Origin of the sequence: Kitasatospora sp. NPDC048715, from assembly GCF_043198905.1 — a bacterium.
Lineage (GTDB): Bacteria > Actinomycetota > Actinomycetes > Streptomycetales > Streptomycetaceae > Kitasatospora > Kitasatospora lactacystinica.
The window spans coordinates 1-115343 of the sequence record NZ_JBICVH010000026.1 but is presented as its reverse complement, the minus strand read 5'-3'; the positions used below and the strand labels follow the sequence as shown (position 1 = coordinate 115343).

The window sequence follows — 115343 nt, the reverse complement described above, 5'->3', positions numbered from 1 at the left end:
GGACGGACCAGCCGGGCAGCTGGTCCGGGGTCTCGTCCAGGTCGGTGACGGGCTGGAAGCCGGCGTCGTGGAGCAGGTCGAGGAACTCGTCCTCGCCCGAGGTGCTGCCGGGGCGGCCGACCGGCCCGGTCGGCTCGACCACCAGCGAGGCGTGCCCGACCTTGCCGTGCAGCACCAGCCCGCAGGTGATGCCGAGGATGGCGGCCTGGCCGGCCGCGGCCGGCGGGGTCGGGGTGGGTCCGCCGGGCGCGGCCGGGGCCGGTGCCGGGGCGGGGACTGGTGCGGGGGCGCCCGGCGCGGCGGCGGGGACGGCCAGGTCCGGGCCGCCGGGCTGGGACTGGCTGATGCTGCGGACGGCGCCGGCCAGCTGCTCCTCGGAGACCGGGACCACCTGGGAGGGGATGCAGCGGGCGTGCGCGAAGGCGAGGACGGCGGTCTCCTCGCCGACGAACAGCACGGTGCTGGTGGGCTCCACGTGCGTGTCGCCGGGAGTCCGGCAGGAGGTGCACTCGTAGCTGTCGGGGGCGCGGTCACCGCCTAGCAGCCGGTCGGCCTCGTCGTCGCCGATCTCGGACCGGACCTCGTCGCTGACGTCGAGCATGCGCGGCACAGGGTCTCCTCGGATGGGTGCGGATGGGGGTTCGGTGCGGACACAGGGAGGTCGCCATGCCCAACGGGCCCTTGTGTCAGGCGTCACGGGTGCCCGTCGAGGCTGACGGGAATTGCGTCTGATCCGACCGCGTGGCGTGTTCCCGTGGTCGCAATCTGTCGATGTCGGTGCCGGGACTGCCGGAATCAAACAGTGAGGTGGGTCACGCCGCACTGATGTTTGATCTAGGAATCAACGGCCAAAGCGGACATTTCGGTCATGATTGCATGGTCATTACCAGCGGTAACCCCCGGCTGAGCTGGGCAAATCGTTGAAGTTTTGGCTTCCTCGTCGACCGGCTCGTAGCTTCTTGGTCGGCGCAACGAGCGCCACCCGGGTTCACCCCCGACGCACAGCCCCCCGGTCCGCCGGGTGCGGCAGGTGCCCGCCGACGCGATCGCTCGAACAGGTCGTCGGCGAGCGGCTGGGTGGCCGGGGCGGCAGCGGCACGTCCGACACGTGCACGGCCGTCCGACGGACGCGGCAAGCGAACGAGGCCCCTTCCAGGGCCTGGTTCCGCATGTCCGCCCGGGGCTGTCGAGAGGAACCCCATGACCTTCCGTAACGAGACCGCCGCTGCCACCACCTCCACCGTCACCAAGCGCAACCGCGTTCGGATGGCGGTCGTGGCGGGCGCCGCTGTCGCGGCCCTGCCGGTGGCCGGCCTCGTCACGGCCACCTCGGCCTCCGCCGCCTCCGTCTCCACCTGGGACGCCGTCGCCCAGTGCGAGAGCGGCGGCAACTGGGCCATCAACACCGGCAACGGTTTCTACGGCGGTCTGCAGTTCACCTCCAGCACCTGGGCCGCCTTCGGTGGCACCGCCTACGCCCCGCAGGCCAACCAGGCCACCAAGGCGCAGCAGATCGCCGTCGCCGAGAAGGTCCTCGCCTCGCAGGGCCCGGGCGCCTGGCCCGTCTGCTCCGTCAAGGCCGGTCTGACCAAGGGCGGCGCCCCGGCCGCCGTCGACACCTCGGCGGGCTCCACCTCCGGCTCGACCGCCGCCAAGCCGGCGCAGACCCCGAAGGCCGCCGCCAAGCCGGCCGAGGCCCCGAAGGCCGCCCCCAAGGCCCAGGCCGCGCCGAAGACCGACGCCGTCGCGCCGAAGGCTGCCGCCCCGAAGGCCGATGCGTCGAAGGCCGACGCCCAGAAGTCCGCGCCGAAGGCCGACCAGGGCGCCAAGTCCTGGAACCGTTCGAACGACGCCAAGCCGGCCGCCAAGGGCGACTACACCGTCAAGGCCGGTGACACCCTGAGCTCCATCGCCGCCGCGCAGGGCCTGGACTGGCACGACCTGTACCAGAACAACGCCAAGGTCATCGGTGGCAACCCGAACCTGATCTTCCCGGGCCAGACCCTCAGCATCTGAGGTCTCACCGAGCGCTGAGGTCCCGTGCGCAGCCGGCATCGGCTGCCGGGTTCACGGCGCCGGTGCCCGACCGGGTGGCGATGCGCCGACCTGTCGAGGTGCTGACGAACCGATGTGCCGACGTGCGGACGTGCCCACGTGCCGACGTACGGACATCAGGACGTAGGGACGTGCTGACGTACCGATGTACGGATGTACCGACGTTCCGATGTGTTCATGTGCACGGCTTCCACGGCCGCTTCTCCGTCGCGCGGGTTCTTCCCGCCGACCGGGGGAGCGGCCGTCGGCGTTCGTGGGCCGGTGCGGTGCGGGAGGATGGTGGGGTGATCCAGGGTGAGCTGTTCGGCGACCCGGGTGGGTGCCCGGGCGGGCGCGAGCGCTCCGAACCGGCCCCCGGCGCCGTCCTGCTGCCCGGCTGGCTGGACCCCGGCGCTCAGCAACGCCTGGTCGCCGCCTGCCGGGAGTGGGCCCGCCCGCCGGCCGGCCTGCACGCCGTGCGGATGCCCACCGGCGGGATGATGTCCGTCCGGATGGTGAGCCTCGGCCTGCACTGGTACCCGTACGGGTACCGGCGGGTCGCCGAGGACGGTGCGCCCGTCAAGCCGTTCCCGCCGCTGCTCGGGGAGTTGGCCCGCAGGGCCGTCGCCGAGGCGTACGGGGCCGCACTGGGGGAGATCGCGGGCGCGGCGTCGTACGAGCCGGACATCGCGATCGTCAACCACTACGCGCAGGGCGCGAAGATGGGGCTCCACCAGGACCGCGACGAGCGGGCGGACGCGCCGGTGGTCTCGTTCTCGCTGGGCGACGGCTGCGTCTTCCGGCTCGGGAACGCCGAGACCAGGACCCGTCCGTGGACCGACCTGGAACTGCGCAGCGGGGACCTGCTGGTGTTCGGCGGTCCGGCCCGGTTCGCGTACCACGGGGTGGTGCGGACGCTGCCGGGGACGGCCGATCCGGCGCTGGGGCTGGTCGGGCGGCTCAACATCACGGTCCGGGAGTCGGGCCTGGGGGAGTAGCCCCGGGAGACGGGGCCGTCGCTCGTCTACTCGTTCGAGTGAACCGGGGGTTCCGGACTGCTGCGCGGGAATGACCCGGGTCGCCGGAGAATTCGAGTGAGCTGGAGAATGCATTCGGAGTCCGGAGAGGAAGCGTGCGCATGGGTACCCCCGTCGACGACCTGGTCGATCTGCTCGACCTTGAGCAGATCGAACTCAACATCTTTCGTGGCCGCAGTCCCGAGGAGGCGCTGCAACGGACGTTCGGCGGCCAGGTCGCCGGGCAGGCACTGGTCGCGGCAGGGCGCACGGTGGACGACGCGCGCCCGGTCCACTCGCTGCACGCCTACTTCCTGCGCCCCGGGGTCCCCGGCGTGCCGATCGTCTACCAGGTCGACCGGATCCGCGACGGCCGCTCCTTCACCACCCGCCGGGTGCTCGGCATCCAGGGCGGCCGGTCGATCTTCGCGCTCACCGCCGACTTCCACAGACCCGAGGAGGGCGGCATCGAGCACCAGTACCCGATGCCGGCCGTCGCCGCCCCCGAGGACCTGCCCAGCGCCCTGGACGAGGTCGGCTCCCGGCTCGGCGAGCTGCCCCCGTTCATCAGCCGCCGCCAGCCCTTCGACATCCGCTACGTCGACCGGCTGCGCTGGACCGAGGAGGAACTGGAGGGCGTCGAGGCGCGCAGCGGCGTCTGGCTGCGCACCAACGGCCGACTGCCGGACGACCCGCTGATCCACGTCTGCGCCCTCACCTACGCCAGCGACATGACGCTGCTGGACGCCGTCCGCGCCCCGGTCGAGCCGCTGTGGGGCGAGCGGAACTTCGACATGGCCTCGCTCGACCACGCGATGTGGTTCCACCAGCCGTTCCGGACGGACGACTGGCTGCTGTACCAGCAGGAGTCCCCGATCGCGCACGGCGCGCGCGGCCTCGCACGCGGACAGATCTTCGACCGGCACGGCCGGCTGGTGGTGTCCGTGATGCAGGAGGGACTGTTCCGTCCGCTGAAGCGCCGCGACGGGTAGGTGACCGGTAGGCGATGCGTGCGGCCGGTTCCGTGCCCCGTGTTGTGCCGCGTGTCGGCGCGTTGCCGCCGTGTTGCGGTTCCGGCGGTTCCGGGCCGACGGGAATGATCCGTCCGAGCGGACGGTGTTGTGGATGACCGAGAGGGGCGGCCCGAACGGCGGGCCGTCCGCGAACCGACCGGGAGGGTGGACCGATGACGGCGACAGCCGCGGAGGACTGGAAGCACTGGAGCGACGGCCGGGCGGCGTCGGTGAGCGCGGAGCACGGCCAGCTCGCGCTCACCGGCACGCACTGGCTGGAGCCCGAGCCGGCCGAGGTCCCCGGCCTGCCCGGGCACTGGTGGGCCGACGCCGAGGGCGTGCGGGTCCGGGCCGCGGCCTCCGACGGCATCACGGTCGACGGCGCCGGCGCACCCGTGGACGGCGAGGTGCTGCTCCGCCCGGACAGCGACCCGGCCGCCGACACCGCCACCCTGGGCACCCTGCTGCTCGTCCCGATCGAGCGCGAGGGCGAGCTGGCCCTGCGGGTCTTCGACCCGGCCGCACCCCGCCGGGTCGCGTTCGCCGGCATCTCCGCCTACCCGTACGCGCCCGAGTGGGCCGTGCCCGCCGTCTTCACCCCGTTCGAGGACGACGACGCGCGGTCGGTCGTCGTCCCGAACGCCGACGGCCGGGAACGCCCGCTGGCCGTCTCCGGGCAGATCGCCTTCACCGTGGCGGGCGAGCACCGCACCCTGACCGTCAGCGGGTCGGGCGGGTGGCTCAGCGGCGTGATCGCCGACGCGACCAGCGGCATCGACACCTACCGCTTCCGCTTCATCACCCTGCCGGCGCCCGACGCCGAGGGCCGCACCGTCCTCGACCTCAACCGGGCCTACCTGCCGCCGTGCGCCTTCTCGGACCACTTCATCTGCCCCTTCCCGCCGCCGGGCAACCGGCTGGACTTCGCGGTGGAGGCGGGGGAGAGGCAGGTGCTGAGCCGGTAGCGGCCCGGACGGGGCGAGGCCGGGCTGCGGTTCGGCTCGGGCGGGTCCGGGCCGCGGCTCGGCCCGGGCGTCTTCCGGCTCGGGCGGGCCCTGGCTCGGGCGGGCCCTGGCACGGGCCCCGGTGGGAGACCGTCCGGGGGCGGAGCGGAGCATGGGGGACTATGTCGAACAATCAACATTCCACGTCGTCCCCGTCGTCGTCGCGGTCCTCGTCGCCCGCCCCGTCCACCTCGCACGGCTCGGCCCCCTCGGCGTCCACGCCCTCCCCGGCCCCCTCCACCTCCTCGCACTCCGCCGCCGAGTCAGAACCCGATCCCGGGCCGGGAGGCGGACCCGGGCCGGGACCGGCGGCCGGCTCACCCTGGTACCGGCGGGCGTTCGCCGACCTCAGCCCGCTGCGCGACCACCCCGACTACCGCCGGGTCTGGGCCGGGCAGGCCATCTCCTCCATAGGCCAGCAGATGACGGCCGTCGCCGTCTCCGTCCAGGTCTACGAACTGACCGGCTCCGCCTTCGCGACCGGCCTGGTCGGCATCTTCTCCCTCGTCCCGCTGGTCGCCTTCGGCCTCTACGGCGGCGCGATCGCCGACACCGTCGACCGGCGCAGGCTGGGCCTGATCGGCTCGGCCGGTCTGGCCGTCGTCTCCGCCGCCCTGGCCGCGCAGGCACTGGCCGGCCTCGGGCTGGTCGCCGTCCTGTACGCCGCCGTCGCCGCCCAGGCCGGGTTCTTCGCGATCAGCTCGCCCGCCCGGTCCGCGATGATCCCCCGCCTGGTGCCCAGCCACCAACTCCCGGCGGCGAACGCCCTGAACACCGTCAGCATGAACCTCGGCCTCACCGTCGGCCCGATGCTCGGCGGCGTCCTCATCGGCACCTACGGCGCCCAGGCCGCCTACCTGATCGACACCGTCGCCTTCACCGGCACCCTCTACGCGATGTGGCGCCTGCCCGCCATGCGGCCGCTCGGCGAACGCAAGGGCCGCGCCTCCGTCCTCGACGGCCTCCGCTTCCTGCGCGACCAGCCCAACCTGCGAACCAGCTTCCTCGCCGACCTGGCCGCCATGGTCTTCGGCATGCCGCGCGCCCTCTTCCCGGCCATCGCGGTCACCTTCTACGGCGGCGACGCCGGCACCGTCGGCCTGCTGGTCTCCGCCCCGGCCGTCGGCGCCCTGATCGGCGCGCTCTTCTCCGGCTGGGTCGGCCGCGTGCACCGCCAGGGCGCCGCCATCCTCGCCGCCGTCGTCGCCTGGGGCCTGGCCATCGCGGCCTTCGGCGCCCTCCACAACCTCTGGCTCGGCCTCCTGCTGCTCGCGGTCGCCGGCTGCGCCGACACCGTCAGCATGATCTTCCGCAACACGATGATGCAGGTCGCGGCCCCGGACGAGATGCGCGGCCGCCTCCAGGGCATCTTCATCGTGGTCGTGGCCGGCGGCCCCCGCCTCGGCGACTTCGAGTCCGGCACCGTCGCCGCCCTCACCAACCCCGCCACCTCCGTGATCACCGGTGGCCTCGCCTGCGTCGCCGCCGTCCTCCTCCTCGCCGCCCGCCGCCCCGCCTTCCTCACCTACGACGCCCGCCACCCCACCCCCTGACCCACCCACCCAAACCTGGCAGCGAGCACCCCCCGACGTGCTGTATTGTTTTCCACGTCGCCGGGACAACCGGAGGCAAGGTCGAGAAGCCCACAGCAGAGCCCCCCAGGCCCCGCTGCAGGCGCCGAGACCACGGGACGTGGCGCAGCTTGGTAGCGCACTTGACTGGGGGTCAAGGGGTCGCAGGTTCAAATCCTGTCGTCCCGACTTGCATAACCGCAGGTCGTAGGCCGTTTCCGCTTCTGGCGGGAGCGGCCTTTCTGGCGTTTGGTCAGCTGGTGGTCGCATGGTGGTCGCCGGGCCACTTCGGCCACGGGGTGGATGTGGTGCTCGCGGCTGGGGCCTGATGGGGAGCCAGTCTGCGGTGCGGGCGCGGACTCTGGTGCACGGGTCGGCGGGCGCGGCAGGCCGGGCGGCCGAGGACGGCCCGGTCGGCTCCGTCGAGCGTCCAGGCGATGGCGTCGACGGCCGCACGGACGGCGGCGCGGGGCAGTTGGGCGTAAATGTTCGCGGTGGTCGACAGCGTGCGGTGACGCATCGTCTTCGAGACGACCGGCAGCGGGGTGCCGGCGGCCATCGCGAAGCTCGCGGCGAGGTGGCGCAGGTCGTGAACGGCGATGCGCGGGACGCCGGACCAGTCGCAGAGCAGGTGGAAGCGGTCGAGGACGTGCTTGGGGTGCAGGGGGCGTCCGTGGCGGTGGAAGACGTACCCGCCGGCGGACGCGCCCTGGCCGAACGCGCGTGAGCCCGCCCGCTCGTCGAGGGCGTCGACGACGCGGTCGGACAGGGCAACCCAGGTGCGGCTGCCCTTGGTCTTGGGGGTGGTCAGCAGGAGCCGGGTGTTGTTGATCACGGAGAGGGTGGCCCGGACGAACAGGGTGCGCTCGGGTAGGTGGACGTCGTCCCAGCGCAGGGCGAGCGCTTCGCCCTTGCGCATGCCGGTCCCGATCATCAGCTCGGCGAGGTCGGCGAACAGCGGGTCGGTGGCGTGGGTGAAGCGCAGGAAGCGGGCGGCTTCCTCCTCGGTCCACAGGTGGCGCTCTTTTGCGGCGGGCCTGGCAATGAGGGTGGGCTTGGCCGGGTTGCGATGCAGGCGTTCGCCGCTGACCGCGTCGCTGAGGGCGCTGGAGAGGGTGGACATGATCCGGTGGACGGTGACCTTGCCCCGGCCGCGGCTGAGCTGGGTGGTGACGAAGGCGCGAAGATGCTGGCGTTCGAGGTCGTCCAGGGGGATGTCGCCGATCGCGGGGATGAGGTCCTTGTCGACGTAGGCGCTGTAGCCAGCCATCGTGGTGGGCTTGAGGACCTGCTCCTTCTGCGCGAGCCACTCGGTCAGGTACTGGCCACAGGTCTGCCGGGGATCGGCAACGACGCCGGTGTCGAGGCCCAGGTTGAAGCGGTGCAGTGCGATGCGGGCCTCGACCTCGTCCGGGAAACCCGCGCGGCGGACGGTATGGCGACGGCCGTCGATGGACGGCACGTCGACCGCGAAGGCCCAGGTCCCATGGTGCTGGTCTGCCACAAGCGCGGGGCACCTGGTGCCGAGCTGTCGGCGCTGCACGTCACGGCAGCCACAGCGACGGTAGACGCGACCGCGGTCGGTTGGAGAGTGCATGCTGATCGCCTCCGGAAACGGAGCTTGCCCGATATCCAGTCTCCCGGCGGCAACCCGCGACCACCACGCGACCACCGGGCCGCCCCCAGCGCTCTGATCAGGGGCTTTCCCTTGGCTTCCGCAAGGGGCGAGGAGAAGTGCGGTTCGGCAACTTCCTCTCGGGATGATTCACCTCAGAATGTGCCATATAGTGCAAACCTGAACTATTGGTGCCGCCACCTCGGGCTCTGGCGCGGAACCGCGGAAGAGGGATGTGCCGTGTCGGACCGTGCCGAACCCATCCATGCGCGCATTGTGGAACTGGCGCGCCCGCAGCCCGGCGACCAGGTTGTCGACCTCGGGTGCGGCGCGGGACCGACTCTGTGCGCGGTCAGCCGAATAGCACCGGAAGCTGCTCTCATTGGACTCGACCGGTCCCCAGAGTTCCTGCGCCAGGCGGACGCTGTCCTGAAGGACCACGCCGGGGCGACGGCGACGATCGTTGCCGATCTCCGCGACCCCCTGCCATGCGCAGACGGCAGTGTGGACGTCGTCCTGTCGTACAACACCATCGAGTGCTTGCCGGACCCGCAGGGGATGCTCGCGGAGGTCGCACGAGTCCTGCGGCCAGGCGGTCGGGCGGTCATCGCGCACGTCGACTTCGACTCCATGGTCATTGCTGGCGCGGACGCCGATCTCGACCGGCGGGTCTGCCACGCGTTCGCGGACGACGCGCAGAGCTGGATGGACCACGCGGACGGCCGGATTGGCCGCAAGCTCGGCCTGCTTGTGGCCGGCAGTCCGCTAAGCCTTCTCCATGTAGAGCCGCTGCTGGTGTGGTCGACCGCGTTCACAGGGCACGCGAAGGACCGGCTCGGCCAGATTCGGAAGGCACTGTTGTCCGCGGCCAGGCACGGCCGCGGTTCCGTCAGCCCCGAGGAGATTGAAGAGTGGTACGCCGCAGTGGGAGAGGCGGATCGCTTGGGCGCTTTCTTCTTCTCCGAGCTGGCGTTCATCGCTCTTGCGGAGCGCCCCAGGGCGCGCCATGGCGACAGTGCTGGTCGGCACCGGGCTGGGACGGGTATGTCGCCGGAGCGCGGGAGCTGGGTACCCGACGGCTCGGCCGCGGCATGAAGCTACTGTGCCGGGCGCCCCGCAGTGATGGTGGGGCGCGTGGGCGGGGTGAGATCTCTCATCGCCCCGCGACAGGGCGGCAGTGGAGCAGGGGCGTGATCGATCGTCGCCGTACGTCCGAATTAAATCCTTCCCGAATTTCCGGCGAGGAAAGAACCGCCCCTCCAATTGTGGAAACGTATTGCAATCTTCGTCGCTGAAGTTAAATCGGGCATTGGTCTGCCAGTGGGGAAGGCTCCCACCTGCTCGAATGCGGTCTGGCTCGCGCTTTGCATCGAGTCGGTTGACGGGCTTGCAGGCTGTGTCGTGTAATTGCGGCACAGTGCAGAGGAAATTCTTCATGTGGAGAGCCATGTCTGTCGACGCCCGGGTTGATCACGTGGTGGAGGTGCTCCGTGGGCGCCTCGCCGAGAACGATTCCGTACTCATGACCCGCCGACATTTGACGAATACCTGGCGGGCGGCGGGCTTCACGAGACTGGCGGAAGACTGGACTGCTTCCAGCTCCGTCGAGAGAAGCATGCCCGAAGCCGGTGCCGATCCCTGGGCTGAGCTGATGACGGTGGCCCGGACTCGCCTGAGCAAGGGACACGCCATGGAGCTTCAGCTCGCACTCGAAGAGAGCGCCATTCACTGCGAGCCGGCTCTCGGTCGTCTGGGCGCGGGCACCGACACCGTCCGCATCTACCGGAAGTGGCGCGTGCAGAAGTAGAAGGTGAGCTCCGGCACGACTCGAGCCGGGACAGCCTACGGCCCGGCGTCGTTGCTGAGGGCGGTGGCGGCGAAGGCGCACAGGGCGTTCACGGTGGTGCTGAGCGGGGCCGTGGTGTCCAGCGCCAGCGACGGCTGTTCGGGATCGGACCAGGACAGCTCCGGCGCGTCCGGTGCCGGGTTGGTCCGGTAGGCGCGGACGGTGCGGACAACGTCCCGGGCGTGGCGCACTGGTTCGGGTGCGTGGACGTGGATGAGGTGGAGATGTTCTCCGAGGAGGTCTGCGGCGAGCTGCCGCTCCGCCTCGGTGGAGGTCACCAGGGTGACGATGCCGACCTGTTGCTGGCTGGCAGCGTGTGCGAGGGCACGGATCGTGGCAATGCGGTCGGAGGGTGACCAGCCGAGATCTCGCAGGACACCGGCGGCACGTTCGATGTCCGCGTCGTAGAGCCTGCAGTCGGCGCCGTGCTCTGTGCGGAGGTAGTCGAGGAGGTGCCGGGCGAGAGTGGTCTTGCCGGAGGCCGGCAGCCCGAGGAGCCAGAAGACGGTTGACGATCGCGGCTGGTTCACGGGGCGTAGCCCCACTTCTGGCACCAGGAGTTGAGCAGCGGCGGGATGTCGTCCCTCGGCGGCGGTGGGGTAGCGGCTTGGATGCGGCCGGAGGCGATCTGGGGTGACCAGTCACCGATGCCGTAGATGAACGGGCCGTGGTCGTGGCGGCCGTAGTCGAGCATGCTCGGATCCCAGGGGATGCCGATGCGCTCGCACAGGGCCTTGCAGGTGGTTTCCGGGTCGGCGGTGAGCTGCTCGTAGGTGACGTGGACGGCGCCCGGAAGGTTGGCTGCGGCTTCGTCGAGGGCGGTGGCGAACTTATCGACGGTGACGGCCGCTTCCGCGAGGTCGTTGGCGTCGCCGGCGCGGCGGATGGAGTCGGCGATGGCGACCGGGTGCCGGCGCAGGACGATGTAGCGGGCCTGGGGCCAGCAGGCGGCGAGGCGTTGCCAGATGAACACGTTGCCCGGGGACTTCTCGACGAGCACGCTCTTGTCGGCCTCGGTGAGCTGGCGGTGCAGCAGGCGGTCCCAGAGCAGGTGCTCGAGGTCGGTGCGGGCGAGTCCGAGGGTGCGCATGGACAGGTCGGTGAATTCGTCGTCGACGGCCACGGTGTAGCCGGCGAGGTGGAGTTCGTGCGGGGCGTGGACGTCCGGGTGGGAGCCGAGCAGGCAGCGCAGCAGGGTCGATCCGGAGCGGATTGGGGAGAGGAGGAACACGGGCGAGGGGATAAGACGGTGGTCAGGCACCGAGTTCCTCCTTCACGGCGTGCTCGCGTTCTGCGAAGACACGCAGGCGGGTGGCGATGTTACGGCGGTAGTGGGCGGAACCGGGGGCGGTCTTCTCGTCGCAGTGGAAGACCCGGAGCGGGAGGCGGTGCAGGTAGCCGATGCCGGGTCCGGAGGGCTGGGCGAAGGTGCGGGAGAGCCAGTCCTCGTAGTTCATCCAGCGCTGGCCGTCGTCGTGGAACCGATCGCCGGGGATGCCGCCGGCTGCGGTCATGACGGGGCGGGCCCGGTGGGTGTCGTAGATCAGGAAGTGAGAGGAGACGCGGTTGACTGAGCGGGCTCGGTTGCTCAGCGGCGGGCCGACCTCTTCGAGCTTCCATTGCCAGCAGTCGTGGTCGTCGATGCGCTGGGCGAGTGCGAGCTGCGGGCACTGGTCGAACGTTTCGGCGATCTCGGCGAGGACATCGGTGGTGCTCGGGTCGCGGAAGGCGACGACGTCTCCTTCGATGGTGATCAGGAAGCGGCTCTTGTCGCTGACGAAGTGGGTGTGGATGTTGTTCGCCTGGTCGCCGGAGGCCCGGTGGCGGGTGCGCCAGCGTAGCCGTACCTCGTCGAACCCCCAGGTGCTGTGGGCGAGTTCGGCGATCTCCGCAGTTGGTGCGCTCTCGGCACCGTCCACGACGAGCACCAGGTCGTACGGGTGGCGGGTGCCGCGGGTCAGGGCGTCCAGGGTGGTGGGGATGGTGCGGCGCAGGAGTTCGACGTCGCTGTGGACGAGGTAGGCGATCGTGAACGCGGGTGGATAGGTCACGGTGGTCACCATCCCGCCGGTCCGGTCACGTCCGGCCCCGGGGCGCTGCTTGCCGGGTGCGCGGACGTGAGCAAGGCGCGGAGGTCTTCCAGCATGCGGTCCGTGAGCTCATGGGCAGCTTTGGTGATGTCCCGCTCGATTCCGCGCTCGACCTGGTCAGGGATGTGTGGGTGGCCCACGCACATCCCCATGACCTGGTACTTGGCTCTCGTGCCGAGGCCGACACGGTTGGCGAGGTCCTGCAGTGCGAACAGGTCGAAGACGACCGTGCCGGCGCGGTACAGGCGGTCAGCGAAGGCGGCGGTGTAGCGGGAGATGAGGTCGCGCACCGCGGCGTGGTGCGCGGCCGGCAGGGCGCTCTGGTCGAGGGCTTCGGCGGCCGGGGTGGGGAGGAAGACGAAGGCGCATCGGTAGAAGTCGGAGGTGCCGAGCATCCGGAAGCAGCCGGTGCGATCGAGCAGGTCGACCATCTTCTGGAAGGTGGCCTGACGGTCTTCGACGAGTCGGCCGATGCCGTCGACACCTTGGTGCTTCATCAGCGCCCAGAGCTTGAGTGATTCGAAGCCGCGGGAGCCGTAGAACGGGGTGATCAGTCCGAGGTCGAGACAGCCGGGGTCGTCTGCGCGGTCCGGGTAGCGGGCGAAGCGGCCGAGCGCGGCGGGGTCTCGGAAGAGAACGTAGCTGGAGGGGTAGCTGACGAACAGTCCCTTGTGCGGGTCGAGGGCGATGGAGTCGGCGTTCTCGATGCCGGCGAGCTGGACCTTGAGCTTCTCGGAGAACAGCAGGCTGCCTCCGTGGCAGGCGTCCACGTGGAACCAGGTGTTGTGCTGATCGCTGAGCTCGGCGAGGGCCTGCAGGTCGTCGATGCCGGTGGTGCGGCAGTTGCCCGCGACGCCGACGACCATGAAGATCCGTTTCCCGGGAGGCGGCGAGGCCAGCAGGCGGGCGACGGAGGCGGGGTCGCTGGTGAAGTCCGGGGTGGCGTCCGCCCACAGGAGTCCGTCGGTGCCGAGGCCGAGGGCCTGGGCGGCGGCGAGGTAGGAGAAGTGCTCGACTCCGCCGGCCAGCAGGATCACCGGCTGCTCGGGGAGTGCGCGCAGGCCGGTGGTGCGGATCTTGGGGTAGGTGTGGGCGAGGGCCGCGGCGATGGCGATGTGGTTGCTCATGTTGCCGCCGGAGGTCCACATTCCGCCGAGCGACCCGAGTCCCTGGTAGTCGGCCAGAGGCGTGACCGGGTAGCCGACGAGTTCCCGGAGCCAGGTGATCAGCTGGGCCTCGATCACGCTGGCGGCGGGAGCGCTGCGGTCGTAGGCGATCAGGTTCTGGTTGAGGAAGGAAGCGACGATGTCGGCCGCGAGGGCGGCGATGCTGTCGCCGGTGTCGGGGAACGCGAGATAGCGCGGGTCTGCCTGGGAGATCGACCACCTGGCGATCTGGGTCAGGGCCTCAAGGAACTGCTCGTCGTTCTCGCCGCCCTGGGGCAGCGGGCTGGCGAAGCGGTCGATGAGCTCGCTGACCGTCGCGTGCTGCAGGACCAGGCCGTCGCGCAAGGCTCCGGAGGCGAAGTCGAGGCCGAGGTCGACCGCCCGGTGCAGCAGTCGCTGGCTGTCCTTGGCCGGGCGGTTGCCCAGGAGGGCGGGCGGATGGGTGTCAGACACGTCCGAACTCCATTCGGTACACGCAGTCTTCGCACGAGGACCAGGTAGGGCTCCGGAAGAGGAAGGAGTCCCGCAGAGCCCCGTACGGCTTCGAGGTCCAGATCTCGGCCATCGGCGCGTGGTGGATGTTGCCGAGCACGTTTCCGGGAGAGGACTCCATGTGGATGCAGCACGGCGTGACGTCGCCGTCCTTGGTGATGTAGCTGGCGTCCCAGGGCCACGGGCACACGGCCTTCGCGGCAGACGGGGAGGCCAGCCGGGAGTAGTCGAAGATCGACAGTTGCAGGCCCAGTTCGTCGGCGCGGGCGAGGCCGGCTTCCAGGTGCGGCACGACCTGCGAGAGAGCTGCGGCGAACAGGGACTCGGCGTTGAGGGTCTTGTCCTCGCCCCAGTGGTGCAGGCTCTCCACACTGATCCGCGTGACGCCGTGGTCCGCGACGAAGTCGACGATCGCCGGGAACTGGTAGATGTTGGCGGTGGAGAGCGTCACCGCGGCCGACAGCGCGGTGTCGCGGTGTCGCGTCATCTCCGCAGCCTCGCGCAGCGCGGTGGACAGCTGGGATCGGCGAAGGCCGGAGCGCATCCGCCCGAGCGTGGCATCGTCTGCGCCGTCGACGCTGATGGCGAGCAGGCCCAGTCCGGCGTCGAGGACCGGCTGGAGACGACGGCGCACGAGCAGGCCGTTGGTGTTCGTCGAGGTGAATACGGACCGGTCAGTGCACGCCTGGACGAAGGAGGCGAAGTCGCGGACGATCAGCGCCTCACCGGCGCCGACGAAGGAGACGTGCCCGAGACCCGGAAGCTGCTCGAGCAGGGTGAGGAAGGCGTCCAGCGGCAGGTGCCCGCCGCTGCTGTCGTGCACCGCCCGCACACATCCGGCGCAGGAGAGGTTGCACAGGTCGGTGAGTTCCACCTGCAGGTACTGGGGAGTTGGCGTCGGCCGGCCCGGTTCGAGCCCGTAGCGGTCGAAGTCGTCGGTGACGAGGAACTTCCGAAAGCGCTCCGGCACCACGATCGGAGGCATCTGCTCGGGCATCACCTGGTCGCCTCCTTCCGGTAGACGGAGACCATCTCCTCGACGAATTCCTCGAACGCCGACGTCCGGCGGCCGAACGACGGCACCCGCGGCTCCTGGTGTCCGGCCGCGGCATCGATCGCCTGCCTCCACGAAGCCGGGTCGGCGTACTGCTCGACGAGGTGGACGCCTTCGTTGTCCGCGAGGTGGCGCATGGACGGCACCGCCGAGGACCACACCGGCACGCCCAGGGCCCGGGCCTCGTGCGCCACGATCGGATGGTTCTCCCACCACTGCGAGGGCACCAGCAACGCCCGGGCACCGGCCAGCACCGGTCCTACGTCGGAGCGGGAGAGCGGAGGAAGCCAGCGCACCCGCCGATCGGCTGCGGCGACCAGGCGCATCCGCTCCTCGTACGCGGCGTCGTCCGGCACCGTTGCGACCAGCACAGGAAGCGTGGTCGGGCTGTGCGCGAGGGCGTCGAGCAGGACGTGGAGGCCCTTCTCGGGTGAGCACCGGCCCAGGAACAGCAGGTACTCGCCGCCGCCACTGCTCTCGGCCGGCGACTGCCAGCTGCCGGGCAGCCCGTAGCAAGCTTGGTCCCGGACCATCTTGTCCACCGCGAAGCCGGCCTTCGCGAGCTCCACAGCCTGGTGCGGGGTCTGCGTCCACAGCGCCCGCACCCGCCCGTTCAGCCACGCGACATTGCGGGCCCGCCACAGCTGCACCTCGTCAGCCGCCTTCATCGGTACGTCGAGGCAGCTCGTGCAGGCGCTGGACGGGGCAGTGCTGGTGCACTGCGCACCGGTGGAGCGCACGAGAAGCTGGTGGTCGGGACAGACGGCGGTGTAGTCCGTGAGCGTCGCGACGACCGGTACGTTCCGCAGCGGAGCGGTGTCGAGGAACGCCAGGCCGATGCGGCTGAAGTGTAGGACGTGGACGAGGTCGACGGCAGGTCGCGAGGCGAGCAACTGCTCGATGAGTGCTGCCTGCTGGGCCTCTTGGGCGCGCCAACCGACCGGGTAGTCGTGTGCGAAGACCGCGGGCACGCTGATGTACTCGGCCGCGGTGCGTCGCTGCGGCGACGGCGGGTCGCCGGCTGCCAGCCACGCGACGTCCAAGCCTCGCGCCATCAAGGCCTGGGCGAGGTCGTCGGCCAGGATCTCCGTCCCGCCAGCCTTCTCGCCAGCGAACCGGTGGGTGACCAGAAGAATGCGCATCTCGCCTCCCGTCAGCAGGTGTTGCCCTGGAGCCCGACCCAGCGACCAAGCGGGGTCAGCTCAACGGGCATGCGGCCGTTGACTCCCGCCGAGGTCGGCCGCCCGGGTGCTTCCGGGCCGGACAGACGAAGCGAACCCACCGCGCCGGCATCCAGGACCGCGAACGGCTCGTGCAGCGTCAAAGCGGTCCAGCCGCCGTCCGTGACGTCCGCGAACACGTTCACACCAAGCCCCTCGCCGGAACCGACCGGTTCGGGAAGCGGCACCACCAGCTCCAGGTGATCGGCCTCCCAAGAGAGGCGGACATCGCGGGCGTTCTCCCAGACGGGATCGGGATGCGGAACACGGCGGAACCGGGCGGAGGGCGCCGCGAGCCACCAGGCGCCGTCGCGGGTGCACCGCAGGTACCGCTCATCGGGCCACTGCCCGGCAGCGAGATCATGCAAGGTGAACACGCCCTCGCCCAACGGCTGCAGGCGGACGCGGACAACTTGTACGGCGTCGGGCGAATCGCCCAACTCCAGCCGCACCGTGATCCCTTCAGCACCTCGGGCGAGCGTGACGGCGAGTCCCGCAGGGTTGACCAGTCCGCCTCGCACCCGGCCCGGACCGGCGAGCGGGACGGATGCCTGCCGGCCGTCGGCAGCGGCATCGAGGCGGGCCGCCGGCCAGTAGGCGGCTTCAGGGGAGGACGCGAGCGCCTCGGCGGTGAGACCGTACGGGGAGGGCAGGGCGTCCAGCACCCCCGGGTGCCGCTCGCGCAGGGCGACGACGAGGCTGATCGACAGGTCAGTCAGGAACCGGATCAGATCGCACTTCACGCCGTCAGGCTTGGTGATGTCACCGTTCGCGAGGACCGCCTGGTAGTAGCAGCCGCCGCCGCACACGTACCGCGATGGGCAGGAGGAGCACTCGTCCCGCTGGTCGACGACCAGGTCGAGGTACTTGCGGCGCTCGGCGTCCTCGACACCGGTGGAGGCATGGCCGATGTGCCAGCCGGACTTGCCGATGAAGTGCGCGCACGGGTAGAGGTTGCCGTTGGTGTCCAGGTAGGTCCCGCTCTTGCCAGCCCCGCACCGGTAGACCTGCGCCGCGCGGTCCTTCACCCGATAGAAGAACCGCATGAAGAAGTCCTCGGAGTTCAGGGCGAGAAGCCGGGCGAGGATGCCCTCCGGGGGCTGGGCGAGGATGTGCTCGACGAGGTCGGCGTAGCCCTGGCGGAAGGCCGGCAGGGTCTCGGTGTTGAGCGCGTAGTCCTTGTCGTGGGTGGCGTTGACCGGCTTCATGTAGATGTTGCGGGCGCCGACGTCCTCGAAGAGGTGGCGGAAGATTGCCACGAAGTCGGTGCAGTACGCGGTGAGGACGGCCGAGACCCCCATGTCGGGGTGGCGGGCCAGCACCTGGTCGAGCACGGAGCGTACGTGGTCGTACGTGCCGCCGCGACCGCTGGTGTAGAAGCGCACCCGGTCGTGGACGTCCCTGGGCCCGTCCAGGCTGATGTCCTGGGGCGGGCCGAGCTGCTCGGCGAGCTCGGCCGTCATCGACAGCGTCGCGTTGGTGACCATGGGCCCGGCCCACACCACCGCGACGGAGGAGTCGGCGAGGTTCTCGGCGACCAGTTCCTGGACTGTGTCGTGCATGTGGCGCACGAGCATGGTCTCGCCGGCGAGGCCGAAGTCGATCCGGCTGTACCGGGCGTTCTCCTCGAAAAGCCGTTCGCGGTGGGTGCGAAGGCCCTGCACCACGGTCTCCAGCGGGATGGTGACGGGCTTGCCGTCGGCGTGCACCCGGTCCCGGAACGAGCAGTACGTGCAGCCCATGTTGCAGACGTCGGTCAGCGACAGCTGGGCCTGCGGGTACGCCTCACGGTACGAGGTGATCTGGTGGACGGGCTCCAGGCCGCCGCACGGACACGGCTGACCCGGGGCGGTGATTTGCCCGCCGCGGACATGGAAGGTGTAGCCGTCCGCGAAGGAGACGTGCGAAGCATCGCTGGTGGACAGTGGAATCGCGTCGCTGATCACGGTTGACCTCTCGGGTTGAGATGGCGCGGATCGGGGCGGAACGGGATTACAGGTTTCGCGGGCCAGGAAGACCGAGGCGGCGACGCAGCACGTCCAGCTGGCCGGCCAGCTGCTCCACCTCCGCGTCCAGGTCGGTGACCAGCGGAGCGGGATCGGCCGCCTCCCGCAGAGCGAAGGTTCGGCGCACCAGGGCTTTCACCTCGGCGGCCTCGTCACCCGGAACGAGCTCGTGCAGGAGCGACAGCTGGTCTACCAGCTTCACCGGAGGCGGCGCAGCTGCGGCACGCGTGAACACGAGCCGGGCCAGCATCGCCCGGGACTCGAACCACAGGTACTTGGCGGTGAGTTCGCGGCCCCGCTGCTCGTACTCGCTTGGTCGGCTGATGGCGGCGGTGGACGGGGCGGCGATGGCGGTGGCGACCCAGCCGGGGGAGTGATGGTCCATGCCAGGCCGGCGCAGCTCGAACCACTCGTGGAGATCGCGGCTCAACATCCCGTCCGCGCTGACGACATCCCGCTCGGTCGGCCGGGCGGCGGAGCCCTCGGCGGCGAGACCGAGACAGGCGAGCGCCTCGATCACGAGATCCTCAAGCGCCCGGTGCCCGTTCGGGTGGTCGGGTGAGCTCAGCTCGAAGTCGACGTCGCTGCCGCGTCCGAGGACTCCCTGCGCGCACGAGCCGCGCAAGATGAGCTCCAACCCCTCCAGCCCCAGGGAGGTTTGAGCAGTTCGGGCAATGCGGGCGGTGACTTCCTCGGCGACCTCGGCGCGCTCACGCGCCGCGTCCCACCCGTTGACGCCCCGCAGGTCCTCCAGGCGAAAGGCCAGCTGCTCGATTGATCGGAGGCCGGCGACCCACCGGTGCTCGGCCGTGGAGAATAGGGCGAGAACCCATGGTCGGCGTAACCGTTCCGGGCGACGGCCGCCGGCGGTACGGGTGCTTTCGGTGAGGGCATCCAGCTGGTGAAGGAGGTCCGCGTAGGCGTCCTCGCCCTGGTCTGCTCGCAGCCGTGAGGTCAGCACGGTGTGGAAGACACCGAGACCGGGTGGCAGGACGTCCTCGGCAAGATGCCCCAGGCGGGCTGCACTCGCGGACTTCGGCCCTGCGGCGGGCAGTTCGCTCGAGAGCGTCAACTCGATGCCGCGGCGACGCACCTCCCGCGCAGCCAATCCGGCTGGCAGCCAGGCGGCGAGTATGGACTCGAAACCGTCCAGCGTCGGCTCTTCGCTGCTCCCCGTTGTGATACGCCTTCTGAGACCGAGATCACGGCTGGCCAGGTCGGACCACGCGATGTCCCATTTCATCACGGTCAGCGCGCCGGGGGCGGCGGTGCCCGCCGGGACGAGCAGCGCGTCCTCCCAGTCGATCAGGACCGTCCGGCCGCTCTGCCGGAACATGTTCCGCGGAATGCACCCGGACGCCTCCATGCCCCGCCCCAGCACCGTCAGGAGGAGATCCTCGATCTCCTCCTCCGACAAGCCGGCCAGGCCGTCCGTTGAGGCGGAGAGCGGGATCCCGAGGTAGGGCGACACCAGCGCCGCCGTACGGTCGTCCAGTGGAACCAGGTCGGGAACGCACACCTCGATTCGCCCGAACCCGTCCACCGTGAGGGCACCCAGACGACGCGCCGCCTCCGCAGCGAGGGCGCGCTCCGCGTGCGCCGCCGCCCGTGACCGGAGCTTGGCCACAAGGTCCCGCCCTTCGTGGCGCAGCCGCCGCACCGCACCAGTGACGTCAACGAGCCCCGGATCGTCGAGGGCATGCCCCTCGCCGTCACCGGCGAACACTGCTCGGATCGACGCAGCGACGCCCGGCGAACCACCTGCACCCCCAGACAGCCTGCTCACCTCACTCCCCTCCCGAGTGCCGCACAGCAGGCTTGCCACCGTAGCCGCTCCGTCACGTTGTGTTCGATCGAATTTACGGATTCGACTGAAGGGGATGCGGAACGCGCGCCTCCCCGGAGGTCGAGGGCCCCATCGTGGGTTCTGATGATCACTCAGGATGATCTACCGTCAAGGGCATTGAGCGTGCAGGCTTCGCTCCGCAGCGACCATAATCGGGCCGTTGGCTGTGCGGGGCATGGGATACTCGGCAGACGGCGCCGACCGCTCGACGGAGCGGCGCTGTGCGACTCCCGCGGCCCGTCCGCGGATCTGCCCTCTCACAGAAGTGGTCCTTCGATCTATGCCTACGGTCCTCTCCATCGCCGACGCGCTGCGCGAGCGCTTCGCACAGGCGATCTCCACTGCGTTCCCCGACGCCGCGGACAGCGACCCCCAGCTGCGACGAAGTGACCGCGCCGACTTCCAGGCCAACGGCATCATGAGCCTGGCCAAGCCGCTGCGGATCAACCCTCGCGAGGTGGCCGCGCGCGTGCTCGAGAACCTCGGCTCTGACCGGGTGATCGCGAGCCTGGAGGTCTCCGGGCCCGGCTTCATCAACGTCACCGTCACCGACGCCGCCATCCTCGAGCGCCTGGCCGCCCGCGCAGCCGATGCCCGACTCGGTGTCGGCAGCAACGCCGAGGCCGGCGTCACGGTGATCGACTACAGCCAGCCGAACATCGCCAAGGAGATGCACGTCGGCCACCTGCGCTCCACGATCATCGGGGACGCGCTCGTGCGCGCCCTCGAGTTCAGCGGAGAGAAGGTCATCCGGCGCAACCACCTCGGGGACTGGGGTACCCAGTTCGGCATGCTCATCCAGTACCTCATCGAGCACCCGACCGAGCTCGAAGAAGGCACCGAGCCGGACGACTCCGGTCCGTCGATGTCCCGGCTCAACCGCCTGTACAAGGCATCGCGCGCCAAGTTCGACAGCGACGCCGACTTCGCTGACCGGGCCCGCCGGCGCGTCGTCGAGCTGCAGGCCGGCCACGCCGAGACCGTTGCGTCCTGGCAGGGCATGGTCGATGAGTCGAAGGTCTACTTCGAAGCCGTCTACGCCCGCCTCGGCGTTCTCCTCGAAGACGCCGACGCAGTCGGCGAGAGCTACTACAACCCGATGCTCGCCGACGTGTGTGCCGACCTTGAAGCCTCCGGCGTCGCCGTCCGCTCAGACGGAGCCCTGTGCGTCTTCTTCGACGACATCAAGGGCCCCAACGGCGAACCGACCCCGCTCATCGTTCAGAAGAGCGACGGCGGCTACGGCTACGCCACCACCGACCTCGCCGCCATTCGCGACCGCGTCGGCATGCTCGGCGCCAACCAGCTCCTCTACGTCGTCGACAGCCGCCAGGCCCTGCACTTCCAGATGGTCTTCGAGACCGCCCGCCGGGCCGGCTGGCTCCCTGACGACGTCCGCGCCCTGCACCTCGGCTTCGGCACCGTCCTCGGCAAGGACGGCAAGCCCTTCAAGACCCGCTCCGGCGAGACCGTCCGCCTCATGGACCTCCTCGACGAAGCCGTCGACCGGGCCCGCACCGTCGTCGCCGAGAAGAGCCCCCAGCTCGCCACGGAGGAACTCGAAGACCGGGCCAAGCAGGTCGGCATCGGCGCGGTGAAGTACGCCGACCTTTCGACCTCCCGCACCCGCGACTACATCTTCGACGCCGACCGCATGGTCTCCCTCAACGGCGACACTGGCACCTACCTCCAGTACGCCTACGCCCGCATCCAGTCCATCCTGCGCAAGGCTCCCGACGGCGTCACCACGGTCGCACACCAGGACCTCGCCTTGGAGCCGGCCGAACGCGCTCTCGGACTCCTCCTCGACGAGTTCGGCGCCACCATCGACCTCGTCGCCGAAACCTTCGAGCCCCACCGCCTCTGCGCCTACCTGCACAGCCTCGCGGCGGCGTACACCACGTTCTACGAGCACTGCCCGGTCCTGAAGGCCCCGAGCCGTGAGGTCATGGAGACCCGGTTGCTGCTGTGCCAGCTCACCGGCCAGACCCTCCGCCAGGGCATGGACCTCCTCGGTATCGGAACGCCCGAACGCCTTTAGCTCTGGACGAGCCTTGGGGAGGGCAGGTATCAGCTGCCCATCCCGAAGGTGCGCTCGCGCCTGCGGTCCGGCTACCCCGCAGCCCTTGGGATTCGGGAAGTCCCGGAATCCCAAGGGCAGGTGACTGCGGTGCCCATCGGCCCCGGGTGAGGGCTATCGGCAGCCCACAGCAGTGTCCCCGGCTCAGAGCCCGATCCACGGGGCGAGCGAGTCCCAAGCCATGCCGCACAGCCGCTGGGAGCGCTCGCGCACGAACTCCACGGTCCAGTCCTCCTCGCGCTCCGCAAGGGCTGCGACCAGAGGAAGATAGCGCGCTCGGCGGATGATGGCCTCCGCCCCTTCGCCGATTTTGATGCCTTCGTGGGCTGCCTGGGCGAGCGTCTTCTCGGCCTCCTCGACGGTCGTTGCGGAGAGGGCCCGGAACATCAGCCGCTTGATCGGCCACGAGCGCTGATGGGCGGAGGAGTTCTCGACCCTGGGAAGCAGCGTCAGGTTTCCGAGCACGTGGACGGTGCTCGACTCGTCATAGAGCCTTCCCTCCCACCCGCTCGCACCGGGCCCCTTCGGGGCCACATGCTCGATCGTGGAGAACGCCTCGTCATGCCAGCGCTCCAGATTGAGGGTGCTCAGGACTCCTTGCCTGCCGATCGTGACCAGGCCGGGCCGCTCCCTGTCGGGAGTCGAGTCGTTGGAGGCTGCGAGAAGCAGGAGCTTGGTGAGCTGCCGCGAGCTCGAGTAGACAGGGGTCTCGGCCGCGCGTGCCATCCATCGGTCCTTCTCGCCGAGCCCCTCCTCCTGGAGCTGTTGGCGGAAGTAGGCCAACATCTCCTCGATAGGGGGAACCTCGGTGAGCTGCCGGCCGAACCGCATGAATCGCGGCGCACCTTCGTTGGATGCCGGGAGGCCCATGAGCTTGCGGTACTTGTTGTCGATTCCGTTGGTGCTGCCGAAAGCACCTCGCCAGAGACCGTAGAAGGCACCGCAAGCTCGGACGGCGGTCAGGAACTGACGGGCGCGCTCGTCGATGTTGTCCTGCGCCAGCCGGTGCGAAGAGTAGTACCGGGTGAGAGGCGCGATCACGATCTCGTGCTTGGCCTCGCTAAGCACCTGGGCACACAATGCAGCCTGCTTTCGCAGCGCGGCATCCGTGCATTCCGGCAACTTGTCCGGCTGAGCCCACGGGCCGGAGACGAACTTGGTGACCTGGGCCAGAGCCTGCAGGAAGACCCGCCGCTCGGACTGTCCGGCCTCCTTGTCGAACGCGGTGCGCAGGTAGTGACGCTGCTCGCTGAGGCGCTTGCTGAGTCGGGTTCCGTCGTTGAGCAGCGCGAACGGGATGAGGATGTTGTCCGTTGCGGTCTGCCGCTTGTCAGCGGATGACGCACCCTGTGCATCGAGATACTTCTCGATGGTGTCGAAGTGGTTGTACGACTCCGAGTCGTGCCACTCCTTGAGCGGCTCGTTCTTGATGGCCTTGGGCTTGAAGGTTTCGATCGCGGTGAGCGGCTGCCCAGTGGTGTTCAGCGCTTCGAACATGTCGAAGCCGTAGTCCTCGTGCTTGGACGTCACGACCGCCACGGTCACGCGGTTGAGCAGGTAGTTGGCGAAGACGATCAGCCGGAGAAGAGCCCCCAGGCGGTCGTCTTCCCGTGCCGCGTCGATCACGTAGTCGGGGAAGGGGCTGTTGAACAGGGCCTCCTGAAGGACGTTAGAGTCCACCATGGCCTGAGCGGAGGGGAGCTCGGCCTCGTCCTCCCGAGCCTGCCGCGACAGCGAGACGGCCTGGCGCAGCGTGCGGCGGATGAAGGCGCGCGTGATCTCGAGGTGCTTGTGAGCCTGGGCGTTGGCGTCCTCGGCCTCGCCCTCGACGAAGGGGACGTGCTTGTAGTCCTGGGAGATCGGCTCGTCGCGGCGGAACTTCCCGTACTGGTGCAGGTAGTACCCGATCGGGGATTCGTACTGCGCTTCGCCCTTATTGCGGGACCACACGTCGTGGAACGAGCGGATCATGCGGGGGTAGAAACGGAAGCTGCCCTCGCCGTAGCGCATATCCTCCTCGAAGGTGTCGGTGAGACGGACTGTCACATCGACTGCCTGGTTGAAACACCAGTCCCGGGCCTCGCCTCCGTTCTTGGGGAGCCGATTCGCGCGAAGGCTGATTTCTTCGTGCAGGACAGTGGTCAGCAGGAGAAGAGTGGTCATTCGCTGCTGGCCGTCGATGATGCTCATGACCTTCGCGGGCACCATCGGCCGGTGGATCGGGTCCACCGTGCTGTACTGGAGGTCGCGCAGCGCGATTACAGAGCCGATGAAGCAGATCGACTCCGGAAACTTGGTGATCTGCTCGACGCCGTGGGCGACATCAGCGATGAGACGCTTGACCTTGTTGGACTCCCAGCTGTACGCGCGCTGGTACGGCGGAATATAGAGCCCCTGTCCGGTTTCGCTGAGGTACTGTGCCACTGTATAGGGCGCGGCGTCAAAGATTTCTCGGGTTTCCAAAATGAAGCTCCCGTGCATTTCGCGGGTCCGTTTGCCAATTCAGGCTCTCTTCGCGCGGTGATCGCGGCCTTTTTGGGTTCCTCGGCAGACGCGGGCAGCCTGCAGCCTGGCGTCGCTGGAACTTCACAGCTGCTGCGGTCCCTGCCAGCCCCCTCGCCACGTGCCCCCGGATAGCGGCACTTCTGCTCCCAACCGTCCCCCTCGGCGTACCCAACCCTGACCGTCGTGACCCATCGCTGGTGGGTAGTCCACGACCAGCGATCACCCTAGACCGAGCGACTGACAAGATTGAGTTTCTCTCGGAAATTCATATACGAAAAATCGGGCATACCCGGCATATATCCCGAAAGTTCGAGGTTGGATGCGTAGCATGGCGCGTCGGCGGCCGACAGGCAGGTGACGCGACCTTTCCGGTCGGGCGGTTTGAGAGTGCGCAGGTGCCGACAAGTCCGTCCGTGCAGGCCAGACTGCATCTTGGTACTGGTGGAAGGTGCGACCGGTCGAGTCTGCAGATGTCAAAAGTCCGGGATTGGCGGACCGCGAGACCGCAGCTCCGTGCGGCGGCGCCTCCATCCGGGCATCTGCCCGGATGGACTTTCGGGCACCCATAGCCTGGGAGTGCGAGCTGCCGGTCGCAGCCCCGACCAGGTCTGGCTGGCCAGCGCGATGCAGCTCGGTCAGCAGCGCCTGGTGCCGCCGGCCCTACGCCCCAGGCCTCGTGCCCGCAGCCGCGCCAGCAGGTCATGCCCGAGCTGAGGCCGACCTCCCGCGGTAGTCGCTCCCACTGGATCCCGGTATGCCGTGCGAACAGGATCCTGAAGACAGCCACGGTCGTATATCGGCGGGCGGCCGAGCTTTCGAAGCCGCTGCTTCGCACCGGCAGCAGCGGCTCGATCCGACCCCACATGTCGTCCGACATCAACCATGGCGGTCTTTCCCATGGTCCACTCAACGAGCTGCCAAGGGGGCGGCCCTACACGCGACGCAACTCTGTTAGGTGCTCCCAGAGCTCAGTGCTCTACGAATGCGACGTGTTCAGATCGAGTCGGTTGAGCAGAGACAGAGTCGGTTCGACTTTAAGGAGGCATTCGTCGCGCAGCCACTCCAGGCCAAAATTCGCATACTCCATGGCGATCTGTAGGACTCGCCTCGGCTGGGAAAGAATGTCGTCGCCCTCCGTTGAAAGAGCAAGGAGCTCCAAATGGGTAATTCTCCAGGGATCGCTATTGAGGATGCCTCCGTCGATGAACTTGACACGTTTCCCTTCGGGATAGAGGGGCGTCTTCTCGCCTAGCCTGACGCCGATACACAGGCCAAGCCACCATGCATCGATTTGGCGGGGGAAGACCTTTCCGGATCCGGTGCGATCACGTACGATTCGGTGAACATCATCGTTCATGAATAGGTCGAGATTCGCGTATCTGTTGACAGTCGCTAGCGTCACAACTCCTCCATCTCGCGGTACTGGAGGAGGTCACTATCACGGCGGCGAGCGCACACGTCGCACATCTGGCGATGTGTGCAAGCGCACGTCCGTGAAAGTGGGTACTCACTCTTCCAGTCGCTTTCAAGGTCGCCCGGATAGTGATGGCTGCAGGACAGGGTGACGAAGGCCCCACTGCGCTCATCAAGGATATCTTCTACGCCGGCAATCTCGGAGCGGGTCAACAATAGGACGACCTGGAAGGGAGTTCCTGCCGAGTCGGGCGGCCGTGTGATTGCCTCTACCATGCGGCGCTTCGTATCACCCGACACCATTCCAAGTGGAGTGTCGATAAAGCGCGGAGCAATGATCCCTGCGACCTCCATGAGAGACCACACGAATGAAAGCGTCAAGGCGCGCTGGGCGGCGCCGTTGATCTCGAAATCTGGGTCGAGACTGGTGCCATGCTGACTCATCACGTTGATATCAAAGGCACTGGTAATCGTGACGCCCGTGTAGACTCCGCGCGTCTCAGAGTTATCTGCGCCGATGATGTCGTGAAACATTGTCTGAAGCCGAGTGGAGACTCGTTGGACGTATTCCCCCTCTAGGCGGTTGCGGACCGCCGACGCAAGCGTCAGCAAGTCATGTGCAACATCGCGCTTCGTGGCAATGTCACCACTGATCTTGGCATTGCGCTGTGCCTTTTCAAGCGCAATTTGTTTCTCCGCGAGGTCGTGCTTGGCTGTCTCAAGCCTATGGCCGAGCATGCCTAGCTCATAGGTGGTATCCTTCATTTTCAGATTGAGATCATCTAGATCAGCTTGAAGCCTGCGGACCTTCTCGTCATCGATGCGGCCACGTCGCTCTGTCGCGCTCTTAAGGGTCGTTCCTTTGCGCTCCAGCGCATCAGCAAGTTTTGCGTAGCTAGACAAGAGGGACAGCCTGTCATTTGCGAAGCTATCAGGCTGGGTGCTCATCTGTCGCAGTGCCCGAGCGCGATACCGCGTGTCGGACAGGTACTCGCTCAGTTCCGTCTTTTCACGCTGTTCGTCAAGGAGAGCCAGAACGTGATCACGGCGCGAGGATTCCGGCGTCAGTTGTTCACCGCAGATGCATTCGCCGGCCTCGAGGCAGTCATCAAGGACCTGCACCGAGTGGCTCGGGATAATGCGCTTGTCTGCAAGCTCGTCTAGGCGGTCCAGTCCGGTAGCGAGAGTGTCGCCCATCAGCGACCAAGACGTTGCCTCATGGCTCAGCAAATTCGTCATCTGGCGAAGACAGAGCGCTTTGTCCTTTTCGAGAGCTTCGACATCGCGCTCAAGCTCGGCAATTTGAGCATTCAGAAGGTCGAGGTCGCCGATTCCTTTGATCGACTCAAGTTCCCGACGCTTGTCTACCTCTGCATCTTCCATATTCTGGCGGCGATCGGTGATCTTTTCAATCTCGACCTGGAGAGCATGGACCTTCTTCGTTAGCTCGTCCTTTTGATCGGATAGCGATTCGACCTTAGATCCGGCGTCCTTTGCGGCGCGCTTTTCATATACCTGATGTACAGCGGTGGCGTCCTCGACGGCTCTGCGAAGCTTTCCGATGCCCAGCAGGTTCTCAATCGCAAGATGCACCTTCGCTTGGCGTTGGTGAGCGTGCTGCCGGCCTGTGATGAATTTCTGGACATCGTCACCGTTCGTGAAAAACACATCAGCGAGACGTCCGGGAAGTCGTTGTTCGATCCAGTCCTCTGGAGAGGGCACCTCCTCGCCGCCAGCGTTCGTGAGTCGGATAACGCGGAGATCCTCCTTGCCGCGTTCGACACTGTCGCCTTCGCTCGGCGTCTCATTTACGGTGCGTTGAAGTCGAAAACGCGCGGGGCCGCTATCATCGTCTTGGATATCGAACTCGAGCATCACCTCAACGGTGACAGGAATCCGAGCTGGGCTAGCCGTGGAAGTCAGTCGGATTTTGTCAGCTCGCGTCACCTCTCGTAGGCCGTTGACGCCATACAAGCCCCACAGAATTGCATAGTGAAGCGAGGTCTTGCCCGAGCCATTTTCCGCTCGAATCACCGTCAGGGGACGCGAGGGGTCGGTGGAGAGGTCAATCTTGATGTCGTGCAGCAACTTGAAATTGAGCACATGAATCCGGTGAAGCTTCATGAATCCCCCCTGTCCCCAAGCGTGATCGCGCGGCCCCCTATGAATTCGACGATCTTTTGTAGGTGATCCTGACGTTGCCGGTCACTCTTGTGGCCCTGTTGCCGCACAAGCTCACTGAGAGCCATTACTAGATCTTCGTCGTAGCCGGGGTATCTGTCGTCGAGGGCCTGCACCTCCTTGCGGGCAACCTCGGCGATCCGCGGAGTTGTGGTCATTCTCGTCCTCGCTGTCAGAGCATCCGCTCATAGTTGTCGATAGCTACTCGCGGCCCGTCCGAGTCGTACTCATTGTCGGCAGCACTCGCGAACTCTCGGGCCCGCGTCAGTTCACCAGTCATAAGCGCACGCCCTTCCTTGGAGCCTGCCCGCGGGGGAACGACGAAGAAGTCATGGAGATTGGCGATCTCCTTGCCCTCCGAGCGCCGAAGGATTCGGCCTCGCCTTTGTACCCATTCGCGGCGTACAGTACTAGATGCTAGAAGATAGGCCGTGTCTGTCTGAGGGATGTCAATTCCTTCGTCCAGGACTTGCATCGCCGTGAGAACCTGATAGTCCCCTCGCCCGAATGCTTCCAGGTATCTTCCTGATCCACGGCGCGACGTCTCGGCGTGGGTGAATTGATGGAAACTAATCCCAAGCTCATTGAGCATGTGGTTCGCCATGTCAATCTGACGCTCACTGGTTAGCACTGGCGGCTTCGCGGAAGCGTAGATCAGAGTTCTACTGATTTGGCGAGGGTTATCATGGATCAACAACTTTGCGAGAGCTGGGATCTTGGCCTCGGCATGTTCTAGAAGCGCCCGGCGGCGACGTAGAAGATGCTCGATCTGCGCTTGAAGATCGGAGTCCTGGCCATTGTCTGCCTTTTGAAAACCCTTGCGCTGTAGTTGCCTCGTCAGGTTCTCGTATTCCTCCATCTCGGCGTCCGAGAGGGAAATCTCATGCAGATGATAGTTGTATGGTGTAAGGCATCCAGCTCGGATCGCGTCCTTGAGGGTGAACTCGAAGACTTCCGGCCCGAAATACTCGGTGAGCTGTTCGGTTCCGTCAGGGTCGTATTGCCGACTTGGTGTGGCAGACAGGCCCAGACGGACATCAAAACGTGTCGGCCTGTTGGCAAGGAAGCTCTTTGATCCAAGATTGTGGACCTCGTCGCCGATGATCATGGCGAGAGTTGACTTCGGTAGTCCTTCAATGAAAGTCCGAAAGGACTCGTCTGTGGAGAAAAGCTTCTGCGTGCAGACGATTACTGAGGTGTAGGACCCTTGCGTAGCAAGGCCAGCCTTAATCTCCTCAAGCCGCACCTGTCGCTTCGACCCTGAGGCATCGCTCGGCACGAACGGCTCCGCACCGAAGCCTCGAACCGCTTCCGCCCACTGCCGAACCAGTGGGGCGCTCGGGACTATGACGAGTACAACCATGGGGCCTTTGTGGCGGTCTTGTTCTTGTGTGGCGGCGATAAGCGCTGTCTGTGTTTTCCCACCCCCGGTCGCGATGGCTACGATTCCACGTGACCCGTTGATGGTGAACGCATTCACTGCTGACGCCTGATGTCCGTAGCGACCGTCGCGCCATTCCACGTTATCCGGGATTGTCAGCAGTCTTGGCTGAGCAATCGTTACGCTGGGGGGAAGAGGCGGCTCCAATCCGCGTGCGTGATCGGTATGCCATGCGCGCCAAAAATCATCGATCGTAGGTGCTTCAGCACCTGAGCTTCGTCCACCTGCGAGACCTAGGCCATCTTTAAGTTCAACGCTGAGAACGTGTGGGCTTTCGTTGTTCCACTGTCGCTCCCAGCCGGCGAGCAGTTTGGCAACCCGGTCAGCCGCGGTCTGCCCATCCCGCCAAGGCCGGTCGACCGTCATCTGCTCGCCGTTGACCAGCAATCCCCTTGCCGTGGCATTGCCTGAACCGTGCACCGCAACCCAATCGGGTCCAGACCTCATCAGCCACTGCTTCTTGTGATACATGCCGCGCCGCATAAGGGCGAATCGCACGGTGAGGCGTCCACTAGCGACGAGATAGGCCAGGCAGTCCACTGTGTGGTGCACGAGTGCATGTTCAGAGAGGCTGGCCTCGTCGAACAGTCGTTCAATTGCGGCTTTGACAACCTGCTCAGGGCTCGTGGTTCCCCGCTCCATCGCGGCCAGATCGGCGGCCTCCACAGCAGGGCTGATCAAGAGCTGGAGTTGGCCGCTGTCTCGGCGGAGGTAGTCCGCTAGCCCTGGTGCGATTTGGGCAAGGCACTGCGAGCTAAAGAAGCCAGCCGCGACTCGAACGTCGTCCGACACCTTCATGGCCGGCACCAGGACTTCGCCGATCAGGTCATCGTCTGGGATTTCGTATACCGGGAGAACTCGCTCAAGGGCGGCGGGCAGCCGTCCAGTCATCGCGCTGCGTGCCGGGTTGCGGTCACCTTGGACTCCTGTCTGGGCTGCCCTGGGATTGAGGCTATCGTCACCACCAGGTCGCCACGGCGCCAAGAAGGCACCGTCTGGCCCGCCTGGAACCTGTGAGTCGTCAGCATCGTTCTGTCCCAGCATAGTTCAGGCCTGCCGAACTGCGTCAGAGGAGGGTCATCGTGCGACCTTGGCACGTGATCACCCTAGACCTGCTCACTGGTGTTTGGGCCCTGTATCCCGAATCTCAGCAGGTCCGGGATGTTGGCTCGACCCGCCCAGGGCAGGCTGACTGTGGGTGCTGCCCTTGGGAGACAGGGTTCCGCTGGCCGGGGTCTACTATCGGATGAACCTGGCGATACGCCAGTTGACGTCATCGTTCTGAGTCTCGTCGGGAGCTGCCCGCCGGATCACCGACCGGCACATCCGGCTCCCGGCCCTGCATGGATCCGAGACGATCCCATGGCCGATGAGGTCGTCGCCGGCGGCGCCCTGGTTCCCATCCACGACCGGAGCGTGACCGTCCCGTCGAAGAACTACCAGCGCTCGGCGAACCTGCATAGCCATATCGGCCCGCACGCCTGCGTTCTCCTTGAGATTGGCCCGCACCCTCGCATAACCGGACGGCGCCCGATCTCGCCAGTCCGTAGCAGGTCGCGCGCCCGGGGGCAGCCTGGCCCTGGAGGGAAGGCCCTTGTGGGTAGGGATGGCAGCAATCTGGCGGACTGGCAGTGGATGTGAGGTATCGTCAATATTCAATCTCCAGGAGTCGGGAAGGGATCGCCGTTGATCGGCCTTCCAGTTGATCGCTGGCAGGAACCTTCCGGCTGCTCCCGCGCGGTCCCGTCCGAGTCCTTCGGGAAGCTCATCTCGCCTTCGCATCTTCATCAGCGGACCCGTGATTGAGGACGTCGAGGAGTACGCGCTCGGCAACGCCCACGACTGCGGGCATAGTCGCGCGGCGCGCTGTCGAAGACGTCGCGAAAGGGGGCGGCGGTACCACGCCGCTAGCCCTGGAGTTCTGTTCTTTGCCAAGGGGCGATAGATCGTTGCGAGCAGCCGGCGCTCCCATGCCCGTGCGCGATCTTGCGGCGCGACGCGGGGATGCGGGGAGTACGGAATGCGGCCACCTTGGCGCCAAGCGGTGCCATTTGGGCTGGCGTGACGAAAATCGATCTTGAGCCCAGGCGGCGTCCTGTCAGTTAGTAGCACAAGCCATCGACGCTAGCCGAGCGTGCGGGTGTGGGCACGCTTCGCAGTTGAACGGGCCCGATGGCGGTGAGGCTGCCGTAGGTGTCCTCCGCGCGAGATAGGATCTCGATGCACTCCTGGTGGAATCGATCAGACCCCCGGGAGAAGCCGCCAGGAGTGGAAACGAGACGCAGTGCACCAAGAGGGGGCAAAGCACATGGTAGAGGATCGCCCGGCAACGCCGGATGTGGTCTATCTCGACTACAACGCCACTGCACCCCTGCGCCCGGAAGCTCTAGAGGCAACTCTCCGTGCACTCAACTCCGTTGGCAACGCCTCGAGCATGCACCACATGGGGCGGGATGCCGCCGCGCGGGTCGACGCCGCCCGTCAGCAGCTCGCTCGCCTGATCAACTGCTCGCCCAAAGAGATCATCTTCACGTCCGGAGCGACCGAGGCGAACAACCTGGCAATTCGCGCCGCCTACGCGCGCGGGGGTGCGCTGGTGACCACGGCCGTGGAGCACCCCGCTGTCCTTGAGACCGCCCGGATCGTCACGGCCGGAGCCGAGGACTCGCTGATCGTGCTGCCGGTTGATGGGGACGGCGACCTGGACCTGGAGCGGCTGCGGGACTCGCTGAAGGGGCCTGTCGCTTTGGTCACAACCATGCTCGCCAATAACGAGACCGGAGTGCTGACCGATCTCGAATTCATCATCGAGGCGGCGCACGAGGCGGGCGCCCTGGTCCACACCGACGCGACACAGTACGTCGGGCGGCTCCCCCTGGACCTTGCAGAGCTGGACGTTGATCTTCTGTCCCTGTCAGCCCACAAGTTCGGTGGCCCGCAGGGCGTGGGGGCGCTCTTCGTGCGTCGCGGTACGCCCTTGCCTCACCAGCCGCTATTGCTCGGTGGCGGGCATGAGCGCGGCTGGAGGGCTGGCACCCTTAACGTTGCCGGCATCGTTGGACTCGGTGCTGCCGCCGCAGCCGCGCGCTTGAAGTTGCAGGAGGAGGCCGTGCGGATCGCCAAGCTCAGGGACGAGCTGGAGGCTGGCCTGGCCGCGCGCGTGCCGGATTGCCGGATCAACGGAGCTGCCTCGCATCGCCTCCCGGGGGTGACAAGCGTCACCTTCCCCGGTGTTCCGGCGGACGCGTTGCTGGCCGCGATGCCGATGGTGGCAGCCTCGGATGGCAGCGCGTGCTCATCAGGCGCGCCGACTCCGAGCCACGTCCTCCTTGCCATGGGCCTCACCCGCGACGAGGCGGACTCCACCCTGCGATTCTCGTTGGGCTATGCCACCTCCGGGCGCGACATCGAGCGGGCCATTGATGCGGCCACGTACGCGGTCGCACAGGTCCGTGCTGCGATGGCCGCCACCGCAGGGCCCTGACCAGCGTTCCACAGACGACCGCTCACCCACTGCATCACTTGACCTATGAAAGGCGCCCCCGCATGTCAGACAGCCGGCTCGCTGAAGCCGTCGAGCTCTCCTTCAACCGCCACGAGACGTTTGCCCCGCGGTTCGGCTGGATGCACAAGGCATACATGCAGGTTAAGGACGCCAGCGACGTCTTCCTCCGCGAAGACGCGCCAGTGCAGCTCGGTGTAGGCAAGAACATGGTCAACGCCATGCGCTACTGGTCGAAGGCCTTCAAGCTCACCAAGGAGCATGCTCACGAAATCCCGCAGCAGCGAGCAATGGTCGCCGCGCCGACCTGGCGGGCCCGATGGCTTCTCGACGAGCACGGAGCCGACCCCTACCTTGAGGACACCGGCAGCCTCTGGCTGCTCCACTGGTGGCTTCTCTCGTCCGAGCCGGAGACCAAGTGCTCGGCCCCCAGCTGGTACGTGATCTTCAACCTGGCCCCGCGATCCCGCGTCACCACCGCCGAGATGATCAACGTCATCACCCGGTACATCCACGAGAACTTCGAAGAGAAGGACTGGCCTGCGGCGGAGTCGGTCAGCCGCGACGTCGACTGCCTGATCAAGATGTACGCGCTCGACCAGGAATTTAACCCGCTCTCCCCGGGCAGCTTCGAAGATCTGCTCATGTCGCCGTTCCGCGAGCTTGGCCTGCTCGAAGGCCAGGGCAAGGGCAAGGAACGGACCTGGCGCTTCACCAGCGGCGCACGCTCGAACCTGCCGGCAGCGGTCCTCGCATACGCCTGCCTCGACTACGCTTCGCGACTTAGCTCGAACGCCGGCTCTATCTCCCTGGCCCGGCTCGCTGGCGAGGCAGGAGCCCCCGGCCGTGCCTTCCGGATGCGGGAACCCGAGCTGACCAAGGCCATCGAGTCTCTCGTCAGCAGCCACCCCGATCTGCAGATCGTCGAAGCACTTGGCCAGCGCAGCCTCGCCTTCGCGAAGCCGCCGCAGGAGCTCGGCTGGGACGTACTCGACGAGTACTACGGGCGGGTACGTGAGCGTGAGAACTTCCCCACGCCACAAGAGTGGATCGAGAAGTACCCAGGGCTTGCTGCTACCCCAGCGAAGGGCGTGCGCAGGAAGGCCCCGCGGCAGGTTGAGGAGCTGGAACTGAGCGAGGAGAACGTCTGATCATGACGACCAAGACCAAGCAGCACCCCCGCCAGACCGGCAGCACCCAGCTCCCCGCCGGCATCGCCCTGGTCGGCTCAGAACTTCGCTCCACCAATCTTGAGCGAGATGTACGCGAGCGCCACCTCAACTCGCCCTACGTAGGAGCCCGCGCTCTCGACGTCCTCGAACGAGTCACCCACGCAGTGGAGGACCTCGGTCGCACACGCGCCTGGTCGTTCACCGGCCCCTACGGCTCCGGCAAATCCACCCTCTCGAACCTCTTCGACGCCTTCCTCGGACACGACAAGCCCCGCCGGGCAGAGGCCGAGAAGGCGGTCGCTGTGACCAGCCCCAGCTACGCCGCCCGCCTGAGCCGTGTACGGGACCAGCTCACCGAAACGGGCTTCCTCGGGGCGGTCGCCACCGCGCGCCGCGAGCCTCTCGCAGCAACGATTCACCGAGCCCTGCAGACCGCCGTCGAGCGGAAATGGAAGACACGCCCGCCGAAGACCGTCGCTCAGGCTCTCGCCGCATGCGCCGAACGCGAGGTACCGACCGCACAAAGCCTGATGGACGCGGTCACGGTCCTGTGTGACACAGCCCCCGTCCTGCTGATCCTCGACGAGTTCGGCAAGACCCTCGAGTACCTCGGCGCGGCCGGCGACACCGGTGACGCCGACAGCGATGTCTTCCTGCTCCAGATGCTGGCCGAGAAGGGCGCCAGCCGCTCGGGTCTGCCACTTTTCATCTTCACTTTGCAGCACCTCGCCTTCACCGACTACGCGGCGCGCTCCAGCACCGTGCAGACCCAGGAGTGGGCCAAGATCCAGGGCCGCTTTGAAGACATCACCTTCGCGCCCAACCTCGGTGACGCAGTCCACCTCATGCGACGCCGCCTCGACCTGTCCGGCGTGGCAGAGCCGGGCCGCACTCTCATCCAGACGCAAGCGCAGGCCGCAGCAGACGCCTGGACCGGCCATGCCCTGAACTCGGTTGTCGACATCTCCACCGAGATGTTCGCCGACCTGTACCCCCTCCACCCGCTCACCGCGGTCGCAGCACCGCTCCTCGCGTCCCAGATCGGCCAGCACGACCGCAGCCTCACCGGCTTCCTCGCCAGCGACGAGCCCAACACGGTGCGGCGCTCCCTCGAGTCGTTCGCGTCCGACAACCCGGAGCACGCCTCGACCGTGCGGCTGCCGCAGCTGTACGACTACTTCTTCGCCTCCGGCCGCACCACCATCCTGGCCTCCTCGAACGCCAGCCGCTGGCTCGAAGTTGACATGCGACTCAACGAGGCACACGGACTGCCCACCGAGGACCAGGAGGTTCTCAAGGTGATCGGCATCCTCAACCTCATCGACGCGGACGGACTACTGCGGGCCACCCCGTCCATGATCCAGTTCGCCCTGAACGACCCGGCCGAAGCCGCAGACACTGAGCGCTTCACCGCCCTCCAGACGCGTTTGGGCAAGCTTGTCGAGGACGGCTTCGTCGTCCACCGTGCCTACAGCAACGAGTACCGCGTCTGGCAAGGCACCGATGTCGACATCGACGCACGGGTCCGCGAAGTCGCCACCCGAATCCGCCCGGCGGACGTTGTCGAGTACTTCAGTAAGCACCTCGGCACCGTCCTTCCCGCCGCGGTAGTAGCCGGCAAGCACAGCCAGCAGACCGGCATGCTGCGCTACTTCGTAACCGCAGTCAGCCACGAAGGCGAGAAGATCGATGGCCCCGAGGTCGTCAAGGACGCAGCCGACGGCCTCATCGTCTTCCACCTCGGCGCCCTTGACACCCGACCGGCAGTCAACTCCCCCCTTCCCGTGCTGATCGGAACCACCGAAAGGCCCGACACGGTTCTCCAAGCGGGCATCGACCTCGTGGCACTCGAGGAACTCCTCGACGACGACACCATTGACCACGTTGCTGCCCGCGAGATCACCGAACGGGCAGCTGAGATCTCCCAGAACATCGGCACGCTGCTGGACGAAGCCTTCAACCCCCGAAGCCCACAGTCCAGCTGGCAGCTTTGGGATAAGGGAAGCGACACTGGCGACGACGCCAGCGCCGTCATCGAAGCCCGCAGCTACGCCAGCCTCGCCTCCCAGGCTTGTGAGCGTGTCTACCCCCACACACCGTACGTGCGCAACGAAATGGCCGGCCGCCACCAGCTCACCAGCAACGCGACCCGCGCCCGGCGCGAACTGCTCACCGCGATGCTCCAGAAGTCCGGCATCCACCTCCTCGGCTTCGACGAGAAGCTGTACTCGGCGCCCAGGGCGATGTACCACGGCGTCGTGGAGTACCTCGGCCTCCACCGCGTCGCAGGGGAGAACAGCAGCGCCATCGAGGCCGACAGCATCCTCACCCACGGCATCTCGCGACCCAGCGCCGAAACCAACAAGAGCGTCATGGCCGTCTGGGAGGCTCTCGAGGAAGCGCTGACCAACGCCAAGCAGCCCACTCCAATCGTCGACATCTACCAGCAGCTGATGGCACCCCCGTACGGTGTCAAGGCAGGTGTAGTCCCGATCCTGGTGGTCACTGCGCTCATCCTGCGGAGCGAGGACATCGCTCTCTTCGAGGACGGCAACTACTGCCAGCGGCTGACCCCGGAAATCATCGAGCGACTCAACGTCCCCTTCCCAGACCGCTTCGTGATCAAGGCTGCCCCGGTCGGCCGCGGCCAGCGCCGTCTCGTCGTCGACGGCCTCGCGAAGGCACTAGGCGTGGTCGCTCCGCGGTCGCGCATGGCCCGCAATCCCGTGCTCCTCGCTGTCACCCGCACCATCCTGGGCCGCGTGATGGAGCTCGAGAACTACGCCGAAAGCACCAAGCGCCTGAGCGAGCAGGCACTGAAGATCCGCGATGTCCTGGGTGAGGCGACCGACCCTGACGAGTTGATCTTTACCTCACTGCCTGCTGCGCTGGCACTGGCACCAATCCCAGCCGACGCAGGCAAGGACGACCAGGCAGCCAAGGCGTACGTCGAGGCCCTGACCAGTGCCCTCGACGAGCTGTCCAACGCCAGCGTCGTCCTGCGTCAGCAGGTCGTGGCGGCGATCGCCAAGGAGTTCCGCCTTCCCACGGAGATCGGCGAGCTACGCACCGGTCTGGCAGAGCGCCTGCACGGGTTCGCCAACGCCCCGCTCGAACTCAACCTGAAGGGCTTTGTCTCTCGCGTGCTTAACGAGAGCCTTCCCGACGAGGACTGGCTCGACCCGATCATCATCCGCCTCGCGAACAAGGCCCTGTCCGACTGGACGGACAAGGACGTCGAGAGCTTCCCGGCCAAGGTCAAGGAGATCGCGCGCGCACTCGAGCGCGTCAGCCACCTCTACGAGGCGCACGATGCACCAGGCGCAGAGCAGGAGACAGGCGCACCGCGCCAGATCGAAACCCACCTGCTGACGCTCACGACCCCTCAGGGCACCGAGGAAAGAACCCTCATTCATGTGCCCAAGCAATCCCGCAAGGCCACCGACGACCTCGTTGTCAGTGTGATCAGGCAGGCTGAGAAGGCCCTCGGCCCCGACGGAGCCCGCATCCTGCTCGCCGCTCTTGCTGAGCGCCTGGCGGCGGCCGACGCCGACACGGCCCCCGAGACGAAGGAGAAGCTGTGAGCGACACCGACAGCTCCAGCAACAAGAAGCGCCATGTCCTCGGCCTGTCCGGCGGAAAGGACTCCTCCGCGCTCGCCATCCACATGCGGGACCGCGTACCGGAGATGGAGTACTTCTTCTGCGACACCGGTGCCGAGCTGCCGGAAACGTACGAGTACCTCAACCGCCTCGAGGCCGCTGTCGGCAAGCCGATCGTGCGACTGAATGCTAGCCGCGACTTCGATCACTGGCTCGAGGTCTACCAGGGCACTCTTCCCAGTCCTCAGATGCGCTGGTGCACTAAGAACCTGAAGATCAAGCCCCTTGAGGAGTGGGTCGGCGACGACGAGGTGATCTCCTACGTCGCCATCCGAGCGGACGAGAACCGCCTCGGCTACGTCAGTACCAAGCCCAACATCACGGCGGTGTTCCCCTTCCGCGAGGACGGTATCGATCGCGCCGGCGTCGACCGCATCCTCGATGAGGCCGGCATCGGCCTCCCGGCGTACTACGAGTGGCGCACGCGCTCCGGCTGCTACTTCTGCTTCTTCCAGCGCAAGCACGAGTGGGTCGGGCTCAAGGACCGCCACCCGGACCTCTTCGAGAAGGCCATAGCCTATGAGGAGAAGGTCAACTACCGGCACACCGCGATGCAGGAGCGCCAGTACACCTGGTCCCAGGGTGAGTCCCTGCACGAACTGATCGAGCGGCGGGACGAAATCGAAGCCAAGCACCAGGCAGCTCTCGAGCGGGTCGCCAAGCGCATAAGGCCGAACCGGCCGCTGCTCGAGATCCTCGCTGATGCCCATGACGAGGACGACGACGAGGCAGGCTGCTCCGTCTGCCACCTGTGAGAGAAAGCCTGAGCCCCGCTGCGCCCGGCGGCAGCCGCCGGGCGCAACGGGGCTCAGGTGTACGCGGCGGCACTCGGAGCGGTTCGGCCTCGTCGTCAAGATCCAGTACGGCAGGCCGATGAACGCTATCGTTTAGGGGCCCGCGCGCGAGCGGGTCTGAGTAGACGATGCTCCCCGGAGAAACACTGGTCATGGCCGCACAGTTGCCGTACCTGGTCGGCCACACCGAGATCGCCGCCCTGTTTGGCATCGAGCGTCAGACGTCTCAAAAGTGGCGGACCGACGGCATCCTCGGCGAGCCCGACCTCATCGCGTCCGGGAACCCCTACTGGCTACTCGCCACGGTACTTCAGCTCGACGGGCACAGCGGTCGGGAGATCACCGAAGAGCGGCTGGCGCAGTACAAGGCGACGATCCCGAGTGGATACAGTCTCGCGGACCCGAAGGATCTTCCGGCGCTCGTAGGGATCAAGGAGGCGGCTCTCGTCCTGGGGGTCGACGAACGAGCCATCGCTCGATGGCGGAACCGGCGGACGATTGCGGACGAGGATCTCAAGCTGTCGGGGTCACCGCTCTGGCTTCTCGACACGCTCATCGCTGATGCCCAAGCCCGCGGCCGAGCGGTTGATCCAGAAGCACATACAAGGCTGCTCGCCGGTGAGCGGCTGAGTCAGAAGCCGCGAGGCCGTAAGGCGGCCTCGGGAAGGTAGTCAGGCTGGAGGCCGCAGCCCAGGGACGTCGATGACGTTACGTCATGCACCAGCCAGAGTCGCACAACCCGTCGTCGTCGACGACGACGGGAGGCTCCACCGCTATCGCCTCGGCCAGCGGACGGCCGTAGCGGGTCAGGTACACCGGATCCCGGCCGAGAGCCTTCCGTCGGCGGTTGACCAGTTCCTCGATGTGCACTGACTGGGCGAAGAGCTCAGGCTCCAGCGACCGTTGGCGGCGCCAATCCCCAACCGTGCGAAAGGGGCAGAAGAAGCACGAACTCTTCGGAGGCACGGGAAGCCCCGCTTGCTCAATGAGGCGCACACAGTCCGTCCTCCGAAGCCCGAGGTCCAGGAGCGGATACTCGATCAGCTCATACGGTTCGCTATGCCTGCGATTCGCACGATGGACCTCGTCGACGGAAATTCCGATGCCCACGTGCGCCGGCGCACCGGTCGTGGCTCCGTGTTCGCGAAGCCATCGTCCGATCACCTTGATCTTGAAATCGGCCGTGCAGGACCTTCTCCCTGGCGCCCCGTTCGCCATGCGAACGGGGATCGGGATGGAACGAGTGTCGGGTCTACTGAGGCGTTGCACCAGCGTTTCGGACTCGCCATCGCGCCGAAGCCGTCTGAGCTGCCTCAGATCGATCCCAGCGCTGGAAGCGAACGGAACTGCGACATCTCGCACATAGGTGAGCGTGGCCGGGTGCTCGCTATCGTCACCGACGTTCGCGAACAAGAACGTCGGGTAGTCGATTTCACGGCGAGCTGCGAGGACGAGCAGCGCGGTGGACTGAACGCCACCCCCGTACGACACCGCTCTCAACGGACCGGCCGTCCGGTCTCTACGCCCGGACATTGCATCTACTGACGGTTGACCCATGGAGGCTCCCAGATTGATCACTCGAACCTGAGATACTCTATGGATGATGATCGAATAGATCAAGTGTTTATCTCAAATGACTCGATGTCCCGCACCGCCGATCCCTTGGAAGGCGAAGCGGGGCATCGAGTGGACCTGCGAGTGCGGCAAGGCAGCTGCTCGGCTTGGCGCTACCGGTGGACTGCCTCAATGTGTCGGCTCGGTGTCGGGGGCCAGTCGCCAGGTAGCGAGCGCCAGTGCTCGGGGGCTGGCCATGCCCGGGCCGGGCCTGCAGGTTGGTCAGGGAGTCGCAGTCGAGCGAGATGTGTCGCTGTCGACCACAGGTCATGCCCTGCGAATCTGCCTGACTGGTCGGCGGCCGGTCCCTTGATGGAGTGGCGCGCCCGCTTAATCGGATAATGCGCCGGAGGTGTGTCAGTATTTGTGGCGATTATTCAGTCTCGTCCATAGTTGAGATTGCGGGCGAGGCTGACTCATGTGCATGGCCCGGGATTCGCGAATCGCCTAGTTCGATGTCTCGGCGGCGGGTCTCTTCCACGTGTCGAATGAGGATTTCCTCCATTAGGTCGAGCTGAAGGCCATCCTTTCGATACTTCTCCAGGAGGAGTTTTGCATCATATCGAAATGACCGGACGGTGTTGCCCTCTGTAAACGTCAGTGGCTTATCTGCCATGGTCTGCAAGGACCGTCTGCGCTCCGCACGGTCCCAGCCGGCGAGCCACGTGGCAGCTGCGCTCTCAGGGATCCCGCACGCTCTCACGAAGGAGCCTATGAATCTCCTGGTCGGCACGCGGCGACCCTTCAGGACGCCGTGGATCGTGCCGCGAGAGAGCTTATTGCCTGAGCTTTGAGCGCGGCGCTCCAGCTCTCGCAACGATAGTTCTCCCATCGCTTGATGAAGTTCGATTAAGGCGAGGCGAAGCGTGGCGTGATCTCTGATGTATTCGGGCCGCATCGGCTGAGGCGAGTTGACCCCACGTCCGGCCGCCCGCGCCCTCTCATGCCGTGCCCGCTTCCACAATTCACGGCCAGGTGTGGGGTCAACTCTGCATACCGCCGCGAACGCTTCCACGATCTCCAGCGTGGGCACAATCTGCCCCGAGGCTGCGCGAGAGAAAACGGTTGCGGAAAACGGGGCCTGCTGGGCCATCTCGCGATATGTCAGTCCGGACCGTTGCTTGTGTTCGCGGAGCCAGAGTGCCAGCTGAGCCCTGTGGTGCCATGCACCTCTGTCGAGCTTTCTCTGGGGCCGGCCCATCTTGGCTGCCTCAGCGACGACGACCAGGAACCAGGGTCACCATCTCCCTGGCCGCCGGCATCGCAATGGCAACCGCACCGGCCAGCAGCTCAAGGATGCTGGCGGTCGGGGTCCCGGTGAGAGCCAGAACCGCGGCGAGGAGCACGATCACAAGCACGATGGCGACTGGAGCCGGCGGGAGCATCCTTCGATTGCGCCAACGGGGCGCCCCGGTGGAGCACCGGAGCCCGGTCAGGTTCTGGCGGTTGTTCTTCATCATTTCCTCCCTGGCGGCGAGGCGGGCTGGAGCGGTCGACGGATGCCAACGTGTCGGTCCGTCAGGCCGCCTGTGTGTCCCCGATCCTGCTGCCGGGGAGGCTGCTCCAGCAATGATGATCATGGTCCGAGCGCTGCGTTGATGTGGGTGCGTCCCAAAACGGGGTGAGCGTCCAGGATTTTTGGAAGCATGATCGAAAAGGGGGTCGCTGATACATCTGCCCAGGTCGGCAGATTTGATCTTGCCGAGTCGGTCGGAGTTGATGCACATCTGTCCGCAGCATCGGGTAAGGCCCTCACTGAGGCAGGGGCCTGGGCGTCGGTGCGGTCCACATACGCTGTCGCGTTCAGCAGGTCGGGCCGACCAGTTCCCCGACCGACGACAGGCGAGAGACCTCGGGCCACGCTCGAACGGAGAGCGAGAGCCTTATGCAGCGCAGCGCGCGGTGACCGGACGGCCAGCCATGCGCTGGGTCTCGGTCTGGTCGAGATTGCTGCCGTGTACGGCGCCCGTCCTCCTTCGGGCCGGCGTTGGCTCAGGCAGCCGGCGCGCGGCTGGACCGGCGCCGATGGAGGCGACCCCGCAGTGGGCATCCGCACGGTCAAGCGCAGCAGCCAGGGCGACGACGGCGTCGTCGGCGGAGTCCTTGAGGAGGTGGCCGTAGAGGTCGACGGTGATGGCAAGGTTGGAGTGGCGCAGGGTCTTGGAGACGACGGCGAGGGGGATGCCGGCGGCGATCATGATGCTGGCGGCGGTGTGCCGAAGATCGTGCAGGCCGATCTTGGGTAGGTCGAGTTCGGCGGTGCGCTTGCGGAGCTGGTCGAGGACCCACTGCGGGCGCAGTGGGTCGCCGTCCGGGCGGGCGAAGACCAGGCCCTCCAGCCGGCCGTGGGGATGGGCGGCCATCTGGAGGGCGGCCTGGCGGTGGAGGGCGGCCATGACTCTGGGGGAGAGGCTGATCCAGGCGCGGCTGGCTTCGGTCTTGGGCTTGCTGAGGTGGATCTTCCCGTTGTTCACGGCGGTCAGGGTCCAGCGGACGTAGAGCTGGCGGTCCATGAGGTGTACGTCGGACCAGTGCAGGGCGAGGATCTCGCCGCGGCGCATGCCGGTGCCGAGCATGACCTCGAACAGGTCGGTGAGCCGGTCGGCGTAGTGCGCCGCGTTGTGCCGCAGGAACGCCGCAGCCTGGTCGGGGGTCCAGCAGACGCGTACGGCGGCGCGGGGCTTGGCGGGTACGGAGTGCTTGGCCGGGTTGTAGCGCAGCCGCCACGTCCGCACCGCATGGTTCAGGGCATTGCGCAGCATCGCCACCGCGTGGTGAACGGTGGTGCGCCCGCGGCCGGCGGCGAGCTGCGCGCTCACCCAGGCGTCAATGTGCTTGGGCCGCAGGTCGACGAGCAGCATGCCGCCGAACGCGGGGACCAGGTCGCGCTCGATGCACGCCCGATAGCCCGCCCAGGTGTTCGGGGCCAGCGCCGGCCGCTTCGCCTCCAGCCACTCGTACAGGAACAGCCCGACGCGCAGGCTGCGGTCCTCGTACACACCCCGGTACTCGGCATCCAGCACCCGCGCCATCTCCCGGGCCGCCTCCGCCCGGCTGGCGAACCCGCCCCGCCGCCGAGTCCGGCGCTTGCCATCCTCCCGGGCCAGGTCCACCGCGTACGTCCACCGGCCATGCGCAGTATCGGCGGCCAATCGTGGACACCACGAACCCAACTGCTTCCCGCTGCTCCCGTCCTTGCACCCGCACCGCCGATACACCCGACCACGCTTGGGACGCTGCGCCATGGGCTCCTCCTTGAACCAAGTGGTGATGGCGTGTCCAGAGTTGCCGGAGTGGTGGGTGTGGCGGCAGAGCGCGCGGGACGGGGCGTGGAGCACGGAAAGATCGACTGGCCGGGACACGCGCTGGCGACACGCCGCGAGGGTGATCACGGAACACGTTCGGTGGGTAGGGCAGCTTGATCGCGAAGCATCGGCTCGCACGGGGTCGCTGCTTGGAAGAGTCGCCGCGGACTGGGAGAAGGCGGTCTGCCGGTCGGCCGTGGGTTGTTGGGCTCGTACAACCCGGAGCATGCGCGGTGCGGTGGCGGCGAGCCTAGGATCGGTCTTCGGAATGCGCCACGGCGAGCGCCGAGAATTCCCGTGAGCCCGCAGGGAATGGGGGACGCCGGGATTTATGATGGCCATTCTCTGGCTGGCCTTCGGCCGGGTCGGATTGATTTCGCTCGGCGGTATGGACTCCCTTCCCGGTGACTTTCTGGCCGATCCGCGGGAATCGCTGGATCCACGGTCGGAGTGGCGCTACCCTGGAGGCATGAACGCCACTCGGACCCTCCGTCAAGCCCCTGACCTGGGGACCAGCTGGGGACCACACGTCATGCGCGCTGCCGCACGAGGTGCGCGAAACGCGCTCATCTGCACGCGCACGATGTGTGTGCGAGCGCAATTCAGGCAGAAATAGAAAAACCCTTCCTGACTGGGGGTCAAGGGGTCGCAGGTTCAAATCCTGTCGTCCCGACAGTGATGTCGGAGCCCCGCTGACTGGACGAAAGTCCAGGCCAGCGGGGCTTTTGCCGTTTCCGAGGCTGGGTCAGCGCACGAGCCGCAGGTGGCGCCCCGGCGACTCCGGCGGGACCACGGGACGAGGGGCTCGGCGGGGTGTAATGGTGGAGTCGGATATTGGAACCTCCGGAATAGGTGGGTCTACTCGTCGAGGTACCGGTGTCTGACGTCGGCAGGCGAGACGAAGAGCTGGCCCTCGCGGACCTGCCACTCGGCCGCCCCATCGACCTCGTGGCTGGCAAGGAACAGGCCCTGGACGAGGTCCCCGTCGTCGTCGGAAGCCGGGATCCGGGCGATTTCTCTGAGCTGGTTCAGGAACCAGTCCAGAGCCGACTCGCGAATGTCGGCGCCGTAGAAGATGTAGTGGGTCCAGTTGATGTGCTGCCGCGGTGTGCCCCATCCGTTGGAGTAGTGATCGTCGGCGTGGGACGAGATGATCTCCTGGATGCTGGCGAGTTGTGTCTCGTTGCACTCCAGCCAGCCTCTGACCGATACGTAAACGCCCATGACATGTCCTTTCTGTAGTCGTCAGTCCTGGGATGTGAGCCGTCGGCTGACGTCGGCCGCGTAGGTGCCCCAGTCGCCGGCTGCGGCTCGCTGCCATTTGACGGCGACGGTGATGTCGATGCCGAGAGTCCGGGCAAGGACTGCGGCGGGGAGTTCGGTGGCGAGCTGGAACAGGGCGGTCGATCGGGTCTCGGCGAGTCGGATGCCGAGTTTGCGGAGGCGTTCGCCCATGGCCCAGACGCTGATCGGACGGCCGGGCTGGCCGCCGGGGAACAGCCAGGGCGAGTCCATGCGTGCGAGGACGGCGTGACTGCGGCGGACCGTGGCCTGCTGGATGGCCAAGTCTGCGACGAGGTCGGGCAGTTGGACCGGGACGTCGCCGAGTCGGATGCGGACCGCTCCGTCGGTCTGCTCGATGTGGTCGACGGTCAGGCGGGAGATCGCTGCGGGCCACTGGGCATAGAGGAGCAAGAGCAGGCCGGCGAGGCGGTCTTCGGTTCGGATGGTGTCGTCGTGGAGCAGACGGCGGGCCGTGGTCCAGCGGGCCTCGTCGTCCATCGGCCGGGAGGGGCCGTTCCATCGAACGGCTGGGAAGCTGAGGTCGCGGGCGATCTTCTGGGAGAGAGCCCAGCGCACGAAGTTGCCTGCTTCCCGGCGGTGGCGGACGTCGTCGCTGGTCATCCAGTGTTCGAGGTCGATCTGGCGGCAGGTGGCGAGAGTCAGGTTTTGGTCGTCGAGCCAGTCGAGGAGGTGGACGGCTGCCCGCAGATGCTGGCGGACGACCGTGAGCTGGGTGTGCGTGATGTCCTTGCCGCGGCTGCGGCGGCGAAGGCGCCGCAGCAGGTGCCAGGTCGCGTATCGGTGTAGGACCTTGCGCCCCTCGACGGTCGCGTGGGAGGCGACGAGATCTCTGACGTGCCGTTCGAGGCGGACCATCTGCTCGTCCCGCTGTGGGAGGGTGCCGGTGGCCACCAGCACGCTGCGGATGTGCTCGACGACCTTGCCTTCCGGGAGTTCGTCCAGAGCCTCATGGGTCAGCGGTCGGCGGCCGGAACCGAGATCGGACAGGACGGTGGCGACGATTCCCTTCGAGAGCCAGCGCATTGCGGTGCCGGCGCGTTCGGTGTTGGCCAGAGCGTCGTGGAGGGCCTGCAGCTTCGGCGATATGGCGCCCGTCTCATCGGCGAGAAGTTGGTGGGTCCGCTGCTTGAGAGTGCAGCGAGGACACGGACCAGATGCTCGCAGCCGCTCGGCTTCGCCGCAGGTGGGACAGGGGCGCCAGAGTTCCGCGTCCGGTGTGGTGCAGGGGCCGCAGACCGGGGTGTCGGCGGTGCCGGAGTGGATGCCGCGAAGCCGTCCGCAGACGGTGCAGCGGGCTTGGCGCCTGTCGCAGCCGCCGCAGCGGGGAAGGCCGGTCAGTTTGGAGAGCGTGCAGGGGGCGGTGCGGCCGCAGAGTGAGCAGGTCAGGACCGGTAGCGGACAGCAGTTGGGACAGAGGGGGCCGTCGGCAGTGCGGGTCTGCACTCGCCGTCGTTCGCCGCAACTGATGCAGCTCTCGGTGTTCGCGGGGTCGGTAACCAGGCAGTTGGGACAGAGCGGACGCCCTTGCTCGTCGCGGGTCGCCGGTTCGCGCCGGGCACCGCAGCGTGCGCATTCCTCGACACGCGACTTGGCGATGCAGTTGCGGCAGACCCGCTGCCCGTCCAACGGCTTGTCGATGCGGACGACCCGGTGGCAGCGGGGACAGGCCGGCCGGACGACCCCGGCGACGCCTGCCTCGTGCAGCAGGTCGATGAACTGCAGGATGGCGCGATGCGGTGCGAGATGGCCATCGCCGGTCAGCAGCCGGGGGTTGTCCTCCAGGGCCCAGACCAGCCTCCGCCGATAGGCGGGACGAGTAGGCACTGACCGATGGAGAGCTTCGGCGATCACGTCACGGTCGACGTCCGGGGAGATCCCGGCGATCACCCCGTGGACGACGTCGGCCGGATCACGGTCGTCGGCGTCGGGACACATCGAACAGCGCGGCAGACCCTTGCGATCCCGGAAGACGAGGCGCCGTGTGTTGCCGCAGGCGGCACATTCCGCGGTCTCCTGGCCGCAGACCGAGCAGTACCAGTCCTCGCCCTGGCGCTGGAGGGTCCGCAGGTTCTTGCCGCACTCGGCGCAGACCGGTGGCGAGATCGCCGAGCCACCTGCCTTGCGGAGTTCGATGAGTAGATCGCCGATCGCCCGCGGTGCCGGGGACCGACCGTCGGTGAGAACGGCGGGCCGCGTCGCCAGGGCCTGCGCGAGGCGGCGCGACTTCGCCCGGCCACCCGCGACCGCGGTGACCACGGCCTGGATGGCGGCGGGTTCGAGATCCTTCTCGACGGCGGCTATCAGATCGGTGATCAGGCCGATCGGGTCGGTGACGGCACGGCCGTGATGGTCAGCGGTGGTCACGGCCGGTCAACACCCCTGATCCTGGCCCGCTTCGGCCGCAGTCCGCCGAGCCCTTCTGCGGGTTCCCCGCCGCCGCCGGCGGCGGCCTTCTTCGGTTTCCTGACGGCTCCGGCCACGGTGATGGGCTCGATGAGGTCGTCCATCGTGCAGTCCAGGATGTCGAGCAGAGCCATGAGGATCTTCAGGCTCAGTCGCTCCGGACGCTCGACGACGAGCCGGTAGACCTGGCTCGACGACAGGGTGATGCCGCGTTCGGCGAGCGGCGGGATGAGGTCGGTGGTGGAGAACATCCCGCGGTCCGCCATGACCTTGCGCAGGTGCCACTGGTAGTCGAGCTTGGCGGCCATCGCCGGATCCCTCCTGTCATGCCCCGGCGAAAGCCGGGGCCAGTGCCTTGTGCAGGGAAGTGTTCATGAAGTCGTCGCTGACGTGCGTATAGATGGCCAGGGAGCTGTCGCACTCGTGGCCGACCTGCTGCTGGATGAAACGCCGGTCCACCCCGTCCTCGGTCAGGTGCGTGACGTACGAATGCCGCAGAGAGTGCGGGACCAGCTCCTTCGGCAGCCCAAGGGCGTCCCGGTACGACTCGAACCGGTCGTTGATCGAGCCGGGCTGGAGCCGCCCTCCCCGCTCGGTGATCCACAGAGCCGGGTGATCGGAGAACCCGAAGCGCGGGCGGACGTTCTCGACGTAGTCCGCAACCGCGTCGACCGCCCAGTCCATCACCGACAGCACATTCCTGCGGCGCGGCGGCTGGCCCTTCTTCGCCTTGCCGTAGCGGACGTTGAGCGTGCCGTACCGGCCGAACTGGCGGGCCTGCGGGTTGCGTCCGAAGTCGACCAGGTCGAGTTTGGAGGTCTCGGTCCGCCGAAGCCCCCATCCGTAGATGACCTTGAACAGCGTGGCGTCGCGGTAAGCCGCCAGGGCGCCCTTGCGCTTGGCCCGCACCGCCCGGTCGACCTGGTCGTCGGCGTAGTCGAGGAAGAGCTGAAGCTGTTCCCGGGTGAACGGCTTCGCCTCCGGGTCACCCTCGTAGTCGTTGAGGTGGGCGATGGTGTTCCACTCGTGGCAGATCGCCATCGGGAAGGTGCCGAAGGCTTCCTCGCAGGCCGGTCCCCAGCCGTAGCGGCCGTCGATGAGGAACTCGCTGAACAGCCGCACAGTGCCCTGGTAGCTGCGGATCGTCGACGGCGCCAGGTGCTTCTCGCCCGTCAGGGACAGCGACCATTCGTCCACGTGGGCCGGTACCCACTGCCACGGGTACTCGTTCGCGAACTCCATGAACCGACGTATGAGCCGTTCCCGGTCCTCGACCGTCTCATCCTTCAGCCCCCGCGACTTCTGCTGAGCACGCCAGCCCCGCAGCATCGCGTCGAACATGGCGTCCTCCGGACGCAGCTGAACTACCCCCGAGACGAGCTCCAGGTGAGCCGACCCGGCCAGGACCACCTTGCGCTGATGCACCACTCCAGACCCTCCCTTCTGGAGGGCAGATCATGCATCAGACGGGATCATCTCCGCAACATGCCTGATCAGGCGGTTAGCTCGTAGGAGCGCTGGAGTCCTTCAGACTCTCGCCGTGACCTGGCGACCTGCAGTTTCTCGCCCGTCTGATGCAACTCCCGAGGGTTGAGATACCGCTGCGTGGTCGTGAGTGATCCGTACCCGGCGAACTTTCGCAGGACGTGCAGCGGCACCCCAGCGTCGGCCATCCACGTCAGCCGCGTGTGTCGGTGCAGGTGCCCGTACTCCAGCTCCACGTTTCTTTGTTCCAGTGGGTGGCGCTCCAAAGAACCGCCGTGTTGATCCGGCCGTCCCGAGGCCCGCTGAACAGCCGAGCCATCGGGTCAGGATCGATCACGTCGAGCCGTCGGGTAGGCAGGTCTCGGATCTCCAGAATCGGCGCCGCCGCCTGTCGGTGCTTCCGCCTGACGCCGTGTCCACCAGGCCGCCCGGGTGTGGTGGTGTGTCGGCACAGATCCCACGTCCACCGCGCACAGTCGATGTCCGTGCGCCGGACACCTGGCGAGCCAGCTAGGTATTGGAGGCAGCCGGTTACCGTACAGACAAGCGAGAGGGATCCCGAACAAGCGGGTTCTGCTCACGCAGTCTCAACGGCGATGCGCGCGAGTAGCTTGAGGAGAGGGAAATCAGCCTCAACGGTCGCAGCCTGAGTGGCATAGTCCTGAATTGCGATGTTCGAGCGGCCGGGGCTGCCATGGGCAAGGCCGTTGCGATGCTTATACAAATTCTCCGCAATATCTGCGTCCCGCATAGAGGTGCGTAGGTGATTAAGCCGATTCAGTGCCAATGATCGGTAGGTCTCGAATACCTCAAAGTCGGACACCGGCTGTCCTGGCAGCGCCATTCCCTTCGTTTTTAGCTCGCCGAAGTTGTACTTCGCTATTTCATTGAGGTGATTCTCGATGAACGTCTTGCCGTTTCTCCCGTCGGCGCATTCCAGGACGCGATAGGTGCAGAGATACGCACCTAGCGTGTCGGTCTGTCGGAGAGCCATGACGTATAGGGCCAACAGTTGCCGACGTCCTCCCGGGAATCGAGCATGAAACTGAGCCAATGGGTCGCCAGTAGCCCCATATCGAAGCCGAAGCGAGTCTGTGAAGCGCAGATCAACCAGGTTCTCGAAGAAGGAGCCAAGTGCCTCCTCGTACTGGCGGTCTCGATCTATCCAAGGGCGATGCATTCCGATCTGTGTGCCCGGAGCCTTCACATGGCCACTGGCGGGGGTTGTCAGGGTAGGGACGTCATGGTCGAAGGCTATGCAGTCGGCGAAGAATGCAGTCTCATCAAGGGGGGCGCCGGAGGTTGCGATCCCATCTACCAGGCGGTATGGAATCAGGTAGCCGTAGCTTTCATCTCTGAGCCCCCACTGCCCAGAACTTGCTTCGAACTCCCAATTGGTCGCAGAACTCTGCAAATTGAAGATTCTGATGACGTAGTCAGCGGCTGGATAGCTCATCACGCTAGGTTAGGGTATGGGCCTCGCCTGATGAGTGGTTGACTGCAAGATCGCTGAGATGACTTGGAATCACGCGCAGGGGCGTGAACGCACAGGACAAGTTCAGTCGAGTGACGTCTTGGACGGCACTCCCTCGCTGAACTAGTGCTGGATTCCACTTTCAGTGGGTATATGTGCTGGTGGAGGGATGGTTCGGTCGGTCAGGGGCGGGTGGTTCCGGGTAGTGCTGCGGGCGCGGCAGGGCCGCGGTTTGGGGCGAGGGAGCGGTGGTTCGCCGGTTGGCGCGGGCGCGGAAGGCGCCGGCGGATCTGGTGCTGCGGGCGCGGATGATCGAGCTGAGTCGGGCGGGGTCGAGGGTGCCCGCGATCGCGGCCAAGCTGATGTGTAGCCAGAAGACCGTGCGGTGCTGGATCCACCGCTTCAACCGGGACGGCCTTGAGGGCCTGGAGGATCTGGGAGGGCAGGGCCGCAAGCGTCGGATCACCGAGGCCGAGCGATCGCGGGTCATCGCCCTGGTCAAGCAGCCACCGCCGGGCCGGCTCACGGTCCAGGCGGGTGGCGACCTGGAGGCGGCGGACCCGGCGGGGCCTCCGGAGTGGACCCTGGACGCGCTGGCCGAGCGGGCACGGGCCGCCGGTATCGAGGTCGGACGCTCGCAGGTCCGCAGGATCCTGCTCGCCGAGGGTGTGCGGTGGCGCCGCACCCGGTCCTGGATCCGCTCCAAGGACCCGGACTTCGAGGGAAAAGGACGCGGATCGTCGGCCTGTACACCTGCCCGCCCGCCGACGCGACGGTCGTCTGCGTCGACGAACTGGGGCCGGTGATCCCGCGTACCTTCCCGCCGGCGCCGGGCTGGTCGCCGGACGGACACCGCATCAAGAACGAGCTGGACTACGGCCGCGGACCGGAGAAGACCTGGGTCCACGGCGGCCTGCGCGTCAACGACGGACAGCAGGTCACCATGACCGCGTCCTCCCGTAACAGCCTCTTCAACCAGCAGTTCCTCCAACTGCTCGAGAACGCCAACCCCACCGGTGGGATCGTCGTCGTCACCGACAACCTGTCTTCCCACAACAGCCTGTCCACCCGGACCTGGCTCGAGGACCATCCCCGGATACGACATGTCTTCATCCCCGTCGGCGCCTGCTGGCTCAACCTCCAGGAAGGCTGGTGGCGCATCTTCCGCAAAGCCGCCCTCGCCGGCCAGTCCTTCGCCGGCCCCGACGAGATCGACCAGGCCACCCGCCTCGCAACCGCCCAGCTCAACGCACGTGCCAAACCCTGGATCTGGGGCAGACCGCCCCCACCAACCCGCAGACTCCGCCGCCGTTTTGTGTACCGCCTTTGAGGAATCCAGCACTGTGCAGTTGTCGGAGCTCGGTTACACGTGGGTCTCGGTCTTCTGCTTGAGGCGTTCATAGGGCGTCTGGCCGCCGAGGGCGCCGTGTGGGCGGTGGAAGTTGTAGTAGTCCTCCCATTCTCGGAGTTTCTCGTTGAGAGCGCCGGTGTCGTCGGTGACGACACCGGCGAGCATGCGGTAGAACTCCTCGGCGTCGATGCGGTGCGAGCGTTCGACCTTGCCGTTGAGGTGCGGGGATGCCAGCTTGATGTACGTGTGGGCGATGCCCTTGTCGAGCACGTGCCAGTGGAAGGCGGACTGGAACTCCGCGCCGTTGTCTGTCTGGATGACCTCCACCCGGAACGGCAGCCGCTCCAGGACGTAGTCCAGGAACTGCACGGCGGTCTTCTGGTCACACCGTGGGTAGATCCGCAGAACGCGCAGCCGGGTGCAGTCGTCGATCGCGGTGAACTGGTAGTACTTGGCCCGGCGCCGGACCTTGGGGGCCTTGCCGGTGACCGGAGCCGGGTCCCCGAACGCCGATCGGTCCGATGAACTTGACGTCGATCTGGACGCGGTTGCCGGGCAGTTGCTTCTCGTAGCGGGTGTGGCGCTTGTCGTGGCGCTTGTAGCGCTGGGACGAGGGGAGCCGGTTCAGCCCCAGCCGTTTGAGGATGCGATAGACCGCGGAGCAGGCGATGTCGATGTCGTGGTACCGCTTGAGGTACATCTGGATCTTCATCGGGCCGAAGTGGTAGTTCTGCCTCAGATAGACGATCTTGTTCACGGTGTCGGTATCGGTGGCGTTCGGGCTGTGGTGCGGCGCGCTGGAGCGGTCGCGCAGGCCCTCGATACCTTCGTCCTGGTAGCGCCGCTGCCACTTGTAGAAGCAGTTGTGGCTGATCCCGTAGTACCGGCAGGTCAGAAAGACGTTCCCGGTGACTTCCTCGGCGTGTCGCAGGACCGCCAGTCGCCGCTGGGCCTGGCGGTCCTGCTGCTGTTGCTGCGAAGGGGGCATGACAGGACTCCGCTGTAGTCGGAGATCCATGTGTCACCAACGTTCGGCAGTTTTATACCTAGGCGGCCATGGACTGGCTGGAGCGGGTGGCGAAGCTGAGACGGTGGACGAACAACGACGTTCGGGCGCCACACAAACCGTTGTTGCTACTGTTACGTGCTGGGCAGCTTCCAGCGCGATGCCGATGATGAACTGATGTACAGCGCTGTCGAGGAGGAGTTGAAACGGCTGCTCGAGGAGTACGGACCGTCCCATCCGACCACCCCCGCGTACCCGTTCCATCATCTGGCCAGTGACGGCGTCTGGGAGGTCAGGACCGACCAGGGACTCGGGAGCCCTGGAAGTGGCATGTGGGTCCTGCGCTCCAGTGGCGGGACCGGGAGGCTCGTGACCGAGTTGCGGACGGCTCTGCGGAAGGAACCTGCGCTCATGGGCCGTCTGGCGCGGGTGCTCCTGGACTTCCACTTCCCGCCGTCACTGCACGCCGACCTGTGCGAAGCCGTCGGCCTCGTGGGGTCGGTGCGGCCGATATCCTCGCGGCCGGCGAGGACGGTGAATTCGGGTGTGCGGTGAAGACGGCAGTGCAGGGTCGAGAACTGTGTTGTCCTCCTGAGACATACTCAGCCGTGGTGTGTTGCATACATCGAGGGGAAGGCCGGTGGAGCCCTCCCAGGACCGTGCCGCAAAGGAAAGCAACTGATGGCCGCGGCGGATAATCAGTGGCGTGGGCGGATGAGTCCTCGTCACGGCTGGCGTGTGAGGGTGGGCGCCCGTAGCTGCTGGCCGGGGCCGAGGGCATCAACTGGTTCAGCTCCTTGGAGACGCTGGTCAGTGCATCAGTCGGGGGCGATCTGGGACCACGCGCTGTTCACCTCCGCCCTTGAGGACTTTTTGGGTGAACGAACAGCGCGGGCTGTCTACCGTCTGACGTGCAGAGATGGCAATGGCCGGACGACTGGGGGCATTGTGCGGCTGGGCCTTCGCCCGGGATGAGAATGATCTCTTGATGTACGTATCGCCGCTGGGCATTGTGTACTGACGGCCGCTTCTGCACGTAGGATCGACGGTACTGTTTGCGGCCCGACAGGCTTCCCGCTGAGGACATGCCCCCAACCCGCACGAATCACTCGTGGTCTGGTCTGGGGGAGTCCCTTCGTGCCCATGCTCCTGCTGAAGTTGTCGGCGCAGGATCTGCTCACTCTGAACTCGCGTCGCCGGATGGTGCCGCATCTTGCCGAACGGTGGCGAAAGTTCCGGGAGTACGAGGCTTCGGAGACGGAGCGGTTCGCGTGGGCGGAGAGTCTGATTTGTCTGGCGAACGATTTGGTCGCCGCTGATCGTGGCAATGTGCAGATGGTCGTCGAGTGCGCCGCGACTGCTGACGAGGACATCAAGGGAAGCAGTCCCAGGATCGTGGACGTCGTCCTGGTGGGCCGCCACCCGCGCGAGAATCGGCCGTCCGTCCAGCTGGTGGAGCTGAAGCGTTGGTCGACCGTGACCAGGGTCGAGCGGGCCGTTGCGGACCAGATCTACGTCGCGGGCCTGGCGAAGCCCAAGAAGCACCCTGCGTTGCAACTGAGCGAGTACTACCATGCGTTCACCGGCAGCCGGGGCCCCTTCGGCATGGTCGACATCGAGTGCGGCGGTTTTGCCTACCTGCACAACGCCACTGAGGACTCTGTCCGTCCGCTGATCGACGTGGACGCACCGACGGGTGTCTATGCGAAGGTGTACACCGGTGATCGTCGCCGCCAGTTGCTGTCCGACTTGCAGGGACACTTTGCCGCTGACGGCGGCGGCACCGAGGCCGAGCTGCTACTCCAGGGCATCGGCGTGCGCAACGCACCGCTGCTCGACGCGATGATGTGTTCCCGGGGCACGGACACGGTCTTCACCCTGCGGGGGCGGCAGAAGGAGGTGGCTGATCAGATCCTGGAGACAGCTGCCAAGGTACTGCCCTCCTCGAAGCAGCCCGCGCTGGTCCCGGACGAGCGACGAGTAGTTTTCCTGGTGACCGGTGGCGCAGGCACCGGCAAGAGCGCTATCGGCCTGCAGATCAAGGCGGAGCTGGAGGCCGTTGGCCGGAACGTCAACTACGCCAGCGGGAGCAGGGCCTTCAATGCGGCGATGCAGGAGCACGTCGGTGTCGGTGACCGGGAGTTCAAGGAGACCTTCACCTACTTCTTCGATTACGTCACGACGCCCGACCCGCTGCTCGATGTTCTGATCTGCGATGAGGCACACCGACTCCGTGACCGCTCCGAGAACCGGTTCTGGCCGCCGGAGAAGCAGGGAGTTCGGCCGCAGGTGGACGAACTCCTCGATGCGTCCCGGCTGACGGTGTTCTTCCTCGACGAAGGCCAGGTCGTTCGCCCGAAGGAGGTCGGTACGGTCGACCTGATCCAGCAGGCGGCTGATCGGCGCGGAGCCAAGGTGGTGCGGTACGGCCTCCGCGAGCAGTTCCGATGCGGTGGCAGTGACGCGTACGTCCGCTGGGTGCACGCGCTGCTCGGCATGTCGGATGACGAACCTGAGCACTGGACGCCGGACGGCTTGATGCATGTCGAGGTGGTGGACACGCCGGACGCGCTCAGGGACATCATCCTCGGCGAGGAGAGCTCCGGGGCATCCGCGCGTATGGTTGCCGGCTACTGCTGGCCTTGGACCGAGCCTCTGGGTCGGGAGAAGCGACTGGAGCGGGATGTCAGGATCGGTGACTGGCACGAGCCGTGGAACGCGAAGAGCGACAGCTTCTGCGCGGACGGAGCTCCGCCCGGTGTCAGGTGGTCGATGCACGAGAACGGCATCGGCCAGATCGGCTGTGTGTACACCGCACAGGGCCTCGAGTGGGACTGGTGCGGAGTGATCATGGGCGATGACATGGTGCGCCGGGACGACCAGTGGGTGTTCTGCCGAGGCAAGGAGACGGAGAAGTCGGCGCAGGGTGTAAGACGGGTGAAAGTTCCAGGATCGCTTGATCCGAAGGTCAGTGCGAGCAGCGTCGGTGACGAGGAGTTCGCCCGCCTGATTCGGCATGCCTACCACGTGCTGATGACCCGGGCCAGCCGGGCGACGGTGCTCTATTCCACGGACGAGGAGACCCGGGCCTACCTCAAGGCCCTTGTCGGGGAGACCGAGATCCACGGATTGCGGCCGACTCGGGAGAGCTTGCCACGGCACTACGCCCGTCCGAAGCGGGGACGGAAGAAGCCCAAGAACGACCTTCGCTTGTTCTGACGGAAGGTGTGGAAAGGTGGAAGTGGCGGGCTCGCCGGGCCCGCCACTGACCTGCGTCAGAAGAGCAGGTGCGCCACCGAGGTCAGCGCCGCCACCAGCATGTTGGAGGCGACTCCGACGGCGATGTCGGTGAGGATCTCGCGGATCCGTCCACGACGCGCAGGCTTGTACTCGATCGAGGTCATGCGGCCATCCCCAGGTAGTGATATCGGAATGGCAGGGGGCACCCTACCGGGCAACCACGCTCACGTCAGATGTTGACCACCTGACGGGCACAACCATTCGTCAATCGCCGCCTGTCGAGGGCGCACGGAACCTAGGCCTCGTACCCTCCGGGAAGGTGCGCAGCGCAATGATGCTACCGCGTGGACGCGTTGGCGCCGGGGATCAGCGAGCGAAACCTCGCAGGGCGCACGCCGGTCCGCCGCCATGCCCCACAGGGGCAGAGGCAAAGGGCTCACCGTCGGCGCGCGAAGCTGTCGCGTCAGTGCTGCCGGGGGATGGGCAGGGGCTCATGGCGGTGCCAGATCAATGACCTGTCCTCGCATCGGAGTTCCGCGGATTCCCACTCAAGGCGGATCACGCCGTCGGCCAGGGAGCAAGCGCAGGCGACGAGAACGAGCTTGGTGTCCGGTGAGAGGCGTGCGCGATCTGAATGAGGCTCGTCCTCATCCGGGGAATGCTGGGAACGAGCACGGTCGGACCGGAAGCGGGCGCATGTGCGTTGGTGATCCCACGACGGGCCGGATGAAGTCGACGACGGTCTGCGCCTGCGCTCCTTGCACCACAAGCTTTTCGACAAGGGCGTCCTGGGACTTGGGGAGGGGCGCCGCGTACCCGTCTCACAGCGCTTCGTCGGACGCGGCGAGGCAAGCCGGCAGCACGTGGCGGCGTTGGCCGGACGGCCGGTCATCGGTCCGCAGGCAGGGACTCCACTGGTCGCAGGCCTGCACCGGCGGTGGCACGGCGAACAGGTCTTCCGAGGCGAACCCCGGGAGCCCGTCGGCCCGGCGCGGTGAGTGCCGATCAGCCGCGACGGCCGTGCGCCACCTCGATTTGCTCCACCTGCTGGCTGGCCACCAGGTTCCGCAGTTTGGCGCGTGTCTCCGGGTCCGTCGAGTACACGACCGTTCCGATCATTCCGCGTGTCAGCAGCACCTTGTAGGTGTTGCGGATCAAGCGGTCGATGTCGGCGTCGGTGGTGGACTTGCGGAACACGGGGTCCTTGGACGCCGTCCGGTCGGTGATCCACCGGTCGGTGCGCCAGACGAGGTCCGGTCCGAGGATGACGCCGCTCCAGTCGTACTCGAAGCCCTGGGCGGTGTACACGCAGCCGACCTGGCCGAAGCCGGCCGGATCGGTGGCCCACAGCGCGGCCGGCGGGGCGCCCGCGATCGAGCGGTCGCCGTAGACGTTCCACGGGCGGGCCCAGTCACCGATGTGCACGTCGAGGGGGAGTGGGTCTCCAGGGGCGACCTTCGTCGTCCACTTCCAGCAGTATCCGGCCGACATGCGGGCGCCGTACCCCTCCGCGCGGCGGGCGTCGAGGAATGCCTCCAGATCCTGGGGGCTGTCCACGACCTCCAGGGCGACCTTGCCGTCGGGCTCCCAGCCGACCGGGCCGCCGGGTTCGAGGGCCAGCAGGCGCACCACCCAGTTCAGGTAGGCGTCGCTGCCGCCGCAGCGGAACTGGCTGTCCAGCTCCACCACCTGGCAGCCCAGGCCCTTCACAGCGGCGGCGGCCCGGATCTGGGCCACGGTGCCCATCTCGCCCGGCCGCACGACCTGGTGCTCGTCCAGCAGGAACACCGGCACCCGGGCGGCGTCGATCAGCTCCTCGATCTGGGGCTTGCCGGTGCGCTGCGCGGCCCGGGTGTAGCGGTTGGCCGACGTCTCCCGGATCCGGTGGGCCTCGTCGCAGATCAGCACGTCCAGACCGTTGCGCTCGGCGGCCATGAAGCTGTTGAAGTACTTGAACAGGTCCTGGACCGCACGCTTCCGCGCGCCGGCGACCCGACGCATCGTGGTGGTGAACGAGCTGGACCCGGTCGCGTGCAGGGCCGTGACGCCACGCCGGTACAGATCACCCAAGAGGGACAGCGCGATCACGCTCTTTCCGGTACCCGGGCCGCCCGCGATGACGACGACCTCCTTGTGATCGGATCGCTGCGCCTGGCGGACGGCGCGCAGCACCAGCTCGTAGGCGACCCGCTGCTCGTCCAGCAGCACGAACTGCTCGCGCTCGCGGACCTCCTCGGCGGCCACCGCCATCAACTGCTTGGACGGGGCCACCTTGCCCGCGAGCAACTGATCCGCCGCCTCCGCGCCGGAGACCGGCATCAGCTTCGAGCGGAGGTACTGGACGAACTCCCCTCGGCGCTCGGCCGTGAAGAGCCGGCCGCGCTCGTCCTGCGACACCTCGTACAGGCCCTGGACACCGAACTCCGTCGCGTTGTGGAGGAAGGCCACTCCGGACAGCCGCTCGGGATGGGCGGCGAGTGCGCCGTTGAAGGAGACCAGGTAGTCGCAGTAGCCGCGGACCTGCTCGATCGGGTTCAGCACCGGCCGGGTGTACGCGTCGACCCGGCAGAGCAGCGGCTCGCCGTCCTCCGGAAGCGCGCTGCTCCACTGCTTGAGCTCGACCACCACGTACGACGGCTCGCCCGTGTTCGGGTTGACGCCGGCGAGTATGACGTCCGCGCGCTTGCTGTTCAGCGGCAGCGAGTACTCGAGGAGGACCTCGACCATGCCGAGTCCGGCGTCCAGGAGCGCGTTGGTCAGAGCTGGGATGCTCCGCTCCCAGGAGCGGACCTCGGATGAGCTGGGTTTGTGGCCGTGCTTGTGGACGAACTGGTCGGTGAGGCGCACGAACAGTGATCCGGCCAGGCTCTCGGCGGCGACCGCGGACGCGGAGTCGCGGAACAGCAAGACATGCTCCCAGGCAGCACGAAGTGACTCGTGCGGGTGGGGGCATGTCCCGGAAGGGAAGCCCGGCGGGCCGCGCTGATGACTGGGCCAAACCTACAACGGGTGCTCTGAGCTCGTACTCGAACGCTTGAGGAAAGGGCCCAGAGACTTCCTCGCCGTCCGAAGTCGGCGACCCCGAGGGTGGCGAAGGCGGCGACGATGGTGAGCGCGGCCGAGGTGATCGCGGTGCCGGCCTTGCGGCTGATCTCGGCGGCGGTGGCACGGTGGTGGCGTTCGGGGTGGCCCGCAGCTGTTCGCGGAAGCGGAACATCAGGAACAGGAAGTAGTCGATGCCGATGCCCACCAGCGCCACGCCGATCAGGCTCGGTACGGACGGGTCGAGCTTGATGCCGGTGAGCAGGGCGGTGCCCACGACGGCGCCGGTGCCGTCCTCGGTGTCCGGCCTGGGTGAGCTGACGCCCCGCGAGGTCGAGGTGTGGCATCTGCTGGCCGCCGGCCTCGACAACGTCGAGATCGCTTCGGCGACGGGCATCAGCGTCTCCACGGTCAAGAACCACATCACCAGCATCTTCGCCAAGCTGCGTGTCCGGGACCGTGGCCAGCGTTGACCGCGGCCTACGAGGCCGTCCGGTGTCCGGCCCCCGCGCGGGGGCCGGCCCGAGGGGTGGGTCAGCGGCAGAGGGCCGCGTCCAGGGCGGCCGCCATGTGCTGCACGCCGTCCTCGAGCGGGACGGTGGTGACCGTGATGCTGGCGGCGCGGCCGTCGTCGGTGACGCCGCCGCGGGACCGGTAGCCGCGGGCGGTGCCACCGTGGCCCCAGGCCAGGCCGCCGCAGGAGAGCGGCTTGCTCTGCAGGCCCAGACCGTAGCGGACCCCCGGGCCCAGGAGTTCGGCGGGGACGGTGGTACGCATCTCGGCGAGCTGCGCCGGGGGCAGGAGCCGGCCGCCGAGGAGCGCGGTGAAGAACGAGTTGAGGTCGGTGTTGGTGGAGACGATCGCCCCGGCCGCCCAGGCGATCGAGGAGTCCATGTCGGTGTAGTCGACCGGGGGCGCGTCCGGCGAGCTGCGGACGTAGCCCTTGGGGTGGGCCTCGTGGATGGTGGTGTCGCCGGGGGTGGGGAAGTAGGTGTGGCGCAGGCCGATGCGGTCGATGACGCGCTTGGTGATCTCCTCGCCGACGGGCCGTCCGGTGACCTTCTGGATGATCAGTCCGGCGACCAGGTAGTTGGTGTTGCTGTACTCCCAGCTGGTTCCCGAGGGGAAGCGGGCCTTCTGGGCGAGGGCGCCGTCGAGGAGGTCGCGGGGCTCGAAGTAGCGGAACTGCAGGGCGGTTTCGTCCGAGAGGGCCGGGGCTTCCAGGTAGTCGGGCAGGCCGCTGGTGTGCTGGAGCAGCTGGCGGACGGTGATGTGGCGTCCGTCGATGCCGTCGCCGCGCAGCAGGCCGGGGAGGTAGGTGTCGACGGGGGAGTCCATGCCGACCTTTCCTTCGGCGACGAGTTGCAGGATGACGACGGCGGTGAAGGTCTTGGTGTTGCTGCCGGCGCGTACCTGCCCGTCGACGGGGGGTTTGGCCCCGGTGGCGAGGTTGCCGACGCCGGCGGTGTAGGTGCGGGTGCGGCCGTCGCGGCCCTTCACGGAGGCCAGTGCGGCGGGCAGGCCGTCGTCCTTCACCAGCGCGTTCAGGCTCTGCTGGACGCCGTCCGGCTTGCCGCCCGCGAATGCCGCGTTCGGTGCCAGCGCCCCGGCCGCCATGACGCCGGCGGTCACGGCGGTCACGGCCGCCACCGCCCGGTTCCGGCCGCGGCGGTTCCGGCGGGAACGCTGGACGCGGCTGTGCGGTGTGTGCTCGTTCACGGAGGAACTCCTCTGCTGAAAGGGGGAATTGCCGGGCTGTGCGGGTTCCGCGCGCCGAGGCGTGCCGGTGCGCGCGGAACCCGTTGGTGGTGCCGGTGCGGCTCGCGGATGCTCAGGCCGGACCGGGGACGGTCCGCGGGGTCAGCGACACAGGGCCGCGTCCACCGTGGCCTTGACGTGCTGCTCGGCCTCGTCGCCCGGGATCACGGTCACCGCGATGCCGGCGGCGCGGCCGTCGTCGGTGGCGCCCCCGGCGGTGTAGTAGCCCGGGATGGTCCCGCCGTGGCCCCAGTACAGGCCGCCGCACGACAGCGGATGGCTCACCAGGCCCAGCCCGTAGCGGATGCCGGGACCCACCTCGTCGGCGGGGACGGTGGTGCGCATCTGGGCGAGCTGCGCCGGGGGCAGGAGCCGGCCGCCGAGGAGCGCGGTGTAGAAGCGGCTGATGTCGCCGGTGGTGGAGACGACGGCGCCTGCCGCCCAACCCCAGGACGGGTCCAGCTCCGTGTAGTCGCGGAGCGAGCCGTCGGCTTCCCGGTTGTAGCCCTTGGGATGGGCCTCGTGGATGGTGGTGTCGCCGGGGGTGGGGAAGTAGGTGTGGCGCAGACCGATGCGGTCGACGACGCGCCGGTTGATCTCCTCGCCGAGCGGCCGCCCGGTGACCTTCTGGATGATCAGGCCGGCCAGCAGGTAGTTGGTGTTGCTGTACTCCCAGCGCGTACCCGGGGCGAAGTGGGCTTTCCGGGCCAGAGCCGCGTCGAGGAGCTCGCGCGGTTCGTAGTACCGGTTCGGGCTGGTGAGGATGGAGTCCTTGTCCACGTACTCGGGCAGGCCGCTGGTGTGCTGGAGCAACTGCCGGACGGTGATGTCGCGTCCGTCGATGCCGTCGCCGCGCAGCAGCCCCGGCAGGTAGGTCTCGACGGGCTCGTCGAGGCCGACCTTTCCCTCGGCGACGAGTTGGAGGACGACGACGGCGGTGAAGGTCTTGGTGTTGCTGCCGATCCGTACCTGCCCGTCGACGGGGGGTTTGGCCCCGGTGGCGAGGTTGCCGACGCCGGCGGTGTAGGTGCGGGTGCGGCCGTCGCGGCCCTTCACGGAGGCCAGTGCGGCGGGCAGGCCGTCGTCCTTCACCAGCGCGTTCAGGCTCTGCTGGACGCCGTCCGGCTTGCCGCCCGCGAATGCCGCGCTCGGTGCCAGCGCCCCGGCCGCCATGACACCGGCGGCCACGGCGGTCACGGCCGCCACCGCCCGGTTCCGGCCGCCCCGGCGGGAACGCTGGACGCGGCTGTGCGGTGTGTGCTCGTACACGGAGGAACCCCTCTGGATGGACCGTTCCGGTGATTTCCGGCCTTGGTCAAGAGGACCATTCAGAGGCGGGGGAGTTCGTCCGCACCCAGGACGAGACCGAACCTGGGAGCCGGCTCCGGGAGACGCCCCCTGGGCAGGACCGTGCTCCTGGCCCGGGGCGGGGACAGGACCACCCGCCACGCCCGCGGGCCGGAGCACGTGCCGGTCGGCCGGCACCATCCGGAAGCCCCGCGCCCTGCTCGCCGTCTCCGGACTTGCCGCTGGGGGCAAGGGGTCGCAGGTTCACATCCTGTCGTCCCGACCGGCGTTTTCGCAGGTCGGAGGTATGAAGGAGGCCGTTCCCGCCATCGGGTGGGAACGGCCTCCGGCCTGCGAAGAGCTGGTCAGGACGGTGGGATGTGAACCTGCGGCCCCTTGGCCGGCACCGGGCTGCCCGGGGCTGGTTCCGCCGGTCGGCGTGCGGCCGGCCTACTGCCTGCCGGAGCGAGGCCTCGGGCGGCGGCGGGTGGCGCGGGCGGAGACCAGGGCCAGTGTGCCGAGGCCGACCAGCAGGGTCGCGCCGGTCGCGTAGAGCAGTTCCTCGGCGCCCGTGTTCGGCAGCTCGTTCGGGTGCTTCGGGGGCTGCGTCGGCAGGGGTGCCGGGGTGCTGGTCGCGGTGATTCGGGCGGTTGCGGGGGGTGAGGTGGCGGGTGGCCCGCTGGGTGGGGTTCCGTGGGCGGTGGCGGTGTTGGTCACGGTGCCCGCGTCGATGTCCGCCTGGGTGACGGTGTAGGTCGCGGTGCAGGTGGTGGAGGTGCCGGGGGTGAGGGTGGTGGCCGGGCAGGTCGCCGTGGGGGAGGTGCCGGTGCCGGAGAACTGGGTTTCGGTCACTCCGATGTCGGTGAGGTCGACATTTCCGGTGTTGATGACCAGGTAGGAGTACGTGACGGTCTCGCCCTCGGTGGAGACGGTCGTCGGGGAGACCGACTTGGCGATCGTCAGCGCCGGGGTGCTGGTCGCGGTGATTCGGGCGGTTGCGGGGGGTGAGGTGGCGGGCGGGCCGCTGGGTGGGGTTCCGTGGGCGGTGGCGGTGTTGGTCACGGTGCCCGCGTCGATGTCCGCCTGGGTGACGGTGTAGGTCGCGGTGCAGGTGGTGGAGGTGCCGGGGGTGAGGGTGGTGGCCGGGCAGGTCGCCGTGGGGGAGGTGCCGGTGCCGGAGAACTGGGTCTCGGTCACTCCGATGTTGGTGAGGTCGACGTTTCCGGTGTTGGTCACGACGAAGGAGTACGTGACGGTCTGGCCCGCGGCGGAGACGGTCGTCGGGGAGACGGACTTGGCGATCGACAGCGCCGGAGTCGAGGGCGGTGTCGCCGCGTTGAAGGAGTCCGAGGCCGTGACGGTGACGCCTGCGGTGGTGGTGGCGGTGACCGTGGAGGTGTCGGTCTCCTGGGTGCCGGGCTCCATCGCCGGGATGGTCCCCGTGCAGTCGAACGTCGCGCCCGGCACGAAGGGGCCGGCCCAGGTCGTACCGGTGGCCGGGCCGCCCAAGGGGGAGAAGTCGCAGGACAGGCCGGTGAGGGCCGGGCCGGACGTCGTGCTGTCGGTGACCTCCACGTTGCTCAGCACCAGCGACCCGTTGTTCCTGACGGTCATCGTCACCGGCGTCGGAGTGCCGGCGGGGACGGACTTGCCGGGTGCCGTGTTGTGGTCGCCGTTCGTCGGGCCCTCGTCGGTGGAGAACTTGACGATGGAGAGGTTGTTCCCGCCGCCGGAGTTGTTCCAGTTCGGGTTGTCCAGTGAGGTTCCGGCATTCTGGCTGGTGCCGTTCCCCATGGCGACCACGACGGTGTCCGAGAACTGCTTGAGGGTGTTGTCCGTGATCGTCACCGGCAGGATCAGCCCGACGCTCGTGTTCGCCGGGACGGTGACGGTGACCGAGATGCCGCTCGGAGTGCACGAGTTGAGGGTGGCCGTGCCGGTGTAGGTGACGTCGTTGCCCAGTGTGTTGGTGGCCGTGTCCAGGTTCTGCTGGGCGATGGTGGACGCGGGATCGGTGGAGTAGGGGAGTGCCAGCCCCGGCACGAACGCCGCGCAGTTGAAGGCCTGGCCGGCCTGGGCGGTGTCCGTGAACGTGGCCGTGGTGGCCGTCGTGCTCGCCGGGGTGTGCATCACCCAGACGATGTTCGTGTCCGGGAAGGCGGTGCCGGTGTAGATGAGCCCGTACTTCTCGGCGTTGGCGGGATTGCGGGGCGGCCACGGCTCGACGACGATCGGGGTGGTGAACGTGACCCCCGCGTTCGTCGTGTAGACGAGGTCCTGCGCGCCGTTGTTGTCGGTCGACAGCTGGGCGCTGATCGTGGTCTGCCCGCAGACGCCCGTGTGCGTCTCGACATAGGCGCCCATGGTGTACGTCACGACGGCGGGCTGGCCGGCGATGGTGGCGGTGCCGATGGCCGCGCCGGTGCCGTCCAGCACGGTCTGCGTGCCGGACGGGAAGTTCGCGAGCTGCGCCGGCATCGTGACCGAGAAGGTGTCACCCGCGTGGCTGCCGTCCGGGACGCACCAGGTGATCTGCGTGGTGACGGTCATCCCGGGATGGAGCGGCGCGGACGGCGATCCGGCCCAGGTGGTGGTGATACCGGTGATCGCATTGATCGAAGCGCTGTACGCGGGGGTCTGCGCCCCGTGGATCAGCACGGCCGCGAGCGCGGCCAGCACGACGACGGTCTGTCTGAGGGCAGGCCGCATCCTTGCCAGTAGTGGCATTGCTTCTCTCCTAGGAAATCCGGCGAACTCCATCCCGGAGCCGGTCGGCCTCCGACACCGCGGCCGATCGGCCGCGGGTGCGGGGTGTTCACCGTTGAGTCGCGTCGGCCGAATCCTTGCGGCGGCCGTTGAGTGCCTGGTGCGCGTCGGCGCCGGTCACGCTATGGAGCTTCTCGTCATCACCCGCGACCTCCTCGGGGCCGGAACACCTGAATGGCTCTGCCGGGATCCGGGCCGGCCACACGCATTCGGGCGAACCGGCTTCCGTCCGATTCGACGGAGCGTGGTGAACGCGCCTCATCGGCATGACGTGGGTTGGCTCGCAGCAGTGCGAGAGAACGCACCGTCACATGCTGGATGCACAGCAGATGGTACGTGTCGGTACAGATCTTCCGGCGATTCTCCCTACCTGGCGCGTCGAGGGCGCGCAAGTCGAGGGAGAGACGCGATTGGGCCCGACCGGCCCGCACCGTCGGAGCTGCCGAGGCACCGGGGCCGGGGGGGCGAAGGCCGGGCCGGTGAGGCCGACAGGGGGTGATGGGGCCGGAAACGCGGACAGGGACCGGTGCCGGGTGGCGCCGGTCCCTGTCGGGCCGCGGGGGTGGGGCGAGGTCAGTAGGAGTCGGGGGTGTGCTGCTGCGGCGGGTGGGTGTCCCTGGGGGTGAAGGCGGTGGCCCAGGGAGTGGTGACGGTCTCCAGGACGCCGGGGGCCCGGGCCGGCGCCGGGGCGGGCTGCGGGGGGAGCGGTTCGGCGGCGCGGAGCTGGTCGATGCTCCTGGTCATGCCCGTCTTGAGGCGCGGCGTCAGGGGCTTCTCGATGAGCCGGTGGACCAGCCAGGAGGCGACGAGCATGCCGGTGACGACGATGGCGACCGCCGTCCAGGGCTTGGTGCCGTGGTCGTAGAGGGCGCGCAGGGCGGTCCAGCCCATGGCCTCGTGGAGCAGGTAGAGGGGGTAGGTGAGGGCGCCGGCGAAGGTGAGCCAGCGCCACTGGATCCGGGAGCCCCAGCCCATGGCCACCGCGGTGATCACGAGGTAGGAGAGGGTGGTCAGCAGGACGGCGGGCCAGGTCGGCAGCTCGGGCCGGCCCAGGACGGTGTTCACGTCGTGCTGGTGCTGGATGGTGTAGAGCACCGAGAGGATCCAGCTGATCCCGACGATGCCGAAGAGCATGAGGTTGGGACCGTACCGGTGGACCAGGTAGAGCGCGAGGCCGGCGACGAAGAACGAGGAGACGTCCGACATCGCGAAGAACTCCAGGACCGGCCACTTGGTGCTCGCCGAGACGATGCCGGCGACCGTCCAGATCGAGCAGAAGGCCACGATCCGCCGGTAGGTCACGCCCTGCCACACCACGATGGCGAACAACAGGTAGAAGCGCAGCTCGGCCCAGAGCGTCCAGTAGACGGCGTCCACGTTCGGGATCCCCAGGCCCACGTGGAACATGGTGAGGTTCGCGAGGACCTGCTCCGAGGGGAGCGGCTGGCGCACGAGCGGCCACATCGTCACGACCGCGGTGGTGAGCAGGACGGCGAACCAGTACGCGGGGTAGAGCCGGATGACCCGGGAGCGGACGAAGTCGCCCACCGGACGGCCCCAGCTGCTCATGCAGATCACGAAGCCGCTGATCACGAAGAACAGGCAGATGCCCGTCCAGAGGTACGCGGCGGGCGCGGAGGCGCGGTGGAACACCTGCTCGGCCGGCTTGCCCCAGGCGCTGATCTCTGGCTTGGTACCGCCGCCGTAGCCGATGTAGTGGTGGAAGACCACCATCAGCGCGGCCAGGATGCGCAGGCCGTCCAGGACGGCGAGACGGCCGCCCTTGGCGGATTTGCGGCGGCCCGAGGAACCTGGTCGTTGCCGGGGGAAAATGCTCACGGCTGACGATAACGCACGCCCTGTAAGCCGCTTGCAGGCCCCTGCGCATGACAGGGCAGGGCGGCGACGGGCTGCGGCAGGGCGTTTTCCCGTGGTCGAGGCAAGTGCTGGGGGGCGGGGCCGCCTCCGGGGGCGGGGGCGGACGGCGCGGTCGGGGAAGGCCGGGGACCGGCCGGGGGCGGACGGTGCGGTCGGGGAGGGCCGGGGACGGCCGGCCCTCGGGAGTTCCTGACGCGCGCGCCCCGGCGCGGGAGTGGACCACCACCCCGCGCCAGGACGCACGACGGATCGGCGCGCGGAGGGCGCGCCGATCGGGGGACGCCGGTCGGAGGGCGTCGGTCAGAGCGTGCCGGTGATCGTGGTGCCGGTGTGGTTGCCCGGGATGGCGGTGAGGTCGAGGTTCTCGGGGGTGGCCCAGGTGCCGTCGTTGTGGCGGGCGGTGAGCAGGACCCTGTTGTCCGTGGTGGCGACGGCGAACACGGCGTCGGTGTCGACGGGCGCGGCGCTGATGCTGGTGCCCGTGACGTTGCCGATGACGCCGCCGAGGGACGTCACGGGCTGCCAGCTGTGGTTGAGGTAGCGCATGGTGTGGTACTGGCCGTCGCTCGCGATGAGAGCGAGGTTGAGGTCGTTGCCCTGGCGGGAGACGGCGACGCCGCTCACCGGGCCGGTGCTGCCCGCGGCCTCGGAGACCGCCCCCCAGGTGCCCCAGCTGCCGGAGCCGGTGCGCAGGGTGTGGTAGACCTTTCCGCCGGCCACGGCCGCGATGTGCAGTTCGGGTCCGGCGTCCCCGGACGCTCCGGCGGCCGAGATGGCGGTGATGCCGTTGAGCGGACCGGTGACGTCGGTGACCACGTTGAACGGGGTCCACTGGCCGGCGCCGTTGCGGATGGAGTGGTAGAGGGTGCCGTTGGCGACCACGACCACGTGCAGGTTGTCGCTGATGGAGGCGATGGAGACCTGGGTGATGCCGCTGAGGTCCGTGAGGGCGACGTTGAGGTCGGCGAACGTCTGCTTCCAGCCGCCGTCGAGGTTGCGGATGGCGTAGTGGAGGTGCCCGTCGCCGCCCAGGGCGATGATGTGGGTGTCGGCGTTGATGCCGGCCGAGGCGACGGCGCGCACCCCGCCGATGGAGCCGGCCGTGGCCTGGACGTCCTCGTACGGGGTCCAGGTGCCGTCGTAGAGACGGCTGGCGAAGTAGAGGTTGGCGTCGCTGCGCACCAGGGCCTGGGTCTTCCAGCCCAGGGACTTCGCCCGGGTCTGCTGCACCCAGCCGGCGACGTTGTCGACGCGGGTGTTGTAGGCGCCGGTGCGGGTCTCGGTCTCGCCGAGGCAGCCGCCCTGCCAGGAGCGGGAGGCGACGGCGACCAGCTCGGCCCTGCCGCCCGTCTCGCGGATCACGGGGGCGCCGGTGTCGCCCTTGCAGATCGCCGCGCCGCCGGTGCCGGTCGTGCCGAGGCCGGTGGCGGCCACGGTGTCGAGCGAGAAGGCGCCGGTGTGGAGCTTGCCCGGCACCCACTCGTCCTTGGTCCGGCCGTACGCGGGCACGCGCAGCGTCTGCCCGGCGGTCGGCGCGGCGGTGGCGACCGCCAGCGGGGCGATGCCGTCGACGGGCGTGGCCAGGCGTGCCATGACGAGGTCACGGCCGGCGTACGGCACCAGCTCGGACACCTCGGCGGTCCTGCCGCCGGTGGTGGTCAGGTCGGTGCGGCCGACGGTGGCGACGGTCTTCCACTTCGGCGCGCCGGCCGCCACGGCCTGCGGCTGCGCCGGGTCGTCGGAGAAGCAGGAGGCGGCGGTCAGCACCCAGTTGCGGTCGACCAGCGCACCGGTGCAGGTGCGCAGGGTGTCGCCGATCGCCAGGCGCGCGGTGAAGGCGTAGGACCCGTCGGCGGCCGCGTTGCCGACCACGGCGCCGGCCGGGGGCGTGGCGAGGGTCGTCAGGGCTCCGGCGGCGAGGACGGCGGTCAGCGCGCCCGCCCGCAGGTTGCGGGACGAGGAGTTGCGAGGCATGAGTGGGCTCCCGAACGTGAGAGGTGGTGATGCGGGGCGGTGGCGGTCAGCCGGTGACGGTCAGCTCGACGAGGGCGGCCTTGTCGCCGCCGGTGCCTTCGCCGACTCCCTGGAAGCCGTTCGTGGGGACGTCGACGGTCTGGGTGGTGGTGCCGACGGTGAGGCCGGCGCGGACCGCGCGGCCGCCGCTGGTCTGGATGAAGAAGACGTCGGGCAGCTGGAGGGAGAGGTTTCCCGTCGTGCCGGTGACGGTGAAGCAGATCTGGTTGTCCGGGTTGCCCGGGGCCAGGGTCCCGATCTGGATCTGGTTGGGCTTGCCGCAGTCGGCGAGCAGGATGTGGCCGTCGCCGCGCAGCAGCTTCACCTTGGTGATGGCGGCGGCGCCGGGGTAGGAGAAGTCCTCGACGGCCGGCGGCGCGGCGGAGTTGTCGGCGGGGGTGGTGTCGGCGGCGGCGATCGCGGTGGCGCCGCCGAGGGCCGCGGCGGTCACCGCGGCGGTGGCCAGCCAGCGGCGGGCGGTCCTCCGGGTGCGGGAGGGGTTGTCTGTCACCTGGGGCTCCATCGGAAGGTGAGCGGGGCGGGCGCGGGTCAGCCGGTGACGCGAAGTTCGAGCAGGGTGGTGGGCTTGCCGCTGCCGTTGCCGCTGCCGATCCCTACGGGGACGGCGGTGCCCTTGGCGATGTCGATGCTCTGGGTGGCGCCCTCGCTGGTGAGCTTGGCGTTGACCGAGTAGTCGTCGGTGCGGATCCGGAACACGTTGGGCACCTCGACGGCGAGGTAGCCGGTGGTGCCGGTGGCGCGGAAGCAGATCTGGTTGCCCTTGTCGTTGGGCAGGTCCCAGCTGAGCACGCTGATCTGGTCGTCGACGGCGCAGTCGGACAGCACGATGTGGCCGTCGCCGCGCAGCAGCTTCACGTTGGGGTACGGGGCCGGGCCGGGGTGGACGAAGTCCTCGACGGCCACCGGCGCGGCCGAGTTGTCCGCCGGGGTGCCGTCGGCGGAGGCGATCGCCGTGAGGCCGAGCGTGGCGGCCGCGGCGACGGCGCCGCCAACGAGCCAGCGGGACATGCGCTTTGACATGCCTAATCCTTTTCGTTCATCTCGCGTTGCCCTGATGGGCAGATCTTCGGAATCGGGTGACCGGCCTGAATGGTGGGCGAACCAGCCGGGTGTGGCGCAACGTCATTGTCGGTGCGAATGACATGAATTGACTGCGCCACAGATGTCGGAGCCGCAGGCGGAATCCGGCCCATCGAACCAGACGGGCCGGTGCCCGGACAACCACTTTCGGCGACTGGCCAGGCAAGATGTCACGCTTTCAAGGTCATTGGGTGCTTGTTGGCGATGCGGTTGTATTTGCTTGGCTATGCTCGCCGTCGGGTGATTCATTGCGCTCGCTTTGCCCGGCAACTCCCAGAATTCGTGGACGCTCTGATGGGACGTCATTTATCGTGGCTCCGCCGCGGCCGGGATACGGCCGACGTCGACACTGGAGGTTTCCCGTGCGCCAATCGATATCCCGCTCACGACGGCGAGGGAGGGGAGGGCCGCCGCTGCTGGGCAGGCTCTCCCTGGGGCTGTTGCCACTGGTTCTCACGGCGGGGCTGGTGGGGGCCGCGGGTCCGGGCGCCGCCGCCACCGGGCCGGCCATCGGGCAGGTCCAGCCGAGCGACCGCGAGCGTGCGGTGCAGGCGTGGCTCAACGGCGGCCCTCGGCTCCACGCGCTCGCGGAGGCCGCGCTCGCGGGCTCCGACCAGGACGTGAAGCGGTTCGTCGAGAACGAGCTCGCCGGGGCGCAGAGTGCGGACGACCTGCTCGCTGCCACGCAGATCTCCAGTGTGGGCGGGCCGAAGGTCCGCGAGGCCGCGGACAAGGCGATCGACGGGACGGCCGCGGATCGGCGTGCCTTCCTGGAGGGCGGCTGGCAGGCGGCGCTCGACGCGGACCGGCGGCTGTGGATCACCCGGATCACCGACCCCGCGATGGGTGCCGGGCGGAATCTCCAGGCGGCGGGTGATGCCGCGCTGCGCAGCAACACCAGTGACGACCTGCAGAAGTTCCTGACGGAGACCCAGTTCACCGCGAAGGACAGCGACGACCGGGTCAAGCTGGTCCAGATCCTGAGCTCCGGTGGCCCCAACGTCCAGGCGGCGGCGCGGATCGCGCTGAACGGGTCGATCCAGGACGTGCGCGACTTCCTCGCGACCGGCCAGTACATCGCGCAGAGCCGTGACCAGGAGCGCGCGAGCATCGCGCAGCTGGCGCAGCAGGCCAAGGACGCGAGCGCCCAGGCGGCCCAGGAGACGGCCGCGGCGATCGAGGCCAAGGACCAGGCGGTCCACAACTCGGAGCTGGCCAAGGCGGATGCCGCGCGGGCGGCTGTCGAGACGCAGCAGGCCGGCAATGACACGGCCAAGGCCACGGAGGCGGCGAACAGGGCCGCCGGCGCGGCCGACCGTGCGGGTGCGGCGGCGCAGACGGCGCTGACCGCCGCGCGTGCGGCCAACGCCTCGGCGCGCGCCGCCGCCGTCGCGGCGTCGAACGCGGCGGCGGCCGCGGCGGGTGCCCAGCGGGCCGCCGCCAACGCGCGGACGGCGGCCGCGGCCGCGGCCGGTGACGCGACCAAGGCGCACGAGGCGCGGGTGGCGGCGGACGCCGCCGACGCCGCGGCGAAGATCGCCGCGGATGCGAACGCCACGCTGGTGAAGGCGAACGAGGCCGCCAAGAGCAGCAAGGACGCGGCGGGTGCCGCGCTGAGCGCCAAGGGCAACGCGGATTCCGCGGCGGGTTCGGCCGAGCAGGCCGGTGCCTACGCGGACAGCGCGGGCGGGCAGTCGGCGAAGGCCAAGCAGGCCGCGGCGGCGACGCGTCGTGCGGCCGCCGAGGCCGGCCGTGCCGCCGCCGCCTCCCAGCAGCTGGCCGGCGAGGCCGCCGCACAGGCCGAGGCCGCCAAGACGCTGCTGGCGTCCGCCGCCTCCCACGCCGCGGCCGCGGCCCAGGCCGCGCGGGACGCCGCCGACCACGCCGGCCAGAGCGCCAACGCCGCGCAGGAGGCCACCGACCACGCGAACGCCGCCTCCGGCTTCGCCACGGACGCCCAGACCGCGGTCGACAAGGCCAACGCCGTCCAGGACCTGACCCGTCGCACCGAGGCGGAGGACCTGGCCAACCGCACCGCGGCGGCCGTGGAGAAGGCCCGCAAGGCCAAGGCGGACGAGGCGGACAAGCAGGCGCAGACCAACCAGGCGGCCCAGGAGGTCCAGCAGGCGAAGGCCGAGGCCGACCGCCTCGCCCAGCTGACCAACCAGCCCGGCGCCACGCCCGCGCAGGTCGCCACCGACGGCCGCAAGCTCGCCCTCGTCTCCCGCAAGATCTCCGGCACCTGGGGAGAAGCAGCGGCCGAGGCCGCCCTCACCGGCAACGACAACGCGGTCTTCTCCTACCTGAAGGCCGGTCGCAAGCAGGCGGAGGAGCACGACGCGCGCGACCGTGCCACTCAGGTCTACACGGACTCGGAGAGCGACGCGGTCCGTACCGCCGCCTACACCGCGCTCCAGGGCAACGCCGCCCAGGTCGGCACGTTCCTGACCAGCGGTCAGGCAGAGGCTGCCGCTCCTGACAACCGGCTGACGATCACCCGCATCAGCGACAACGCCGGCCCCGCCGTCAAGGCCGCCGCCGACGCCGCGCTGCGGACCAACACCCCGGCCGCGCTGCGGGACTTCCTCGGCAAGGGACTGGCCGACGCCCAGGCCGCCGACGACCGGCTGACCGCCGTCCGGCTGGAGGACGCCCAGGACACCGAGCCCGAGCTCAAGGCCGCGGCCAAGGTCGCCCTCGAAGGCCCCGTCCAGGACCTGCGCACCTTCGTGGCCCGGGGCCAGTACACCGCCCAGCAGCGCGACCGGCTCACCGCCGTCCACGTCGCCGACGTCAAGGGCCTGATCGCCCAGGCCACCGCCGCCGCCGCGACCGCCCAGCAGAACGCGGCCACGGCCCAGGCCGCCGCCGCCATCGCGCGCGACGCCGCCAACGAGGCGAGCGGCTACGCCGCCGCGGCCACGGCCTCGGCCAACACCGCCGCCGACCAGGTCGCCAAGGCCCAGGCCGCCGCCGACGCCGCCCAGGCCGACGCCGCCAGGGCGGCCGCATCCGCGAAGACCGCCAACGCCGCCAAGGCCTCCGCCAACCGCGACGCCGCCAAGGCGGTCTACTCGGCCAACCAGGCCGAACGCTCCGCACGGCAGGCGTACTTCGCCGCTGCCGATGCCAAGGATTCCGCCAGCGCCGCCCGTGCCTCGGCCGAGGCGGCAGGTCAGGACGCAACTGCCGCCCAGGCCGCTTACGAGGACGCCCAGGCGGACTACCAGGCCAAGTACGACGCCGAGGAGAAGGCCCGGCTCGCCAAGCTGGAGGCCGAGCGCAAGGAAGCCGAGAAGCAGGCCCAGGCCGAGAAGCAGAAGCAGGACGCGATCGCGGGGATCGAGGAGGAGATCAAGAAGGCGAAGGAGGACAGCGAGAACGTCAGCTACCTCTACCGCCTCTTCTCCGAGAGCATCCACCTCACCCTCGACGTCATCGGCGGCGCGGGCGGCGTCATCGCCCCCGGCCTCGCCGACATCGCCGACCTCGTCAACTGCGCCTACTACGCGGTCGAGGGCAGGACCACCGAGGCGGTCACGTCCTGCATCGGCGCGATCCCCTTCATCGGTGACGGTGCCGCCGTCGCCAAGCTCGCCCAGTGGGCCAAGAAGTTCGGCTCCTGGGGCGAGAAGGCCGTCGAGTTCATCAAGAAGCTCGTCACGCGCATTCCGCCGTCCTGCCCGCTGAACAGCTTCCCGGCCGGCACCCGCGTCCTGATGGCCGACGGTTCCACCCGTGCCATCGAGACCGTCCAGGTCGGCGACGAGGTCCTCGCCACCGACCCTGCGGCCGGAGCGACCGGCCCCCGCCGGGTCTCGAACACCATCTACACCCCGGACGACCGCGACTTCACCGACATCTCCCTCGGCGCGGGCCGGTCACTCACCAGCACCGACCACCACCCCTTCTGGGCCGAGAACCGGAAGCAGTGGACCGACGCCGCCGACCTCAAGCCCGGCGACGAACTGCGCGACCCGGCCGGACAGGCCCGGCCGATCGAGAACGTCCGGCACTGGAACACCCTCCAGCCCGCCTACAACCTCACCGTCGACGACCTCCACACGTACTACGTGCTGGCCGGCGACCTGCCGGTCCTGGTCCACAACACGGACCCGGCATGTGCGACTCACCTTGCCCTCGGCCTCGAATCCATCCGCGGACAGGAAGTCGGGACGCTCGACCGGTTCGCGCAGGGCCTTGGAGCCGTGACCTACAAGAACGGGCCCTTCGGTGACCTGATTCCCCGGGGCGTGGCAACTCCTGAGAATCTCAGCAAGATGATCGATCGGGTCGTCTCCGGCGGTGGAAAGATCAGTTTCAACATGAAGGGCGTTCAGGACGTCGAGGGCATCCTCAAGGGGATGGACTACGGCAACGGTTACACCTCGCACGAGTTGAGGTACATCTGCGGAAACCCGGCGGTTCGTAGGATCACCACGTTCATCAACGGCGACGCTCCCTGCTAGCGACTAGGGTGACGCCATGAACCTGGAGATCTCCTTCGACAGCGGGACGCGGAACACTCGGCCCGTGATGGTGGCTCTACCCGATGGTGGAGGGCAGGTGCTCGGCGAGTTGACCGCTCGGGAGCAGCGGCCCGGAGGGTTCGAATGGCTTCAGGTCGTCATGAAGGTCTGGTACCGCCACGTTCTTCCGGTTGCGCCGTTCACCGAGTCGATCGAGGCGGGCTCCGTCGAGACATGGGTTCCCGTCGACTCCGTGACCTTCCTCGACGGCTACGACTACTCGGGAGTCAGGAACATGAGCCCGGGTGAAGGCCGGCCGGAGGGTGCTCCGCGGTTTCCGATGCCGTGGGAGGTATGAGCATGTGACGGGTCGTACGGTGCGGTGAAGCGTCTTCCCCGCATCACGCGCCCGTCGGACGCTCGACGCCGAGAGGTCCTCGCCGACACATGTCGGCGAGGACCTCTCGGCGTTACTGCGGCTGTGGTCGGGGACGACCCCTACAGGCGGGTGCGAGCGGGTGATCCGGGTGTTCGCGGCCCCGTTCGGCCGCTACAGGGCGGTGAGGCGCAGCGCCAGGTCGCGGGCGTGGGTGGCGGCGGTGGGGCCGCGGGTGGCGTCGGGGGCTTCGGAGAGGAAGACCAGGGCGAGCATCAGGGCGGCGTCCAGGCGGCAGGCGAGGAGGCAGGGGTCGTCCTCGTCGGGGACGGGGGCGACGGTGGCGTAGCCGGCGCGCAGGGCGGCCGGGTCGAGGTCGTTCTCCGGGTAGCGGGCGTACTCGGCGAGGCGGCCGAACTCCAGGGCGGGGGTGCCGAGCAGGGCGTTCGACCAGTCGAGGAGGGCGGTGGTGCGGCCCCGGCTGCGGCGGATGTTGGAGCTGCGGACGTCGAGGTGGAGCAGGCTGGTCCCGGTGAGGGAGGAGAGGTGGCGGGCCAGGAGGTCGGCGGCCGGGGGCTCGGGCAGGTCGTCGACGCGGCGGGCGAGTTCGGCCCAGCGGCGGCCTATCCGGGTGGTGAGGACGTCGGTCGTGCTGCCGCCCTCGGCGGCGACGGGACGCAGCCGCGGCGGGGGCACCTGGTGGAGCCGGGCGAGGAGTTGTCCGAGGGCGTGGGAGTCGAGCGGGGAGCCGTCGTCGTCGACGTAGTCGGAGAGCAGCACGTCCGGGGAGTTCGGGTCGTCGGCGAGGACCAGGTCCCGGGCCCGGGCGACGGGCAGGCCGTGCTCGGCGAGGTGCCGGGCGATGGCGTGCTCCTGGACGAGCAGGGCGCGGGTGTCCACGTACGGGTCGTTGGCGTTGGAGTCGAACCGCCGGTGCGCGAGCCGTACGGCGACCGGTGCGCCGTCCCGGCCCCGGGCCCGGAAGACGGTGAACTCCAGTCCCTTGCCGACGAGTTCGAGGCCGCTCAGGCCCCACTGTTCGGCCAGTCGGTCCAGTACGGCGAAACGCTCGCTCATTGCGCATCCTCGGGAGTCTTGCGACGGTCGGTCACCCTGCTGTCCTTCAGCAGGGCGTAGGCGATCGGCAGGCAGGTCAGCAGGGTGACCACGCCGCCGAGGGCGAAGGCGGCGCGCGGCCCGGCGGAGGCGCTCACCCGGCCGAAGACCAGCGCGCCGAGGGGCATCGTGCCCCAGGCGAAGAGCCGGTAGACGCCGGTGGCCCGGCCGAGCATCCGGTCCGGGATGATCGTCTGGCGCAGCGAGACGGCGACGACGTTCCAGACCATCAGGGCGAAGCCGGTGGCGCAGTAGGCGGCGGACACCACCCACACCCGGTCGGTCGCGCCCACCGCCAGGCCGGCGACGCCCATCGTGGCCAGGCCGCCGACCAGTGCGGGGACCCGGCCGATCGCCGTGGTCAGCCGGCTCGCGACCGTGCTGCCGATCACGCCGCCGACGGCCCCGGCGGCGAGCAGCGCCCCGTACGCGGAGTCCGGAAGCCCCAGCACGTCGTGCACCAGGATGACGAAGACGGCGATCTGGCCCAGGTAGACGGCGTTGATGACACCGGCGGAGACGGTCAGGGCGCGCAGCAGCGGATCGCGCAGGACGAAGGCGACGCCCTCGCGGATGTCCGCCAGCAGGCGGGGGCGGGGCTTCTCCGCAAGCGATCCGGGTTCGGATTCGGGGTCCGGGGCGGGGCCGCGGATGCCGCGCAGCAGCACCGCGGAGACCAGGAAGGAGACCGCGTCGATCAGCAGCGGAACGGTCCGGCCCACGGTGAACAGCACGCCGCCGACGACCTGCCCGAGCAGGTCGCGGCCGATCGTCTGGACGGCGAAGAGCCGGCCGTTCGCCGACTCCAGGCGTTCCTCGGGGACGACGCTCGGCAGCAGGGCGAAGGACGCGCAGTCGAACAGCACTTCGCCGACGCCCAGCAGGAAGGCGGCGGTGAGCAGGGGCCAGAAGGTCAGCCGGTCGGCGGCGAGCAGCACGACGGTGAGGACCAGCACCGCCGCGCGCAGCAGGTCGGCGAGGACCATCAGCAGGCGGCGTTCGAAGCGGTCGGCGTAGGCCCCGGCGGGCAGGGCGAACAGCAGCCAGGGCAGCGTGGTCGCGGCGGTGACGGCGGACACCTGGAAGGCGTCGTGCAGCACCGCGGTGGACAGCAGCGGCAGCGCGGCGAAGCGCATGCCGTCGCCGATCGCGGAGGAGGCCGCGGCGCCGATGACCCGGTGGTAGCCGGAGGCGGGACGGACGGCGGTGTCGGTGCTCACCCGCGCGGCTCCGGGAGGGATTCCGGCCCGGCGGGCGCGCTGTCCCAGGCGCCGGCGCCGTCCCCCGCCGAGAAGACGGCGCAGCGCAGTTCGCTGGTGTACCGGTGGCCGTCCACCTCCAGCCAGCGCTGGTCGGGGGCGGGCAGCATCTCGGAGATCTCCAGGGTGCCTTCGGCCTTGGCGGCCAGCCGGCCCAACTGCCGTACCAGCAGGGGGGAATCCCAGTCGACGTAGACCGGCTTCGGTTCGCCGGGGACCTTGACGAAGACGTGCCGGGGCAGCCGGAGTTCGGCGCGCAGCCGGCAGGCGGCGACGAACCGGGCGGCGTCGTCCCGGCCGGTCGGCCGGCCGAGGGCGGTGGTGTCGCGCAGCCGCTCGGCGGGGATGCGCCAGGTCTCGCGCTGCAGTACGACGCGGCCGCAGCGGATGCGCGGGATGTGCGCGAGGTGGGGGGCGTTCAGTCCGGCGCCGCCGAAGTGGCGGGGGAAGGCGAACGGGGAGAGCGGGTCCTGCCGGATGCTCGGGCCGCCGGCCGGGGGCGCCATCAGTCGCAGCCGGCCCTCGACGCCGCGGGCGCGCAGTTCCAGCCGGTCGCCGCGCAGCACCAGGTACAGCTGGGAGGGCTGCAGGACCCGGTCGCGGGTCTGTGCGGAGCGGCCGTAGACCTCCAGGTCGTGGCAGGGGTAGACGAGTTGGGTGGAGGACTTGTCGGGGTGGCCGCGGGACAGGTTGGCGAGGACCTCGTCGTCCGCGAGCAGGGACTGGTAGCCGCGGTACACCTCGGAGAGCAGTTCGGGGGTGTGCTCCTGGATCAGCGGGCCGAAGCTGGTGTGGGTGATGACCTCCCGCACCGCGTGGCAGTCGCCGATGACGGCGGTGAACCGGCCCTCGGCCAGGTCCTCCCGGCTCGCGGCGGCGAACAGGACGTCCGGGTCGCAGACGGCCGGCGGGCTGCTGGGCCGGCCGGCGAGGACGGCCGCCATCCGGTCCCGGTCCACCACGACCTCGGAGCGGTCCGGGTCGGTCGCGGCCCCGCCGAGCAGGGCGGCGCCGATCGCCCGGTCCAGTTCGGCGAGTTCGGCCTCGACGGCGAGGCACTCGCGGGCGATGGCGTCCCGGTCGCGGAAGAACTCGGCGTAGAGCACGTCCAGCGGGATCTCCACCCCGGGGCCGAAGCGCTCGGCCACCCACCGGGTGAGGATGACCAGTTCGCGCCGCATCCGCAGGCGCGGGCCGGCCAGCACGGTCTCGTACACGATGGACAGTTCGTCGGTGATGAAGCGGGCGAGGTCCGGGCCGACGGTCAGGTCGGCGGGCCGGCCGCGGGCCTCCTCGAACAGGATGCTGCGGTCGGCGTAGTGCAGGCCGCTGTTGCGGTTGGCGGGGCCGCCGGTCAGCTGCTCGAACCGGGCCTTGCCGGCGGCGAGCGCGGCCGCGCGGTCGGGCAGCGGCAGCCGGGCGAAGCGGGTCAGGTCCGCCTCGAAGCCGTCGATCGCGGCGAGCAGCGGGGCGGCCGGTTCGGCGGGGGCGGCGAGCAGCTGCTCGCGCAGGGCGGCCAGCGGCCGGTGGTCGCCGATCGGGATCTCGAACTCGACGACCACCCATTCGCGGTCGGCGAGTTCGGCGAGGGCCGTGTCGAAGGGGACCGGGCCGGGCAGCTCGTCCTGCCAGGCCTGCCGCAGTTCGCGCAGGGTGCGTTCGCCGTCGCAGTGCTGCCACAGCCAGGCCTCGTACGGTTCCACCGGCCGCCCGCCGAGGTGCTGGAAGTCCCAGTCGGTGTCCAGGCCGTCGCGGGTGGTGAAGGCGTACAGGTCGATCCGGCCGTCGCGCAGGAAGGACAGCGGGCGGCGCCGGGGCCGGGCGTGGTCGAGCAGGCCGGGGACGGCGGCGGCGCTCTGGGCGAGCTTCTCGGCGGCCCAGTGGCTGAACAGCGCGTGCCGTTCCAGCTCCCGCTCGCCGGTCCAGGTGATGCCGGGGGCGGTGCCGAGGCGGCCGGGGGTGAAGGGGCCGAAGTGCGAGTGGGTCTCGTTCTTGGTGGTGACCCGTTGGAGGTACATGGTGAGCAGGTCGGTCATCTTGCGGGTGCGCCGGCCGGTCGTGCCGTCGTGGCCGTCGAGCCAGGCGGCGAAGGTGGGGTAGGCGGAGTCGTTGGAGAGCAGCAGGACCTGCCGCAGGCGTTCGTCGCCGAAGGCCTCGACCACGGCGGCCCCGGCCCGGTCGAGGCGGTCCTGGTGCCGGGCCGCGAAGCGGGTCTGCTCCTCGGCGAAGTGCCGGGCGGCGTCCTGGTAGCCGCGCAGGGTGGCGGCCGCCTCGGCGGGTACGGCGGCGGCCGCGGCGGCGAGCGCGGGCTCGGGGACGGGCAGCAGGAAGCCGGCCGGGGAGGAGAGCCGGGCGGCGCCGGGCACCGGGTGCCGGCGCAGGGCGGCCTTGAACTCCTCGGCCAGCGCCTTCAACCGCTGCCCGTGGGCGACGAGTTCGCGGGCCTCCTCGGCGGCGGCCGGGTCCGCCAGGGGTGCGAGCAGCTCCATCGGGAAGCCGGCCTGGCGGAGCACGACGACCGGCGCGAGCTGCCAGGCGACGCGCGCACCGGGCTCGGCGGTGGTGGTCCGGGGGTCGTTGACGGTGGTCACAGCCTCACCTGGGAATCGAGTGGACGGGCGGACGCCGGTCGTGCAGGGCGTCCAGGACGGCGAGCGGGTCGGTGGGGAGCGCGGGCAGCAGGCCGGGGCCGGTCGCCCAGGGCTTGACCCGCACCCCGTGGTAGTCGGACCCGGCGGTGGCGACCAGGCCGAGCCGCCCGGCCGCCGCGGCGAGCCGGGCGCTGTCGGCCGGGGTGTGCCAGCTGGTCCACACCTCCAGCCCGGCCAGGCCGGCCGCGCGCAGCGGCTCCAGCAGCGCCGCGCACTGCGGGGCGTCCAGGTCGGCGGTGAGCGGGCCGGGGTGGGCGAGGACGGCGACCCCGCCCGCCTGTTCGATCCAGGACAGCACCTCCACCAGGTCGGGGTTGACCGGGTGTTCGACGTGCAGCGGCCGGCCGGGCCGGCACCAGTCGGCGACGAGGCGGGCGAAGCGGTCGTCGCCCTCGCGGTACGGCGCGAACCGGGGGTCGTCCTCGGCGGCCTCCAGCAGCAGGGCAAGGTAGTCGTTGACGTAGGCGACCCGGTCGCCGCCGAGGCGCCGTTCGACGTCGGCCCTGGCGAGCGGCACCCCGAGGGCCTGCACCCGGTCGGTCCAGGTGCGCCACCAGGCCAGTTCGGCGTCGTGGACGCGCCCGATCCGCTGCCGGAACGGTTCGTCGCCGGGGTCGACGAAGTAGGCCAGGCAGTGGGTCTCCTCGCCGTGCCAGCTGGTGGTGATCTCGCAGGCCGGTACCACGGTGAGGCGCCCGCCGGCGGCCCGGTCGAAGGCGGCGACGCCCGCGAGGGTGTTGTGGTCCGTCACGGCTGCCACCCGCAGGCCGGCCTCGACGCACCGCCGGGCCAGTTCGGCCGGCGCCTCGTCGCCGTCCGAGTGCCGGGTGTGCAGGTGCAGGTCGACCGGGGTGGCCAGGGTGGCGGGCGCGCCCCGCATCAGCAGGTCCCCCGCATCGGCTGGATCCGCATCAGCAGGCCCCCCGCATCAGCGGGCTCCGGGCAGGGTGCGCCGCCAGGAGGCGGCCAGCCAGCGCTCGTACTCGGGGCCGGACGGGTCGTCCACGACCAGGCAGAGCGGCTCGATGATCCGCCCCGCGCCGCCGGCCAGGCCGCCGTGCAGCATGGTCAGGTTGTGGCCGAGCAGCAGGTCGCAGTGCTCGCCCGGGGCGAGCACCTCCCAGCGGCGGCGGAACCGCGCCCAGGTCAGGCCGGTGGCCATGAGCACCTGGTGGCAGAAGAGCCGGGCCGCCTCGCCCCGGCACTCGCCGCACGGACAGCCGTGGGCCAGCGGCACGGCGGCGGGGAAGCGCCGGCGCTCCTCCTTGGTCAGCACGGCCTCGCCGTGGTGGAAGGACAGGCCGTGCCAGAGCGGCTCCTCCAGTCCGAGCATGGCGCCCACCGAGGGGTAGGCGCAGCCGTGCTCCGGCTGGCGCTCCAGGCCGCGGGCCAGGTTGTCGCCGAGCCAGCGCGCCGCGGTGGCCGCGGCGTCCGGCCCCCGGTCGATGCCGCGCCGCTCCAGCACGTCGTCGATCACGCCGAGCCAGTCGTAGTACGTGGTGACGCTCAGCCCCTCGCCGACCTCGGGCAGGAAGATGCCCTGGTACATCTTGTGCGCGGGGGTGGTGGTGTACCCGGAGTCGCCGTAGGTGCGCCGGGCCGGGTCCCAGTCGGGGACGTCCTGGAGGCTGGGCGTCAGGTACGAGCAGTGCTGGCCGTCGTGGTGGGGCAGCAGGGTCCGGGTGGCGCAGCCCTCGGGCACGTAGGTCTGCTGCGCCCGGTCGACCTCCAGCCGCATCCGGGCGGGGGCGCCGCGGGCGATCAGCGTGGTGCGGACGCGTTCGACGATGGAGGTGGACAGCCGGCGGCTGTCCTCGACCCCGAGCCGCAGCCGGCCGATCCGGAAGACCGCCCAGCCGGTCCGGTGGATGACGTCGACGGCCTCGGCGGCGAGGGCGTCCAGTGCCCGCTCGCGCTCGGCGGGGGCGTCGGAGAGCAGCGGGGTGCAGTCGAACCGCGCTTCGTGGGGGGTGAATCTCACCGGTGCTCCTGGGGTGCGGAGGGGGTGCCGGGGGCCCAGGGCGCGAGTTCGGCCGGGGCCACGTCGGTGCGGAACAGGAACTCGAAGAGCAGTCGGGCGGCGATCTGCGCGGTGCCGCCGGACGGGTCGTAGCGGGGCGCGATCTCGGCGATGTCGACGGCGCCGACGGGCAGCGCCCGCAGCTCCTCGTAGACGTCGAGGAGGTCGCCGATGCCGATGCCGCCCATGGTGACGTGTCCGGTGCCGGTCGCCGCGGCGCTGTCGAGCACGTCGATGTCGAGGGAGACGTAGACGGTGTCGCAGCGCGAGCCGAGCTCCTCGATCACCGGGCGCAGGGCGGCGGCGGCGCCGTCCCGGGTGATGGAGGAGCCGGGTACGACGTGGAAGCCGCTGTCGAGCAGGCCGCGGAACTGGTCGTACTTGGTGACGTCCCCGACGCCGACGAAGGCGATGTCCTCCGGGCGCATCCCCGGGATCTCGCTGATCCGGCGGGAGTTGGAGCCGTGGTACAGCGGACCGTGCAGGGTGCTCCAGTTGCCGAAGTCGAAGTGGTGGTCGATGTTGATGAACCCCACCCGGCCGGCGCCGCGGTCGAGCCGTCCGGCGCGGAAGCCGGCGAAGGTGGGGAAGGTGCAGGAGTGGTCGCCGTTGAGGAAGATCAGGCGCGGGGCGTTGCAGCTCAGGCGGCGGCTCTCGGCGGCGACGGCCTGGAAGGTCTTCACCGTGTCGGTCGGGTAGATGTGCAGGTCTCCGGCGTCCGCGACGCTGGGCGCGTGGTAGCGGAAGGTCTGCCCGGTGCGGGTGTCCAGCATCCGCCACTGGCCGAGGCTGGTGAGGTAGCTGGAGAAGACCAGGCTGGCCTGGCGGATCGCCCGCGGTCCCTCCGCGGCGCCCGGGCGGGAGCTGGCGGTGGCGTCGTAGGGCACGCCGGACACCACCCAGCCCGTCTCGCCCACGTCCACCTGGTCGGCGGTGGTGGTGGGGGCGCCGAACAGGGTGCCGACGCCGGCCCAGCCCGGCAGCGGGTCCTGCTCGAAGTCCTCGGGCTTGACGCTGTTCCGGAGCGCTTCGAAGTCGGGGAGCTCGGTCATGTCAGTCCTCCTGCACGGCGGACGCGGCGGGCACGCCGGGCGCCGTGGGTGCGGTGGGCGCGGCGGGCGGGGTGGGCGCGGCGACGGGCAGCGGGGCCCGGATGACGTCGTGCGCGGCGGCGATCTTCTCCTGGAACAGGTCCCAGCTGGCCTCGGGTGACAGGTGCCGGGGCTGGTAGACGACCGGGGCGTCCTCCCGCCAGTCGGCGAAGTCCCAGTTGAAGATGCGCTCGCGCAGCCTGGGGAAGTCCGGGGTGAGCGGGTACGGCACGAAGTTGTACAGGTTGAAGAGCCACAGCGCCGATTCGTTCTCCCGCATCCAGGCGACGGTCTGGCCGTGCGCGGCCTCCGTCTCCTCGTCGAGGCCGCCCATCATGTTGAGGACGATCTTCAGCCCGGCGTCGCTGAGTTGACGGATCTTCGAAGTGTAGTCGTCCAGGCCGCGGGAGAGCTTGTTGAGCCGCTTCAGCATCTGCGAGTCGGCCGACTCGAAGCCGAGCTCCACGGCGACGACGCCGAGTTCGAGCATGGCCTCGACGATCCACTCCTTCACCTGCATCACGTGGGTCTGCACGATGAAGCGGTAGCCGGGGCGGTCGCGGAAGACGTCCAGCAGGTTGCCGACGGCCTCGCGGGACTGGCCGAAGGTCTTGTCGCCGATGTAGAAGAGCCGGGTGTCGGGGAACCGGGTGGTCAGCTCGTCCACTTCCTGGGCGAGCGCGTCCTTGGCGACCAGGGTGAGCTGCTTGCTCCAGGCGTCGCCGCAGAACGAGCACTGGTACAGGCAGCCGTGGCTGGCGTTGAGCCGCAGCAGCGGCACCCGGCCGTGGTAGCCGCCGAGGTGGCGGTAGTCCGGGGCCCAGGTGATCCGGTCGGAGACCAGGCCGGGCAGCAGGGGCTTCTCCAGGCTGCCGCCGGAGCCGGAGGCGAGTTCGACGAGGCGGCGCACGAAGCCGGCGTCGAGCTGGCCGCGGTGCACGGCGTGCACGGCGCCGTCCGGGGCGAGCGGGGCCATGTTCCCGCCGAGGACGACGCGCCGGCCGGCGTGCTCCAGCCGCTTGGCCACCTCCAGGGCGAGGCGGAGGTTCTGGGCGAGCGGGGACATCAGGACCAGGTCACCGGGGGCGGTCGCGTCCAGCAGCGGTTCGGCGCAGTCCTCCGGCTCCGCCGGGGTCCTGGACAGGTCGCGGAAGACGGAGTCGAGCCCCGCGGTGTTCAGCAGGGCGGTCAGGTGGGCGACCCACAGCGGCATCTCCCACAGGCCGTCGGTCGGGATGAAGTACTCGGGCAGCAGGGCCCGGAAGCGCCGGTCGTAGTCGTCGTAGTAGCGCGACAGGTTCGGGTCGGGGTCGTGGCTGGAGGGGAAGGGCAACTGGACGATGCAGCTCTTGGTCATGAGCGGTGCCTTCGGTCGGTGAGGGCGTGGGTCCTCGACGTGGAGCACTCAGTGGGACCGGCGCGAGAAGACCGCACAACGCAGCTCGCTGGTGTGACGTTCTCCGTCGATGTCGAGCCAGAGGTGCTCCGGGGCGGGGAGCATTTCGCTGAACTCCAGGGGGGCGGCCGTCCTCCGGGCGAGCCGGAGGACCTGCCGGACGATGAGGGGGGACTCCCAGTCGACGTAGACCGGTTTCGGCTCGCCGGGGATCTTCAGGAAGCCGTGGCGCGGCAGGCCGAGGTCGCGGCAGAGCCTGCGGGCGGCGGCGAACTCGGGGGCGTCGCCCTTGGACCGGTGGACGCCGGGGCTCCAGCCGCGCAGCGCCTCGGCGGGGATGCGCCAGCGCTCCCGGTGCAGCACGATCCGGCCGCAGCGGATGCGGGGCACGTGGTCGCGGTCCCGGTCGCGGATGCCGACCCCGCCGAAGTGCCGGGGGAAGGCGAACGGGGAGAGCGGGTCCTGGCGGATGCTGGGGCCGCCGGCCAGCGGGGCGAGCAGCTTCAGCCGGCCCGCGAGGCCGTGGGCGCGCAGCTCCATCCGGTCGGCGGTGGCCACCAGGTACAGCCGGTCGGGCCGCAGGACGTCGCCGCGGGCCTTCGGGGAGAGCCCGTACACCTCCAGGTCCGGGCAGGGGTAGGTGAGTTGGGCGCCGGTCTTGTCGGGGTGCGAGCGGGAGAGGTCGACCAGCACCTCGTCCTCGTCGAGCAGTTCCCGGTACCGGGTGTGGATCTCGTCCAGCAGCTCCGGCGCCTCGGCCTGGAGCATCGGGGCGAAGCTGGAGTGGGTGAGCGCCTCGCGCACGGCGTGGCAGTCGCCGACGACGGCGAGGAAGTCGCCGCGCGCGATCGCGGCGGCGTCCGGTGCGGCGAGCATCACGTCCGGGTTGCACAGCGCGGGCGGGGTGTCCGGGTGGCGGGCGAGGAGCTCCTCCAGCCGGGCCCGGTCGACGACGCTCTCGGGCCGGCCGTCCTCGGCGCCGTCCAGCAGCAGGGCGACGACCTCGCGGTCGAGCGCCTCGATCTCCCGGTCCACCTCCTCGCACCGCGCGGCGAGGCGCGGCTTGTCGGCGAAGAAGGCGGCGTAGAAGTCCGGCAGCGGTACGGGCGTGCCGAGGCCGAAGCGCCGTGCCGTCCAGTGCCGCAGGACCTCCAGTTCGCGGCGGATCCGCAGCCGGGGGACGAGCAGGGTCAGGTCGTAGACCGCGGACAGCTCGCGGCCGATCAGCCCGGTGACGTCCGGGCCGAGGACGACGTCCTCGACCGGGCTGTACGCCTCCTCGTAGAGGATGCTCCGGTCGGCGTAGTGCCGGCCCTCGGAGCGGTTGGCCGCCGACCCGGTGACCTCCTCGAAGGCCTCCTTGAGCTCGCCGAGCAGGGCCGCGCGCCGCGCCGTCGGGCCCTCGGCGAAGCGGCGCAGCCCGTCCTCGAAGCGGCGCACCACGGCGAGGTCGGGGGAGTCCTCGGCGAGGTGCCCGGCGAGCGAGCGCAGCACGTCGGTGGACCCGATCGGGATCTCCCAGCGTCCGATCAGCCAGTCCTGGTCGACGAGTTCGGCGAGCACGTGGTCGAAGTCGAGGTCGGCCGGGCGGTCCGGGCGTTCGGCCCAGGCGGCGCGCAGCCGCGCCACCGTGCGCTCCCCGTCGCAGTGCTCCCAGAGCCAGGAGCGGTGGGTGTCGAAGGTGTCGGACTTCACCGCGACGAAGCGCCAGCCGTCCGGCATGCCGGTGGTGGACTCGAACGCGTACAGCCGGACCAGGGGGCCGTCGGCGAAGGCGAGCGGGCGCCGGCGGGGGCGCACCGTCTCGAAGGCCTCCGGCCGGGCGCTGAAGACCTCGGCCATCGCCTCGCCCGCCCAGTGGCTGAGCAGGGCGATCCGGCGCAGCGGGCCGGTGGACCAGGTGATGCCGGTGGCGGCGGTGCCCTCGGGGGCCGCCCGGGCGACGGCGAGGGGGCCGAAGTGCGAGTGGGTCTCGTTCTTGGTGGTGACCCGCTGGAGGTACATGGCGAGCAGGTCGGTCATCCGCTTGACGTGTCCGTCCGACCCGGTGCCGCCGGCGGCGATCCAGGCGGTGAACTCCTCGAAGCGGGCGTCGTTGGACAGCAGCAGGACCTGTTGGAGGGAGGGCTCGCGGAACAGGTCCACGACGGTCCGGCGGGCCCGGGCGAGGGCGGTGCCGTGCTCCTGTTCGAAGGCCTTCCAGTGGCCGTCCAGGGCCTGCACCGCATCCTGGTAGCGCTTGGCCGAGTCCAGGGCGGCGGGGCCGAGTTCGGCTTCGAGCCGGGCGAGGTCGGCGGGCGGGAAGGGGCGGAGCATGCCGACGCCGGAGGCGAGGTCGCCCCGGGTGCCGGCCTGCTCCGCGCGCAGGGCGGCCTTCAACTCCCGCCCCAGTCCTACGGCTTCGTCCCGCAGGGCGAGGACGGTGTCGGCGGCCCGGGCGGTCGGACGGTCGACGACGCGGTCCAGTAGCGAGAGCGGGTAGCCCGCGTGGCGCAGCATCGCGACCGGGGCGAGCGACCACCCCCGGCCGCCGCCCTGCGCGGGTTGCACGGTGTCGGGGCGCTGCCTCGGTTCGTCCATGATCGTCCCCTCATGGCTGACTTGATCACGACAGTTCGTGACCATACCCAGACGTCGAGAGGTCTTTCAATAACGATGTGGTCAACCCGTCGGGTTCCGGCCGGAACTGGCCGGTCGACAGCCGAAACTCCGAGGTCGTGCAGCGGGGCTGGGCCATTGGGATGGCTTCAGTGAGGCTCATTCGTCCGGAAATTGACGACGGACCAGGTGTCGGGCCGGTCGTGGCACGAGCCGTCGGGGCCGGACGCGCCGGAGGGGCGCCCCGGGCGGGGCGCCCCTCCGGGTGGGTCAGGACTGCGCGGCGAGCAGCGCGGCCAGCCCGTCCAGCCCCCGGTCGAGCGTGGCCGGGTCGACCTGGCTGACGGAGAGCCGCAGCTGGTGCTCCCCGCCCGCGCCCGGATAGAAGTGCGACATCGGGGTCCAGATCACCCCGTACTCCGAGGCCGAGCGTTCCAGCAGCGCGTCGTCCACCACGCACGGCACCGTGAGCACCAGGAAGAACCCGCCGCGCGGCTCGTTCCAGGTCACCCCGCTGCCGGGCGGGAAGCGCTCGGCCAGGCCCTCCAGCACCAGCGAGAGGTTGCGCCGGTAGAGCGCGGCCACCTCGGTGTTGGCGGCCCGCAGGCTGTGGCCGTGCTCCAGCAGCGCGCCGCCGATCACGGCCTGGGCGATCGGCGAGGTGTTCACCGTGGTCATGCTCTTGATCATGCCGAGCAGGTCGGCGAACAGCTCGGTGCCTCCCCGCCCGTCCGCCACCAGCTGGTCCGCCACCACGTAGCCGACCCGGGCGCCGGGCAGGGCCGTCTTGGCGAAGGAGCCGAGGTGGACCACCCGCCGCTCGGTGTCCAGCGCCTTGAGCGAGGGCAGCCGCTCGTCACCGGCGAAGACGCAGTACGGGTTGTCCTCCAGCAGCAGGAAGTCCTCCTCGGCGGCCAGCGCCAGCAGCTCCCGGCGCAGCTCCAGCGGCAGGCTGGCCCCGCTCGGGTTGGCCACGTCCGGCACCAGGTACAGCGCCCGCGGACGCAGGCCCTCGGCGCGGGCGGCGGCCAGCCGGCGGCGCAGGTCGGCGAGGTCCACGCCGTCCGGGCCGTCGGCCACCGCCCGCACCGGCAGGTCGGCGAGCAGCGCCGCGCCGGTCAGGCCCACGTAGGTGGGGGAGACGGCCAGCACCACGTCCTCGGGGCCGCGGCGCAGCGCCCGCAGCACCAGGAACATCGCCTCCTGGCAGCCCACCGTCACCACGATCGACTCGGCGGGCACCTCGATGCCCTCGTCCGTCGCGAGGTGGGTGGCGATCAGGTCGTGGATGATCCCCTTGGTCCGCCCGTACTGGAGCACCTGGCGGCGGGCCGCCTCCTCGCTCAGCCCGCGCTCGGTGCGCAGGTGGTCGAGGTAGCGGTCCAGGTGGCGGTGGACGGCGTCCAGCTCGAAGAACTGCTCGGCCGGGCGCCCGGCCGCGAAGGAGACCGCCTCCGGGTAGCGGATGGAGATCTCGTTGAGCAGGTTCATCGAGGTCATCGCCGGGTCGGCGAGGGAGGAGTGCAGGCCCGCGAGCAGCAGGTCGTGCGGTGCGGCGATGGTGGTCACGGGGTGCTCCAGGTGGTGCCGGGCAGGGTGGTGGTGCGCAGTTCGGCGGCGGCCCGCAGGTCGGCGCAGCCCGCGAGGCCGAGCGCGTGCCGCAGCTCGGCGGCGAGCAGGTCGAGGACCTCGGTGCAGCCCGCCTCGCCGCCGGCCGCCAGGCCCCAGATCAGCGGGCGCCCGAGCAGGACCCCGGAGGCGCCGAGGGCCAGCGCGGTGAGCACGTCCGAGCCGCCGCGCACCCCGCTGTCCATCAGCACCTGGCAGTCCTCGCCGGCCAGCGCCTCGGCGACGGCCGGCAGGACCGTCACCGCGGGCACGGCCCGGTCGAGCTGGCGGCCGCCGTGGTTGGAGACCACCACGGCCGCGGCGCCGATCCCGGCGGCCCGCCGGGCGTCGGCCGGGTCGAGCACGCCCTTGACCACCAGCGGCAGTTCGGTCTCCCCGCGCAGCCATTCGAGGTCGGCCCAGGTGACGCCGGGGGAGAGCAGTTCGGCGGTGTGCGCGGCCACCGCCGAGACGGCGGTGGTGGACTCGTGCGCCCGCCCGGCCGCGCCGCCCTCCAGCAGCGCCGCGCGGACGTCGGCGGGCAGCGCGAAGGCGTTCCTGGCGTCGCGCAGCCGGCGGCCCATGTACGGGACGTCGGCGGTGACCACCAGTGCCTCGCTGCCGGCCTCCTCGGCGGCCCTGACCAGGTCGAGCAGCCGGCCGCGGTCGCGCAGCCAGTACAGCTGGAACCAGAGCGTGGCGCCGGTCCCCGCCAGCTCCTCGAAGCCGACGCTGCTGAGCGTGCCGACGGTGAACGGCACGCCCGCGGCCGCGCAGGCGCGGGCCGAGGCCAGCTCGCCCTCCGGGTGGAACAGCCGGTGGTAGGCGACGGGCGCCACCGCCACCGGCAGGGCCGCCCGGCTGCGCACCAGGGTGGCGGCGGTGTCCCGGGTGCTGACGTCGGTCAGCACCCGGGACACCAGGCCCACCCGGTCGAAGGCGGCCCGGTTGGCGGCGAGGGTCAGTTCGCGTTCCGCGCCGCCCTCCAGCCACTCCCAGACCTCGGGCGCGAGCGCGGCCCGGGCCCGGTCGGCGTACTCCGCGACGGACAGCACCGGGCGCCCGGCGGCCGGGCCGGCCGGTGGAACGCTTCGGACGGACGCGCTCATCCGGCCACTTCGCCGGCGTTGCGCTGCAGCTCCACGGCCTCGTAGAGGGCGCGGATGTTGTTGCTGCCGAAGTTGCGGGCCCGGATGCGCTCGATCACCTCGAAGAAGTAGGTGTTCCGCGGGTGCTGGGAGCGGGTGAAGATCTGGAACAGCTGGCCGTCGTGGTCCTGGTCGACCAGCAGGTTCAGCTCGCGCAGCTGCTCGAAGGAGTGCCGCAGCGGCGTCAGGCGGTCGGGCAGCGCGTCGTAGTAGGTCTGCGGGGTGCGCAGGAACGGCACGCCGCGCTCGGCCATGGTGGCGACGGAGTGCACCGCGTCCTCGGCGGCGAAGGCGACGTGCTGGACCCCGGCGCCGCCGTGGCCGGCCAGGAAGGAGGCGATCTGGCCGCCCGCGTCCGCGGTGAGCGGCTCGATCAGGGTGAGGGTGACGCTGCGGTCGGCGCTCTGCACGACGGCCGAGTCCATGCCGAGCGTGCCGACCTCGACCCGCTCCTCGAAGATCGTCCGGAAGCCGAAGACCTCGCGGTAGCGGTGCTCGGTCTTGCGCAGCTCGCCGAACGGGATCAGGACCGCGAAGTGGTCGACGGAGCGCAGGCCGACCTCGCCCTCGCCGGTGAGCGCGGCCGGGTCCGGCAGGCCGGGGATGCGGCCGGCGGGGACCTCGGGGCCGCGCTCGACCAGGGTGTGCACCACGTCGCCGAAGGCGTCGACCACCGCGGTGACGCAGCCGTCCGCGGCCTGCGGCTCGCGCAGGGCGACGGCGCCGCGGGCGGTCAGCGTGCGGAACGCGTCGGTGGCGTCCGGCACCCGCAGGCCGAGGGCGCCCACGCCGTCGCCGTGGCGCTCCAGGTAGCCGGTGGCGGGGTGGCCGGCGGCCAGCGGCTGGGTGATCAGCAGCCGGATGCCGGACTGGCCGACCAGCGCGGACAGGCAGCGCTCGGCGCCGTCGCCGCGCTCGGTCGGCGGGACGAGCAGCTCGAAACCGTACTCCGTGGTCAGCTTGGCGGTCTCGGCGCCCAGGTCGGCCACGTAGAACTCGACGTGGTCCAGCTCGACGGGGATCGGGGTGACGGCGGGCGAGGAACGGTCGGTCATCTGAGGAGCTCTCTCGTGAGGAGGAACGGGAGGGTGCTGAGGGGCGATCGGGCGGGCGGACGTGCTCGGCGGTGCGGGTGTTCGGGTGGTGCGGACGTTCACGTGGTGCGGAGTCCGGGCGGGCGGGCCGGTGGGCCGGCCGGGGCCGGTCAGGTGGGCTGGAGGTCCTTGGCGTCCTCCGGCTCGGCCGGGCCGTCGCCCTCGGACGCGTCCTCGGGCTCCGGCGGCTCCGTCGGGGCCTCCGGCTTGCCGATCAGGTGGGCGGCCGCGAGCAGCGCGCCGACCACCATCACGCCCAGCACCACCCGGAAGTCCAGGGCGGCCACCAGACCGGAGCCGACGCCCACGGCCAGCGCCTGCGGCGCGGTGAGCGAGAGGTTGACGGCCGCCTGGGCGCGCCCCATCAGCTGCGGCGGGGTGGACGCCTGGGCGGCGGTGGCGAGCCCGACCAGGGCGGCCGGGATGCCCGCGCCCGCGATCACCAGGCCGGCCGACACCACGTACAGCGACGGGGCCAGCAGCAGGACGATGCCGAGGCCGAACACCGCCGATCCCGCCATGACCGTCCGGCGCGGTCCGAGCCGGCCGATCAGCAGGCCGCCGACCACCGAGCCGACCAGCGCGCCGACCGCCTCGGTGGTCTCCAGGACGCCGAGGAACTGCGGCGAGCGGTGCAGCCCGTGCTGGGTCAGCGCGAACAGCACCGGCTGGAGCAGGCTCAGCACGAAGCCGGCGCCGGCGGTGGCCACCACCAGCGGCCGCAGTCCGACCGAGCCGCGCAGGTGGACGAAGCCCGCCAGCACCTCGGTGCGCCAACGCAGGCCCGAGGGCTCCGGCTTGACCTCCGCCACCCGCAGGGTGAGGAAGCTCAGTGCCGCCAGCAGCAGCACGACGAGGTCGGCCACGGCCACCACGTGCCCGCCGAACCAGCCGTAGAGCCCGGAGCCGAGCAGCGGCGCCACCAGCGTGGTGCCGGCCCGGGCGCTCTGGGTCAGTCCGGCCGCCGCCCCGAAGTCCTGGCGCTCCGTCAGGATGCTGCGCAGCAGCGCGCTCTGCGCCGGGGCCAGGACGGCCCCGGCCAGACCGCAGACCGTGGCGGTGCAGTAGATGATCCAGACCGTGTCCCGGCCGTCGACCAGCAGCAGCGGCAGCAGTGACACCGCCACCGCCAGGTTGACCCCGACCAGCAGCGGCTTGCGCCGGACCCGGTCGGCGAGCAGGCCGCCGAGCGGCAGCAGCAGCAGGGGCGCGGAGAAGCAGAACAGCACCAGACCGGCGGCGGAGTTGCTGCCGGTCAGCACCTTGGCCCAGATGCCGAGGGCGATGGAGAGGGCGCTGTCACCGAGGACGGACAGGGTCTGCCCGGCGAGGTAGCGCCGGAACTCCGGGCGGGCCAACAGCGGGTGCATGGCGGTTCCTTCGCTGCGCCGACGGCGCTTCGGGGTGTGCGGGGGTGCGCGGGGGTGTGCGGTGGAACGGGGTGGTGCGGGGGCTGTGCGGTGGTGCGGTGGAACAGGGCCGTGCGGTGGAACAGGGCCGTGCGGTGGTGCGCCGGTGCCGGGGCGCCCGCCGGCGCCCCGGGTGCCCGGGGTGCGCCCTGACGCACGCGGGGTGCTCAGGGCGCCGGGTGGTTCAGGGTGCGACGGGGTGGGCCGGGGCGAGCGGTGCGACGGCGGCGAAACCCTCGATCACCGCGTCGTTGGCGTCCTTCTCGCCGATGGCGACCCGGATGCCCCGGCCGGGGTAGTACCGGACGGCGACGCCCAGGCGCTCCAGCTCCGCGCGCAGCGGGAGCTGGTCGCCGGGGGCGTCGACCCACAGGAAGTTGGTGACGCTGGGCGCCACCGTCCAGCCGAGCCGCAGCAGTTCGGCCTCGGTGCGCTCCCGCTCCGCGGCGATCTCGGCGATCCGGCGCGCCATCTCGTCCTCGGCGGCGACGGCCGCGAGCAGGCCCGCCTCCTGGAGCCGGTTCACCGCGTACGGCACCTGGTGGTCCCGCACCCGCCGGGCCACCGACTCCTCCGCCAGCGCGTAGCCGATCCGCAGCGCGGCGATGCCGTGGGACTTGGACAGGGTGCGCAGCACCACCAGGTTCGGCCACTCGGCGATCCGGGCCGGCACCTCCGGGGCCTGCCAGTCCCGGGCGAAGTCGACGTAGGCCTCGTCGAGCAGGATCAGCGCGGTGGACGGCACCCGGCGGAAGAACTCCGTCAGCTCGGCCCAGGAGTAGACCGTGCCGGTCGGGTTGTGCGGGTTGCACAGCACGACGATCCGGGTGCGCTCGTCCATCCGCTCGGCCATCGCCGCCAGGTCGTGCCGGGCGTCGGGGCCGAGCGGGACCGGCCGGGCCTCGGCCCGGGCGATCTCGCAGAACAGCGGGTACGCGTCGAAGCAGGGATCCGAGTGCACCACGTTGTCGCCGGGCTCGACCACCGTGTGGAAGAGGTCCAGCGCCACGCCCGCCGAGCCGTGGCCGACCACGACCTGGCCGGCCGGGACGCCCTGCCAGTCGGCGACGATCCCGGCGATCCGCTCCGGCCGGAAGTCCGGGTAGCGGTGCAGGTCGGCACTGGCCTCGGCCAGCGCGGCCAGCACCGACGGCAGCGGCGGGTACGGGTGCTCGTTCTGTGCCAGCAGGTGTCTGGCGGTCGACGGGGCGGCCATCAGTCGGCCTGGAGGACGTAGAGCCAGGAGTGCGGGGTGGCCAGCGCCTCGACGCGGTCGATCCGCAGGCCGGCGTCGGTGAAGAGGGTCTCGTAGGTGGCCTTGGTGTGCAGCGGGACGCCCATCATCGCGTGCGCCAGCTCGAAGCCGACCGAGAAGACCGGCTGGGCGCCGTCGGAGGTGCCCGGGTCGCGCAGCATGGTGTCGCCGAGGACGAAGGTGCGGGCCTTCGGGAAGGCCTCCCGCATCCGGGTGAAGATCGAGGAGCGGGTGGCCGGGTCGGCCAGCAGGTCGTGCAGCAGGAAGAAGCTGATCACGGTGTCGACCTCGGCCACCTCGGCGGCCTCGGCGTCGTTGTCGATCTGGGTGCCGAGCAGGCCCAGGACGTCCGCGCGGACGGCGGTGACCCGGTCCTGCATGCCGGCCTCGATGATGTCGCGGCGGGCGATGTCGGTGGCCGGGCGGCTGATGTCGATGCCCAGGCCCCGGGTGCCCTCGCGCTGCGAGACCACGCGGCGCACCCGGGCGGAGGTGCCGGAGCCCAGGTCGGCGATGGTGCGGAAGTCGATCCCGCTGAGCACGTCGGTCAGCTGCGCGGCGAACAGCGACTGGTCGCACTGGGCGGAGCCGAGGGCGACCATCGCCTCGTCGCGGAAGACGTCCTGGTCGTAGCGGTGGGTGCCGGCGCTCAGGTGGCCGGCGCGGCCGAACACGTCGTGGTAGCCGCCGACGGCCCAGGTGAAGTAGCCGCGCGCGGCGGCGATCTCCAGGCCCGCCTCGGTGGGCAGGTAGGCGTCGCCGTCGGCCTTGAGGTAGCCGTAGTCGGCGGCGGCGCGCAGCACGGCCTCGGTGCGGGCGGTGTCGCCGGCCCGGGCGGTGGCCTCGGCGGCCGAGAGCGGCTCGCCGCGCCCGATCGTCTCCAGCAGGCCGATCCGGTCCAGCGCGAAGATCACGTTGGCGGCGATGAAGCCGTTGTAGGCGTCGGTCGAGGTGATCGGCGACGGGGTGATGCCACGCCAGGTGTCGGGGATGGCCGCAGTGGTCATGGTGGTGTCCGTTTCTCCGTGGGCGGGCCGGGTGCGGCCCGCGTGGTGTGCGCAGGTCGGTCGCCTGCGGTCGGTAGGGGTGTCGAGTCGGTGGTGCGGGCGGGTCAGGGAGTCAGGTGGGCGGCGAGCACCGGGCCGATGACGGCGAGCGCTTCGGAGCCCGTCATCGCGCCGTGGGTGCTCGGCACCTCGTGGACGTCGAGCCGACCGCCCAGGTGCGGGCGCCAGCTCTCCGGGTCGGGGGCGTCGGCCGGCCGGTCCTTGGCGGCGGTGAAGAACACCGCGTCGCCGTCGTAGCCGGGCAGCGGGAGTTCGTGGGACAGCTCGGCGTTGGACTGGAAGACCGAGACCACCCGGGCCACCCCGGCGCCGCTGAGGCCGGCGAGCGGGCCCTCGTCGCCCCGGACGAGCGCGGCGTAGCCGTCCTCGTCCGCGGGCCAGGCGGTGATCTCCCCGGCCGGGTGGCCGAGCGAGTCGAGGATCACCGCGAGCTGCGCCGGGTCGTCCCGCCACTGCTCGGGCCCCGGCTCGCCGGTGCCCGGGTAGGCGTCCAGCAGGGCCAGCAGCCGGACCTCCTCGCCCTGTTCGCGCAGCAGCGCGGCGATCGCGTGGGCGACGGCCCCGCCGAAGGACCAGCCGAGCAGGGCGTACGGGCCCTCGGGGCGCACGGAGCGGATCTGCGCCAGGTAGGTGCGGGCCAGCTCCTCGACCGAGGCCGGGTGCGCGGTCGGGTCGGCCAGGCCGGGGGCCTGGAGTCCGTAGATCGGCTGCTCGGCGTCGAGGTGGCGCAGCAGGCCGGTGTAGACCCAGCTGATGCCGGCGGCCGGGTGGACGCAGAACAGCGGCGGGCGCGAGCCGCGGGTGCGGATCGGCAGCAGGACGGGGAAGCTCTCGGCGGCCGGGCCCTGGGCGAGCCGCTCGGCCAGCCGGGCGACGGTCGGTGCCTCGAACAGTGTGCGGACGCCGATCTCCTCGCCCTCGCCGACCAGTTCGCGCAGGCCCGCGACCAGCCGGCTGGCCAGCAGCGAGTGCCCGCCCAGCTCGAAGAAGTTGTCGTCCACGCCGACCTTCTCCAGCCCGAGCAGATCGGCGAACAGGCCGCAGAGCAGTTCCTCCCGGGGCGTCGCGGGCGCCCGCCCGGAGCCGAGCCAGGCGGTGTCGGGGGCCGGCAGGGCCTTGCGGTCGACCTTGCCGTTGGCGGTCAGCGGCAGGGCGTCCAGGGCGACGATCGCCGAGGGCACCATGTAGTCCGGCAGGGTCGCGCCGACGTGGGCCCGCAGGGCGGCCTGGTCGACCGCGTGCCCGGGGCGGGCGACGGCGTAGCCGACCAGCCGGCGGTCGCCCGGGCGGTCCTCCCGGACCAGCACGAACGCCTGGGCGAGGGAGGGGTGCCGGGCGAGCACGGCCTCGATCTCGCCGGGCTCGATCCGGAAGCCGCGGATCTTGACCTGGTGGTCGGTGCGGCCCAGGTACTCCAGGGTGCCGTCGGCCTGGCGGCGGACCAGGTCGCCCGAGCGGTACATCCGGCTGCCGGGGGTGCCGTACGGGTCGGCGACGAAGCGCTCGGCGCTCTGGCCCGGCCGGTTGAGGTAGCCGCGGGCCAGGCCGGCGCCCGCGATGTACAGCTCGCCCTCGACCCCGGCCGGGACGGGCTGGAGCGCCGCGTCCAGGACGTAGAGCCGGGTGTCCGGCACGGGCCGGCCCATCGGCGGGGCGGTCCGGCCGCTGAGCGGGCTGCTCATGCTGGCGCAGACGGTCGACTCGGTCGGGCCGTAGGCGTTGACCATCCGCAGCCGGGCCGACCAGTGCTCGACCAGGTCGGGCGGGCAGGCCTCGCCGGCGACCACCAGGGTTCCGCCCCGCGGCAGCGCGTCCGGGGCCAGCACGGCGAGCGCGGTCGGCGGCAGGGTCAGGTGGGTGACGCCCTGTTCGGCGATCAGGTCGGTCAGCGAGGGGCCGGGCAGCAGTTGGTCGGCGTCGCCGAGGACGGCCCGGGCGCCGGTGAGCAGGGCCATGCCCAGCTCCCAGACGGCCGCGTCGAAGGACGGCGAGGCGAACAGCAGCACCCGGCTGTCGGGGGTGACGGCCAGGCCCCGGCGCTGGCCCTCCACCATGGCGGCGAGGCCGGTGTGGGTGACCACCACGCCCTTGGGGCGGCCGGTGGAGCCCGAGGTGTAGATGACGTACGCGGCCGAGTGCGGGGTGATCGCGGTGCCGGTGAGGTCGTGCGCCGGGTGGCCGGAGGCGTCCAGGTCCTCGATCAGCAGCCGCGGGACGGTGCTGTCGGCGAGCAGACCGTCGGCCAGCGCCTTGCTGGTGAGGACCAGCGCGGGCCGGGCGTCGTCCAGCATGTAGGCGATCCGGTCGGCCGGGTAGCGCGGGTCCAGCGGCTGGAAGACCGCGCCGGCCTTGAGCACGGCGAGCTGGGCGACGATCAGCTCGATCGAGCGTTCCAGGGCGATCGCGACGAACCGCTCGGGGCCCGCGCCGTGCTCGATCAGCAGCCGGGCGAAGCGGTTGGCGCGCTCGTTGAGTTCGCCGTACGTGACCTGCTCGGTGCCGAAGGAGAGCGCGACGGCGTCCGGGCGGGCGGCGGCCCGCGCCTCGAAGAGCGCCGGGAAGGTGCCGGGCGGGAGGTCCTCCCGGGTGTCGTTCCAGCCGGTGAGCAGCTGCTCGCGCTCCTCGGGCGCCAGCACCTCGACCCGGCTCACGGACTGCTCCGGGTCGGCCAGCACCGCGCGCAGGACGCGCTCGAAGCGGGCGGCCGTCGCCTCGGCGGTGGACCGGTCGAACAGGTCGACGGCGTACTCCAGCGTCAGGCCCAGCCCGGCGGGCGCGCCGTCCGCGTCGAAGCTCTCGCTGAAGGCGAAGGTCAGGTCGAACTTGGCGAGGTCGGAGTCCAGTTGCTCGACCCGGCCGGGCAGGCCGCCGAGGCTGATCCCCCCGGCCTCGCCGCCGGAGGTCAGCATCACCTGGCACAGCGGGTGGCGGGCGGTCGAGCGCACCGGGTTGAGCAGCTCGACCAGCCGCTCGAAGGGCACGTCCTGGTGCTCGAAGGCGTCCAGGGTGGCGACCCGGACGCGCTCCACCAGTTCCCGGAAGCTCGGGTCGCCGGAGGTGTCGGTGCGCAGCACCAGGGTGTTGACGAAGAACCCGACCAGGTCCTCCAGCGCCTCGTCGGTGCGCCCGGCCACCACGGTGCCGATCGGCAGGTCGGTGCCCGCGCCGATCCGGCTGAGGGTGGTGGCCAGCGCGGCCTGCATCACCATGAACACGCTGGCCCGGCTCCGCTGCGCCAACTCGGCCAGGGAGGCGTGCAGTGCGGCGTCCGTCCGGAGTTCCACCGCGGCGCCCCGGCGGCTGGGGGCAACGGGGCGGTGGCGGTCGAAGGGGAGCGTCAACTCCTCCGGGAGGTCGGCCAACGTGCTCTGCCAGTAGGCGAGTTGCTCGGTCAGCAGGGCGCTGGGCCGCTCGTCGGTGCCGAGCAGCTCGTGCTGCCACAGGGTGTAGTCGGCGTACTGGACCGCGAGCGGCCGCCAGTCGGGGGCGGTGCCGGCGAGGCGGGCCCCGTACGCCTCGGCGAGGTCGCGCAGCAGCGGGACCACGGACCAGCCGTCGGTGGCGATGTGGTGCATCAGCACCAGCAGGACGTGCTCCTCGCCGGGCAGCGAGAGCAGGGTGGCGCGCACCGGCAGGTCGCGGGCGAGGTCGAAGACCTGCGACCCGGCCTCGGCCAGCGCCCGCGCGAGCTCCTCCTCGCCGTCCACCGGCACGGTGTGCAGCGGGAGTTCGGGGGCGTCCAGGAGCAGCTGGTGCGGCTGCCCGTCGGTGGTCGGGTAGACGGTGCGCAGCACCTCGTGGCGGTCGAGCACGTCCGCCAGGGCCGTGCGGAGCGCGTCGGCGTCGACCGGGCCGGTCAGCCGGACCGCGCACGGGGTGTTGTAGAGCGCGCTCGGGCCCTCGAACTGGTCGATGAACCAGAGGCGTCGCTGCGCCGGGGAGAGCGGGACGCGCTCGGGCCGCTCGACCGGTCGCAGGGCCGGACGGGCGGCGCCCGGGGCGGGCAGGACGGCGGCCAGCGCGGCCACGCTGGGGGCGTCGAACAGGGCCCGGACGGGCAGTTCGGCGCCGAGCGCGGTACGGACGCGGCTGACCAGCTTGGTGGCGAGCAGCGAGTGGCCGCCCAGGTCGAAGAAGCTGTCGTCGATCCCGATCCGGTCCAACCCGAGGACGTCGGTGAACAGTTCGCACAGCGCCCGCTCGGTGTCGGTGCGCGGGGCGCGGCCCTCGCCGGTCCCGGTCCAGTCGGGGGCGGGCAGCGCGCGGCGGTCGACCTTGCCGTTGGCGGTCACCGGGAGGGCGTCGAGGACGACCACGGCGGCCGGGAGCATGTAGCTGGGCAGGCTGTCGGCGACGGCGGCGCGCAGCTCGGCGGGATCGCCCTCGCCGGTGGCGTACACCACCAGGCGCTTGTCGCCCGGCTGGTCCTCGCGGACCACGGCGAAGGCCTGGCCGACGGCCGGGAGGGCGGTGAACGCGCCCTCCACCTCGCCGAGTTCGATCCGGAAGCCGCGGATCTTCACCTGGTCGTCGGCCCGGCCGAGGAACTCCAGGACGCCGTCGGCGGTCCAGCGGACCAGGTCGCCGGTGCGGTACATCCGGCTGCCGGGCTCGCCGAACGGGCAGGCCGTGAAGCGCTCGGAGGTCAGGCCGGGGCGGCCGACGTAGCCGCGGGCCAGGCCGGCCCCGGCGAGGTACAGCTCGCCGGCCACGCCGGCCGGCACCGGCCGCAGCGCGGTGTCCAGCACGTACGGCCGGGTGTTGTTCAGCGGGCGACCGATCGGGACCACGGCGGGGACGGGCCCGCCCGGGCTCATGGTGAAGGTGGTCTTGATGGCGGTGGTCTCGGTGGGCGCGTACACCGCGACCACGTCGGTGTCCGGGCAGGCCCGGTGGAGCCGGCGCACGGACTCCGGCGGGACGACGTCGCCGCCGGTCCACACCTGCCGGACGTTGCGGAAGGCGGCCGGGTTCTCGTCGGCCATCAGCCGCAGCAGGCCGGACGGGGCCTGGACCAGGGTCACCTCGTGGGTGGTGATGGTCTCGGCGAGGCGGCGGATGTCCAGCTCGCCGGGGTCGGCGAGGACGATCGCCCCGCCGGTGACCAGCGGCGCCCAGATCTCGGTGGTGGAGGCGTCGAAGGCGGTGGGCGAGTGCAGCAGCACGCGCTCGTGGTGCCCGGCCCGGAAGTGCGGGTTGCCCAGCAGGTCGACCACGTTGCGGTGGGTGACGGCGACGCCCTTGGGCACCCCGGTCGAGCCCGAGGTGTACATCACGTAGACCAGCTGGCCGGGCAGGACCGGCACGGTCGGGTTGCCCGCCGCGGGGGCCTCGGCGAGCAGCGCCGCGGTGACCTCGACGGTGGCGAAGCCCTCGGTGGCGAGCACCGGGTGGCCCTGGTGGGCGGGGTCGACGAGGAGCAGGCCGGTACGGGTGTCGGCGAGGATGTGCTGGAGGCGGTCCAGCGGGTAGCGGTCGTCCAGCGGGACGTAGGTGCCGCCGGCCTTGGCGATGGCGAGGACGGCGGTGAGCAGTCCGGCGGAGCGCTCCATCAGGACCGCGACCGGCTGTTCGGTGGTCAGGCCGCGCTCCAGCAGCAGGGCGGCGAGCCGGTTGGCGCGGTCGTTCAGCTCGGTGTAGTCGAGCCGCTCGGTGTCGGAGACCAGGGCGAGGGCGTCGGGGGTGGCGGCGGCCCGGGCCTCGAACAGCCGGGGCAGGCTCCGCTCGTCGACCGGCGCGGCCGGCCCGTTCCAGCCGGTGAGCAGCTGCTCGCGCTCGGCCGGGTCGAGGATCTCGATGCCGCCGATCGGCGCGTCCGGGGCGGCCGCGGCGGCGCGCAGCACGCGCACCAGCCGTTCGGCGAGGGAGACGGCGGTGGCGTGGTCGAAGAGGTCGGCGGCGTAGTCGACGGCGCCGCGCACGCCCAGGCAGGTGCCGTCGGGGGCGAGCCGCTCGACGAAGTTGAAGTTGAGGTCGAACTGGGCCTGCGCCTCGCCGACCTCGACCGGGGTGCCCGTCGCGGCGCCGAAGGCGAGGTCGTCGGCCCGCTCCGCGTTCAGGGTGACGACGGTCTGGAAGAGCGGGTGGCGGGCGGGGGTGCGGGTGGGGTTGAGGTGTTCGACCAGGCGCTCGAAGGGGATGTCCTGGTGGTCGTAGGCGTCGAGGTTGGCGCGCCGGACCCGGTCCAGCAGCTCGTGGAAGCTCGGGTCTCCGGAGGTGTCGGTGCGCAGCAGCAGGGTGTTGACGAAGAAGCCGACCAGGTCGTCGAGGGCCTCGTCGGTGCGGCCGGCGACGGGGGTGCCGAGCGGCAGGTCGGTGCCGGCGCCGAGGCGGGTGTAGAGGGTGGCGACCGCGGCCTGCAGTGCCATGAACAGGCTGGCGTGCCGGCCCGAGGCCAACTCGGTGAGCTCGCCGTGCAGTTCGGCGTCGAGCTCGAAGTCGGCGGCGCCGCCGCGGCGGCTCGGCCGGCCCGGGCGCGGACGGTCGTACGGGAGTGCCAGCTCTTCCGGCAGGCCAGACAACTCCTGCTGCCAGTGGGCGAGTTGCAGGGAGACGACGCTCTCCGGATCGTCCTCCTCGCCGAGCAGCTCGCGCTGCCAGAGGGTGTAGTCGGCGTACTGCACCGGCAGCGGCTCCCACTGCGGCCCGGTGCCGGCCAGGCGGGCCCGGTACGCCTCGGCGAGGTCGCGGAAGAGCGGGCCGACCGACCAGCCGTCGCTGGCGATGTGGTGCGTCAGCAGCAGCAGGACGTGCTCGTCCGGCGCGGGCAGGGCGTACAGCCAGGCCCGGACCGGCAGGTCGGCCGCGAGGTCGAAGACCTGCCCGGCGGCCTCGTGCATCAGCGCGTGCAGCTCGGCCTCGTCGGCGACCGGCACCCGGTGCAGCGGCGGGCGCCCCTCGGCGAGGATGTGCTGGTGGGGCTGGCCGTCGGTGGTGGGGAAGACGGTGCGCAGCACCTCGTGCCGGTCCACCACGTCGCCGAGCGCCCCTTCGAGGGCGGCGGCGTCGAGCCCGCCGGTCAGCCGGAGGGCGAACGGAGTGTTGTAGAGGGCGCTCGGTCCCTCGAACTGTTCGATGAACCAGAGCCGCTGCTGGGCGAACGACAACGGGATCAAGGTCTGCCTCCGACTGGCGACGTACGGCTGTTGTGGCTGGTGGGGCTGCTCCGTCCGGTGGGGCGGAGCGGTCGTGCGGCCGGGGCGGGCCGCGCCAGTGGCGCGGCCCGCGTCCCGCCGCCGGTCAGGCCTGGCTTCCGGGGCGCCGCATCGGCCGCAGGGCCGGGCGGGCCTTCTTCGGTGCCGGCGCCGCTTCGCCGCCGGGCAGGACGGCGGCGAGGGCGGCCACCGTGGGTGCGTCGAACAGCGTGCGGATCGGCAGCTCCGCGCCGAGGGTGGCGCGGATGCGGCTGACCAGCCGGGTGGCGAGCAGGGAGTGGCCGCCGAGGTCGAAGAACCGGTCGTCGATGCTGACCGTCGGCACTCCCAGCACCTCGGCGAACAGCGCGCAGAGCTCCCGCTCGCGCTCGGTGCGCGGGGCGCGGCCCTCGGCCGCCCCGGCGTACTCGGGCGCGGGCAGGGCCCGGCGGTCGACCTTGCCGTTGGCCGTCACCGGCAGGCTGTCCAGGACGACCACGGCGGCCGGGAGCATGTAGCCGGCGAGGCGGTCCGCGACGAAGGCGCGCAGTTCGCCGTCGGTGGCCTTGCCGGTGGCGTACACCACCAGGCGCTTGTCGCCCGGCTGGTCCTCGCGGACCACCGCGAGCGCCTGGCCGACGCCCTCGTGGGCGGTGAACGCGGCCTCCACCTCGCCGAGTTCGATCCGGAAGCCGCGGATCTTGACCTGGTCGTCGGCCCGGCCGAGGAACTCCAGGACGCCTTCCGCGGTCCACCGGGCGAGGTCGCCGGTGCGGTACATGCGGCTGCCCGGCCCGTCGAAGGGACAGGCGACGAAACGCTCGGCGCTGAGCGCCGGGCGGCCGACGTAGCCGCGGGCCAGGCCGGCCCCGGCGATGTACAGCTCGCCCGCCACGCCGGCCGGCACCGGCTGCAGACCGGCGTCCAGCACGTACAGCCGGGTGTTGGCCAGCGGACGCCCGATCGGCACCGTGCTCGGCACCGCGGCGGCGTCGGGCATCGGGTACTGGGTGGCGCACAGGGTGGTCTCGGTCGGTCCGTACAGGGCCCGCACCGCGATGCCCGGGACGGCCTCCAGCACCCGGCGCACGGCCGGGGCGGAGACCACGTCCCCGCCGGTCAGCACCTCGCGCACGCCGGCGAAGATGTCCGGGTCCTCCTCCGCGATGACCCGGAAGAGACCGGCGGTGACGTGCACGTGGGTGAGCGCGTGGACCCGGACCAGCTCCCGGATGGCGGCCGCGTCCAGGTCGCCCTGCGGCGCGACGACCACCTGGCCGCCGGAGAGCAGCGGCACCCAGATCTCGTAGGTCGAGGCGTCGAAGGCGTGCGGCGCGTGGAACAGCACCCGCAGGCCCTCGTCGTGCCGCCAGCACGGGTCGGTGGCGAGCTGCACCACGTCCCGGTGGCTGATCGCGATGCCCTTGGGCTCCCCGGTGGAGCCCGAGGTGAACATCACGTACGCGAGCTGCTCCGGGTGGGGCGCGGCCCGGTGGGCGCGCCGCTCGCGCGGACCGTCGAACCAGCCCGCGGTGAGCGGCAGGACGGGGCAGGGGGCGTCGGCGGCCAGCGGGTGGTCGCGGTGGGCCGGGTCGACCAGGACGAGGGCCGCGGCCGTCTCGGCGGTGATCCCGCGCAGCCGCTCGGCCGGGTGGCGGTCGTCCAGCGGGACGTAGGTGCCGCCCGCCTTGGCCACCGCGAGGATCGCCGTCAGCAGGTCGGCGGAGCGGTCCATCAGCAGGACCACCGGCGTCTCGGCGCCGACCCCGGCGTCGGCCAGGTGGGCCGCCAGGTGCTCGGCCCGGGAGTCCAGCTCGGCGTAGCTGAGGGTGCCGTCCTGCGAGACCACGGCCGGCGCGTCGGGGGTGGCGGCGGCCCGGGCCTCGAACAGTTCCGGCAGGGTCGCGTCCGGGACGGGCGCGGCGGTGTCGTTCCAGCCGGTGAGCAGCTGCTCGCGCTCGGCCGGGTCGAGGATCTCGATGCCGCCGATCGGCGCGTCCGGGGCGGCCACGGCGGCGCGCAGGACGCGCAGCAGCCGCTCGCCGAGGGCGGCCACGGTGGCGTGGTCGAAGAGGTCGACGGCGTACTCGACCGCCACCGTCAGGCCCGCCTGCGGGCCCTGCTCGGTGAAGCGGAAGGACAGGTCGAACTTGGCCACGTCCAGCTCGAAGGGGTGCTCCGCGCAGCCCAGGTCGCCGAAGGCGTCCGGCACCGTGACCCGGCCCTCCAGCGCCACCAGGGTCTGGAAGAGCGGGTGGCGGGCGGGGGTGCGGGTGGGGTTGAGCTGTTCGACCAGCCGCTCGAAGGGGATGTCCTGGTGGTCGTAGGCGTCCAGGTCGGTGCGGCGGACCCGGTCCAGCAGCTCCCGGAAGCTCGGGTCGCCGGAGGTGTCGGTGCGCAGCAGCAGGGTGTTGACGAAGAACCCGACCAGGTCGTCGAGCGCCTCGTCGGTGCGCCCGGCCACCACGGTGCCGATCGGCAGGTCGGTGCCCGCGCCGAGACGGGTGTAGAGGACGGCGACCACGGCCTGCAGCGCCATGAACAGGCTGGCGTGCTGCGCTGCCGCCAACTCGCCGAGCGCGCTGTGCAGTTCGGCGTCGACGGTGACCTCCACCAGGCCGCCGCGGTGCCCCGGCACGGCCGGGCGCGGACGGTCGTAGGGGAGCGCCAGCTCCTCCGGGGCGTCGGCCAGGGCCCGCTGCCAGTAGGAGAGTTGCTCGGTCAGCAGGGCGCTGGGCCGCTCGTCGGTGCCGAGCAGCTCGCGCTGCCAGAGGGTGTAGTCGGCGTACTGCACCGGCAGCGGCTCCCACTGCGGCTCGGTGCCGGCCGTCCGGGCCCGGTACGCCTCGGCGAGGTCGCGGAAGAGCGGGCCGACCGACCAGCCGTCGCTGGCGATGTGGTGCATCAGCACCAGCAGGACGTGCTCGTCGTGCGGCAGCGACAGCAGGGTGGCGCGCACCGGCAGGTCGCGGGCGAGGTCGAAGACCTCCTCGCCGGCCGCGGACAGCGCGGCCCGCAGCTCCGCCTCGTCGGCCACCGTGGCGTGCCGCAGGGCGAGTTCGGCGGCCTCGGTGACGAGCTGGTGGGGCTGGCCGTCGACGGTCGGGAGGACGGTGCGCATGACCTCGTGCCGCCGCACCACGTCCCGGACCGCCCGCTCCAGGGCGGGCAGGTCGACGGCGCCGGTGAGCCGGACCGCGACGGGGGTGTTGTAGAGCGCGCTCGGTCCCTCGAACTGCTCGATGAACCACAGGCGTTGCTGGGCGGAGGAGAGCGGCACGCGCTCGGGGCGCTCGGCCGGCCGCAGGGCCGGACGGGCCGTCGCGGAGTCGGGCAGCGCGGCGGCCAGCAGGGCCACCGTCGGGTTGTCGAAGAGCGTGCGGATCGGCAGTTCGGCGCCGAGGCCGGCGCGGATGCGGCTGACCAGCTTGGTGGCGAGCAGCGAGTGGCCGCCGCGGTCGAAGAAGTTGTCGTCGATGCTGATCCGGGCCAGCCCGAGGACCTCGGCGAACAGCCCGCACAGGGCCTGCTCGGTGGCGTTGCGCGGCTCGCGCCCGCCGTCGGCGCCGTTGTAGTCGGGCGCGGGCAGGGCCTTGCGGTCCACCTTGCCGTTGGGGTTCACCGGCAGCTCGTCGAGGACGACGATCGCGGCGGGCAGCATGTAGCCGGGCAGCCGCTCGGTGACGAAGTCGCGCAGCTCGTCGGCCCGCACCTCGCCGGTGACGTAGGCGACCAGGCGCTTGTCGCCCGGCTGGTCCTGGCGGACCGCCACGCAGACCTGGCCGACGGCCGGGTGGGCGGTGAACGCGGCCTCCACCTCGCCGAGTTCGATCCGGAAGCCGCGCAGTTTGACCTGGTCGTCCGCTCGACCGACGAACTCCAGTTCGCCGGCGGGCGTCCAGCGCACCACGTCGCCGGTGCGGTACATCCGGCTGCCGGGCTCGCCGAACGGGCAGGCCGTGAAGCGCTCGGAGGTCAGGCCGGGGCGCCCGACGTAGCCGCGGGCCATGCCGGTGCCGCCGATGTACAGCTCGCCGGCCACGCCGACCGGCACCGGGCGCAGCCCGGCGTCCAGCACGTACAGCCGGTTGTTGGGCAGCGGCCGGCCGATCGGCACGACGGCGGGCACCTCGGCGGCCGAGGTCATCGGGAAGTGCGTCGCGAAGGTGGTCGTCTCGGTCGGCCCGTAGACGTTGACCAGCCGCAGCCCGGGGCAGGTGTCCAGGACCCGCCGCATGGCGACCGGCGAGGCGATGTCCCCGCCCGTCCACACCTCGTGCAGCCCGGCGAAGGTCTCCGGGGCCTCGGCGGCCAGCACGTTGAACAGGCCGACGCTGATCCAGGCGGAGGTGGTCCGCTCGTGGCCGATCACCGCCGCCAGCTCGGCGATGCCGAGCCGGCCGGCCGGGGCGATCACCAGCTGGCCGCCGGAGAGCAGCGGGGTCCAGATCTCGTAGGTGGAGGCGTCGAAGGCGGAGGGGGCGTGCACCGGCAGCCGCTCGTGGCCGCCGCCGGTGAACTGCCCGCCGAGCGCGAGGTCCACCACCGCGCGGTGGGTGATGGCGATGCCCTTGGGCACGCCGGTCGAGCCGGAGGTGTGCATCACGTACACCAACTGGTCGGCGTACTGCGGCAGTCCGAGGTTCTCGGGGTGCTCCCCGGCGTGCGGGTCGAGCACCGTCAGGCCGGCCAGCGCGGGGTGCTCGCGGTGCGCGGCGTCGGCCAGCACCAGCCCGGCCCCGGCGTCCGCGAGGACGGTCCGCAGCCGGTCCGTCGGCTGGGCGTCGTCCAGCGGCACGTAGAGGCCGCCGGCCTTGAGCACCGCCAGGATCGCCACCACCTGGGCGGCCGAGCGGTCGATCATCAGCGCGACCGGCGTCTCCCGGACGACCCCGGCCTCGACCAGCCGCAGCGCCAGGCTGTTGGCCCGGGCGTTGAGCTGGGCGTAGGTCAGCTCGGCGTCCTCGGCGGTGAGCGCGATCGCGTCCGGGGTCGCGGCGACCCGCGCCTCGAACAGCTCGGGCAGCGAGCCCTCCGGCAGCGGGGTGCTGGTGCCGCTCCATCCGGTGATCAGCTCGGCGCGCTCGGCCGAGGTCAACACCTCGACGGTGCCGACGAGTTCGGCCGGGTCGGCGACGATCCGGTCGAGCAGGGCGAGGAAGCGGTCCAGCAGGGCGCGGGCCTCGTCGGAGGTGAAGGCGTCCGGCTGGTGGTCCAGCCGCAGCTGCAGGCCGTCGCCGGGGGTGAGGGCGAGCGCCAGCGGGTAGTGGGCGCTGTCGACGTCCTCGACCAGGTGGACGCGGGTGGCGCCGCTCGGGTCGGCGTCGTCCAGGGCGGACGGGTCCGGGTAGTTGCCGTACACCGTGACGGTGTCGAACAGGCTGCCCATGCCCGCGAGTTGCTGGATCTCGGTGAGGCTGAGGTGCTGGTGGTCCAGCAGGGCGGACTGCTCGTGCTGGAGGCGCAGCAGCAGCTGGCCCCAGCTCTCGGACTGCTTCAGGCGCACCCGCACCGGCACGGTGTTGATGAGCAGGCCCATCATCCGCTCCACGCCCGGCAGGTCGTGCGGCCGGCCGGAGACGGTGGTGCCGAACAGCACGTCCTCGCGCCCGGTGAGCCGGGCCAGCAGCACGCCCCAGGCCGCCTGGACCAGGGTGTTGAGGGTGACGCCGTAACGGCGGGCGGTGCGGGCGAGGGCCTCGGTGGTCTCCGGGGTGAGCCCGGTGTGCAGGCGCAGCGGCAGCTGCGGGGTGGCGGCGGAGCGGCCGGGGGCGAGCAGGGTGGGCTCGTCGGCGCCGGCCAGGGCCTGCGCCCACGCGGCGCGGGCGGCCTCGCCGTCGCGCAGGGTGATCCAGCGCAGGTACTCGCGGTACGGGGCGGCCGGGGCGAGCGGCTGCTCGAAGTACAGGGCCCACAGCTCCTCGGCGAACAGCGGGGTGGACCAGCCGTCCAGCAGGATGTGGTGGGCGGAGGCGATCAGCTGGTGGCGCCCGGGCGCGAGCCGGATCAGGGTGTAGCGCAGCAGCGGGGGGCGGTCGAGGTCGAAGCGGCGGCCGTACTCGGCGGCGGCGATCCGGGCGGCCTCCGCCGCCGGGTCGGCGTGGGCGCTCAGGTCGACGACGGTGAAGGGCAGCTCGACGCCGTCCGGGACGACCTGCACGGGCGGGCCGTCGTGCCGCTGGTGGAACGCGGCCTTGAGGTTCGGCTGGCGGGTCAGCAGCGCCTCGGCGGCGGTGCGCAGGCGGTCGGCGTCCACCGGGCCGGTGAGGTCGAAGGTCACGACCGAGGTGTAGACGTCCGCGCCGTCGGCGTCGTACGCCGAGTGGAAGGCCATGCCCTGCTGGAGCGGCGAGGTGGGCCAGACGTCGACCAGGCGGGCGGGGGCGTGGTGGGCGGCGAGCTCGTCCACCTCGCTCTGGGTGACGGCGACCAGCGGGAAGTCGGAGGGGGTGTGCCCGCCCGCGTCCGGCCGATCGGCGTGCCCGGCGAGCGCGCCCAGCGCGGCGAACCAGGCCTCGGCGAAGGCGCGCACCCGCTCCTCGGAGAGCAGCCCGGTGGCGTAGGACCACTGGGCGACCAGCAGCGGGCCCTGCGGGGTGTCCACGGTGGTGGCGTCCAGGCCGAGCACCCGGCCGAGCGCGAGGCCGGTCGCGGCGCCCTCGGACATCGCCTCGGTGCCGGCGAGCACGTCCTCGGCGGTGACGCCCTCGGGCGCGAAGCGGCCCAGGTAGTTGAACTCGATCTGCGGGTCGGCGCAGCCGGCCAGGACGGCGGCGGTGTCCGGGTTGAGGTGGCGCAGCAGGCCGAAGCCGATGCCGTTGTCCGGCACGGCGCGCAGCTGCTCCTTCACCCGGCCGAGGGCCCGGCCGAGCCCGGGGCCGGCCGCGGTGACCTCGGACCAGTCCAGCGCCCCGGGGGCGAGCCGGACGGGGTAGACGGAGGTGAACCAGCCGGCGGTGCGGTGCAGGTCGACGCCGTCGACGATCTCCTCGCGGCCGTGGCCCTCCACGGTGACCAGCACGGCGCCGTCGGGTCCGGTGGTCTCCCGGCCGCGCCAGTGGCCGAGGGCCAGCGCCAGGCCGGTCAGCAGCACGTCGTTGACCTGGGCGTGGTAGGCGGCGGTGACCTTGGTGAGCAGCGCCCGGGTGGTCTCGGCGGGCAGCACGAGCCGCAGCAGGCCCTCGGTGGCGTAGGTGTCCGTGGCCGGGTCCAGCGGGCGGTCGCCGAGCAGCGGGTCCGGGGTGGCCAACGCGGCCTGCCAGAGCGGGAGTTCGGCGGCCCGGCGGTCGGTGTTCGCCTCGGCGGTGAGCCGCTGGGCCCAGCGGCGGAAGGAGGTGGGCACCGGCGCGAGCTCGACGGCGCGGCCCTCGCGGAGCGCGGCGAGCGCGCCGAGCAGGTCCTCCTCGACGATGCGCCAGGTGACGCCGTCCACCACCAGGTGGTGGATCACCAGCAGCAGCTGCGAGGGCGCCTGCGGACCGGCGTCGAAGCGCACGGCCTGGACCATCCGCCCGTCCTCGGGGGACAGGCGCTCGCGGGCGGCCCCGGTCTCGGCGCGCAGCGCCTCGGCGGTGGCCGGGCCCTCGACCCGGCGCAGCACGGCGTCGGCGGGGACGGCGCCGGCCTCGGGGACGTGCAGCGTCCAGGGGCGCTCGGCGAGCGGGGAGGTGCGGGCGCGGAACAGGTCGTGGTGGTCGAGCAGGGCCTGGACGGCGGCGGTCAGGTGCTCCTGCGGGGTGCCGGCGGGCAGGGTGAGCACGGTGGACTGGTAGAAGCTCTCGACCGCGCCGTGCTGGGCGGCCAGCCAGTGCACGATGGGCGTCGGCGGCACCTCGCCGAGGCCGGCGCCGGCGGGCTCGACGACGACCGGGCCCTCCAGCGGACGGGCGATCCGCGCCAGCGCCTCGACGGTCGGGGCGAGGAACACCTCGCGCGGGGTGAGCTGGAGGCCCGCGTGCCGGGCCCGGGAAACCAGCTGGATGGCCACGATGGAGTCGCCGCCGAGCTCGAAGAAGGAGTCGGTGACGCCCACCCGGGGCAGCCCCAGCACCTCGCCGAACAGCCGGACCAGGATGTGCTCCAGCTCCCCGGCGGGGGCGCGGCCCTCCTCCTCGCCGGCGCCGAACACCGGCGCGGGCAGGGCGCGCTTGTCGACCTTGCCGTTGGGCGTGAGCGGCAGCCGGTCGAGCACCACGACGGTGGGCACCATGTGGTCGGGCAGCCGCTCGGCGCAGTACGCGCGCAGCTCGGCCGGGTCGGCGGCGCCGACGGTGTAGCCGACCAGGCGGCGCTCGCCCGGGCGGTCCTCGCGGACCAGCACGACGGCCTGGCGGACCTCGGGGTGGGCGGAGAGGGTCTGCTCGATCTCGCCGAGCTCCACCCGGAAGCCGCGGATCTTCACCTGGTCGTCGGCCCGGCCGAGGAAGTCCAGCTGGCCGTCCGGGCGGTAGCTGCCGAGGTCGCCGGTGCGGTACATCCGCTCGCCGGGCCCGCCGTACGGGTCGGCCACGAAGCGCTCGGCGGTCAGGCCGGGGCGGTTCAGGTAGCCGCGGGCCAGGTGCGGGCCGGCGAGGTACAGCTCGCCCACGGTGCCCGGCTCGACCCGGCGCAGCCGCTCGTCCAGCACGTGGATGCGCACGTCCTGGCAGGGCCGGCCGATCGGGGGCAGCTCGTCGCCGGTCAGCGGCTCGCTCATGCTGACGATGACGGTGGCCTCGGTCGGTCCGTAGCTGTTGAGCATCAGCCGGCCGCGGCCGCAGCGGGCGGCCAGCTCGCGGGAGACCGCCTCGCCGCCGCCGATCAGGGTGCGCAGCGAGGGCATCGGGAGGTCGGGCAGGGTGGAGATCATCGCGGTGGCGATGTCGGCGTGGGTGACGCCGTACTGGTCGATCAGGGCGGCCAGCGGCTCGCCTACCAGCTGGCTCTGCTCCCGCGGCAGCACCAGGGCGGCGCCGGTGGTGAGCGCCACGGACAGGTCGGAGACCGAGACGTCGAAGCTGAGCGAGGACGCCTGGAGCACCCGGCTGCCGGGGCCGACCCCGGTGGCGGCGACCTGGGTGCCGATCATGCTGGGCAGCCCGGTGTGGGTGACGGCCACGCCCTTGGGCACGCCGGTGGAGCCGGAGGTGTAGATGACGTACGCGGTGTTCAGGGCGCTCACCGGCCGGACCCGCTCGGCGGCGGTGAACGGCGTGCCGGGCCGGGCGTCGAGGTCGGCCCGGTGCTCGGCGGAGTCGAGCAGCAGCCGGGGGGCGTCGGTCGCGGGCAGCTGCCCGGCGGCCCCGGCGGTGGTGAGCACCAGGGCGGCGCGGGAGTCGGTCAGCATGTGGCGCAGCCGCTCGGCCGGGTAGGCCGGGTCGGCGGGCAGCCAGGCGGCGCCGGTCTTGGCGACGGCGAGGATCGCGGCGACCGCCTCGGGGGACTTCGGCAGCGCCAGCGCGACGACGTCCTCGGTGCCCAGGCCGCGGGCGGCCAGCACCCGGGCCAGCCGGTTGGCGCGGGCGTCCAGTTCGGCGTAGGTGAGGGTGGTGCCCTCGGCGTACAGGGCGGGGGCGTCCGGGGTGCGGGCGACCTGGGCGTCGACCAGCTCGGTGAGGGTCGGTCGGGCGGGTGCCCCTTCGGCCAGCCGGGCGGCCAGCGCGGTGGGGGTGGGGGCGTCCGCCAGGACGGGCAGCGCCAGGCGGACGCCGAACTCGGCGTGCACCCGGGCCAGCAGCCGCTCGGCGGCGGGCCGGTCGCCGCCCAGGTCGTAGAAGCCCGCCGCGGGGTCGACCGACTCCCGGCCGAGCACCTCCGCGAACAGTCGGCACAGGACCTCGGCCGCTTCCGGCCGCTGCTCGGATCTGTGCGTCTGCTGGACCCCGGACATGTGACTCTCTCCCTTGTGCGGCTGGCCCCCGCGGTGGCGGGAGCGGCGAGCTGGGTTGACCCCGGGGCGGTCGGCCCGGGGGTCGGCGGAGCGATGTTGCGGTCGTCTCGCGGTGCTGCGGTGTGCTTGGTGCGACGGCCGTGCGGCGCGGCGGTGCGGAGGGTGGGAGTGTGCCGGGGCCGTTTCGGTGCACGCGCGTAGACGTCGGACACGGGACCGCGCCGGCGGCGTGAGGGTGCGCCGCGCGGCGGTGGAGTGCTGCGGTGGTGGGGCGGGGCGGTGTCGGCGGGTTCCGGCGGGGCGGTGGGCCGACGGCCGGGGGAGCGGCCGGACGGGCGGCGGCTCGGGCGCGGTACCGCGCCGGGTGAGCGGGTGGTGCGCGCTGTGCTCAGTGCTCTGTGCTCTGCGCTCGTCGCCGGGGCGGTGCGGCCGGGGGAGCGGCTGCTCGGCGTGGGATCCCCGTGCGGAGGCCGTGTGGTCGTTCAGCCGTCCGACGGTCGGTGCGCGGAGGCCGCGATCAGTTCTCGGACAGGTGCGCGATCAGGCTCTTCGGCCGCAGATCCTGCCAGTTCTGCTCGACGTAGTCGAGGCAGTCCTGCCGTCCGGCGGCACCGAACGCCTGCTGCCAGCCGGCGGGCACCGGGCTGAAGGCCGGCCACAGCGAGTGCTGGCCCTCGTCGTTCACCAGGACGAGGTAGCTGGCCTCGGCATCCTCGAACGGGTTCGCCATCGTCGGTTCCTCTCTGTTCGGAGCTGTCTGGAGCTGTTCGGAACTGTGCGGAACGGTGCGGAGCTGTGCGGGGCGGTGCGGAGCGGGGCGGTCGAACGGAGCCGCGGCTCACGCACCCCAGCCGGAGTCCTCGCTGGGGCCGGCGACGGCGGCGATGGAGACGGCGGGCAGGTGCGGCTGGGCGTGGAGCTGGAGGCCCACCACGGCGGCCAGCAGAACGGCGAGTGTCCCGAGCATCTTGTGGACGCGGACGGCAAGGCTTGGCATCGCGAATTCCTCTTCCTGAGGAGGGCGGTCTGCCCTCTTCGCTCTGAAACGCATCCTGCCGAAGGCCCAAACGTGCGTGGAAGCTCTGACTGTGATCGTGAACACGCAATGCGGGAACCGGAAGCCCGGGCAGATCGTGTCAAAAACAGACAGACATGATCCAAATCACACCCGGCACTGTCAGATCAGTGGTGGGAACTCCGATGGCGCGGGGGACATCGCAGCGCGGAGGCGGGCACCCCGGCGCGCCTCAGTGAGCCCCGGCGCAGTTCCTCCCGGACGGCCGGCCAGTCCTCGACCCACGGCCGGCCCGTCCCGGCCGGCGACTCCAGGGCGAGCGTCGCCAGGTACGCGCGCTTGAGCGCGGCCCGTTCGTCCTGCACCCGGCCCGCGGACTGCTCGATCCGGCGCAGCCGCGCGTGCAACCGCTCCAGCGCGCCCCCGCCCGTCAGCAGCCGCCGCGCCTCGGGCCCGAAACGGAAGCCGGGCGCCAGCAGCGGCCAGGCCGCCCGCCACGCCCGGAACACCTCGCGGTGGCTCGGCCCCCACTCCCGCTCGGCCAGGGACAGCCGCTCCAGCGCGGCCGCCTCGGTCGGCGCCGTACAGGTCTCGCGCAGCGCCCGGGAGAGCGCACTCCAGTCCTCGCCGGGCGCGTGCCGCAGCGCCCCGTGCAGCAGATGGGCCACCGAACCGTGCACCACGGTACGGGGCCACTGCTCGGCCGCCGCCTCGGCCAGCACCGCGCCGGTGCCGCCGACCAGCACCCAGACCTCCCGCACCCCGCGCCCGGCCAGCCCGGCCAGCACCTGGGGCCACTGCTCCCCGTCCGCGGCCGGCCACAGGCCCAGCACCTCGCGCCGGCCCTCGACCGAGATCCCGAGCGCCAGGTGCACCAGCGGACCGCCCGAGCGGCCGCTGCGCACCGAGTCCACGAAGACCACCGGGTAGACCGGGTCGAGCCGCCGCCCGCGCCGCTCGGCGAGCTCGTCGAGCACCTGGTCGGTGATGGCCGAGACGGTCTCCCGGCTGAGCTCCACGCCGTACACCTCGGCCAGGTGCGCCACCAGTTCGCCCGAACTGAGGCCGCGCGCGGTCAGCGAGATCACCAGCCGGTCGAGCCCGGGCAGCCGCCGGGCCCGGGGGAGGACGGACTTCGGGGCGAAACTGCCCTCGCGGTCCCGGGGCACCCGCACCTCGACCGGACCGATCTCGGTGAGCAGCCGTCTGGCCCGGGCGCCGTTGCGGCCGTTGGTGCCCGTGCCGGTGCCGGAACCGCGCAGATGCTCCTGGAGTTCGAGCTCCAGGGCGCCCTCGATCAACTGCTTGGCGAAGGCCTGGAGGATCCCGCCGTCGCCCAGCAACCGGACGGCGCCGGAGCCGACCTGTGCGGCGGCGGCCTCCGCCAACTGTCGCACCAGGCGCTGGTCCACCAGGCCGGCGAGGGCGGCGGGCGGTGTCGCCGGATCGGAGTCAGCTCGCAACTGGGGGTGCCTTCCGTCTGTAGGCCGTTCCATTCACCGACCGCCCCGCTCCGGACGCCCCGACGGGACGTCAGGTGCGATGGGCCGGCAATCCCCCGGTCACCGCTGCCGGGTGCGGTCGTACTCGTGCCCGGCGGCTCCCCCGCTTGCGTGCACGCCCGACTACCGTCAGCCGATGATTTCCGCGCCCTTTGGGCGTACACTCACGGCTGTCGGAGCCCGGGGGGCGGCTTCCGAACGGCAGTCACTTCTCATCTTGCCGGTTCTGATGCCTGGTGGAAGCCGGTTCGGGCATTCGTGAAACCGCAATGCCGAAGCCGGAAGGATGCCCAGATGTGCCCAACCCAGGACAAGAGCATGGAAAGGGGAACACCCCAGCTCTGCGACCGGGGCATCGAGTTCTACCGCACGGCACTGGTCGAGGGGGAGGCCACCGGCGAGGCCCCCGAGTGCCTGCTCGCGATGGGTCTGCTGCGCCCGCTGCCCGGCTCCGGCCAGCGGCTGGCCCCCGTCCCGCCCGACATCGCCGTCACCGGATTGACCCGGCCGCTCGAACTCGCCGTACTGGCCCACCAGGAACGGCTCGCCGAGCTGCACACCTCCTTCCACGCCGCCGAGCACGCCTACAAGGACGTCATGCGGCGGGCCAAGTTGCCGATCCGGCTGCTGGCGGGCGACGAGATCAGCCCCGCGCTGGAGAAGGCCGTCGCCGGCTGCTCCGAGGAACTGCTCACCGCCCAGCCGGGCGGCGGCCGCGCCACCGAGCAACTGGCCGACGCGCTCCCGCGCGACCTCGCCCTGGCCGGCCGCGGCGTGCGCCAGCGCACCCTCTACCAGCACACCGTGCGCTCGCACGGCCCGACGCTGGCCTACATCGAGCAGGTCACCGCCCAGGGCGCCCAAGTGCGCACCCTGAACGAGGTCTTCGACCGGGTGATCATCTGCGACCGCTCCACCGCCTTCATCCCGGCCGGCGCCGACCGCGCCGCCGCGGCGATGCTCATCCAGCTCCCGCCGCTGGTCGAGTACCTGCTCAAGATCTTCGAGCTGATGTGGGAGCGCGCCGAACCCGTCACCTACCAGCAGGGCCACCACCGCCCCCGGCTGCTGACCGCCCGCACCCGGCAGAACGTCCTGCGCCTGATGGTCAACGGCTACACCGACGAGGCCATCGCCTCCCGCCTCGGCATGAGCACCCGGACGGTCTCCAGCCACATCCAGAAGGCCAGCGAACTCCTCGGCAGCCGCAGCCGCGGCCACCTCGGCTACATCATCGCCCGCCAGGGCGTCCTCGACGAGCCGCTCGACGAACTCTGAGGGCATCGAGGAGAACTGACGAGGAAACGAGAGAGCGGGCCCGGCGGAATCTCCGCCGGGCCCGCTCGGCGATTGCCGGGGGAGGACCCTTGGTCGGGTGGCCGCAGGACGGTGGCCCGTCCGCCCGGTCGAGGACCTCGGTGCTGCCTCACTTGCTCGTGGTGAGGAGGCCGCGGTTGCGCAGGACGCGGCGTTCGACGGGGGTGAAGACGAGGAGTTCGATGGCGATGCCGACGAAG

The 115343-nt window shown here is 70.3% G+C and carries 74 protein-coding genes, 1 tRNA gene and 5 pseudogenes (1 of these 80 running past the window's edge); 23 read left to right on the top strand and 57 right to left on the bottom strand.

Annotated features, from left to right (window positions below; translation table 11 throughout):
* Positions 1-610, bottom strand: partial view of a hypothetical protein gene (locus tag ACGFSC_RS38455; protein WP_359899221.1) — the 5' portion only. 263 nt of this gene lie to the left of the window's left edge; the window shows 610 of its 873 coding nt (coding positions 1-610); the start codon lies at positions 608-610; its stop codon lies beyond the left edge, outside the window.
* Between the two features lie 590 nt (positions 611-1200).
* Between ACGFSC_RS38455 and ACGFSC_RS38450 the strand changes: the two genes are divergently transcribed.
* From ACGFSC_RS38450 to ACGFSC_RS38425, 6 genes are all read left to right on the top strand, one after another.
* Positions 1201-2016 (top strand): transglycosylase family protein, encoded by an 816-nt coding sequence (locus tag ACGFSC_RS38450; RefSeq protein WP_359899223.1) that lies wholly within the window; start codon positions 1201-1203, stop codon positions 2014-2016.
* A 326-nt stretch (positions 2017-2342) separates the two neighbouring features.
* Complete coding sequence (locus tag ACGFSC_RS38445; protein WP_392864906.1) at positions 2343-3032, top strand: alpha-ketoglutarate-dependent dioxygenase AlkB family protein; 690 nt, start codon at positions 2343-2345, stop codon at positions 3030-3032.
* Positions 3033-3172: 140 nt separating this feature from the next.
* Positions 3173-4042, top strand: coding sequence for an acyl-CoA thioesterase II (locus ACGFSC_RS38440; RefSeq protein ID WP_359899227.1), 870 nt, complete (start codon positions 3173-3175; stop codon positions 4040-4042).
* A gap of 194 nt (positions 4043-4236) precedes the next feature.
* On the top strand, positions 4237-5028 hold the full coding sequence (locus tag ACGFSC_RS38435) for a DUF1684 domain-containing protein (RefSeq protein WP_359899229.1): 792 nt from the start codon (positions 4237-4239) through the stop codon (positions 5026-5028).
* A 161-nt stretch (positions 5029-5189) separates the two neighbouring features.
* Positions 5190-6620 (top strand): MFS transporter, encoded by a 1431-nt coding sequence (locus ACGFSC_RS38430; RefSeq protein WP_359899231.1) that lies wholly within the window; start codon positions 5190-5192, stop codon positions 6618-6620.
* A gap of 133 nt (positions 6621-6753) precedes the next feature.
* Positions 6754-6827 (top strand) — tRNA-Pro (locus ACGFSC_RS38425).
* A 64-nt stretch (positions 6828-6891) separates the two neighbouring features.
* Here the strand turns inward: ACGFSC_RS38425 and ACGFSC_RS38420 are convergent.
* On the bottom strand, positions 6892-8142 hold the full coding sequence (locus ACGFSC_RS38420; protein ID WP_359899233.1) for a site-specific integrase: 1251 nt from the start codon (positions 8140-8142) through the stop codon (positions 6892-6894).
* Between the two features lie 351 nt (positions 8143-8493).
* Between ACGFSC_RS38420 and ACGFSC_RS38415 the strand changes: the two genes are divergently transcribed.
* Together ACGFSC_RS38415 and ACGFSC_RS38410 are read left to right on the top strand one after the other, a co-directional pair.
* Positions 8494-9348: a methyltransferase domain-containing protein gene (locus ACGFSC_RS38415; protein WP_359899235.1), complete on the top strand. Its 855-nt coding sequence runs from the start codon at positions 8494-8496 to the stop codon at positions 9346-9348.
* A gap of 352 nt (positions 9349-9700) precedes the next feature.
* Positions 9701-10060, top strand: coding sequence for a hypothetical protein (locus tag ACGFSC_RS38410; protein ID WP_359899237.1), 360 nt, complete (start codon positions 9701-9703; stop codon positions 10058-10060).
* A 35-nt stretch (positions 10061-10095) separates the two neighbouring features.
* Here ACGFSC_RS38410 and ACGFSC_RS38405 read toward each other — a convergent pair whose 3' ends face one another.
* The 8 genes from ACGFSC_RS38405 to ACGFSC_RS38370 are packed head-to-tail and all read right to left on the bottom strand — an operon-like array spanning position 10096 to position 19853.
* Positions 10096-10629, bottom strand: coding sequence for an adenylyl-sulfate kinase (locus ACGFSC_RS38405; protein WP_359899238.1), 534 nt, complete (start codon positions 10627-10629; stop codon positions 10096-10098).
* Positions 10626-11360, bottom strand: a complete 735-nt coding sequence (locus ACGFSC_RS38400; RefSeq protein ID WP_359899240.1) for a sulfotransferase — start codon at positions 11358-11360, stop codon at positions 10626-10628. The genes ACGFSC_RS38405 and ACGFSC_RS38400 overlap by 4 nt, the downstream gene beginning before the upstream one ends.
* A complete protein-coding gene (locus tag ACGFSC_RS38395) occupies positions 11353-12150 on the bottom strand; it encodes a hypothetical protein (RefSeq protein ID WP_359899242.1) in 798 nt (265 codons plus the stop codon). The genes ACGFSC_RS38400 and ACGFSC_RS38395 overlap by 8 nt, the downstream gene beginning before the upstream one ends.
* 5 nt (positions 12151-12155) lie before the next feature.
* A complete protein-coding gene (locus tag ACGFSC_RS38390; RefSeq protein WP_359899244.1) occupies positions 12156-13808 on the bottom strand; it encodes a pyridoxal-dependent decarboxylase in 1653 nt (550 codons plus the stop codon).
* Entirely contained in the window at positions 13801-14844 is a 1044-nt protein-coding gene (locus ACGFSC_RS38385; protein ID WP_359899246.1) for a radical SAM protein, read from the bottom strand. Before ACGFSC_RS38385 ends, ACGFSC_RS38390 begins: the two co-directional genes overlap by 8 nt.
* The gene (locus ACGFSC_RS38380; protein WP_359899248.1) at positions 14844-16043 is read right to left on the bottom strand and encodes a glycosyltransferase; all 1200 of its coding nucleotides are present in this window, start codon (positions 16041-16043) and stop codon (positions 14844-14846) included. The genes ACGFSC_RS38385 and ACGFSC_RS38380 overlap by 1 nt, the downstream gene beginning before the upstream one ends.
* An 11-nt stretch (positions 16044-16054) precedes the next feature.
* On the bottom strand, positions 16055-18067 hold the full coding sequence (locus ACGFSC_RS38375) for an SPASM domain-containing protein (protein WP_359899250.1): 2013 nt from the start codon (positions 18065-18067) through the stop codon (positions 16055-16057).
* 46 nt (positions 18068-18113) lie between these two features.
* Positions 18114-19853: a hypothetical protein gene (locus ACGFSC_RS38370; RefSeq protein WP_359899252.1), complete on the bottom strand. Its 1740-nt coding sequence runs from the start codon at positions 19851-19853 to the stop codon at positions 18114-18116.
* A 400-nt stretch (positions 19854-20253) separates the two neighbouring features.
* Here ACGFSC_RS38370 and argS point away from each other — a divergent pair, with 400 nt between their 5' ends.
* Positions 20254-22014 (top strand): arginine--tRNA ligase, encoded by a 1761-nt coding sequence (gene argS / locus ACGFSC_RS38365; protein ID WP_359899254.1) that lies wholly within the window; start codon positions 20254-20256, stop codon positions 22012-22014.
* Positions 22015-22197: 183 nt separating this feature from the next.
* Here argS and ACGFSC_RS38360 read toward each other — a convergent pair whose 3' ends face one another.
* The 6 genes from ACGFSC_RS38360 to ACGFSC_RS38335 form a co-directional block, all read right to left on the bottom strand.
* Entirely contained in the window at positions 22198-24534 is a 2337-nt protein-coding gene (locus ACGFSC_RS38360; protein WP_359899256.1) for a DUF262 domain-containing protein, read from the bottom strand.
* 289 nt (positions 24535-24823) lie between these two features.
* Positions 24824-25423 carry a hypothetical protein gene (locus ACGFSC_RS38355; protein ID WP_392864903.1) on the bottom strand — a complete coding sequence of 200 codons (600 nt, stop codon included), beginning with the start codon at positions 25421-25423 and terminating at the stop codon, positions 24824-24826.
* A 111-nt stretch (positions 25424-25534) separates the two neighbouring features.
* On the bottom strand, positions 25535-25915 hold the full coding sequence (locus ACGFSC_RS38350) for a hypothetical protein (protein WP_359899258.1): 381 nt from the start codon (positions 25913-25915) through the stop codon (positions 25535-25537).
* 41 nt (positions 25916-25956) lie between these two features.
* Complete coding sequence (locus ACGFSC_RS38345) at positions 25957-28095, bottom strand: AAA family ATPase (protein WP_359899260.1); 2139 nt, start codon at positions 28093-28095, stop codon at positions 25957-25959.
* Positions 28092-28310, bottom strand: coding sequence for a hypothetical protein (locus ACGFSC_RS38340; RefSeq protein ID WP_359899261.1), 219 nt, complete (start codon positions 28308-28310; stop codon positions 28092-28094). Before ACGFSC_RS38340 ends, ACGFSC_RS38345 begins: the two co-directional genes overlap by 4 nt.
* A 14-nt stretch (positions 28311-28324) precedes the next feature.
* On the bottom strand, positions 28325-30484 hold the full coding sequence (locus tag ACGFSC_RS38335) for a DEAD/DEAH box helicase family protein (protein ID WP_359899263.1): 2160 nt from the start codon (positions 30482-30484) through the stop codon (positions 28325-28327).
* 1417 nt (positions 30485-31901) lie between these two features.
* Between ACGFSC_RS38335 and ACGFSC_RS38330 the strand changes: the two genes are divergently transcribed.
* From ACGFSC_RS38330 to ACGFSC_RS38310, 5 genes are all read left to right on the top strand, one after another.
* Positions 31902-33077 (top strand): cysteine desulfurase family protein, encoded by a 1176-nt coding sequence (locus ACGFSC_RS38330; protein WP_359899265.1) that lies wholly within the window; start codon positions 31902-31904, stop codon positions 33075-33077.
* A 62-nt stretch (positions 33078-33139) separates the two neighbouring features.
* A complete protein-coding gene (locus tag ACGFSC_RS38325; RefSeq protein WP_359899267.1) occupies positions 33140-34246 on the top strand; it encodes a DUF4007 family protein in 1107 nt (368 codons plus the stop codon).
* Positions 34247-34248: 2 nt separating this feature from the next.
* Positions 34249-37851 (top strand): ATP-binding protein, encoded by a 3603-nt coding sequence (locus ACGFSC_RS38320; RefSeq protein WP_359899269.1) that lies wholly within the window; start codon positions 34249-34251, stop codon positions 37849-37851.
* Complete coding sequence (locus ACGFSC_RS38315; RefSeq protein ID WP_359899270.1) at positions 37848-38684, top strand: phosphoadenosine phosphosulfate reductase family protein; 837 nt, start codon at positions 37848-37850, stop codon at positions 38682-38684. The genes ACGFSC_RS38320 and ACGFSC_RS38315 overlap by 4 nt, the downstream gene beginning before the upstream one ends.
* Before the next feature lie 191 nt (positions 38685-38875).
* Positions 38876-39394 carry a hypothetical protein gene (locus ACGFSC_RS38310; protein ID WP_359899272.1) on the top strand — a complete coding sequence of 173 codons (519 nt, stop codon included), beginning with the start codon at positions 38876-38878 and terminating at the stop codon, positions 39392-39394.
* Positions 39395-39431: 37 nt separating this feature from the next.
* Here the strand turns inward: ACGFSC_RS38310 and ACGFSC_RS38305 are convergent, their stop codons facing one another.
* The 11 genes and pseudogenes from ACGFSC_RS38305 to mauJ all read right to left on the bottom strand — a co-directional run bounded on the left by ACGFSC_RS38305 (position 39432) and on the right by mauJ (position 50291).
* Positions 39432-40223 (bottom strand): phosphoadenosine phosphosulfate reductase, encoded by a 792-nt coding sequence (locus ACGFSC_RS38305; protein WP_392864901.1) that lies wholly within the window; start codon positions 40221-40223, stop codon positions 39432-39434.
* Between the two features lie 487 nt (positions 40224-40710).
* Positions 40711-41538, bottom strand: a complete 828-nt coding sequence (locus ACGFSC_RS38300) for a helix-turn-helix transcriptional regulator (protein ID WP_359899276.1) — start codon at positions 41536-41538, stop codon at positions 40711-40713.
* 10 nt (positions 41539-41548) lie between these two features.
* Positions 41549-41797, bottom strand: a complete 249-nt coding sequence (locus tag ACGFSC_RS38295) for a hypothetical protein (RefSeq protein ID WP_359899278.1) — start codon at positions 41795-41797, stop codon at positions 41549-41551.
* A 423-nt stretch (positions 41798-42220) separates the two neighbouring features.
* A complete protein-coding gene (locus tag ACGFSC_RS38290; RefSeq protein WP_359899280.1) occupies positions 42221-43360 on the bottom strand; it encodes a site-specific integrase in 1140 nt (379 codons plus the stop codon).
* Positions 43361-43369: 9 nt separating this feature from the next.
* Positions 43370-43582, bottom strand: a pseudogene (locus tag ACGFSC_RS38285) (Arm DNA-binding domain-containing protein); the annotation flags it as partial.
* 918 nt (positions 43583-44500) lie between these two features.
* Positions 44501-44866, bottom strand: coding sequence for a hypothetical protein (locus ACGFSC_RS38280; protein ID WP_359899282.1), 366 nt, complete (start codon positions 44864-44866; stop codon positions 44501-44503).
* Between the two features lie 21 nt (positions 44867-44887).
* The gene (locus ACGFSC_RS38275) at positions 44888-47311 is read right to left on the bottom strand and encodes a site-specific integrase (RefSeq protein ID WP_359899284.1); all 2424 of its coding nucleotides are present in this window, start codon (positions 47309-47311) and stop codon (positions 44888-44890) included.
* Complete coding sequence (locus tag ACGFSC_RS38270) at positions 47308-47658, bottom strand: helix-turn-helix transcriptional regulator (protein WP_359899286.1); 351 nt, start codon at positions 47656-47658, stop codon at positions 47308-47310. Before ACGFSC_RS38270 ends, ACGFSC_RS38275 begins: the two co-directional genes overlap by 4 nt.
* Positions 47659-47674: 16 nt before the next feature.
* On the bottom strand, positions 47675-48778 hold the full coding sequence (locus tag ACGFSC_RS38265) for a tyrosine-type recombinase/integrase (protein WP_359899288.1): 1104 nt from the start codon (positions 48776-48778) through the stop codon (positions 47675-47677).
* Positions 48779-48843: 65 nt separating this feature from the next.
* Positions 48844-49071: a tyrosine-type recombinase/integrase gene (locus ACGFSC_RS38260; RefSeq protein ID WP_392864864.1), complete on the bottom strand. Its 228-nt coding sequence runs from the start codon at positions 49069-49071 to the stop codon at positions 48844-48846.
* A 341-nt stretch (positions 49072-49412) separates the two neighbouring features.
* On the bottom strand, positions 49413-50291 hold the full coding sequence (gene mauJ / locus ACGFSC_RS38255; RefSeq protein WP_359899290.1) for a methylamine utilization protein MauJ: 879 nt from the start codon (positions 50289-50291) through the stop codon (positions 49413-49415).
* Between the two features lie 326 nt (positions 50292-50617).
* On the opposite strand from mauJ, the gene ACGFSC_RS38250 reads away from it, so the two are divergent.
* A complete protein-coding gene (locus ACGFSC_RS38250; protein WP_359899292.1) occupies positions 50618-51115 on the top strand; it encodes a helix-turn-helix domain-containing protein in 498 nt (165 codons plus the stop codon).
* Positions 51112-51639, top strand: a complete 528-nt coding sequence (locus ACGFSC_RS38245) for a transposase (protein WP_359899294.1) — start codon at positions 51112-51114, stop codon at positions 51637-51639. Before ACGFSC_RS38250 ends, ACGFSC_RS38245 begins: the two co-directional genes overlap by 4 nt.
* Before the next feature lie 33 nt (positions 51640-51672).
* Here the strand turns inward: ACGFSC_RS38245 and ACGFSC_RS38240 are convergent.
* Positions 51673-52648 (bottom strand): annotated as a pseudogene (locus tag ACGFSC_RS38240) (IS481 family transposase).
* A 68-nt stretch (positions 52649-52716) separates the two neighbouring features.
* Between ACGFSC_RS38240 and ACGFSC_RS38235 the strand changes: the two are divergent.
* Together ACGFSC_RS38235 and ACGFSC_RS38230 are read left to right on the top strand one after the other, a co-directional pair.
* Positions 52717-53158, top strand: a pseudogene (locus ACGFSC_RS38235) (restriction endonuclease); the annotation flags it as partial.
* 651 nt (positions 53159-53809) lie between these two features.
* Positions 53810-55885, top strand: coding sequence for a DUF2075 domain-containing protein (locus ACGFSC_RS38230; RefSeq protein WP_359899316.1), 2076 nt, complete (start codon positions 53810-53812; stop codon positions 55883-55885).
* A gap of 56 nt (positions 55886-55941) precedes the next feature.
* On the opposite strand, the gene ACGFSC_RS38225 is transcribed toward ACGFSC_RS38230, so the two are convergent.
* On the bottom strand, positions 55942-56070 hold the full coding sequence (locus tag ACGFSC_RS38225) for a DUF6408 family protein (protein WP_220783974.1): 129 nt from the start codon (positions 56068-56070) through the stop codon (positions 55942-55944).
* Positions 56071-56561: 491 nt separating this feature from the next.
* Between ACGFSC_RS38225 and ACGFSC_RS38220 the strand changes: the two are divergent.
* Positions 56562-56904 (top strand): annotated as a pseudogene (locus ACGFSC_RS38220) (HNH endonuclease); the annotation flags it as partial.
* Between the two features lie 7 nt (positions 56905-56911).
* Here ACGFSC_RS38220 and ACGFSC_RS38215 read toward each other — a convergent pair.
* On the bottom strand, positions 56912-58813 hold the full coding sequence (locus tag ACGFSC_RS38215) for a DNA/RNA helicase domain-containing protein (RefSeq protein WP_359899296.1): 1902 nt from the start codon (positions 58811-58813) through the stop codon (positions 56912-56914).
* Between the two features lie 328 nt (positions 58814-59141).
* A pseudogene (locus ACGFSC_RS38210) lies at positions 59142-59225 on the bottom strand (hypothetical protein); the annotation flags it as partial.
* On the opposite strand from ACGFSC_RS38210, the gene ACGFSC_RS38205 reads away from it, so the two are divergent.
* Positions 59200-59421 (top strand): helix-turn-helix transcriptional regulator, encoded by a 222-nt coding sequence (locus ACGFSC_RS38205; protein ID WP_392864897.1) that lies wholly within the window; start codon positions 59200-59202, stop codon positions 59419-59421. The pseudogene ACGFSC_RS38210 and the gene ACGFSC_RS38205 overlap by 26 nt on opposite strands.
* A gap of 61 nt (positions 59422-59482) precedes the next feature.
* Here the strand turns inward: ACGFSC_RS38205 and ACGFSC_RS38200 are convergent, their stop codons facing one another.
* The 7 genes from ACGFSC_RS38200 to ACGFSC_RS38170 form a co-directional block, all read right to left on the bottom strand.
* Positions 59483-60667 (bottom strand): serine hydrolase domain-containing protein, encoded by a 1185-nt coding sequence (locus ACGFSC_RS38200; RefSeq protein ID WP_392864859.1) that lies wholly within the window; start codon positions 60665-60667, stop codon positions 59483-59485.
* A gap of 141 nt (positions 60668-60808) precedes the next feature.
* Positions 60809-61975: a serine hydrolase domain-containing protein gene (locus tag ACGFSC_RS38195; RefSeq protein ID WP_392864856.1), complete on the bottom strand. Its 1167-nt coding sequence runs from the start codon at positions 61973-61975 to the stop codon at positions 60809-60811.
* 468 nt (positions 61976-62443) lie between these two features.
* The gene (locus ACGFSC_RS38190; protein WP_359899298.1) at positions 62444-64720 is read right to left on the bottom strand and encodes an Ig-like domain-containing protein; all 2277 of its coding nucleotides are present in this window, start codon (positions 64718-64720) and stop codon (positions 62444-62446) included.
* Positions 64721-65332: 612 nt separating this feature from the next.
* Complete coding sequence (locus ACGFSC_RS38185; RefSeq protein ID WP_359899300.1) at positions 65333-66598, bottom strand: acyltransferase; 1266 nt, start codon at positions 66596-66598, stop codon at positions 65333-65335.
* A gap of 339 nt (positions 66599-66937) precedes the next feature.
* Positions 66938-68611, bottom strand: coding sequence for a trypsin-like serine protease (locus ACGFSC_RS38180; RefSeq protein WP_359899302.1), 1674 nt, complete (start codon positions 68609-68611; stop codon positions 66938-66940).
* Positions 68612-68657: 46 nt separating this feature from the next.
* Positions 68658-69161, bottom strand: a complete 504-nt coding sequence (locus ACGFSC_RS38175; RefSeq protein WP_392864852.1) for a hypothetical protein — start codon at positions 69159-69161, stop codon at positions 68658-68660.
* Positions 69162-69199: 38 nt separating this feature from the next.
* On the bottom strand, positions 69200-69691 hold the full coding sequence (locus tag ACGFSC_RS38170) for a hypothetical protein (protein WP_392864849.1): 492 nt from the start codon (positions 69689-69691) through the stop codon (positions 69200-69202).
* A 500-nt stretch (positions 69692-70191) separates the two neighbouring features.
* Between ACGFSC_RS38170 and ACGFSC_RS38165 the strand changes: the two genes are divergently transcribed.
* Together ACGFSC_RS38165 and ACGFSC_RS38160 are read left to right on the top strand one after the other, a co-directional pair.
* Complete coding sequence (locus ACGFSC_RS38165) at positions 70192-74220, top strand: polymorphic toxin-type HINT domain-containing protein (protein ID WP_392864846.1); 4029 nt, start codon at positions 70192-70194, stop codon at positions 74218-74220.
* A gap of 16 nt (positions 74221-74236) precedes the next feature.
* On the top strand, positions 74237-74578 hold the full coding sequence (locus ACGFSC_RS38160; protein ID WP_359915592.1) for a hypothetical protein: 342 nt from the start codon (positions 74237-74239) through the stop codon (positions 74576-74578).
* A gap of 192 nt (positions 74579-74770) precedes the next feature.
* On the opposite strand, the gene ACGFSC_RS38155 is transcribed toward ACGFSC_RS38160, so the two are convergent.
* From ACGFSC_RS38155 to ACGFSC_RS38065, 19 genes are all read right to left on the bottom strand, one after another.
* Entirely contained in the window at positions 74771-75673 is a 903-nt protein-coding gene (locus ACGFSC_RS38155; protein WP_359909533.1) for an aminoglycoside phosphotransferase family protein, read from the bottom strand.
* Positions 75670-76932: an MFS transporter gene (locus tag ACGFSC_RS38150; RefSeq protein WP_359909536.1), complete on the bottom strand. Its 1263-nt coding sequence runs from the start codon at positions 76930-76932 to the stop codon at positions 75670-75672. The genes ACGFSC_RS38155 and ACGFSC_RS38150 overlap by 4 nt, the downstream gene beginning before the upstream one ends.
* Positions 76929-79562: a lantibiotic dehydratase gene (locus ACGFSC_RS38145; protein WP_359909539.1), complete on the bottom strand. Its 2634-nt coding sequence runs from the start codon at positions 79560-79562 to the stop codon at positions 76929-76931. Before ACGFSC_RS38145 ends, ACGFSC_RS38150 begins: the two co-directional genes overlap by 4 nt.
* Before the next feature lie 4 nt (positions 79563-79566).
* The gene (locus ACGFSC_RS38140; protein WP_359909542.1) at positions 79567-80502 is read right to left on the bottom strand and encodes a PHP domain-containing protein; all 936 of its coding nucleotides are present in this window, start codon (positions 80500-80502) and stop codon (positions 79567-79569) included.
* A 48-nt stretch (positions 80503-80550) separates the two neighbouring features.
* Positions 80551-81603: a hypothetical protein gene (locus tag ACGFSC_RS38135; protein WP_359909545.1), complete on the bottom strand. Its 1053-nt coding sequence runs from the start codon at positions 81601-81603 to the stop codon at positions 80551-80553.
* On the bottom strand, positions 81600-82694 hold the full coding sequence (locus ACGFSC_RS38130) for an arginase family protein (RefSeq protein ID WP_359909548.1): 1095 nt from the start codon (positions 82692-82694) through the stop codon (positions 81600-81602). Before ACGFSC_RS38130 ends, ACGFSC_RS38135 begins: the two co-directional genes overlap by 4 nt.
* Position 82695: 1 nt before the next feature.
* Positions 82696-84090, bottom strand: coding sequence for a radical SAM protein (locus ACGFSC_RS38125; RefSeq protein ID WP_359909551.1), 1395 nt, complete (start codon positions 84088-84090; stop codon positions 82696-82698).
* Positions 84091-84138: 48 nt separating this feature from the next.
* Positions 84139-86709 (bottom strand): lantibiotic dehydratase, encoded by a 2571-nt coding sequence (locus ACGFSC_RS38120; RefSeq protein ID WP_359909554.1) that lies wholly within the window; start codon positions 86707-86709, stop codon positions 84139-84141.
* A 288-nt stretch (positions 86710-86997) separates the two neighbouring features.
* Positions 86998-88227 (bottom strand): PLP-dependent aminotransferase family protein, encoded by a 1230-nt coding sequence (locus ACGFSC_RS38115; RefSeq protein ID WP_359909586.1) that lies wholly within the window; start codon positions 88225-88227, stop codon positions 86998-87000.
* 65 nt (positions 88228-88292) lie between these two features.
* Positions 88293-89444 carry an alpha-hydroxy acid oxidase gene (locus ACGFSC_RS38110; protein WP_359909557.1) on the bottom strand — a complete coding sequence of 384 codons (1152 nt, stop codon included), beginning with the start codon at positions 89442-89444 and terminating at the stop codon, positions 88293-88295.
* Positions 89441-90538 carry a 4-hydroxyphenylpyruvate dioxygenase gene (hppD, locus tag ACGFSC_RS38105; protein ID WP_359909560.1) on the bottom strand — a complete coding sequence of 366 codons (1098 nt, stop codon included), beginning with the start codon at positions 90536-90538 and terminating at the stop codon, positions 89441-89443. Before hppD ends, ACGFSC_RS38110 begins: the two co-directional genes overlap by 4 nt.
* A 149-nt stretch (positions 90539-90687) precedes the next feature.
* The gene (locus ACGFSC_RS38100; RefSeq protein ID WP_359909563.1) at positions 90688-91947 is read right to left on the bottom strand and encodes an MFS transporter; all 1260 of its coding nucleotides are present in this window, start codon (positions 91945-91947) and stop codon (positions 90688-90690) included.
* 223 nt (positions 91948-92170) lie between these two features.
* Positions 92171-93202: an aminotransferase class I/II-fold pyridoxal phosphate-dependent enzyme gene (locus ACGFSC_RS38095; protein WP_359909565.1), complete on the bottom strand. Its 1032-nt coding sequence runs from the start codon at positions 93200-93202 to the stop codon at positions 92171-92173.
* Complete coding sequence (locus ACGFSC_RS38090) at positions 93202-94248, bottom strand: class I SAM-dependent methyltransferase (protein WP_359909568.1); 1047 nt, start codon at positions 94246-94248, stop codon at positions 93202-93204. The genes ACGFSC_RS38095 and ACGFSC_RS38090 overlap by 1 nt, the downstream gene beginning before the upstream one ends.
* Positions 94249-94352: 104 nt before the next feature.
* A complete protein-coding gene (locus ACGFSC_RS38085) occupies positions 94353-101423 on the bottom strand; it encodes an amino acid adenylation domain-containing protein (protein ID WP_359909570.1) in 7071 nt (2356 codons plus the stop codon).
* 124 nt (positions 101424-101547) lie between these two features.
* Positions 101548-111309, bottom strand: a complete 9762-nt coding sequence (locus tag ACGFSC_RS38080; RefSeq protein WP_359909573.1) for an amino acid adenylation domain-containing protein — start codon at positions 111307-111309, stop codon at positions 101548-101550.
* 517 nt (positions 111310-111826) lie between these two features.
* Positions 111827-112039 (bottom strand): MbtH family protein, encoded by a 213-nt coding sequence (locus ACGFSC_RS38075; protein WP_359909576.1) that lies wholly within the window; start codon positions 112037-112039, stop codon positions 111827-111829.
* Positions 112040-112147: 108 nt separating this feature from the next.
* Positions 112148-112306 (bottom strand): hypothetical protein, encoded by a 159-nt coding sequence (locus tag ACGFSC_RS38070; RefSeq protein WP_359909578.1) that lies wholly within the window; start codon positions 112304-112306, stop codon positions 112148-112150.
* Positions 112307-112491: 185 nt separating this feature from the next.
* Complete coding sequence (locus tag ACGFSC_RS38065; protein WP_359909581.1) at positions 112492-113787, bottom strand: IS256 family transposase; 1296 nt, start codon at positions 113785-113787, stop codon at positions 112492-112494.
* A gap of 333 nt (positions 113788-114120) precedes the next feature.
* Here ACGFSC_RS38065 and ACGFSC_RS38060 point away from each other — a divergent pair, with 333 nt between their 5' ends.
* Entirely contained in the window at positions 114121-115104 is a 984-nt protein-coding gene (locus ACGFSC_RS38060) for a helix-turn-helix transcriptional regulator (RefSeq protein WP_359909584.1), read from the top strand.
* Positions 115105-115343: the final 239 nt, after the last annotated feature.

What these genes read in the sequence shown, in the direction of transcription:
- ACGFSC_RS38435 (WP_359899229.1), top strand. Translation starts at nt 4,237, where the DNA reads ATGACGGCGACAGCCGCGGAGGACTGGAAGCACTGGAGCGACGGCCGG.
- ACGFSC_RS38385 (WP_359899246.1), bottom strand. Translation starts at nt 14,844, where the DNA reads ATGCCCGAGCAGATGCCTCCGATCGTGGTGCCGGAGCGCTTTCGGAAG.
- ACGFSC_RS38430 (WP_359899231.1), top strand. Translation starts at nt 5,190, where the DNA reads ATGTCGAACAATCAACATTCCACGTCGTCCCCGTCGTCGTCGCGGTCC.
- ACGFSC_RS38110 (WP_359909557.1), bottom strand. Translation starts at nt 89,444, where the DNA reads ATGAGCGCGTCCGTCCGAAGCGTTCCACCGGCCGGCCCGGCCGCCGGG.
- ACGFSC_RS38160 (WP_359915592.1), top strand. Translation starts at nt 74,237, where the DNA reads ATGAACCTGGAGATCTCCTTCGACAGCGGGACGCGGAACACTCGGCCC.
- ACGFSC_RS38230 (WP_359899316.1), top strand. Translation starts at nt 53,810, where the DNA reads ATGCTCCTGCTGAAGTTGTCGGCGCAGGATCTGCTCACTCTGAACTCG.
- ACGFSC_RS38310 (WP_359899272.1), top strand. Translation starts at nt 38,876, where the DNA reads ATGGCCGCACAGTTGCCGTACCTGGTCGGCCACACCGAGATCGCCGCC.
- ACGFSC_RS38410 (WP_359899237.1), top strand. Translation starts at nt 9,701, where the DNA reads ATGTCTGTCGACGCCCGGGTTGATCACGTGGTGGAGGTGCTCCGTGGG.
- ACGFSC_RS38325 (WP_359899267.1), top strand. Translation starts at nt 33,140, where the DNA reads ATGTCAGACAGCCGGCTCGCTGAAGCCGTCGAGCTCTCCTTCAACCGC.
- ACGFSC_RS38130 (WP_359909548.1), bottom strand. Translation starts at nt 82,694, where the DNA reads ATGACCGAGCTCCCCGACTTCGAAGCGCTCCGGAACAGCGTCAAGCCC.
- ACGFSC_RS38170 (WP_392864849.1), bottom strand. Translation starts at nt 69,691, where the DNA reads ATGTCAAAGCGCATGTCCCGCTGGCTCGTTGGCGGCGCCGTCGCCGCG.
- ACGFSC_RS38225 (WP_220783974.1), bottom strand. Translation starts at nt 56,070, where the DNA reads ATGACCTCGATCGAGTACAAGCCTGCGCGTCGTGGACGGATCCGCGAG.
- ACGFSC_RS38095 (WP_359909565.1), bottom strand. Translation starts at nt 93,202, where the DNA reads ATGGCCGCCCCGTCGACCGCCAGACACCTGCTGGCACAGAACGAGCAC.
- ACGFSC_RS38125 (WP_359909551.1), bottom strand. Translation starts at nt 84,090, where the DNA reads ATGACCAAGAGCTGCATCGTCCAGTTGCCCTTCCCCTCCAGCCACGAC.
- ACGFSC_RS38450 (WP_359899223.1), top strand. Translation starts at nt 1,201, where the DNA reads ATGACCTTCCGTAACGAGACCGCCGCTGCCACCACCTCCACCGTCACC.
- ACGFSC_RS38300 (WP_359899276.1), bottom strand. Translation starts at nt 41,538, where the DNA reads ATGGGCCGGCCCCAGAGAAAGCTCGACAGAGGTGCATGGCACCACAGG.
- ACGFSC_RS38180 (WP_359899302.1), bottom strand. Translation starts at nt 68,611, where the DNA reads ATGCCTCGCAACTCCTCGTCCCGCAACCTGCGGGCGGGCGCGCTGACC.
- hppD (WP_359909560.1), bottom strand. Translation starts at nt 90,538, where the DNA reads ATGACCGACCGTTCCTCGCCCGCCGTCACCCCGATCCCCGTCGAGCTG.
- ACGFSC_RS38100 (WP_359909563.1), bottom strand. Translation starts at nt 91,947, where the DNA reads ATGCACCCGCTGTTGGCCCGCCCGGAGTTCCGGCGCTACCTCGCCGGG.
- ACGFSC_RS38205 (WP_392864897.1), top strand. Translation starts at nt 59,200, where the DNA reads ATGCCGGTGAGCAGGGCGGTGCCCACGACGGCGCCGGTGCCGTCCTCG.
- ACGFSC_RS38330 (WP_359899265.1), top strand. Translation starts at nt 31,902, where the DNA reads ATGGTAGAGGATCGCCCGGCAACGCCGGATGTGGTCTATCTCGACTAC.
- ACGFSC_RS38155 (WP_359909533.1), bottom strand. Translation starts at nt 75,673, where the DNA reads ATGAGCGAGCGTTTCGCCGTACTGGACCGACTGGCCGAACAGTGGGGC.
- ACGFSC_RS38060 (WP_359909584.1), top strand. Translation starts at nt 114,121, where the DNA reads ATGTGCCCAACCCAGGACAAGAGCATGGAAAGGGGAACACCCCAGCTC.
- ACGFSC_RS38350 (WP_359899258.1), bottom strand. Translation starts at nt 25,915, where the DNA reads ATGAACGATGATGTTCACCGAATCGTACGTGATCGCACCGGATCCGGA.
- ACGFSC_RS38340 (WP_359899261.1), bottom strand. Translation starts at nt 28,310, where the DNA reads ATGACCACAACTCCGCGGATCGCCGAGGTTGCCCGCAAGGAGGTGCAG.
- ACGFSC_RS38070 (WP_359909578.1), bottom strand. Translation starts at nt 112,306, where the DNA reads ATGCCAAGCCTTGCCGTCCGCGTCCACAAGATGCTCGGGACACTCGCC.
- ACGFSC_RS38250 (WP_359899292.1), top strand. Translation starts at nt 50,618, where the DNA reads ATGATCGAGCTGAGTCGGGCGGGGTCGAGGGTGCCCGCGATCGCGGCC.
- ACGFSC_RS38280 (WP_359899282.1), bottom strand. Translation starts at nt 44,866, where the DNA reads ATGGGCGTTTACGTATCGGTCAGAGGCTGGCTGGAGTGCAACGAGACA.
- argS (WP_359899254.1), top strand. Translation starts at nt 20,254, where the DNA reads ATGCCTACGGTCCTCTCCATCGCCGACGCGCTGCGCGAGCGCTTCGCA.
- ACGFSC_RS38360 (WP_359899256.1), bottom strand. Translation starts at nt 24,534, where the DNA reads ATGCACGGGAGCTTCATTTTGGAAACCCGAGAAATCTTTGACGCCGCG.
- ACGFSC_RS38120 (WP_359909554.1), bottom strand. Translation starts at nt 86,709, where the DNA reads ATGGACGAACCGAGGCAGCGCCCCGACACCGTGCAACCCGCGCAGGGC.
- ACGFSC_RS38140 (WP_359909542.1), bottom strand. Translation starts at nt 80,502, where the DNA reads ATGCGGGGCGCGCCCGCCACCCTGGCCACCCCGGTCGACCTGCACCTG.
- ACGFSC_RS38075 (WP_359909576.1), bottom strand. Translation starts at nt 112,039, where the DNA reads ATGGCGAACCCGTTCGAGGATGCCGAGGCCAGCTACCTCGTCCTGGTG.
- mauJ (WP_359899290.1), bottom strand. Translation starts at nt 50,291, where the DNA reads ATGAGCTATCCAGCCGCTGACTACGTCATCAGAATCTTCAATTTGCAG.
- ACGFSC_RS38380 (WP_359899248.1), bottom strand. Translation starts at nt 16,043, where the DNA reads ATGCGCATTCTTCTGGTCACCCACCGGTTCGCTGGCGAGAAGGCTGGC.
- ACGFSC_RS38080 (WP_359909573.1), bottom strand. Translation starts at nt 111,309, where the DNA reads ATGTCCGGGGTCCAGCAGACGCACAGATCCGAGCAGCGGCCGGAAGCG.
- ACGFSC_RS38335 (WP_359899263.1), bottom strand. Translation starts at nt 30,484, where the DNA reads ATGACTGGACGGCTGCCCGCCGCCCTTGAGCGAGTTCTCCCGGTATAC.
- ACGFSC_RS38190 (WP_359899298.1), bottom strand. Translation starts at nt 64,720, where the DNA reads ATGCCACTACTGGCAAGGATGCGGCCTGCCCTCAGACAGACCGTCGTC.
- ACGFSC_RS38090 (WP_359909568.1), bottom strand. Translation starts at nt 94,248, where the DNA reads ATGACCACTGCGGCCATCCCCGACACCTGGCGTGGCATCACCCCGTCG.
- ACGFSC_RS38115 (WP_359909586.1), bottom strand. Translation starts at nt 88,227, where the DNA reads ATGACCTCGATGAACCTGCTCAACGAGATCTCCATCCGCTACCCGGAG.
- ACGFSC_RS38355 (WP_392864903.1), bottom strand. Translation starts at nt 25,423, where the DNA reads ATGTGGGGTCGGATCGAGCCGCTGCTGCCGGTGCGAAGCAGCGGCTTC.
- ACGFSC_RS38440 (WP_359899227.1), top strand. Translation starts at nt 3,173, where the DNA reads ATGGGTACCCCCGTCGACGACCTGGTCGATCTGCTCGACCTTGAGCAG.
- ACGFSC_RS38320 (WP_359899269.1), top strand. Translation starts at nt 34,249, where the DNA reads ATGACGACCAAGACCAAGCAGCACCCCCGCCAGACCGGCAGCACCCAG.
- ACGFSC_RS38270 (WP_359899286.1), bottom strand. Translation starts at nt 47,658, where the DNA reads ATGGCCGCCAAGCTCGACTACCAGTGGCACCTGCGCAAGGTCATGGCG.
- ACGFSC_RS38295 (WP_359899278.1), bottom strand. Translation starts at nt 41,797, where the DNA reads ATGATGAAGAACAACCGCCAGAACCTGACCGGGCTCCGGTGCTCCACC.
- ACGFSC_RS38345 (WP_359899260.1), bottom strand. Translation starts at nt 28,095, where the DNA reads ATGAAGCTTCACCGGATTCATGTGCTCAATTTCAAGTTGCTGCACGAC.